The following is a 115,343-nucleotide window of genomic DNA, read 5'->3' on the forward strand; positions in this document are numbered from 1 at the left end:
CATGGTGAATCAGAAACAAGCTGATTTGGGAATCCCAAATCGATTCAGATTAAACCCATCCCGCTTTAGGGGATTTGCCGCGAAGGGCGGGAAGCAAGGCGATCCAGACAACGCCGCCGCAAGACTGGATCGCCCGCCCTTCCTTCCGCTCCTCAGTCCAGGCGAATTCGACGCGACCGTTCGCGCAGCCGTGGTGCGGTTGCACTGAATGCGGTCGAGCAATCGTCGTCATTCTCGCCATCGAGCAGCGGAGCACCACAGTGCCGGCACATGCGTGCCGACAACGACGGCGCCTTGCCGCTCGCCATACTCCGACGATAGCTCGTCAGGTCGATGACGTTGCGGGGCGTCGTTATGTGTTTCTCAACCATGGCTGTTCCTCGCGGCTAACACGCTGCTTATCGCAGACAAGTTTCGCGCAACCGTTCAGCCCAATGCTCAAATTTTACCGGAGGAATTGGGGCACGACACACACATCACGGCGCAGCCGCAATGACGCTCTATTCTGCGACACCATCAGCCTTGTCTCTGCGACCGGCGTAAGGTCTCAGTAGCTATTTTTCAGAAGTGCGCCGGACTCACAGCCACTTCTTGAATTTGAAGATCCAGTACGGGACGATTGCGGCGATCACCATCAGCACCAGCGCGAACGGATAGCCGTGCGCCCATTCCAGTTCCGGCATCGACTTGAAGTTCATGCCATAGATCGAGGCGATCAGCGTCGGCGGCATCAGGACAACGGCCATGACCGAAAACAGCTTGATGATGTTGTTCTGCTCGAGATTGACGACGCCGAGCATGGCGTCGAGCACGAAGGTGATCTTGCTCGAGAGATAGGAGGCGTGATCGGTCAGCGAGGCGACGTCGCGCTGCATGGTCTTGAGCTGCTCGCGCATGTCCTTGGACCACTTCACGCCCTCGACCACCGCCGACAGGAAGGTCACGACGCGGCCGATCGACACCAGGCTCTCGCGAACTTTGGAGGTCAAATCGCCCTTGCGGCCGATCGAGATCAGGATCTGCGAGTATTGCTTGGCATGGCCGTGGCGCTCGCTCTCCGGCTCGAAGATGTCGTGGCTGACCTGGTCGATCTCCATGCCGCAGCGCTCCAGAATGTCGGCGCAGCGGTCGATCACGGCGTCAAGGAGCTCCATCAGCACCATCTCACCGGTGATTGCGGGGGTGCAGGTCCGGGCCAGCTTGGCCTCGACCAGGGCGAATGGCTTGGGCTGGTCGTAGCGCACCGTGACCAGGCGGTGGTCGCCGAGGATGAAGGTCACCGCCGTTGTCCGCGGCATGTCGGTATCGGAGTGGCACATCAGCGTCGCGGTCATGTAGCGCGCGCTGTTCTCGATATAGAGGCGGCTCGAGATCTCGATCTCCTGCATGTCCTCCCGGGTCGGGATCGCGATCCCCAAGAGCCGTTCCACCGCCTTGTCCTCGGCCGCGGTCGGGTTGACCAGATCGACCCACACGGCGTGGTCCGGCACCGCCTCGAGATCATCGACGACGGCCTTCTTCAGGGAGGAGTCGGTGGGAACGAACACGGAAAACATGAACAACTCCAGGAGAGGCCTGCGACAGAATGACAGCCCTTAGCGCGATTCTGACAAGTTCATGATGACAACCACATTAACGGAGCGTTTGCATTTGTGGCGGTGACATGGCCCAACTGTGGCACAGAATCGACAGCTGTGCTTTTCGCGCCAAAAAACGAACCCGAAAGCGCAAAACTTGCGGCAAAAAAGCCACAGGTTGGGTCTCGCAGCGCGGGATAAGCCCCTAAACGCTGGAATTGTGGCAGATTTCAACGATAATGAAAGCAACGGAGTCGAAGGCCTTGGGCACTACGCTTAAGGACCTGCGCGGTATTGTTTTGATTGGAACCAAACCATGTCGTCGCTGAAAGTTATGTTGGGAGTTTTGGCTGCCGGCTTCATGCTGTCGGGCTGCATGCAGGCCACGCATTACGAAGCCACCAACACCCAGAATTTCAAGCCGAAGGACAAGGAGCTCCTTGCCAAGATCCGGTACGAGAATACGCCGGTGGCAGAGCCGTTCCGTCGCGCCATCGTCGACTACCACCGCAAGGAGTCGCCGGGCACCATCGTGGTCGATTCCGACAACCACTACCTCTACTATGTGATGGATGGCGGAAAGGCGATCCGCTACGGCATCACCGTCGGCGAAGAGGCCATGGCCTGGTCCGGCATTGCCAAGGTCGGCAGCATGACCGAATGGCCCGCCTGGCACCCGACCCCCGGCGAGATCTCGCGTCTGGGCGTGCCGACCTACGTCGCCCCCGGCCCGGACAATCCGATGGGCTCGCGCGCGATGTACCTTTATTCGGGCGGCAAGGACACGCTGTTCCGCATCCACGGCACGAACCAGCCGGAATATATCGGCGCCTCGATCTCCTCGGGCTGCATCCGCCTGACCAACGAGGACGCGATCGACCTCTACAGCCGGGTCAAGGTCGGCACCATCGTGGTGGTGCTTGAGCCGAAGCACGGCGACTCGCCCTACAATTCGCGCCTCGCGCTTCAGGGCGGCGGTTCTCAGACCAGCAGCTACTAATTCCAGCCTGATCAGGGCTCTCGAAAAGCGCCGGTTTTACCGGCGCTTTTTTGTTGCGGGCCTGCTCTTGCCGGGGTCGGCTGCCGGTTTGCCCGCCGGCGCGGTGGGGGGCACGGTCTTCTGGTCGTCAGCGGCCCCATCCTTGCTGCCCTCTGATTTGGCCGCGACCTCGCGTGGCGGTGCCTCCTCGGGGCGTTCCGCCGGCAACAGAGGGGCGACCTTGGGCAAGGGGTCCCAGACGTTCCATTGGCAGATCCGGTAGTCGTTGCGGCGCTGCGCAAGGTCGAGGTGGATGTGGTCCTCATGGTACCAGTCCGAGCCCGGACCGAGCACCGTGGAGAAGCGCGAGCACACCGAATGCAGCACGCGCTCGCGCACGTCGCGAGAGATGGTGCGGTCGGTCAGGCCAATTGCCTGCCCATTGGCGAGCTTGAGCGAACGGACGTCGAGCGCATTGGCCTTGCCGTGCTCGGACAGCATTGCGCCGACGACACGGTTGCGGCCGCGGCACTCGAAGCTGTCAAAATTGTCGAGGTCGGTGATGGTCGAGCCGAGGCTCGCAGCCAGCGGCTCCATGTCGGTGCGCACCCAATCCGCAATCGCCGACGCCATGGTGCAACGAAGGATCGCCGCCGGCTTGACCGCGACCTTGTGCTTGTCCGGCAGCACGATCGCCTCGAGCCGCACCAGATCCCCACCACCGCAGGCGCCGGGGCCACGGATATCGGGAATGGACGGTGCGATGGCGACCTCATCGGTCAGGGCGAGGCGGCACGCCGAGAGCTGCTTCTCGGAAGGGGGCGCAGCCTCAGCCGGCTTGTTGCCGCCGGGCTCGCCCGCAGAAGGCTTGTCCGGGGAAGACTTGTCCTGGGCTTCCGGCGCGACCATGTCCGTTGCCTTCGGGGCCTCCTCCGGGCGAGGCTTTGGTAGCGGTATCTTGGTTGAACGAGCGCTCTTATGCGGCCGTGGTGCACCAAGACCAAACAAATCGAGCGGCGCAGCATAGTTTCTCGCCTCCGCCCGATCCGCGAGCAGAAGCGCCAGCCCTACCGCGGCGGTAACCATTGCCGCGCCAGCGGACATATTGCCGCGACAAGACCATTTGCGGCGAAAGTCCGGCAGGCTAAAACTCATGACAATTCTTTGGCCCTGCGCTGAGAGCGATAATGCGCCCAGCAACTTCTCGGAGGAACGTCTGAATGCTCGGTTTGATGCAAGATTGGCCCCTGCTCTGCCACCGGATCATCGAACACGCCGCCAAGATTCACGGCAAGCAGGAGGTTGTCACGCGATCGGTCGAGGGACCGATCCATCGCACCACCTATGCCGAAATCCACAAGCGCGCGCTCAAGGTCTCGCAGATGCTGGAGCGCGATGGCATCAAGCTCGGCGACCGCGTCGCCACGATCGCCTGGAACACGTGGCGACATCTCGAAGTCTGGTACGGCATCATGGGCATCGGCGCCATCTGCCATACCGTCAATCCCCGGCTTTTCCCCGAGCAGATCGCCTGGATCATCAACCATGCGCAGGACCGCATCGTGATGGTCGACCTCACCTTCGTGCCCGTGCTGGAGAAGCTCGCCGACAAGCTGCCGAGCGTCGAACGGTACGTCATCCTCACCGACAAGGCACATATGCCCGAGACCACGTTGAAGAACGTCGTGGCCTACGAGGACTGGATCGCCGAGGCCGACGGCAAATTCAAATGGAAGGACTTTGACGAGAACACGGCGGCGGCGATGTGCTACACCTCTGGCACGACGGGCGACCCGAAGGGTGTGCTGTATTCGCATCGCTCCAACGTGCTGCACGCGCTGATGGCCAACAATGTCGATGCGCTCGGCACCAGCGCATCCGAGACGATGCTGCCAGTGGTTCCGCTGTTCCATGCCAACAGCTGGGGCATCGCCTTCTCCGCACCCTCGCAGGGCACCAAGCTGGTGATGCCCGGCCCCAAGCTCGACGGCGCCTCGGTCTATGAGCTGCTCTCCACCGAGAAGGTGACGCACACCGCCGGCGTGCCGACGGTGTGGCTGATGCTGCTCCAGCACATGACCGCCAACAATCTGAAGCTGCCGGACCTGAAGATGGTGATCTGCGGCGGATCGGCGATGCCGCGCTCCATGATCAAGGCCTTCCTCGACATGGGCTCGAACGTCCGTCACGCCTGGGGCATGACCGAGATGAGCCCGATCGGCAGCGTCGCGGCGCTCAAGCCGCCGTTCCAGAACGCATCCGGCGATGAGCGGCTCGACGTGCTCCAGATGCAGGGGTATGCCCCCTTCGCGGTCGAGATGAAGATCACCGACGATGCCGGCAAGGAGCTGCCCTGGGACGGCAAGACCTTTGGCCGCCTCAAGGTCTCCGGTCCTGCGGTCGCCAAGGCCTATTTCCGCCTCGACAACAGCATCCTCGATGAGGAGGGCTTCTTCGACACCGGCGACGTCGCGACCATCGACGAGGGTGGGTATATGCGGATCACCGACCGCTCCAAGGACGTGATCAAGTCCGGCGGCGAGTGGATCTCCTCGATCGACCTCGAAAACCTCGCGGTTGGCCACCCGGCCGTGGCCGAGGCCGCCGTGATCGGCGTCTTCCATCCCAAATGGGACGAGCGGCCGCTGCTGATCGTGCAGCTCAAGCAGGGCCAGCAGGCCACGCGCGAAGACATCCTCAAATACATGGACGGCAAGATCGCCAAATGGTGGATGCCCGACGACGTCGCCTTCGTCGACGGCATCCCACACACCGCGACCGGCAAGATCCTGAAGACGGCGCTCCGCGACCAGTTCAAGGAGTACCGTTTCCCGAACGCGGCAGCCTAACGTCCACCGGACGGCCAAAGTCGAATTCGGCCCCTGATCGTCAGGGGCCTTTTTCGTTTCGGACACGCGACCAAAGACGAATTGGAGCCAGCCCGGCCGCTCCCTAACGTCGCGCCGAACTTCAAGCCAATAAAAGGGAACGCTCAAGATGAAATTGTTTGCGCTACGAATGCTGCCGTGGCTGCTGGCCGCGTCGATGGCAGCCACCACCGCCGCAAAGGCGGCCGATAACAAGGTCGTGATCGGCGATATCGACGATATGTCGGGTCTCTACGCCGACGTCATCGGCCCCGGCGGCGTCGAAGCCGCCAAAATGGCGATCGAGGATTTCGGCGGCAGCGTCCTCGGCAACAAGATCGAGTTCATGGTCTCGGATCATCAAAACAAGCCCGACGTCGGTGCGCAGAAATTCCGCGAATGGGCCGACCGCGATGGCGTCACCATGATCCTCGGCGGCTCGAACACGGGCGTCAGCCTGGCGATGAACAACGTTGCCAAGGAGAAGAAAATCCCCTTCATCGCGATCGGCGCCGCTGGTGCATCGCTGACCGGCAAGGACTGCACACCCTACACCGTGCACTACGTCTACGACACCACGGCGCTGGGCAACGGTACCGCCAAGACCATGGTGAAGCAGGGCGGCAAGACCTGGTTCTTCCTGACGGCAGACTATGCCTTCGGCACGCAGTTGCAGGAATCCGCCTCGAAGGTCGTCGAGGCCAATGGCGGCAAGGTGGTCGGCGCGGTGCGCGTGCCGCTCTCGACCTCCGACTTCTCCAGCTACCTGCTTCAGGCCCAAAACTCGGGTGCGCAAGTGCTGGGCCTCGCCAATGCCGGCAACGATTTCACCAACTCGATCAAGGCCGCCGACGAATTCGGCATCGCCAAGACGATGAAGCCGGCCGCGTTGCTCGCCTTCATCAGCGACATCCACAGCCTCGGGCTGAAGACCGCTCAAGGCCTCTATCTAACCACCGGCTGGTACTGGGATCTCAACGACAAGACCCGCGCCTTCGCCAAGCGTTACTTCGAGAAGACCAAGCGCGAGCCGACCATGAACCAGGCGGGCTACTATTCGGCCACCATGACCTACCTCAACGCGGTCAAGGCTGCCGGCACGACTGACTCCGACAAGGTGATGGCCCAGCTCAAGAAGATGAAGATCGACGACATGTTCACCAGCAACGGCAAGATCCGCGCCGACGGGCTGATGGAGCATGAGATGTACATCATGCAGGTGAAGAAGCCCGACGAATCCAAGCAGCCCTGGGACTACTACAAGCTGGTGCAGACCATGACAGGCGAGGAGGCATTCGGAAAGCTGTCGGAATCGGCCTGCCCGCTGGTCACGCACTGAAGCCTGGTTCATCATCAGGTGTCACATGAGGCGCACCCATGGGTGCGCCTCTCCCTTCACCACGAGCACGAGCACGAAGCTGTACTGAAACACCCAGGGCTGCCACCGCGTCTGATCGGCGAGACAGAACGCGATCATGATGGCGAGGAAGCCCACGATCGGCCAGCGCGTGCGAGGGATGATCATCGCAAGCCCTGCCAGCACGAACAGCGCACCATGGAGCGCCACAGCCACGGCGCCCTCGATCGGCGGCAGCGACCAGACCGGCACCTGTGGATAAGACCGTGGCCCTATTCATAGCCCCGGAGACATCGCCAGCCCGGTGCAAAATGCGACAAGGATCGTCAGCCGAAGCAGGAACAGGCGTCGCGGCGGAGCCGTGCCGTTGTCGTCGGCGTTGCCTTGTCGACCCATACCCGTTTGCGTCCGCATGGCTCCTCCCGCGAACGACCATACTCGGATAAGTGGCCTGTCGCGGCCGTTGGTTCGACCGCGACCGGCCCGACCTTTCACTGGCTTAGAACGGGGATAAACCGCTTCACAGGCCTGCGGAAAATGGGTTAGGTCACTTTGCTCCCGTCGCCCGTGCCCTCAACCGGCGACTCACATCGGTGATGGAACGACATGGCCCGCAGGTTTTCCGCTCCCTATCAGTCGGAGCCCGTGTCCAGCCTCGCCACCTGGGCACGCAATCTGGCCGTGTTCGCGGTGGTGGCGGTGGTGGTGTCGATCATCATCGTCCGCTTCGACTTCCTCGAGATGAAGCCGGCGCTGGCCACCTTCTTCGGCGGGCTCGCGATTGCGGGACTGTCCATCCTGTTCGGCCTCGCCGGCTTTGCCGCGATCTGGCAGAACGGTTCGCGCGGCATGGCGCGCATCCTGCTCGCCTTCCTGATCGACGGAGCGATCCTCGCCTATCCCGCTTATCAGGCCCTGCTCTACCGCAAGCTGCCTCACATCTACGACATCACGACCGACCCGATCAACCCGCCGCGCTTCGACGCGCTGTCGCGCCTGCGCACCGGCGACGGCACCAACACGGCCGTCTATGCCGGTCTCTATTCGGCCGAGCAGCAGCGCCAATTCTATCCTGACATCGAGCCGATCGAGCTCGAGATCCCCGTCGACCGCGCCTATGCGATCGCGCGCCAGCTCGTCATCAAGCGCAAATGGACCGTCATCGACGAACGCGAGCCGCAGCCGCCGCGCCGCATGGGCCGCATCGAGGCCGTGGCGCGCACGCCGATCATGGGCTTTCGCGAGGACATCTCGATCAGGGTCGTGCCTGACGGCGACGATTCCCGCGTCGATATCCGCTCCGCCTCGCGCTATTTCGACAGCGACCTCGGCAGCAATGCCGCGCGCGTGACGAAGTTCATCGACGACCTCAACACCGCCGCCGACGCCGATGCGCTCAAGCCGGCGAAGAAGACCCCGGTGACGCCGCCGAAAGCACCCGCGAAGACGGTGAAGAAGTGACGGCGCGCTAGGCGTTCGCCATCCGGTACGTCCCGCCGATCACCGGATCGCCATCCGTCGCGACGACGCCGCGCGCGACGAGGTCCTCCAGATGCGCCAGCACGGAATAGCCGGCGGCCGTGGTCAGCCGGGGGTCGATGCCAATATAGATCGCACGCACCATCGTCGGGATATCGGTCTCGCCCTTGGAGAGACGGTGCAGGATCGAAGCCTCGCGCGCCTTGCGGTGACGGATCAGGAAACGCACGAAGCGCTGGCCCTCGGGGATTTCCGGGCCGTGGCCGGAGAAGTACAGATCTTCCTCGCGTGCGGCGAGCCGGTCGAGCGAGTCCATGTAATCGATCATCGAGCCATCGGGCGGCGCCACGATCGAGGTCGACCAACCCATGACGTGATCGCCGACGAAGTTGAACTTCCGCTCAGGCCAGGCAAAGGCGAGATGATTGGCGGTATGACCGGGGGTTGCCACAGCCTCGAGCCGCCAGCCGGCGCCTTCGACGACGTCACCATGGGCGATCCTGATATCGGGCACGAAGTCGCGATCAGATCCGGATTCCGGATTGTGCTTCTCGCTCTCGAAGCGCGGACGCGAGGCGCGATGCGGGCCCTCGGCATAAACAGGCGCGCCGGTCGCCCGCTTGATCCGCGCCGTGTTGGGCGAATGATCGCGGTGAGTATGGGTGACGAAGATGTGGCTCACCGTTTCGCCCCTGACAGCATCGAGCAGCGCGGCCGCATGGGCCTCGTCGTCAGGACCTGGATCGATGATCGCGACGTTGCCGGTGCCGACGATGTAGCTGACGGTGCCGGTGAAGGTGAACGGGCTCGGATTGCTACAGAGCACGCGCCGCACGCCGGGGCGAACTTCCTCGACAATGCCGGGCTTCAGCGGAAAGCTGCGGTTGAACGGGACGTCGTCGTTGTCGGACATGAGACTTCCTATGCGTACCGCTCCGGCCTTCGTCATATCCCGCGAAAGCGGGGTATCCAGTACGCCGCAGCGGTCGATACGAAGGCGAGGTCTCTGGGATACTGGATCGTCCGCTTTCGCGGACGATGACAGCGGAGCATATCGACCACGTCGGTATTCCGGGCGCTCAGAAGAACGCCTGAATACCCGTGATCGCGCGGCCCAGGATCAGGGCGTGGACGTCGTGGGTGCCCTCGTAGGTATTGACCGTCTCGAGGTTGTGGACGTGGCGCATCACGTGGAATTCTGCGGAGATGCCGTTGCCGCCGTGCATGTCGCGGGCGACGCGGGCGATGTCGAGGGCCTTGCCGCAATTGTTGCGCTTCATGATCGAGATCATCTCGGGCGCGAACTTGCCCTCGTCCATCAGGCGGCCGACGCGAAGCGAGCCCTGCAGGCCGAGCGCGATTTCGGTCTCCATATCGGCGAGCTTTTTCTGCACCAGCTGGGTTGCAGCCAGCGGCTTGCCGAACTGCTTGCGGTCGAGGGTGTATTGGCGGGCGCGATGCATGCAGTCCTCGGCGGCGCCGAGCGCACCCCAGGAGATGCCGTAGCGGGCGCGGTTGAGGCAGCCGAACGGACCCTTCAGGCCAGAGACGTTGGGGAGCAACGCGCTTTCGGGGACCACGACGCCGTCCATCACGACCTCGCCGGTGATGGAGGCGCGAAGCGAAAGCTTGCTGCCGATCTTCGGCGCGGAGAGGCCCTTCATGCCCTTCTCCAGCACGAAGCCGCGGATCTGGTTGTCGTGCTCGGCCGACTTGGCCCAGATCACGAACACGTCGGCGATCGGCGCGTTCGAGATCCACATCTTGCTGCCGGTGAGGCGATAGCCGTCCGCGACCTTCTCGGCGCGGGTCTTCATGCCGGCCGGGTCGGAGCCGGCGTCCGGCTCGGTCAGGCCGAAGCAGCCGACCCACTCGCCGCTGGCGAGCTTGGGCAGGTACTTCTTGCGCTGGTTCTCGTCGCCATAGGCGTAGATCGGGTACATCACCAGCGAGGACTGCACCGAGTTCATCGAACGATAGCCGGAATCGACCCGCTCGATCTCGCGCGCGACGAGGCCGTACGCCACGTAGCTCGCATTGGCGCAGCCATACTCCTCGGGGAGCGTGATGCCGATCAGGCCGAGCTCGCCCATCTCGTTGAAGATCTCGCGGTCGGTCTTCTCTTCCAGATAGGCCTTGGTGACGCGCGGCAGCAGCTTGTCCTGGGCGTAGGCGCGCGCCGTGTCGCGCACCATGCGCTCGTCTTCGGTGAGCTGCTCGTCGAGCAGGAACGGATCGTCCCACTGGAAGGAAGCCGCAGCCGGCTTGTCCTTGGTCTGAGGGCGCACGCTCATGAAACGTCCTTTCGGTCTGGTTCCGTCTAGAAATTGCCGGACAAACTAAAGCGCCGCGGCAACAAGTGCAATTGCATCCTGGCTTCCGTCGTTCCGGAGCGCGCAAAGCGCGAACCCGGAATGACACTGCGTGTCAGCTTTCGAGCTGCTCGTTGGCGACGATCTCGATGCCGAAGCCCGACAGGCCCTTGTAGTCGTGCACCGACGAGGTGAGATGGCGGATCGAGGTGACGCCGAGATCGCGCAATATCTGCGCGCCGACGCCGACCTCTCGCCACTGGCGGTTGCGGTCCGCTTCCGTCGCCGTCTCGTCCGGCAGCGGCGATACGGGAACGCCGGCTGCGCCGTCGCGCAGATAAACCAGCACGCCGCGACCGGACTTCTTGAAGTGCTCGAGCACGGCCGCCATGCGCTTGTGGCCGGTGAAGGTGTCCTTGACGATGTTCGGCTTGTGGAAGCGCGTCAGCACGTTCTTGCCGTCACCGACGCCGTTATAGACGAAGGCGACGTGGGCGATGGAATCGAACGGCGAGCGGTAGGCATAGCCCTGGAGCGGCCCGATCGGGCTTTCGGTGGTGAAGGTCGAGACCCGCTCGATCAGCTTTTCGCGTGCCTGCCGATAGGCGATCATGTCGGCAATGGTGACGTGCTTGAGCTTGTGCCTGGCGGCGAACTGGGCGACCTGCTCGCCCTTCATCACGCTGCCGTCGTCGTTCATCAATTCGCTGATGACGCCGACCGGCGGAAGCCCCGAGAGCTTGCAGAGATCGACCGCGGCCTCGGTATGGCCGGAGCGCAGCAGCACGCCGCCGTCCTTGGCGATCAGCGGGAAGATGTGGCCAGGCCGGGCGAAGTCGTTGGCGCCGACATTGGGATTGGACAGCGCGCGGCAGCAGGAGGCGCGCTCCTCGGCCGAGATGCCGGTGCCGCCGTCGGGCTTGTAGTCGATCGAGACCGTGAACGCCGTGGTGTGGGCGGAATCGTTGTGGGCGACCATCGGATCGAGCCGCAGCCGGCGCGCATCCTCGGTGGTAACAGGCGCGCAGACGATGCCGGAGGTGTGGCGGATGATGAAGGCCATCTTTTCCGCCGTGCAGAACGAGGCGGCGACGATCAGATCGCCTTCGCCCTCGCGGTCTTCGTCGTCGGTCACGACGACGAGCTCGCCCCTGGCAAAGGCCTGCAAGACTTCCTGAACGGTATCGGGCATATCCCAATCTCTATCGGTTATGGGCCGGCGTTGACGGACGCCTTAGCCGGACTTGGACCCAAGCGCTAGTGTCCTGGATGCAACCGCATATGCCTGGAGGCCGCTCCAGGCAGGCTTTCAGGCTTGCACCGAACATACCAGCGATATAGGCGCACCAGTCCCGGGCGGGAGACCGCCCCCGGCGATCAGGGCAGTACTTCGCATCGCTCGCTCAGCCGCTGGTCGATCTCGGCGCGCTTGTCGGCCAGCAAGCCGGCCTGGGCAGCCTCGATCACCGTAAACAACTCATGAGCGTCGCTGAGCCGGGTCACGGTGACGTAGCTGGCGCCGGCCGCATAGAGCTCGCCGACGTCGGACAGCAGATCGGCGGTGGCCACGATCAGGGCATTCGGGTTGAGGGTGCGGACGTGGCGGACCAGCTTCTCGTTGCTGGCGCCCTTCAACAGTGCGTCCGGCACGCTGAGGATGATCATCTCGGATTTGCCGATCCCGGCATGGAGCAGCGTATCGACGTTGCTGATGTCGCCATAGATCACGTGCAGGCCGCGCGAAAGCAGGGTCTGGTACACATTGGGGTTGAAGTCGACCACCGTGATCTGCTCCAGCAGCACCGGGGCCTGCCGTTCGATCTCGGCGAGCAGCGCGCTCGCCGCACGGAAAAAGCCGAGTATGACGATGCGGCGCGCTTCGCCGTGGCCGCCCTCGTGCCCCTCCTCAGTGTGGCCGTTGCCGTGGTCGAGATCGCGCAGGCCGATCCGCTTGAGCGGTCCGATGGCCCAGCGGGTGATCTCGTCGCTGCGGGTCATGACGAAGGTCGAGAGCACGGCCAGCACCACGAAGGCGAACGAGGCCGCGTTCGCCGTCTCGGCTGCAATGTGATTGTCGGCGACGCCGGTCTGGATCACCACCAGCGAGAACTCGGATATCTGCGCCAGATTGATCGCCGGCAGCAGGCTCGCGCGCAGACCCTGCTTCATCAGATAGAGCGGCGTGAAGGTGGTGACGAGGCGGCTCACCACGGTGAAGGCGGCGATCATCAGCGCCAGCCCGATCACCGAGAGGCCGGGCACCGGAATGGTCATGCCCAGCGCCACGAAGAACAGCGTGATGAAGAAGTCGCGGAGCGTCGTGACTTTGGCGGTGACGTCGAGCGCGTAAGGAAAGGTCGAGAGCGAGACGCCGGCGATCAGCGCGCCCATCTCGCGCGACAGCGAAAGCTGCTCGGCGGTCTCGGCGACGAGAAAGCACCAGGCCAGAGCGCCGAGCAGGATCAGCTCGGGCCGGCGGGCGATTTGGTGGAACAGGCGCGGCAGCACGTAGCGGCTGACCAGCAGCGCGGCCGCGACCAGCACCGCGACCCGGCCAATGGAGAGCAGGATGACGCCGACTTGCAGATTGGCAAGGCTCGGCTGCACCGCCAGGAACAGGATGGCGAAGATGTCCTGGAGCACCAGCACGCCGAGCGTGATGCGGCCGGGCAAGGTGTCGAGCTCGCGCTTCTCGTAGAGCACCTTGACGATGATCACGGTCGAGGAGAGCGCGCAGGCAATGCAGAGATAGAGCGCATCGAAATGGCCGCCGCCGAGCGACAAGCCCAGCCCGGCGAAGAGCAGGATGCCGAGCAGGCAGCCGCCGATGAGCTGGCCGCCGGCCGCAAACAGGATCACCTTGCCGGCCCGCACGATCTTCTTCAGGTCGATCTCGAGCCCGATCATGAACAGCATGAAGATCAGCCCGAGCTCGGAGATGACGCTGATCGATTCCTGCGACTTGACCCAGCCGGCACCGAATGGACCTATGCAGAAGCCGGCGATAAGGTAGGCCAGGATCAGCGGTTGCCGGGAGAAATGGGCTGCTAGCCCCAGCATCCAGGCAAACAGGATACAAAGAGTGATGTCGCGAATGAGCTCGTGCATGCCAGATCGGTCCGTTTTGCCGCACCCTAGAGACCGAGTGCGGCGCGGCAAGCGAGCAATTCGTCACATGCGGGCAGGCCTCGCCGCTGCAATGCTGCTATGCCCCCTCGCCGTCGCCGGACCAGCTTTCGCGCAGCCCAAGGTGAATCTCGAACAGACCTTCGCCGATTCCCTTCAAGCGATGCCGAAGGAGGAACTCGCCGTCTCCGGCGGCTTCTATGTGCCGGCCTATTCCAGCGTCGCGATGAGCCAGGGCAAGCTGCGGGTCGATTTTTCGGTGACGCTGAGCGTCCACAATGCCTCGGAGACGCAAGCGCTGGTGGTCCGGCGCATCGCCTATTTCGACACCGCCGGCAAGCAGGTCGAAAGTTATCTGAAGGCGCCGGTCGCCGTGAAGCCGCTCGCGACCATCTCGATCTTCATTCCGACCGACGACGTGCGCGGCGGAACGGGTGCCAATTTCATCGTCGACTGGGCCGCTGCGAGCGAGATCGCCGAGCCTGCGGTCGAGGCCTTGATGGTTGGCGGCGTCGCCAATGCGCATTACGCTTTCATCAGCCAGGGTCGTCCGACCAGGACGGTGGGCAGGAAGTAGAGCCGCCGCCGTTTCGAGCAAGCGCTGCCGGGACCTCGAATCGAAACCACGAAAACAACCCCATGCACAGTAGCCGCGCCGGTAAAATCAAGGCCTTGCCCGCATGCACGACGAGGATGCGGATTTTACGAATTTTGTTTGACGCGTCGGGCAAAACACTGGCATGATGACATCATCGAAATCACAGCGCCCGGTCGGCGCCAGGCCGGCCGCCCAATAAAAACAACGCTCAAATAAGAACAACGAGGAACGCTCCCATGACGTCCAGCTTCGATTTCGCACCCCTGTTTCCGGCAGGGCTGCCGGCCCCTTCTGCGCGCTGGACGGGCCTTGCCAGATACAGCTTCGTCGGCGGCAACAACGATTCCGAGCAGGTGCCGCTCGACGAGTTGATCGAGGCCGCCAACCAGGCGCTGCGGCGCGAGGGCCGGTCGCTCGCCACCTACGGGCTGGCGCATGGCCCCCAGGGTTACGTGCCCCTGCGCGAATTCCTGGTGACGAAACTGAAGCGCGATGCCGGCATCAGCTGCACGGTCGACGATCTCATGATCGTCTCCGGCTCGCTCCAGGCGCTCGACCTCGTCAACAACACGTTGCTGACGCGCGGCGACACCGTGATCGTCGAACAGGAGACCTATCAGGGAGCGCTGCAGCGGCTGACACGGCTGGGCGTCAACACCGTCGGCGTTCCCCTCGACCACGACGGCATCCGGATGGATGCGCTCGCCTCCACGCTCGCCGACCTGAAGGGCCGCGGTGTCAGGCCGAAATACATCTACACCATTCCGACCGTGCAGAATCCGACCGGCAGCATCATGCCGGAGACGCGCCGCACCGAACTGCTGCGGCTGTCGGCCGAGTACGGCGTGCCTGTCTTCGAGGACGATTGCTATGCCGACCTCGTCTGGTCGGGAGAGCGCCCGCGAGCGATTTACGCGATGAGCCAGAATGGCGGCGTGATCCATATCGGCTCGTTCTCGAAGTCGATCGCGCCCGCGCTGCGCGTCGGCTTCATCGTGGCGCCCTGGGACGTGATGTCGCGGATGCTGGCACTCAAGACCGACGCCGGCTCCGGCGCGCTGGAGCAGATGGTGCTGGCCACCTATTGCAAGCCGCATTTCGCAAGCCACGTGCCGGCGCTGACCAAGGCGCTGCGCACCAAGCTCGACACGCTGATGGAAGCCCTCAACGAGCAATTCGGCACCGCGGCCGAATTCGAGGAGCCCAAAGGCGGCATCTTCCTGTGGGTCAAGCTGCCCGACCAGGTCGATACGCTGAAGCTCTATCAGGCTGCGCTTGCCGCCGGGGTCTCGATCAATCCGGGGCCGGAATGGTCGACCAACAAGGGCCACTCAGGCTCGCGCCTGCGGCTGTGCTTTGCGAGCCCCTCCCATCAGCAGATCCGCGAGGGCGTCGCCGTGCTCGCCGAAGTCTGCCGCAAGGAGTTCGGCGTGCCCGCCCGCAGCGCCAATGTCGAGAAGCGGGCCTGACGCCAACGCCTCACGTGTCGACACCTCACATGTCAACGTGGAATTCCACGTTGACCTGACCGCTGCCCGAGGATGGGAAATAATCACAGAGCTGTTCGGCCGCCCCGCGATAGTCGTACCAGCCGAGCGCGGCGAACAGCATGATCGTATCCGCCATGCCGCCTTCACCATTGCACTTGGTGGCATAGTCCGGAAGCATGTCGAGAAACTCGCGATAGCGGCGGGCCTGCCACAGCTCCAGCACGCGCAGATCGACCTGGCGGTTGAACTCGCTGGCGATCGACGTCCATGCGTCGGGCCCCAGCTTCCTGTTGGGCCAGAGCCGATGCGAGAGCGAACCGCTGGCGAGGATCGCGACGCGCTCCCCTGATTCGTCGATGGCGCGGCGGGTTGCTTCGCCGAGAAGCCGGCTTTCCTCGAACGAGGTGAACAGCGGCGAGGCGACCGAGACCACCTTCGCGAAGCCATCCGGGTTCATGTAATGCATCGGCACGATCGTGCCGTACTCCAGCCCGAGGCTCGCGACCTGGTGCGCGGTGACGTTGAGATCCGCGTCGAGCGCCCTGCCCGCGATGGACCTGGCAAGGTTCGTATCACCCGGCAGATCGTAGCGCAGATCCTGGATCATCTGCGGCGCTTCGTGGCTGGTGAACGCGCCGCGATGCCGCTCATTGGCATTGATGTGGTAGCCGAAATTGGAAAGCCAGTGGGTGTCGAATACCACGAAGCTGGTGACGCCGCGCTCTCTTGCCCGCCGCCCGAGCTCGCGCAGGGACATGACCGCCGGCTCTCGCGCGGCGCGCAACGGGCTGTCAGGCGTCTCCGACAGCATCAAGGAAGGCACATGGGTGACCTTGGCCGCGAGTACGAGCTGGCCCATGGCGGTCACCTCGGCGTGTCAGGCCGCCTGGGGCCGGCTGCCATGGATCGCGGAGGCCAGCCGCAGCAGCAGCACGATCGACACGTTGCCCTTGCCGGCCTCGATCTGGGCGATGTAGCGCTCCGAAATCCCGGAGCGACGGGCCAGCTCCCGGCGCGACAGCTCGCAGCGGGCGCGCGAGGATTTCAGGCGCTCGCCCAGCTCGGCCAGAAATGCGGTCTCGGAATAAGGCGGCACGGCGCAGCTTCCCGGCAGCACCTCGCCCGCGAAATCCATCACTTGGTTCAGCATCGCTCTCACCACGTTCGCCTTCGGGAGCGCCATCCTACCCCCGACGGCCACGGCCTCATTGACGCGGATCAAATTCGCGGGCGAATAGGGGCGAGCGTGGACGATCCCGCGCGGGGTGCTAGACTTTGGACTTGTTCGAGGCGGGGCCTTTCAGGATATGACGCGTTGTTCGAGCCGCTGGATCGCGGCGGCGGTGCTTTGGATTGCGTTCGCGCCCTTCGCGCATGCCGAGACGCTCGCGGCGACGGTCGAGCAATGGGGCCTGCTCGGCTCATGGGCGGTCGACTGCGCGGCCAGGCCCGACCGCGACAAGGGCGCCCTGCTCACTTACGAAATCCGCGGGGATGGCCGGGTGATGTACCGGCGCAATTTCGGCGACGCCAGGGACGAGAACGAGGTGGTGTCCGCCACGGTCAACGCCGAAGGCCTTCTTAATCTGATGGTGTTCTTCCCGTCGCTGCATCAGACGCGCGAATTCGGATTGCTGCTTGCGAAGGATGGCAGCCTGCGCGCGATCTACAATCGCAGCGAGCGCGGCGAGTACACGATCAAGGACGGCAAATACGTCAAGACCGGCGCACCGACGCCGCTTCAGCAACGCTGCGATTAACGATCAATTCGACCCTGAACATCCATTCAGAATTCTCTTCCCGTTCCCCCGGAACGTTCACGCGAGTGCGCGGTTTAAATCTGCATTCGATTGGAGGAGGACATCATGAAGAAGCTTGGTTATGTCGTTGCCGCTCTGGGTGCGCTCGCGGTTGCGGCGCCGACGCTGGCAAGTGCTGAGACTGTGATCGTCAAGCACGGCCATCACGGCCCGTACGGCGCCCGCGCCGAATTCCGCGAGCATCGCGACCATGGCTGGCATCGCGGCTGGCGCCATCACGACCGCGTCGTGGTGATCAAGCGCAGTCATCGTCACTGGGACTAATGCGCAACGCAAACTGGAAATGGCCCCTCGCGGGGCCATTTTCTGTGCGTTCGAATAGGCTGAGACGACGAGGTCATGTGCTCATCAATCCGCTACGTCCGCTGCGCCTCCAATAGCGGCCGAACAGCGGACGTCGATCTACTTCGGCTATGGGCCAAATCCGGACCCAGCAATGCGACTTATTCGATCACCTCGTTCGCGCTGACGAGCAATGTCTGCGGCAGCGTGACGCCAATCCGCTGCGCCGCTCTGTTGTTGAGGGACAGACGGAAGGCGGTCGGTTGCCGGAATGGAATTTCGGCGGGGTTCTGGCCTGATAATATCTGCGCCATCTGACCCGCCATCTGCCGAAACGCGTCAGGCAAATCGCGATAATAGGCCATCAATCCTCCGGCTACGACGAGATCGTGAAACGGGTAGCAGGCAGGGAGGCGACCACGGGCCGCCAGATCGACCAGTGTCTTGGCGTGGGACAAGTGTTCCGGCTCGTCTGAGACCAGTAGCATATCAACCTTGGTCCAGTCGGTTGAGGCGAACGCAGTTTGATAGGCCGTATCATCCAGATTGCTTCCGAGGTCTGCATGTGAAAGCGACACGTTGGATAATAGTGCTGCGTCTCGAACCATAGCGGCTTGAGGTTGATTCCAAGCCGACGAAGAGGAAAGATAGGCCACTCGCGAACCATTAGGCTTTATCTCTCGAAGAAGGCCTAGACGTTTTCCATGAAGCTCTATCCCGGCGTCGACGGTTACGCCGGTAACGTTGCCTCCCGGTCGCGCGAGACTTGCCGCAAGCCCCCAGACTACGGGATCGCCTATGATGGTGACTATTGGAATGCTCTGTGTTGCAGCCCTGAGAGCGAGGGTCATGGGACCGGCTGATGTCAGGATTGCTTCTGGATTGGAGCTTACGACGGTTCTGGCCAAGTCGGGATAGCGATCCATATCGCCGCCTCCCGAATAGCGCTCAATGACAAGATTCTGCCCTTCAGCAAATCCCAGACGCGCAAGCTCATCGAGGAAGGCCCGATGGTAAGAATTTGTCCTCAAATTTTCAATCGAGCGGGAAGGTGCAACAATCGCGATCCGCCTTTGTCCCGGCGGCTGCGCTCTGGAGACACCAGACAACGCAACTGAACCGGCGAAACAGCCTGCGATGAAGTCCCGCCGTCTCATTCGACCCGTCCGAAAATTGTCTCATCCGGGAGGGCATTTGATCATACGCTGGAATGCTCGACCAGCCCAATTAGGACGACGTCGGATGTCAGCTTTGAGTCAAAGTGCGAAGAACTCAGGTTGAGCAAATCTGGTCCGCCTTGCCGCACTGAGCGGACCTCAACGAAGCGCTCGGCAATGTCGCTGACGGGCCATGAACTGACATCGCTACAGCTACCTTCGCGGCGTCGGCTGCGGTGCTGGCGGGGACTGAGATGGTTCAACAGGCTGCGACGACGTTGAGGGTGGCTGCTGCGGAGCGGTGACCGGCTGCTGATCGCCGCCACCATGAGGGACGCACGTCTCCACATTGCTTCAATGTCACGGGCTTTCTCGTAATCCCTGCGCCGGTTGATCCTTGACGCTGCGATGCGATCCCATGCCGTTGCATCTGTTTCTCAAGACTTGGAGGGTTGAATCAATTGCACTCCTCCTGCGCTTCACCAGTGCTATTCGTTCCGTGCTTGAACCGTTGATAGGGCACTAACCGGCATCCGGGCCTTACGGGACGGCAGCCCGCACTGCTGCAATACATCTGGCCGGTGGCCTGCGGTTTCGCGGGCGCGGCCTCGACTTTCTTCCTCTCGTCGTCGCGCTTCTTAGTGTCCTCGCGTGTTGCAACCGGCTTCTTGTCCTGCACCTTCTCGCACTCGTTGTCGTCGTTGACACGATAGCCAGCGCGACAAGCGATCTTCACACAGGTATCTCCATCGGCCCTGAAACCATGATCACAGACGAGCGGGCAGACCCGGCTTGGCCGAGCCTTGATGGCGTCCAACGCGTCGGAGCTTGCAAGCGCCGTGTTGAGCTTCGTTCCGGCATACTTGTTGAACAGGGTCAGGGAGCGCTGTGACTTGGCACTCCACTCGCCGCTGTCCGCATCGGCAAGACAGCCGACGCGGCGAAGTTCGGACTGCACCGACTTGGCGAGTTCTTGCGGCGACTGCGCAGGTTCAGGCGAGGGTGCAGGCGACGGGAGGGCAGCAACCTTCTGGTCGGCATCGGAGCCGCCCTTCTTCTCTGCCACCTGCCTATCAGCCAGAGCCTTGGCAACAGCGGCCTCAATCTCCTTGCGGCGCTGTTCGGCAGCGGCGGCCTTCGCTTCCTCGACTTGCTTGGCCTTCTCAGCGGCGAGCCGCGCATCCTCAGCAGCCTTCGCTGCGGCGGCGGCTTTGTCCTGTTCGGTCTTCTTTGCGCGGTCGGCGATGAGTCGGGCCTTCTCATCTTCGGCCTGCCGCGCCTTCTCGGTCGCGGTTGTGCGGGCTTCCTCCGCCGCTATTTTGTTGAGTTGCCCCTTGGCAAGATTGGAATAGAAACCCTCGCTATACTGGCTGAGGAATGCTGTCCAACCATCGCGGGTGCCGAGTTGTAGGGCAAGCTCGTAGTCTTTGCGAACGGCATCTTGGGGACTTGCTTGAAGGCCAGCCGGTGCCGGTTTCGCGGCCACCAACGCCACATCATCACCGCCAAGCGAGCCGTACACATACGGTTCTTGCTGATAGCTGGTGTTCTTCAACACATCGTCTCGGACAAACCCGAACGCCTTGCGCAGGTCGAGACCGGGCGTTGGCAGGCGCTCCACAAGTGCTAGGGCGAATGGACTGTCCTTCGAATCACCATCCGAAGCCGTAGACCCTGCCTTCGCTGCGAACGCAATCATCGTGTTGGGGCTGGTCGGCTCAACCTTGGCGAGGCCGCGCCCGATGGCACGAGCAGCAACGGTCCGCTTCATGGTCTTGGCGAACGGATTGTCGCGGCAGGCGTCCAGAATGATGAGTCGAAGTTGTTTTGCAGGCTCGACGGCGAACAGCGCCCGGTCGAGTCCCACGGCCTCATCGAGAACGTCGCTGTCGGTTTCCAGAGCCGCGTCGGTCGGGATAAGGTAGTTGGTTCCATCCAGTTCAATGCCGTGACCGGCATAGTAGATGACGGCTACCTCAGCATCTCGCGCTCGCCCGCCGAAATCGCGGAGCGCTTTCCGCATCTCGGAAGCCTTGAGGTCCGTCCTGATGTCAACCCAATCGAACCCCGCCTTCTTGAACATGCCCCCGACCAGCGCGGCATCATTCGCAGGGTTCGAGAGCTTCCCCACGTTCTTGTAGGCCGAGTTGCCCATCACCAGCGCGATGCGACGCTCGGCGTGGGCCGAACCACACAACAGCCAGATGGAAACGATGAAAAGAAACCAACGAAAAGCGCCCATTCCAGTCCCCGGCAATATGTGCGCAGCCTACGCACAGACTGCCGCAAGGCAAGCAGGGATTATGTGACATTTGTCACACCCAACATGTTTAGAGGATCGGCTTTGATCAGAAGCGTAAACGTTGGCAAAGGGTTCACAAGCAGCGATGCTCTGATGAAGCATGGCATTTCTGCTTGCGCCCGAAAGCCGACATCAGCGCCTTTATGAGTGCAGGCCCTAATCCCAGGCCGGTGCAAAGCCCGGATTGACGCAACGCCTGTCCTTCGGCAGTGCCGCGATCTTCTTGCGGTCGGCATCATCCAGCACGATCTTCAGCGCATCCAGATTGGCCTGCTGACTGTCGCGGCGCGATGCCTTCGGGATCGCGGCGACGCCGTCCTGGTCGAGCAGCCATTTCAGCGCGACCTGCGCTGCGCTCGCGTTGTGCTTGGCGCCGATCTCGCCAAGCACCGGGTCCGAGGCGAACCGTCCCTGCGCCAGCGGGCAATAGGCGACCAGCGGGATCGACTTTGCCTTGAGATAGGCCAGCACTTTCGATTGATCCAGCATCGCATGATACTCGATCTGGTTGCAGGCGATGGGCGCCTTGACGTCCTCGACCGCGACCTTGAGCAGCGCCGTGGTGAAATTGGCGACGCCAATCGCCCGCGTGCGTCCCTCCTCCTTCAGCTTCATCAAGGTCTCGAACACCGCGCCCCAGTTTCCCGATCTCGACGGCCAATGCACGAGATAGAGATCGACGTGGTCGAGCCCGAGCTTGTTCAGGCTGGCATCGAAGGCGCGGCGGATTGCGTCCGGCGCCAAATTCTCGTGCCAGACCTTCGTCGTGACGTGCAGTTCGCCACGCGGCACGGAGCTAGCGGCGAGCGCGGCGCCGATCGCTTCCTCGTTGGCATACATTTCGGCGGTGTCGATGTGGCGATAGCCGATCGACAGCGCGCTCTCGACCGCGGCACGGCAGGCATCGCCCTGCATGCGGAAGGTGCCAAGACCGAGCTTGGGCATGCTGATGCCCTGTGTTTTCAGATTGTCCATTGAACAGGCTCCCTGAGGCATTTCAGCCCGCCGGATGCGCGCGGCGATGCCGCGTGAGCAGACTCTACGGTGATGGAAAAGAGGTGGCGGGAGCAGCCACTATAGCGCGCCGCGCACGCAGCGGCCAATCAAGATCGGGTTAAGTGTTCCCCTCTCCCGCACGCGAGGTGAGGTCAGGAAACAACGACGCGCCTAGTGCTTCCAATTGCAGATGCCGCCGGAGCGGCACGGCCAGGTCTGGATGCGGGTGTCCATCGCCTGCGCGTCGAGCGGATTGCCGTGGCGATGCGCGAGCCTGGTGCGGGCTGCGCCACGCGGCTGACTCTTCGCCCGAGCGACCTTCGGCTCCGACACGTGCACGCGTTCGGCCGCGACCTTCTTCGGCACGTCGATCGGCTCGGCACGGGCCTGCGCCTCGTTGCCGCCCTTCGCCTCCATCGCGATCGGCGCGAACTGCGTCTCCGGCCCGAGCCGCTTCGGCGACAGGACAGCCTTGGAGAGATCGAGACCGAGATATTCGTCGGGCTTGTAGTCGTCAGCGCGCGCGATACCGCCCACTGCAAGCGCGACCGCAATGGCAACCGCGAAAGGAACGCTTTTCAGGACCACGGACGCCTCCTGAAATTGATTGTTAAGAGGTAATTTACCCCTATTTAGGAGGCGTCGCGCGCAATTCCAGCGGTCAATTGTAACAGTGGTTAAGAAGTTTGGCGGTGTCAGGCGACCTTTCGTGTCGCACCGGTCCCATCCAGGAACCCCATAAGTCGGCTGCGGATGATTTGTTCCGCCTCGCTCATGATGCGGTCGACGAGTTCCTTGCAGGAGGGGATGTCGTGGATGAGACCAGCGACCATGCCGCAACTCCAGGCACCGGCATCCATCTGGCCGTCCAGCATGACCTTGGGATAGACGCCAGCGACCTGGTCGTGGATGTCGTCGATCGTGAGCTTGTCGCCCTTGGCGTGCTCGATTTCGAGCAGGCGGTCGACATTGGCGTTCTTCAGCACGCGCTCGGTGTTGCGCAGGGCCCGCATGATCAGGCGGGTGTCGAGCTCGGTGGCCGCGACCAGCGCGTTCTTCACGTTCTGATGGACCGGCGCTTCCTTGGTCGCGATGAAGCGCGTGCCCATGTTCATGCCGGCCGCCCCCAGCGACAGGGCCGCGACGAGGCTGCGCCCGTCGGCCATGCCGCCGGACGCCACGAACGGGATTTTCAGCTCCTCCGCCGCGCGCGGCAGCAGGATCATGTTCGGGATGTCGTCCTCGCCGGGATGGCCGCCGCATTCGAAGCCGTCGACGCTGACAGCGTCGCAGCCGATGCGCTCGGCCTTCAGCGAGTGGCGGACCGAAGTGCATTTGTGGATCACCTTGATGCCGGCGGCCTTCAGCGCCGGCATGTATTGCTCCGGACTGCGGCCCGCGGTCTCCACCGCCTTGATGCCGCCCTCGACGATGGCCGCGATGTATTCCGGATAAGGCGGCGCCGAAAAGGTCGGCAGGAAGGTGAGGTTCACGCCGAACGGCTTGTCGGTCATGTCATGGCAGCGCGCGATCTCCTTGGCGAGCAATTCCGGCGTCTTCTGCGTCAGGCCGGTGATGATGCCGAGCCCGCCGGCATTGGAGACGGCGGCGGCCAGCTCGGCAAAGCCGACGAAATGCATGCCGCCCTGGATGATGGGATGCTCGATGCCGAACAGTTCGGTGATCGCGGTCTTCACTTAAGTTCTCCTCCCGGAATTTTGCCTGGTGTTGGGATCAGTCTAGCCGGACTTATGCGCGGCGGTCACCATTTCTCGCCGAACGGGCGGATCTCCATCTCGAAGGTCCAGGCGCTCCTGGGCTGCTGATAGAGCCGCCAATAGGAATCGGCGACGGCCGACGGCGGCATCAGCAGGTCGGGATTGTCGAGCGCATTCGGCCCGAGCGCCTCGATCCGGCGCTGCCGCACCCATTCGGTGTCGACGCCGGAATCGATGATGAGATGGGCGACGTGGATATTCTTCGGCCCGAGCTCGCGCGCCATTGCCTGCGCCACCGCGCGGAGGCCAAACTTGGCGCTGGCGAAGGCGGCAAAGCCGCTGCCGCCGCGCAAGGAGGCGGTCGCGCCGGTGAAGAAGATGTTGCCGCCGCCGCGCGGCAGCATCAGCCGCGCCGCCTCGCGCCCGGCGAGGAAGCCGGAGTAGCAGGCCATCTCCCAGACCTTGCGAAACACGCGCTCGGTGGTGTCGAGGATCGGGAAATTGACGTTGGCGCCGACATTGAAGATGCAGACCTCCAGCGGAGCGTGCTTGTCGGCGTCGTTGAGGAAGGAAATGATTTCCTCCTCCTTGCGCGCGTCCAGCGAACGCGCATGGATCTCGCCGCCGGCGGATTCAATGTCCTTCACCAGCGGCGCGAGCTTGTCGCCGTTGCGACGGCCGGCGAAGACCGTGAATCCCTCGGCCGCGAATTTCTTGGCAATTTCCGAGCCGATGAAATCGCCGGCCCCGATCACGGCCGCGGTCGCATTTCGCTTGGGCAAGGTCGCCTCCTCCGGTGAGAGCATCCGATTGGAACGGAGGCTATAGTTCTAAAATAGAACTGTCAAATACCGGGCTGAAATGCTAGGCTTCGCTCGAAATATCTTTGATCGTTCAAGTCAGTTCCTTTTTCAGACTTAAGCCGGAGACGGGATCATGAAGTGGGAAACGTTGGAGGAAGAGCCCTGCTCGCTCTCGCGCACCGTCGCCGTGGTCGGCGACCGCTGGACGCTGCTGATCCTGCGCGATTGCTTCCTGCGCGTGCGCCGCTTCGAGGCATTCCAGTCCTCGCTCCAGATCACGCGGCACCTGCTGTCGGAGCGGCTGAAGAAGCTCGTGCGTTTCGGCATCCTGCGTCGCGTGCCCTATTCCGAGGCGCCAAAGCGCTACGAATATATCCTGACGCAGAAGGGGCTCGACCTCTATCCTGTTATCATGGCGATGGTGCATTGGGGCGACACTCACATGGGCGACGAGCGCGGCCGCCCGCTGCTGCATGAGCACAAGAGCTGCGGCAAGCAGTTCGACCCGGTGATGGTGTGCTCGGAATGCGGCGAGACGCTGCATGCGAAACAGGTGCATGTGCATGCGGGGCCGGGTCGGCGAGGCGCCGACGCTGCCTAATGCCCCCGCGCCGGCGCGCCGAGATCGATCGGGCGCAGCACCGCCGCGGTCGGAATCATCAGCACCGCGATGACCGCGAGCGTCCAGAACACGTCGATATAAGCGAGGAAGTCGACCTGCTGCTGCAAAGTGTGGCCGACCCAGGCGACCGCTTGCGAGGCGGCATCGCCGGCGTTCGAGCCCTGGGCCTGGAAGTAGCGCGTCATCGCGTCGATGGTCTGCTGGTAGCCGAGGTCGGACGGCGCGGCGTGCTCGATCAGGCGGCTCTGGTGGAATTGCTGGCGCTGCGCCAGAACCGTCTGCGCCAGCGCGACGCCCATGGAGCCGCCGATGTTGCGGGCGACGTTGATCAACGCAGAAGCCTGGTTGGTCTTGTCGGGCGGCACGCCGTCGTACGAGGCGGTCGTCACCGGCAGGAACAGGAAAGGCAGACCGAGTGCGAGGAAGATGCGCGACAGCGCCGCGTAGCCATAGGTGATGTCGCCATCGATCCCGGTCAGATGCCACATCGACAGCGCGACGATCGCTGCGCCCGTCATGATGAGATATTTCGGCTGCACCGTGCTGACGAGGCGGCCGACCACGGGCATCAGCACCAGCGTCGCAATGCCGCCGGGCGACAGCGCGAGACCGGCCAAGAGCGCCGTGTAGTTCAGCTCGGTCTGGAGCAGTTGCGGCAAGAGCTGCGTGGTCGAGATCAGCACTGCGCCGGTACCGAGCATCACCAGGAAGCAGGCACCGAACTGCCGCCGGCCGAGCAGACGGAGATCGACGATCGGATCCTCGCGCGTCAGCTCCCACGGGATCAGGGCGAGCAGCGACACAGCCGACAGCACCGCGAAGAAGACGATCATGTTCGAGCCGAACCAGTCGTTGCGCTGGCCTTCGTCGAGCACGTATTCGAGCGAGCCGAGCCCGATCGCGACCAGCGCGAAGCCGATATAATCCACGCGCAGGCCCTTGCTCAGCAGCTTCTCCCTCTCCTCCTCCGCCCCCGACGGCTCCTTGACCAGCGTGCCGACAAGAAACAGCGAGAGCAGTCCCATCGGCACGTTGATCAGGAACACCCAATGCCAGCTGTAGGTGTCGGTGATCCAGCCGCCGAGCGTCGGACCGATCACCGGCGCGACGACCACGGCGACGCCGTAGATGGCAAAGGCCTGTCCGCGCTTATGCGGAGGGAAGGAGTCGGCGAGGATCGCCTGCTCGCTGGTGGCCATGCCGCCGCCGCCGAGCCCCTGAATGATGCGGAACAGCACCAGCGCCTCGAGATTCCAGGCGAAGCCACATAAGAGCGATGCGACCGAGAAGATCGCAACGCACATCATGTAGAAGCGCTTGCGGCCGATCACCGTCGAGAGCCAGCCCGAGATCGACAGCACGATGGCGTTGGCGACGAGATAGCTGGTGATGACGTAGGTGCTCTCGTCGATGCCGACCGCGAGCCCGCCGGCAATATGGCGCAGTGCGACGTTGGCGATGGTGGTGTCGAGCACCTCCATGAAGGTCGCGATCGAGACCACGAAGGCGATGAGGTAGGGATTGTGCCCGCCGGCCGCCGACCGCTCGGGCGACCAGCCCCCGGCAGAGGCGCCGTCTTGCGTGGCGTCGGTCATCGCACCCTGGTCCAGGGCACGACCGACATGCCGGGACCAACGGGCAGATCGGACGGCCAATTGTCGACCACGATCTTCACCGGCACGCGCTGCACCACCTTGACGTAATTGCCGGTGGCATTCTCCGCCGGCAGCAGGCTGAAGGCGGTGCCGGAGCCCGGCTGCACGGAAGCGACGTGACCGGTCAGCTTGCGTCCCGGATAGGCATCGATGCGGATTTCGACCGGCTGTCCCGGCCGCATGTCGGCGAGCTGGGTCTCCTTGTAGTTGGCGACGACCCAGACGTCGTCGGGCACGAACATCATCAGGCTCTGGCCGGCGGTGACGAACGTGCCCTTGGCGCCGGAGAGCTTGACGACGCGGCCGGACTGCGCGGCGACGACGTTGGTGTATTGCAGGTTCAGCCTGGCCTGATCGAGCTGCGCCTGCGACTGCTGAAGTTGCGCCCTGGCGCCTTCGAGCTGGGCCTGCAGCGTCTTGATGCCGAGTTGCGCGGCAGTCACGGCAGTCTTGCTGCGCTCTGTGTTGGCTTGCTGCGCCTGGAGATCGGAGCGGGTCTGCTGCTGGCGCTGCACGGTGCCGGCGCCCTTCTCGACCAGATCCTGGGCGCGCGCAAACTCCTCCTGCGAGAACTGGAGCTGGGCCTGCGCCTGTTCGAGCTGCGCCTGGGCCTGCTTGATCTGCTCCCGCTGCGAAGCGATCTGCGCCTCGACATTGTCGATGTTGGCCTTGGAGACCTCGACCTGCGCCGCCGCCTGATCGACGGCGATGCGATAGTCGCGCTCGTCGATCTTGGCGAGGAGATCGCCGGCATCGACATGCTGGTTGTCGGTGACAGGGATGTCGGTCACGTAACCGCCGACCTTCGAGGCCACGGAGAAGCTGCGCGCGGCGACGAAGGCGTCGTCGGTGGATTCGTAGTGGCGGACATCGCGCCAATAGAGCAGACCGCCGACCAGCATCGCGATCAGCACGATGGCACCGATGGTCGCGAGCAGCCAATGCGCGGCTAGCCGCTCGCGCAGCGACGGGGTCTTGCCCGGCTTACCGGACTGATCCCTGGTTTCGAGCTTGGGATCATGCGATTCCTTTGGAGCTTCCACCCTCTGCGGCTGCTCCGCGGACGGCCCACGCTCCCGGGTTTGAGCATCCACGGCGAACACCTCGATCGGGACTTCCGGCTGCCGCAAACGGGAATTGGCCATGCGCGCACGCCGGGAGCCCAACCGCAGCCCTGCGGCATGGTTCCGGGTTGCGGGAGCACCGCCGTCATTCGTGAACGCGTTGCGCAAGAAAGAAGCGCGACACCATTTGTGCCGCGCTTCTTTGGTGACCCGCGCACCCGGTCAGTGCGTCTTGGTCGCGTGCCATTTCTCCAGGTCGGGCTTTTTGTCGCCCGGCTTCTGTTCCTTCTCCGGATTGCCCTTCCAGGGCTTGTCCGTCTGGGCGTGCGATCCCCAGTCATTCTGATGCCGGGGATCGTCGGTTGGCTTTTCCTGGCTCATCAGATCTCCCACTGTTCGCGATACGCTCAAGCGAAGGGAACGCCGTAGTAGGCGTTGATGCCGCGCATCGCGGCGTCGTCGCCCCAGTTCCAGTCACTGCGCTCGCCATATTTCGGCGCACCTTCCAGCGCCTTGGCGGTGATCCCGGTGACATAGCCGCCGAGTTCGGTGTCGTATTTCAGCGACTGCCACGGCAGGGGATAGTGATCGTTGCCGAGGCCCAGAAATCCGCCGAAGCCGAGCACGGCGTAGGACACCTTGCCGCTCATCTTGTCGATCATCACGCGTTCGATCGAGCCGATCCGGCTGCGATCGGCACCGTAGACCGACGTTCCCTCGACCTTATCGCTGCCGATCAGCCGGCCCATCTCGCTGCGATCCAGCTCGCCTTGATTCAACATGTTTCTTCTCCACTCAGCAATGTGTGGAGATCAACCGGACGCGATGGCGATCGTTCCTGGCAAGTGACGCTGCGCGCATTGGCCTCGAGCTTGCGCGCGTCAAGGCTGGCGTGCAGCTGCGTCCGACTCTCTCGGCATCAAGAAATCATGCATCTCGGCTGCAGTCTGCAACTGTTCGATGCGGGCCACGACGGAGTCGCGCCGATGACCGTCCGGCAAGCGCGACAGTTCGTCCTCGAGCCGCAGCCTCTGCGCGGCCAGACGTTGTTCGAATGTGTGGGGTTCAGATCGTTTCCGCATTATCTGTCCTTGGAGGTTGCAGGCCGGGGCTGTTGGCCCAGCGCTCGACCTGATCGATGACCTTCTGGTGGCTCGGACGCACTGGTTTCTGCGCATCGGGCTCGTCGGAAAGCTTGCGGGGTAACCTGACTTCCTCTGTCATGGCCAATCTCCCTTTCAAGGAGAATGCGCCACCGCACAAGTCGTTTCAATAATAACTTATTGATTTTACTGAGTATTTTTACTCATTTGGCTTGTCTTGCGACTCCTGTGGAACTCCCGTCAAGTTTGTTCGTTGAGTAAACTACTCAACCTGCTCAAATTGCGTGATTGACCATGAACGACCTTCGCGCCGAGCGCCTCCAGGTCATGCTCTCGCCTGAAGAACTGGCCGCCATCGACGATTTCCGCTTCAAGCATCGCATGCCGACCCGCGCGGCGGGTGTCCGCGAGTTGCTCAAGCTTGGACTGGCCGCTGCCGGCATCGACGCCGTAGCAGGCGTCAAGTCGAGCGATTTCGGCGTGTTCGGCCGCGGGCCCGAGGGGCACGTGCAGGGCAACAACGATTCCGAGGACTGATCTTCCAACAGCAAACGACCCCGGCACGGTGGGTGCCAGGGCCGTCCTTGGAGTTGCTTCCGGAGCACCGGGGGCATGTCACCGGAAGCAAACTGTCGACTCCTCGTAGGAAGATTCGTTCCTCGCAGATTCAGCCGCTGGGCGCAGCGCCGGAATCGTCGGGCGTCATGCCTGAGCCCGGCGTCTTGCTGTCGTCGTTGAGCTCGGGGTCGCGCGTCGCCTCACGCGAGGGCGAACCGTTTTGGTTCGTGTTGTGCACCGTCTGCGCACGCTGCTTGTCGCGCGGCTGATCCTCCGCGCGCTTGTCCTTGACGATGCCGTGGTCGGAATGTGCCATGCTATCCTCTCGCCTCTGCCGATGCCTCGGAGCGCCTACGCGCCGCTGCGCCGAATGTTCCTGTGAGCGCGAGAAGCAGCAGTGCTAGCTGTGCGCCGCGTGCACCATCACGGATGCATTTTCCTGATGCACCTGCCGAACCGTCGTGACCGTCGCAAACGCGACAGAGACGCCAAAGGCGAGAATGAGGGAGAAAAGTGCCAGACGTGGAGCCATCGCAAAACCTCCTTCTGGAATTGAAAACCAACGCGATCGACTATTCCCGGATGATGGTTGATTGGTGCAGCCCATTCCGTGAGCCGCCTCACACGCGGAGTCACCAAAGAGAGAGAGAGAGAGCGGTCAGACGCCCTGGCTTTGCACGACGCCGTCCTTGACGGGCGGGACTTCGCCGTCGAGCCAGTCCTGCTCCTTCGCCAGGGCCGTCCAGGCATCCGCCATGCGTGAATAGCGATTATAAGCGGGTTGCCCTTCCGAGCGCTCGGCCAGTTGCAGGCAGTTCTCGGCGTTATCCCTGAAGATGTCTGACTGTTTCATGAACAAGAATTGGGTACGGAACCTCCGGCCTGCAACCGCCCTTACGGGATGGTAACGCTTCGCCGGAACTTTGCACGTTACAGGTCATTGGAGGTTCATGAGGATATTTGTCGCGATTGTCCTGGCCTTCATCAGCACTGCGGCGCTTGCCGACAGCACCGGCGAACGATTGCGCGGCGATCGGGCGCCTGACGCGACCGATGTCATCAGCGGCCTCTACGCCTTCGGCCGCTTCCAGCAGGGCCTGCTGGAGAGCACCGATTTGAAGGGCAATGCCGAGGTCAAGAACCTCGCCGCGCTGCGCGCCGAAGAGGCGGCAAAGCGCGACAAGGCCCTGAAGCAGATCCAGGACACGATCGGCGCCGAGCCGCGCATCAGCAAGACGACATCAGCGGGCATCAGCCTCGCCAAGCCCGACGATTCCGAGGGGCCGGCCTATGTGAGAACGTTCTACGCCGCCCAGATCCCGGAATACGAATCCACGATCACCCTGCTCGAGCGCTACCTGAAGACGCCGGACAACCCCGTTCTCGCGGCCTTCGCGCGCGAGCACCTCCCGGTGCTGCGCGCACAGTTGAAGGACGCTGAACGCACCATGGCCGACAAGTAGCAGCGCTACTTGTCCTCCGGATGATGCTGCTGGTTCATCGGACGCACGGTGCGATCGCTGCCAGGCATCCTGTCCCGGCCGGCATCGCCATTGGCATCCTTGCCGCCTGAGGTCGAGGTGCCACTGCCGCTGGGGTTCGACTTGGTGGCGGTCCCCGTGGTCTGCGAACCCGCATGGGACGTGGCCGAACTCGCTGCGGGATCGCCGGTGACGGCCCCGCATCCGCTCGGTGCGCCGGCCTGTGCCAGCGCAGATCCCGTGGCGAACAACGCGGCGATGAATATTGCCAGTCCGGCTTTCATATGCGCTCTCCCTGTGCTGTCGGGTCAACCTCAGGGCCTGTCCTGCCGTTCCTAAGTCGAAGGCCGCGAGTTTCGAAACTGGAACACCTGGAGGCCCCTGCTAAGGGCTAAGAATTTTTACGCAATTGGTTGGAACTCTCGGCAATCTTCGCTGTTAGTTTGGCCGGGCTGAGCACGGCAGGTTCCAATCCCTCGCGTCGCAACCTTGACGCTTGATTTCGAATTTGGCTGACGCTCTATTTTGGCCAAACGCGTCACGCCTTGGATTCGGCCGGCGCCTGCGGGGGAATTAGTATGAGCGACCTCGATCCCGGAACAGCATCGCGCTCCGGTCGTCGCGTCCCGAAACCCAAACCCAACGGCACATCGGAGCCGGACTCCCGGGCGGAACTGCTCCTCGCGCTCCAGGCCATGCGCAGCGGCGATTTCTCCGTGCGCATGAGCGGCGACTATCTCGGCATCGACGGCAAGATTGCCGACACCTTCAACGAAATCATCGCGGCCAACCAGCGCATGGCGCAGCAGCTCGAGCTGGTCGGCCAGGTGGTGGGACGCGAGGGCAAGACCCGCCAGCGCGTGAAGTTCGGCCTCGCCAGCGGCTCCTGGGCCGACATGGAAGGCTCCGTCAACACGCTGATCGACGATCTGCTCTGGCCGACGCGCGAGGTGACGCGTGCAGTGGCGGCCGTGGCGCAGGGCGACCTGCTCCAGACCGTCAAGCTCGACGTCGAGGGCCGCCCGCTCCGCGGTGAATTCCTGCAATCGGCGACGATCGTCAACACGATGATCAAGCAGCTCGGCGTGTTCACCTCCGAGGTGACTCGCGTCGCCCGCGAGGTCGGCACCGAGGGCAAGCTCGGCGGTCAGGCCCAGGTGCCCGAGGTGACCGGCGTCTGGAAGGACCTGACCGAGAGCGTCAACTCGATGGCGAACAACCTGACCAACCAGGTTCGCAACATCGCCGAAGTGACGATCGCAGTCGCCAATGGCGACTTGTCCAAGAAGATCACGGTCGACGTCCGCGGCGAGATCCTTCAGCTCAAGGAAGCCATCAACACGATGGTGGACCAGCTGCGCTCCTTCGCCTCCGAAGTGACGCGCGTGGCCCGCGAGGTCGGCACCGACGGCAAGCTCGGCGGCCAGGCCATCGTGCCCGGCGTCGCCGGCACCTGGAAGGACCTGACCGACTCCGTGAACGCGATGTGCGGCAACCTCACCGCGCAGGTCCGCAACATCGCCAACGTGACGACCGCCGTGGCGCGCGGCGACCTCTCGCGCAAGATCACCGTGGACGTGCGCGGCGAAATCCTGGAGCTGAAGGACACCATCAACACCATGGTGGACCAGCTCAACTCCTTTGCGTCCGAAGTGACCCGCGTCGCGCGCGAGGTCGGCACCGAAGGCAAGCTCGGCGGCCAGGCGCAGGTGCCCGGCGTCGCCGGCACCTGGAAGGACCTCACCGACAACGTCAACTTCATGGCGTCGAACCTGACCGCGCAGGTCCGCAACATCGCCGACGTCGCCACCGCCATCGCCGGCGGCGACCTGTCGAAGAAGATCACGGTGAACGTATCGGGCGAAATCCTTCAGCTGAAGGAAACGCTCAACACCATGGTGGACCAGCTCAACGCCTTTGCCGGCGAAGTCACGCGCGTCGCCCGCGAGGTCGGCACCGAGGGACGGCTCGGCGGCCAGGCCAACGTGCTCGGCGTCGCCGGCACCTGGAAGGACCTCACCGAAAGCGTCAACTCGATGGCGTCGAACCTGACCGCGCAGGTCCGCAACATCGCCGAGGTGACGACGGCGGTCGCCGGCGGCGACTTGTCCAAGAAGATCACCGTGGACGTCCGCGGCGAAATTCTGGAGCTGAAAGACACCATCAACACCATGGTGGACCAGCTCAACGCCTTCGCCGGCGAAGTCACGCGCGTCGCGCGAGAGGTCGGCACCGAAGGCAAGCTCGGCGGCCAGGCCGTCGTGCGCGGCGTCGGCGGCACCTGGAAGGACCTGACCGACTCGGTCAACTCGATGGCGTCGAACCTGACCGGCCAGGTCCGCAACATCGCCGAAGTCGCGACCGCCGTCGCCAAGGGCGACCTGTCGAAAAAGATCACCGTGAACGTGTCGGGCGAGATCCTTCAGCTGAAGGAAACGCTCAACACCATGGTGGACCAGCTCAACGCCTTCGCCGGTGAAGTCACCCGCGTCGCGCGCGAGGTCGGCACCGACGGCAAGCTCGGCGGCCAGGCCGGCGTGCCGGGCGTCGCCGGCACCTGGAAGGACTTGACGGACTCCGTGAACTCGATGGCGGGCAACCTCACCGCCCAGGTCCGCAACATCGCCGAGGTCGCGACCGCAATTGCCGGCGGCGACCTCTCGCGCAAGATCACGGTGGACGTCCGCGGCGAGATCCTTCAGCTCAAGGACACGCTGAACACGATGGTCGACCAGCTCAACCGCTTCGCGGGCGAGGTGACGCGCGTCGCGCGCGAGGTCGGCACAGAAGGCCGCCTCGGCGGCCAGGCCAACGTGCCCGGCGTCGCCGGCACCTGGAAGGATTTGACGGACTCCGTGAACTCGATGGCCGGCAACCTCACCGCCCAGGTCCGCAACATCGCCGAAGTGACCACCGCCGTGGCGCGCGGCGATTTGTCCCGCAAGATCACCGTGGACGTGAAGGGCGAAATCCTCGAGCTCAAGAACACCATCAACACCATGGTGGATCAGCTCAACGCCTTCGCCGGCGAAGTCACGCGCGTCGCGCGCGAGGTCGGCACCGAAGGCAAGCTCGGCGGCCAGGCCGAAGTGTCCGGCGTCGCCGGCACCTGGAAGGACCTCACCGACAACGTCAACTTCATGGCCTCGAACCTGACGGCCCAGGTCCGCAACATCGCCGAGGTTGCGACCGCAATCGCCGGCGGCGACCTGTCGAAGAAGATCACGGTGGACGTGCGCGGCGAGATCCTGCTGCTCAAGGACACCCTGAACACGATGGTCGAGCAGCTCCGCTCCTTCGCCGCCGAAGTGACGCGCGTGGCGCGCGAGGTCGGCACCGAAGGCCGGCTCGGCGGCCAGGCCGTCGTGCCCGGTGTCGGCGGCACCTGGAAGGATCTCACCGACAACGTCAACCTGCTGGCCGCGAACCTCACCACGCAGGTCCGCAACATCGCCGAAGTCACCACCGCCGTGGCGCGCGGCGACTTGTCCCGCAAGATCACCGTGGACGTGAAGGGCGAAATCCTCGAGCTCAAGAACACCATCAACACCATGGTGGACCAGCTCAACGCCTTCGCCGGCGAAGTGACGCGCGTGGCGCGCGAGGTCGGCACCGAGGGCGAGCTCGGCGGCCAGGCGCAAGTGCCTGGCGTCGCCGGCACCTGGAAGGACCTCACCGACACCGTCAACTTCATGGCGGCGAACCTCACCGAGCAGGTCCGCGGCATCGTCAAGGTGGTGACCGCAGTTGCGAACGGTGACTTGAAACAAAATCTCACGGTGAAGTCGAAGGGCGAGGTTGCCGCGCTCGCCGACACCATCAACAACATGACCGAGACGCTCGCGACCTTCGCCGACCAGGTGTCGTCGGTGGCGCGCGAGGTCGGCGTCGAAGGACGGCTGGGCGGCCAGGCCGACGTGCCCGGCGCCGCCGGCACCTGGAAGGACCTGACCGGCAACGTCAACCTGCTGGCGGCCAATCTCACCTCCCAGGTGCGCGCGATCGCCGAGGTCGCGACCGCCGTGACCAAGGGCGACCTCACCCCGTCGATCCAGGTCGATGCCCGCGGCGAACTCGCCGAGCTGAAAGACAACATCAACACGATGATCACGAATCTCCGCCTGACGACGGACGTGAACACCGAGCAGGACTGGCTGAAGACCAACCTCGCCAAATTCACCAACATGCTTCAGGGCCAGCGCGACCTGACGACCGTCGGCCGGTTGCTGCTCACCGAATTGTCGCCGCTGGTGAACGCCCATACCGGCGTGATCTACCAGGTCGAGAACGAGGACAATCCGCAGCTTCTGTTGCTCGCCTCCTACGCCGGCGACGGCGTCTACCCCTATCAGCGCGTACTGCCATTTGGCGACGGCCTGATCGGCCAGTGCGCCGTCGACCGGCGTCCGCGCGTGGTCTCCGACATTCCCGCCGACGTGGTGCCGATCAATTCGGCGCTGCTCCGCGTCGCACCGAAGAACCTCGTGGTGCTGCCGGTGCTGTTCGAGGGCCAGGTCAAGGCGGTGATCGAGCTCGCTTCGCTCACCACGTTCACGACCTCGCAGATGACGTTCCTGGAGCAGCTCACCGACTCCATCGGCATCGTGCTCAATTCGATCGAAGCCACGATGCAGACCGAAGGCCTGCTCAAGCAGTCGCAGCAGCTCGCCGGCGAGCTCCAGACCCAGCAGCGCGAATTGCAGCAGACCAACGACCAGCTCGAGCAGAAGGCCCAGCAGCTCGCCGAACGCAACGTCGAAGTCGAGCGCAAGAACCAGGAAATCGAGCAGGCCCGTCGCGCGCTCGAGGAAAAGGCGACCGAGCTCGCGCTGACCTCGAAGTACAAGTCGGAATTCCTGGCCAACATGAGCCACGAGCTGCGCACGCCGCTGAACTCGATCCTGATCCTGGGACAGCAGCTCACCGACAATCCGGACGGCAACCTGTCCGCCAAACAGGTCGAATTCGCCCGCACCATCCACGGCGCCGGCACCGACCTGCTCAACCTCATCAGCGACATTCTCGATCTCTCCAAGATCGAGTCCGGCACGGTGACCGTCGACGCCGAGGAAATCCTGACCGCGAACCTGCTCGAAACGGTCGGGCGGCCGTTCCGGCACGAGGCCGAGAACCGCAACCTGTCGTTCAAGATCGATATCGATCCGAACCTCGCCCGCAGCATCGTCACCGACTCCAAGCGCCTGCAGCAGGTGCTCAAGAACCTGCTGTCCAACGCCTTCAAGTTCACCGCCGAAGGCGAAGTGAGGCTGAAGGTCGCCGGTGCGCTCGGCGGCTGGGGCACGGATCATCCGGTGCTGAACTCCGCGCCGGCCGTGATCGCCTTCGAGGTCTCCGACACCGGTATCGGCATTCCCCCGGAAAAGCAGAAGCTGATCTTCGAGGCGTTCCAGCAGGCCGACGCCGGCACCAGCCGCAAATATGGCGGCACCGGCCTCGGCCTTGCGATCAGCCGCGAGCTTGCAAGCCTGCTCGGCGGCGAAATCCATCTGCGCAGCGCTCCCGGCAAGGGCTCGAGCTTCACGCTCTATCTGCCGCTGAAATATTCCGGCCCGACGCTGGCGCCGCGCGCAGCACCGGCGGCGCAGCAACACAACCAGCCGCCGGCGCTCCAGCCGGCCGCCCCGGAACAGCAGCGCGTCATCGAGCAGCTTCCCGACGACCGGCTCAATCTCGAGCCAGGCGACAGCATCCTGCTGATCGTCGAGGACGATCCACACTATGCCCGCATCCTGGTCGATCTCGCCCGCGACAAGGGCTTCAAGGTTCTGGTCGCCGCGCGCGGCGCCGAGGCACTGGAGCTTGCCAAACAGTATCAGCCGCGCGCCGTGTCGCTCGACGTGTTCCTGCCCGACATGCTCGGCTGGACGGTGCTGAGCCAGCTCAAGCACAATCCGCTGACGCGCCACATCCCCGTGCAGATCATCACGCTCGACGAGGACCGCCAGCATGCGCTGGCCCGCGGCGCCTTCTCCTTCGTCAACAAGCCGACGACGACCGAAGGCGTTGCCGCCGCGCTGACGCAAATCAAGGAATATGCGCGCCCGCGGCGCAAGCGGCTCCTGATCGTCGAGGACAACGAGGCCGAACAGATGTCGATCCGCGAGCTGCTGCATCACGACGACATCGAGATCGTGACCACCGACACCGGCGCCGGCGCGCTCTCGACGCTGCGCGAGTCGCCCTGCGACTGCGTGGTGCTCGATCTGCGCTTGCCCGACATGAGCGGGTTCGAGGTGCTGGACCAGATCCGCCGCGACGAGTCGCTGTCCAACGTTCCGGTGGTGGTGTTCACCGGCCGCGAGCTCTCGGCCGAAGAGGATGCCGAGCTCCACACCATGGCGCGCAGCATCGTGGTCAAGGGCGTTGAATCGCCCGAGCGTCTGCTCGACGAGACGGCGCTGTTCCTGCATCGCGTCATCACCGAGTTGCCGATCGAGAAGCAGCGCATGCTGGAGAAGCTGAACAGTTCCGACGAGGACCTGATCGGCAAGACCGCCCTGCTGGTCGACGACGACGCCCGCAACATCTTCGCGCTGTCGAGCGTTCTGGAACGGCGCGGCATGAAGGTGCTGACCGCGACCACCGGCCGCGAGGCGGTCACGCTGGTCGAATCCAACCCGGAAATCGCCATCGTGCTGATGGACATCATGATGCCGCAGATGGATGGCTATCAGACCATCGGCGTGATCCGGGAGAACCCGGCCTTCCTGCGCCTGCCGATCATCGCGCTGACGGCGAAGGCGATGAAGGGCGACCGCGAGAAATGCCTGGAGGCGGGCGCCTCCGATTATCTCGCCAAACCCGTCAACACCGATCAATTGCTGCTTGCGATCCGCATGTGGCTGCACCGTTGAGTCTGGATCCGAGAATGGACCACGAAAAGGTCAACATCCTCCTCGTCGACGACCAGCCGGCCAAGCTGCTCGCCTACGAGGTGATCTTGAGGGAACTCGGCGAGAACCTCGTGATCGCCTCGTCCGGCCGCGAGGCGCTGGAGGTGCTGCTCAAGACCGAGATCGCGGTGATCCTGGTCGACGTCTGCATGCCCGAGCTCGACGGCTTCGAGCTCGCGGCGATGATCCGCGAGCACCCGCGGTTCCAGAAGACCGCGATGATCTTCATCTCGGCGATTCAAGTCAGCGACATCGACCGCCTGCGCGGCTACGAGATGGGTGCGGTCGACTACGTGCCGGTGCCCGTCGTGCCAGAAGTGCTGCGCGCCAAGGTCAAGGTGTTTGCCGAGCTCTATCGCAAGACGCGCGAGCTCGAGCGGCTGAACCAGGATCTCGAGGATCGCGTTCGTGCCCGCACGGCCGACCTCGAGAACTCCACTGCGAAGCTGCGCGAGAGCGAAGAGCGGCGCAGCATGGCAATCGCCGCCGGCAAGATGGGATCCTGGGACTGGGACTGGGTCAACGGCGACTGGATGTGGGACGAAGGCCAGTACCGCATTTTCGGCGTGACGCCGGAAACCTTCAACGTCAGCTCTGCCAACATCCAGGCGCTGCTGCACCCCGATGACGTCGACCAATTCAGCCAGGCGATTGCCGCGTTCGACACCGGCGCACACGCCTATGAGGGCGAGTTTCGTGTCTGCCGGCCTGATGGCGAGATTCGCTGGTGCGTCGGCACGGCAGCCGCAACGGTGAACCCGAGCGGTCGCGTCGTGCGGGTGAGCGGCGTCACCGTCGACATCACCGAACGCAAGCGCGCCGAGGAGCGGCAGAACCTGCTGGCACGTGAAGTCGATCACCGCGCCAAGAACGCACTGGCGCTGGCGCAGTCGATCGTGCGCCTCACCCGCGCCGACGAGATGAAAGCCTATGTCAAGGCCGTCGAGGGCCGCATCAACGCGCTCGCGCGGGTGCACACCATCCTGTCGCTGTCGAGCTGGCAGGGCGCCGAACTCTCCAAGCTGATCGACGAAGAGCTTGCGCCCTATTCGCTCGGCGGACAGATCAAGCTTTCGGGTCCCGAAGTGCAGTTGCTGCCGGCGACGGCCCAGACGCTGGCCCTGGCTCTGCACGAGCTCTTCACCAATTCGGCCAAGTATGGCGCGCTGTCGACCCGGTCGGGGCGCCTCGCGATCGGCTGGCAGGCCGAGAGCGACCTTCTCACCTTGACGTGGGAGGAGACCGGCGGGCCGCTGGTCAGGACGCCGAAATCGCGCGGCTTCGGAACGAGAAGCCTGTTGGCCAGCGTCGAGTCCCAGCTCGGCGGACAGGCGCAGTTCGATTGGCGCTCAGAGGGCCTGTTTTGCCGTCTCGAGGTGCCGTTGACGCGCAAGAGCCCGGCAACGGCGGCTGCGCAGGACAAGTTCGAGGCCAGCAGCTCTCCCGAACTCCAGCGCGCATCGGGCTAGCGCGACGCGGCGACTTTCAGTCGTGGCATCGGCCGCGATTCATCGGCGACCCGCCCTTCGAGCCATGCTTCCGTCTGCGCGAGATCGCGCAGCGCCGTGGCGTAGCGGCGAGCGGCACTGCGTTCCGCTCCGCGCGGCAGCTTGCGTGCCTTGCGCAACATGTCGGCCGCGGCGTTTCGGTAGGCCAGCGAGCGATAGAGAAAGACCACCTTGCCCATAGCTGATGTTCCCGTGTTCATGGCGTTCATCCTCGCAAGGTGGGCATGAACGGTGGATGAAGCGGTCATGACGAATCCTTCATGCGCGATGGAACCCGCGATTGCGGCCAGCGTTGGCATGCCAGATCGATCGGCAGTTCCATGCGCGCGAAAAAGTCACCCGAGAAGTCGCCAAGCCTGGTCTCTCCCACCGGCGCCATCAGGCTGATGACGCAAGCGATGATGGGGGCTGCCTTCGGTCTCGCCTTCACGCTTGCGCTCATTCTGGCCAATCCTGCGGTTGCAGAACTGCTGAACCATGGCGGCCGTGCGGCGGCTTTCGTCTTTGTCGGCACGATGGTGACGACGTTTGCCATCGGTGCCGCGCTGACAGGCGTCGTGTTCATTCTCAACGAGAACAAGGAATCTTGAAGCGCGCGTGAAACGCACGCGGCGCTTTCTTCGGAACTCCCGCGACAAATGGCGGTTGGCTGCCTGCGTCAATTCAACTCAGGGAGTTCCCTCGCATGAAGACGACCAAGCTCGCTCTCGCCGTGATGCTGGCCACCGGCCTCGCCGCCGCGCCGTTTGCCGCGCAGGCCAAGTCGCACAAGAAGCATCACGCTTCCATGTCGCAGACGACGACGGGCGCCAACATGAAGAAGACCGTTCCGCCCGATGCGTCCGGCCAGGGCGGTGCCGGCCCCGGCAGCGATCAGGGCGGCAGCATGACCAAGCCCCAGAACGGAATGAGCAAGTAAGCTCGCGCTCGCAGTAACAGGAAGCCCCGCGACGACGCGGGGCTTCTTTCCCTCACCACCACCTACATGGCGGTCGGTGCGCGGGTCAGAGCGTCTCGCCTGGCCCGCTCCAAATCCTCGAGAGAGCAATGATCCTCGCGCGCGACGGCACGCAATCTCACGGCAACGCGTTCGCGCGTCGTCGTGTCCCACGGGGGTGTGCCTGCGCGGACATCGTCGAGCACCGCCTCCAGCAGAACAGTGATTTCGGCATCCGGCATTGACGGGCTCCGGCGTGTCGTGTTGCGCCACCGCTCTAGCTGCGTCTGATGTCGGTGACGTCAAGGCGGTGACTTGCGGAGCTTGCCTTCACGAGATGGTCGAGCTGTGCCCGCTTGCGTACAATCAGGAGCTGGGCTGCGGCATCGTCGAGCCCCTCTCGCTGCAACTGCCTGATGGCGGAGCCCAATTCGAGGATCTCGGCGCGCAGCTTCAGAATCCGGTAGGCGTCCGGGTCTTCTTCCACCGTCTGCCTCCATACGCCAGCTACGTGGTTGTCTCAGCAGCGCGTCGTCGGTCTGCTTACGCCTTTCAACGGACGGAGGCGCATCCGGTCGCGGATGTCGGGCAGCACCTCGCCGCCGCCAGCGGCCTTCCATTCGCCGATCAGGAGATTGATTTTCCGGCGCAGCTCCATCTGCGCCTGGGCCCGTTCGGTGCAGTCGCGGTCGCGATTGACGAAATCGCGCACGGACGCCTCGACATCGGCCATCTCGAGCCTCAAGGCGCTGATTTTACGTCGAATTTCATTAATTCTGTTGTCCATGGCTTGTTAGAACAAAATAAGAACATATAGTCAAGCCATGAAATCGCGAGGGAGAGCGGACATGCAGGTTCAGGGTAAATACGATGCCAAGGTTTTTCTCATGGAGCAGATGACCCGGGCGCAGGGGCTGCGGCTGAAGCGGCTGAGCGAAGAGGCCTACCAGCCTGCGCAATATGATCGCGGTCTGTCCTCTGCCGAAGCCGCGCGCCGGATCCAGGTGCTCGAGGCCGAGATCGAACTCGCAAACTCGTTCTAAGACGCGCCGGCCGGTGCTTTGCTGAGGCGCGCAGCCGCGCATTTGGAACGTAGCGTCAGCACTGCTGTTTCTCTTCGAGAGCCAACGGAGAGAATCGATGGCACGCAAGGCGAAGAAGCGCCGTTACTCACGCAGCGCCAGCAGTGATGTCGAGCGCGAGATGCGGCGCTACAAGAAGGGCACTGCGAAGAGCGGCCCCGGCGGTCGCGGCGGACGCGTGAAGAGCCGCAAGCAGGCGATCGCGATCGGCCTGTCGGAGGCGCGCGCGAAGGGCAAGAAGGTGCCGAAGAGGGCGACTAAGCGAAAAACGTCCAAAAAGAAGAAGACGAGCAGGAAGAGTTCGAAGCGCAAGTCCGCCACGCGGTGACGCCGAGCGGCGTCAGATCATGCTGCCGGGCATGAAGCAGCGGATCGAAACGCCGAACACCGTCTTGACCGGCCAGACCATGGTGCGGCCTGCGCGGTTCGGTTCGGTGATCACGGCTGCGTCGGGCACCTCGATCCACTCTCCATCGAGACGGACCCGGTAATGCCCGTTGAGCGAGTCCCAATCGGGATCGGCAACGGCAACACCATCGGCATCGGAGCAGCACGGGCCGATCTGGCTGCGCAGGCTGTCGAACCACGGTTTGAGCGGCGAGTCGGCGAAACGACCGTCATCGCGCCCCATGACGCTTCCGGCCGACAGCACCAGCGGCGCCGCGAGCAGCGCAAGCTTCAGCGAGAGCTTCAATCGATCCATGTCGGCACCGATCAAATGCGAACCACCGGCCGGGTCCACAAGGCAGCCGGGCGTCCGAAGTTCCACTCCTGCAATCCACCTCGGGTGGCTTCATTGCCGCCGAAGCACAACACACTAGTCGGAAGTCTGACGAGCGAACGCGGCTTTTTCGGACGAACCGGTCATCATTCCTGCCGTTAACGAGAATGTTATCGGTCGCCTGTGGGTATGTCGCTCGTGCGCATGAAAAAGGCGGCCCGCAGGCCGCCTTTTGAATTTGCCGTCACGGCCACGAGATCAGGCGAGCGGCACCGCGACGAAGCGGGTCGCATCCGCGTTCTTCACCTGCAGCAACACGCTGTTCTTGCCTGACGATTTGGCCTGCGCCAGTTCGGAACGAACGTCGCCGACATTGGCAACGGTCTTGCCCCCGACATTGAGAATGACGTCACCGGTCTGGATGCCGCGCTGCGCCGCCGGCCCCTGCGGGTCGACCTCGGTGACGACGACGCCCTTCTGGCCTGCCCCCTCGACGTCGCCGGCCGGCGCCAGGCTGAGGCCGAGCCGCGGCGTGCCGGGGCCCTGCTGCATCTTGCCATCGTCAGCCTTGGCCTGCCGCTCGTTCGGCAGTTCGCCGAGCGCCAGCGTCACGGTCTTGGTGTCGCCCTTGTGGACGACGTCGAGCTTCACGGACGACCCCGGCGCCAATCCGGCGATGGTGCGGGCGAGATCGCGGGAGTCCTTGATCGCGGCGCCGTTGACGGCGGTGATGACGTCGCCTGCCTCGATGCCGGCCTTCGCGGCCGGGCTGCCGTCCTGCGGGTTGTCGACGATCGCGCCGCGCGCCGCCTTGAGGCCGAGGCTGTCGGCGATCTCGGCGGTCACCGGCTGCACCTGCACGCCGAGCCAGCCGCGGGTGACGGTGCCCTTGTCCTTCAGCTGCGCGACGACGAGTTTGGCCGTCGAGGACGGAATGTCGAAACCGATGCCGACCGAGCCGCCGGACGGCGAGTAGATCGCGGTGTTCACGCCGATCACATTGCCGTTCATGTCGAAGGCCGGACCGCCGGAATTGCCCTTGTTGATGGGCGCGTCGATCTGGATGAAGTCGTCATAGGGACCGTTGCCGATGTCGCGGCCGCTGGCCGAGACGATGCCGGCGGTCACGGTGCCGCCGAGGCCGAAGGGATTGCCGACCGCGACCACCCAGTCGCCGATCCGCGGCTTCTGGTCCGAGAATTTCACGAACGGAAAGTCCTTCTTGCCGTCCACCTTGATCAGCGCGAGGTCGGTCTTCGGATCGGTGCCGACGACCTTCGCGGTGTAGATGGTGCCGTCGTCCATCGTCACCCGCACGGACTCGGCGTGGTCGACGACGTGATTGTTGGTCACGGCATAGCCGTCGGCGGAGATGAAGAAGCCGGAGCCCTCGCCCGTGATCATCTGGTGACGCTGGTGCGGCATGCCGTTCATGCCACCCGGAAAGCGGAAGCCGAACTGCCGCGAAAACTGGTCGAACGGAGAATCCTCGTCCTGATCCATCCGGTTCTGTTGCAGCATTGCGCTCTTGTCGTTGTCCTGGTCGATCTTCACCCGCACCGAGATGACGGCGGGCTTGACCTTGCTGACGAGGTCGCCGAAGCCCGGCGGGGTGGTCGCGCTTTCAGCGGCCTGCGCGGGCGAAATCAGGGAGGACACGCCGAACGGCGTTGAAGCGGGCGAAGCCGCCAGCACGGCCACGCCGAGCGCAGCCGCGGTGCCGAGCAGCGCGAGGCGGCGCGGCTTCAGGATTGTGCGGGTCTTGGTGGTGTCGGAATTGACGCGATCGATCATGTCGAAATGTCCATGTTGGGTAAGTCGCCTTGCACCCAACATGGTCCTCGTCACCTTACGACGTCCCGTCCGCACGATTAATTCTTGGCAAAGAAAGCTGCGGCCGGCGGCCGCACGAAAAAATCCTCGCCGCGGATTTGATACAGCTCAACGCGAGCCCTGCGGGCGGTGAAACACTTCGACCATCGGATGATGCCCATCGGAGACCTCGCCATGTACAAAGACATTCTCGTCCATATCCCGACCGAGCGACCGATGCGCGCCGTCATTGACGGCTCGATCTCCCTCGCAGCGAGCCTCAACGCCCACGTCGATGCGGTCGCGGTTGGCTATGTCGCAAGCACCGCAGCCTATGTGATGGAGGGCGGAGCTGCCGTGGCGGCCGTGTTCGAGATGGAACGGGAGCGCGCCGTCGAGCGGGCCGAAGCTGCCCTTGCAGTCTTCAGGACCGAAGCGGCGAACGCCGATATCTCCAGTACCTGCCACCCGCTAGGCGCAATTCCCGCGGATGCAGCCACCTCGCTCGGCGAGATGGCGCGGCTGCACGATCTCAGTGTCGTACTCCAGCCGGATCCCGAGCAGGTGACGTTCGACAACGACATCCCCCGCGAGATCCTGTTCCAGGCCGGCGGCCCGGTACTGTTCCTGCCATATACCTTCCGCGGGACCTTCAAGGCAAAGCGGATCGGCATCTGCTGGGATGGCAGCCGCGTCGCAGCGCGTGCGTTGCGCGACGCAGCAACGTTCCTGGCACGCGCCGAGCAGATCGTGATCCTTGCGATCAACGAGCCCGACACCGCTGCTGGCGACGTCTCCGCCAGCAACCTGGCGAGACATCTCGGACGGCGCGGCCTGTCGACCCGCACGGTCAGCCTCACGGCCGCGCGCGCTGATATCCAGCCGACCATCCTGTCCCTGGCCGCCGACGAGAACCTCGATCTACTGGTGATGGGCGGCTACGGCCATTCCCGATTGCAGGAGCGCTTTCTCGGCGGTGTCACGCGCGCCATGCTGGAAGCCATGACGATCCCGACCTTGATGTCGCACTAACGAAGGCGGAACAGCCCGCCCCTTCATGCGGCGGCGGGGGCTTCCCACGCGGCAGCTTCGATGGCGCCGTCTTCGCGTTGCGCATTGCATGCGTCGAAATGCGCCTTCAGCGCGATCTCGGCGAGATATTCGAAATGTTCGGCCTGACCGAGCAATTCCCAGTTCTGCAGCGGTCGATAGGCCGCCTGCTGGCGACAGAGGGATGCCAGCGCGCGGTAGCGACGTACGTTCTCCATGAGACCCTCCCTCGCATTCACTGGGCTTATTGCCCTGATTTGCGTCACGCCGATGGCAATTGTGCAAAACATTTTCTGTCCGCACAGCCCCGCTTAACTCAGGTCAACTTTCAGGAAACGCGCAGACGCATGCTGGTTCCTGGAACCTATTTAATTTTAGGCGTAGAGACGGCGCTCGACTTTGATGCCGATCAAACCAAAATATTGTTCGATCGGTCCGGGCCGGCCGATGAGATAGCCCTGCATTTCCTCGCAGGCTTCCCCTTCCAGGAAGGCGCGCTGCGCCTCCGTCTCCACGCCTTCGGCAACGACCGGGATGTGAAGGGCGTGCGCGAGACTCAGGACCGCGCGGACGATTTCGGCCGATTGCGGCGTCGCCTCGAGGTTCAGGATGAAGCTGCGGTCGATCTTGATCTTGTCGAACGGGAACGACTGCAGATAAGACAGCGACGAGTATCCGGTGCCGAAATCGTCCATCGCTATGCGGATGCCGAGCGCCTTCAGCCGTCGCAGCAGATTGAGCGCGCGGGTGAAATCCCCGATCAGCACGCCCTCGGTGATCTCGACCGCGAGCCGCGTCGGCGCAAGACCCGTCTCCAGCAGGATCTGGTGGATGGACCGTTCGAGGTCGCCGGCCTGGAACTGGACCGGCGAAAGATTGACCGCGACCTGCAAGGGCCGCGGCCAGGATGCCGCCTCCCGGCAGACCTGCCGCAGCACCCATTCGCCGATCTCGGTGATCAGCCCGTTCTCCTCGGCGAGCGGAATGAACTGATCGGGCGGCACGAAGCCGCGCGTGGGATGGTTCCAGCGCACCAGCGCCTCGAAGCCGATAATCTCGCCATCCATCCGCGCCTGTGGCTGGAAATAGACCAGGAGCTCGTTCTGCTCGAGCGCTAGGCGCAGATCATGCTGCAACAGCCTGCGATCGCGCAGCTCCCGGTCCATCTCGGTTTCGAAGAAGCAAACCCTGCCCCGCCCCTCGCGCTTGGCGCGATAGAGCGCGGAATCGGCGTTCGCAAGCAACGTCGCTGCGTCGACGCCATCGTTCGGATAGACCGCGATGCCGACACTGAGGCCGACATGGGAGAGGTAATCGTCGACCTCGAGCTCCTTGCCGATCGCCTCGACCAGGCGTTCGGCCAGCGACAGCACATCTTCGCGCCTGATGTCGTCGGGCATCAGGATCATGAACTCGTCGCCGCCGATGCGGGCGACGAAGGCGCCGTCGGCCTCGGAAACGAGGCGCTCGGCGGCGGCGCGCATCATCATGTCGCCGACGGGATGGCCGAACACGTCGTTGACATCCTTGAAGCGGTCGAGATCGAGGCTCAGCACCGCGAAACTGGTTGACGCCTCCTGCGCCTGCTCCAGCCGCTCGGCCAACGCTTCGCTGAAAGCGCTGCGGTTTGGCAGGTCCGTGAGCGCATCGTGATGCGCCAGATGGCTGATCCGCGCCTCGTTGGTGATCCGCTCGGTGACGTCCTCGATCACGCCGACCAGATATTGCGGCGCGCCGTTACTATCCCGGACCAGCAGCTTGCGCGAATTGACCACGCGATCGCGGCCGTTGACGCCGACCTTGAGCCGATGCCCTTCCAGGACCATCGGTGAGCCGGTCTCGACGACGAGACGGTCCTGCTCGTCGACGAAGCGGGCGACATCGTCGGGAAAGAGCTGTTCGGGCGTCTTGCCCAGCATCTCGTCCCGGGGCATGCCGTAATACTCCTCGCCGGCACGGTTGAGCAGGATGTAGCGAGAATCCCGCGCATCCTTGGCGAACACGGCGATCGGGATGTTCTCGATGATGCTGTCGAGAAACTCGCGCGCGCGCAACAGGTCCTGCTCGGCGCGCTTATGCGTCTGCTCGAGTTCCTCGATCATCAGCGTGATGGCACGGTCGGTACGGCGGCGATCCCGGTCGCTCTCCTCGTAAGCCGCGCCGACAAGCTCTCCGAGCCTGGTCATATCGACCCGCCCGGACTCGTCCGTCAATTGCCTGATCTGCCTGGCCAACAGGCGATGCATGGTCACGCGGCCGCCTCCGCGATGACGGTGACGGTCATGGTCTGGTTATGCAGCTCGCAGCGACCGGAAGCCGCGGGAGGTGCGATCTCGCCGTAGGAGTAGAAACCGATGCGGGTGACATCGTCGCCGAGCTCGGCGGCAACCGCGTCGAGCTCATCCTGCGTACGCTGGCCCATCACCTTGCGACGACCGGTACAGCTTACCAGGATCGCCAGCTTGTCGCCCGCGACCTCATCCGCAAGCGCTTCCCGCGCCTGCCGGCCCGCCTCGCCGGCACCTGCGGCGAGGCTGTCGAAATTCGCCCGCATCAATTGCGCGGTGCAGCCCTCGGGAATGTCGGCCGCAAACGTCAGCGTGCGCGCGTCGCGATCCACCGCAAATACCGAGCGCACAATCTGTCGCTCCGGCGCGGCCTCGTCATGAATCCGCAAGGGAAACGCCAGGCCAGAACCCGGCATCGCCGCGGCCTCCTCCTCGCCGAGATAGCGGGTGTAGAGATCGAGCGGCGGCTCACCGTCGAGTTCCACGACGACAGCGCCGTTCGACTTCGTCACCTTACGCCGTGGGCCGAACACGTCCCAGCCACCGGCACAGCCATGCGCGAAACGGAAGGACGCGCCATAGAAGCCGATCGCCGCAATGCGGTTCGGCCGCGGTTCGCCGTCGCCTCCGACCAATGTCCGCTCGAGCCTTGCTCCGTCGCCCGCGAGTCCGCCGGTCACCGGCACTTCGGGCCCCAATACCTCGGCGATCCCGGCAATCAGTTCGTTGCCGTTCACGTTCAATCCATCGGAGAGGACGAACACGCCGGCGAGGTCCGGCGCCGCCAATTGACGGGCGAGATGCATGCCGCAAACCCGCGATGTCCCGCGAGACCCGATCGTCTCGTTCACCACCCGCACGCGCGTCCGTGCGAAATGCAGGGCGACGGCGACGATCACGTCGTCGGCAATTTCGTCGCCATGAATCTGGCCACCGGTGCTGCAACCGACGATGTGGCTGTCGGGATAGAAGCCGCGCAGCTCGCGATAACGCTCGCCGCTCGCCAATCCCTCACGACTGCCGAAATAAAGGACGAGCTGAGGAGACTCGCACAGGGCATTCGCTCCGCGCCAGCCATGGGCAGCATTCCAGTGGCGATATTGAATCTGCATCCCACGCTCTCTGCGATCCTTGAACCACAGATTGCGGCGCAGCGCATTGCATCGCTGTTAATCCGGCGCCAGCTTCACCACCGTTGGTTACCCCGGCATGAAAGCCGTTGCGGAGTCGCAACCGTTTCTCCGTAGGACCCCGGGGAACGATCGCGTGCGCGAAGGTCGCCTTCCGCAATCTAACGGACGAGCACGCGTTCTCCGACACCTACCCGCTGCGTGGAACCATCCTGCAATTCCGGAACCCGGCCGCCCTCCGCAGCAATCCTGATGGCTGCGATGTTGGCGGCATAGTCCGCACTACTCTTGCCGCGGAACACCGCGGAACCGGCGACAAGCGTGTCGGCACCGGCGGCGGCAACCGCGCCGGCATTGTCGCGCGTGACGCCGCCATCGACCTCGAGCCGGATCGGCCGATCGCCGATCATGCTTCTGATGCGCGCGATCTTCTCGAGCTGCGAGGCGAGGAATGACTGGCCACCGAAGCCAGGATTGACCGTCATCACCAGCACGAGGTCGAGACGGTCGAGCACATATTCGATCGCGCTCTCGGGCGTCGACGGACACAGGCTGACGCCGGCCTTCTTGCCGAGCCCGCGGATCGCCTGGAGCGAACGGTCGAGATGCGGGCCTGCCTCGGCATGCACGGTGATGACGTCTGCGCCGGCCTTCGCGAACGCCTCGAGATAGAGATCAACGGGCGCGATCATTAGATGCACGTCGAAGATCTTCTTCGTCACCGGCCGGATCGCCTTGATGACATCGGCGCCAAAACTGATGTTCGGCACGAAGTGGCCGTCCATGACATCGCAATGGATCCAGTCGGCACCGGCCAAATCGATGCTTGCGATCTCCTCGCCGAGACGCGCGAAGTCCGCCGCCAGGATCGAGGGGGCGATGACGATCTCCCGGGTCATGGCTTTGCGCTCCTTGCATCGGCCCCGCCCGAGAACACGCGGCTCGCCAGCACGTCCATGGGATCGATGGTTTCGAGATCGGCGACGTCGAGCATGCGGTCGAGATCCGACACCAGGCGGTCTGCCTGCCGCAGGCGGATACGATCGACGGCGTTGCGGATCGAGCGGGCGTTGGAAAAGAACGGCTGGGTCCGGCGCAACGCAATGTACTGCTCGAAGGCCTGGCGCGCTGCCGCCGAGAAACGATAGCCGCGCTCCTTCAACATCAGTTCGGCAATGAACAGCAGTTCGGTTTCCGCATAGTCGGGAAATTCGATGTGATGGGCAATGCGCGAGCGGAAGCCGGGATTCGACGCGAAGAAGCTCGTCATGCGCTCGCCGTAGCCAGCGAGGATCACGACGAGGTCCTCACGCTGGTTCTCCATCACCTGAAGCAGGATCTCGATTGCCTCCTGGCCGTAGTCGCGCTCATTGTCCGGGCGATGCAGGTAGTAGGCCTCGTCGATGAACAGCACGCCGCCCATCGCCTTCTTCAGTATCTCTTTCGTCTTCGGCGCGGTGTGGCCGATATATTGCCCGACCAGGTCGTCGCGCGTCACCGAGATCACCTGTCCACGCCGAACGAAACCGAGCCCGTGCAGGATCTTTGCCATGCGCAGCGCCACCGTGGTCTTGCCGGTGCCGGGATTGCCGGTGAACGACATGTGCAGCGTCGGCGGCGCTGCTGCGAGGCCAGCGCGCTGGCGGATGCGCTCGATCAGCAAGAGCGAAGCGATCTGGCGCACGCGGCTCTTGACCGGCTTCAGTCCGATCAGCTCCTGCTCGAGCTGTTGCAACGTGTCGGTGATCCCGGCTGCCTCGGCCTCCTTGCGGAGATCGAATGTGGTCTCGTTCGGCTCGGTGGTCGTTGCATTGGGCATGTCAAGCATCGGCGCCTCGAAGAAAGAAGCTTCGCCGCGGGGCGGCGGCGAAGCAGTGATCCGCCAAGGAAACGGAGCAGGGAGGCTCCGCGCGGAGAGGATAATCAGGTCGATGTGTGCGCGGCCGGCTTGCGCACGGTAGTGTAGCGGATCGCGCGCCCCCCCACCTCCTGCCGCACCAGTTCGAATTCGGCTTCCTGCTTGGGCCGGTTGACGATGAACGAGATCCGGACCGACTCCCAACCGTGGCTGGAATCGAAGCCGCTGATGCGGATGTAGCGGTCGCCATACACCCTGCGGCATTCGGCAAGCTCCATCATCACGCCGGCAGCGTCCTGGAGATCGAACATCGGCAGGCCCCACATCTCCCAATAGGTGCTGCGGGGATGCGGATCGTCGGTGAACTCGATGTTCACCGCCCAGCCGTTGGCGAGGCAGTATTGCACCTGCTTGGTGATCTGGTCGTCGGTCAGATCAGGCAGGAACGAGAAGCAACCTTGGGTCAGTTTCATCGTCAAAACTCCTCAGACGGTTTCCAGCGCTGTCGGCACGAAGTCCGGCGTATCCGTGGATTGATAGTTGAAAGTGACGTCCTTCCAGACTTCGAGCGCCGACTTCAGCGGCGTGCAGGTCTGTGCCGCCCTGGCCAGGATCTCCGGCCCCTCGTGGACGTAGTCGCGGCCCTCGTTGCGGGCGAGGATCATCGCTTCCAGCGCCACGCGGTTGGCGATCGCGCCGGCCGCAATGCCCATGGGATGGCCGATGGTGCCGCCGCCGAATTGCAGCACGACGTCTTCACCGAGCAGATCGAGCAGCTGATGCATCTGGCCGGCATGGATGCCGCCGGAGGCGACCGGCATCATCTTGTTCAAGCTCGCCCAGGATTGGTCGAAGAAAATGCCGTGCTCGAGCCTGGTCGGATTGAACTCCTCGCGGCAGACATCATAGTAGCCGCGCGTGGTGTTCGGGTCGCCTTCGAGCTTGCCGACCACCGTGCCGGCGTGGATGTGGTCGACGCCCGCAAGCCGCATCCATTTCGCGATGACGCGGAACGACACGCCGTGGCTCTTCTGCCGTGTATAGGTGGAGTGACCGGCGCGGTGCAGATGCAGGATCATGTCGTTGCGGCGCGCCCATTTCGCCATGGACTGGATCGCGGTGTAGCCGATCACGAGGTCGATCATGACGATGCACGAGCCGAGCTCTTTCGCGAACTCCGCGCGCTCGTACATGTCCTCCATCGTTGCAGCGGTGACGTTCAGATAGGTGCCCTTGACCTCGCCCGAGGCGGCCTGCGCGCGGTTCACGGCCTCCATGCAATAGAGGAAACGGTCGCGCCAGTGCATGAAGGGCTGCGAGTTGATGTTCTCGTCATCCTTGGTGAAGTCGAGCCCGCCCTTCAGCGCCTCGTAGACCACGCGGCCGTAATTGCGGCCTGAAAGACCGAGCTTCGGCTTTACGGTTGCGCCCAGCAGCGGCCGGCCGAACTTGTCGAGCCGCTCGCGCTCGACGACGATGCCCGTTGCAGGTCCCTGGAATGTCTTCACATAGGCGACGGGGAAGCGCATGTCTTCCAGGCGCAGCGCCTTGAGCGGCTTGAAGCCGAAGACGTTGCCGATGATCGATGCCGAGAGATTCGCGATCGAACCGGGCTCGAACAGGTCGAGATCATAGGCGATATAGGCGAAATACGAGCCGGGAGCGCCCGGCACAGGATCGACGCGGTAGCATTTTGCACGGTACTTCTCCGCCGCGGTCAGGCGATCGGTCCACACCACCGTCCAGGTCGCAGTCGAGGATTCGCCGGCGACGGCCGCCGACGCCTCGATCGGGTCAACGCCCTCCTGCGGCGTCACGCGGAACAGTGCGATGACATCCGTGTCCTTTGGCGTATATTCGGGCTCCCAATAGCCCATGCGCGCGTATTCCATCGTGCCCGAGCGATAGCGCTCCTTGCCGCGGACGGTTCCTGCATGTGCATTCATGGCTCTCTCCTGCTCTTCTCTCTCTGAATGATTAGGCCGCGACCGGCTCGCGGGCGTCGATACGCGGATCGAGCTCGCCGGCGCGGTAACGCCGCGCCATCTCGCTCAAGGGAATGACCTTGATCTTGCTGGCATGGCCCGCCGTTCCGAACTGCTCGAAACGGTCGCGGCAGAGCTCGCGCATCGCGTCCATCGCGGGTTTCAGGAATTTGCGCGGATCGAACTCGGAACGCGATTGCGTGGCAACCTTCCGGAACACCGCGGTCATCGCCAGACGACAATCCGTATCGATGTTGACCTTGCGCACGCCGCTCTTGATGCCGCGGACGATCTCCTCGACCGGCACGCCCCAGGTCTGCGGCATCTCGCCGCCAAACTGGTTGAACATGTCCTGGAGCGGCTGAGGCACCGACGAGGAGCCGTGCATCACCAGATGCGTGTTCGGTAATCGTCGATGGATCTCCTCGACCACCCGCATCGCCAGGATGTCGCCGTCGGGCTTGCGACTGAACTTGTAGGCGCCATGCGAGGTGCCCATTGCAATCGCAAGCGCGTCGACCTTGGTGGCACGGACGAAGTCCACAGCCTGGCCGGGATCAGTCAGCAACTGGTCGTGACTGACCTTGCCCTCGACACCATGGCCGTCTTCCTGCTCGCCGCCACCATGCTCCAGCGAGCCAAGCACACCGAGTTCGCCTTCGACGGAGGCGCCGACCCAATGGGCAAGATCGACGACGCGTCGGGTGATCGCGACGTTGTAGTCGTAGTCGGCCGCCGTCTTGGCGTCGGCCTCGAGCGAGCCGTCCATCATCACCGAGGTAAAGCCATGGGCGATGGCGGAGGCGCACGTCGCCTCGTCATTGCCGTGGTCCTGGTGCATGCAGAGCGGAATGTCCGGATAGGTCCGCTCCAGCGCGTCGATCATATGCGAGAGCATGAGATCGCCTGCATAACTGCGCGCACCGCGCGAAGCCTGGATGATGACGGGCGCATCGACTTCGGCGGCCGCCTGCATGATCGCGATGCCTTGCTCCATGTTGTTGATGTTGAACGCCGGCACTGCGTAACCATGGGACGCGGCATGATCGAGCAGCTGGCGAAGGGTGATACGGGCCACGAACATTCCTCCTGTTATTGCTTGCGAACGCGGGCGATGGTCCGGCGGGCGGCCTCGGCTATGCTTTGCGGCGTGATGCCGAACTCGCGGTAGAGCACCGGCGCAGGCGCAGAGGCGCCGAAGCCGCGCATACCGACGAACTCGCCGTCCGCACCGATCCAGCGATGCCAATCCCCGACAACGGCAGCCTCGATGCCGACGCGAGGAGCCGTGCCGAGCACGGCGGCGCGATAGTCATCGGTTTGCTCTTCGAACAGAGCGAAGCATGGCGCGGACACGACAGCGGCACGGATATGCTCAGTCGCTAGCAGGCGGGCAGCTTCGAGCGCGATCGAGACTTCCGAGCCAGTCGCCATCAGCGTCACGTCGCGGCCGCCGTCGGGCGAGACGATCAGATAGGCGCCGCGGGCGACCCGGTTCCGGCCGCGGACATCGCTGCGAAAGGTCGGCAACGCCTGGCGCGACAGGCACAGCACGGAAGGACGGTCCTTCGCTTCGAGCGCGCAGTCCCAGGCCTCCAGCGTCTCGACCGCGTCGGCGGGGCGGAACACCAGCAAGTTGGGAATGACGCGCAGCGCCGCGAGATGCTCGACCGGCTGATGCGTCGGGCCATCCTCCCCGAGGCCAATGGAGTCGTGCGTCATCACATGGATGACGCGGAGCCGCATCAGGGCCGCAAGGCGGATCGCCGGCCGGCTGTAGTCGGAGAAGGCGAGGAACGTGCCGCCATAAGGTATGAAGCCGCCATGCAGCGCCAGGCCGTTCATCGCAGCGGCCATGCCGTGCTCACGGATGCCGTAGTGGATGTAGTCGCCGGCGAACGCATCGCGCTTGACGGGCGCCTGTGCCTTGGCATGCGTCAGGTTCGAATGGGTCAGGTCAGCCGAGCCGCCGACCAATCCGGGGATGGTCCCGGCAATGCCGTCGAGCACCTGCTGCGAGGCCTGCCGCGTCGCAAGCTTGGGACGTTCGCTGGCAAAGCGCTCGCGCAATTTTGCCGTGGCCTGGGCATAGGCGTGCGGCAGGGCAACCGACTTGCCCTCGATGAACAGTTCGCGCTGCTCGGGCGTCGCGTGTTCATAGCGATCAAGCCAGGCGAGACGCTCGACCTGCCCGCGTTGGCCGATCATCCGCCACGCCTTTGCGACGGTGACAGGCACGACGAAGGGTTGATAATCCCAGCCAAGTGTCCGTCGCGCAGCCGCAGCCTGCTCGGTGCCGAGCGGCGCGCCATGCGCCTTCTCGGTGCCCTGCCGATCCGGCGCGCCGTAACCGATGATGGTGCGGCAGGCGATCAGCGACGGTTTTTCGGTTTCACGTTCTTCCGCAATCGCCTCTGCGACGGCTTCGGGATCGTGCCCATCGACGCGGCGCACGGACCAGCCGGACGCCGCGAAGCGCGCCAGTTGATCATCCGAGGTCGCAAGCGACGTCGGCCCGTCGATGGAGATGCCATTGTCGTCGAACAGCACGATCAGGCGGCCAAGTCCGAGGTGGCCGGCGAGCGAGATCGCCTCCTGGCTGATGCCTTCCATGAGACAGCCGTCACCAGATATCACATAGGTGAAGTGATCGACGAGGCCGTCGCCATGCCGCGCGTTCGCCATGCGCTCGGCCAGCGCCATGCCGACGGCGGTCGCGATCCCCTGCCCCAACGGACCGGTCGTGGTCTCGACGCCGGGCGTGTGACCATATTCCGGATGTCCCGGCGTCTTGGAGCCCCATTGCCTGAAGGCCTTGATGTCATCGAGGCTGACTTCTCCACCGGTAAGGTGCAGCAGCGCATAGAGCAGCATCGAGCCGTGGCCGGCCGAGAGCACAAAACGGTCGCGGTCCGGCCAGCTCGGATGCGCCGAGTCGAATTTGAGGAAGCGCGAGAACAGCACGGTCGCGACATCGGCCATTCCCATGGGTAGTCCAGGATGACCTGACTGCGAGGTCTCGATGGCGTCGACCGCGAGGAAGCGGACGGCGTTGGCAAGATCGCTGTGCGCGACGGCCGTGAGGTCGGCGTCGGCATGAACCGAGATGTTCATCAGATCCTCCTTTTCACTTCAGGCTGCGCTTGCGCTCGATCAGCTGCATGATCAGCGGCGTCAGGATGAGCTGCATTGCGAGATCGAGCTTCGCGCCCGGACACACGATCGAATTCGCGCGGGACATCCAGCTGTGCGGCAGCATCGAGAGCAGATAGGGAAAATCGATGCCGCGCGGATTCTTGAAGCGGATCACGACCATCGATTCGTCCGGCGTCGGGATCCAGCGTGCGATGAACGGATTTGACGTATCGACCGTCGGCACACGCTGGAAATTGATGTCGGTCTCGGTGAATTGCGGGCAGATGTAGTGGATGTAATCCGGCATCCGCCGCAGGATCGTGTCGGTGACGGCCTCGGTCGAATAGCCGCGCGCGCTGCGGTCACGATGCAGCTTCTGGATCCATTCGAGATTGATCACGGGCACGACGCCGATCTTGAGGTCGGCATAGCGGGCGACGTTGACCCTGTCGGTGACGACGGCGCCGTGCAGGCCCTCGTAGAACAAGAGGTCCGAGGTCTCCGGCAGCTGCTTCCATTCGGTGAAGGTGCCGGGGGCAGCGCCATGCAGCGCGGATTCCTCGGCGTCGTGCACGTAGTGCCGCGTCGTCGCCGTGCCGGTCTCGCCATAGTCGCGGAAGGCGCGTTCGAGTTCCTCGAACAGATTGGTCTCGGGGCTGAAATGGCTGAAATGCTTGTTGCCGCGTTCAGCCTCGGTCGCCATCTGCGCGCGCATCTCGGCGCGGTCGTAACGATGGAAGGCATCGCCCTCGATGTAGACGGCGTTGACCTTCTCGCGGAAGAAGATCTGCTCAAAGGTCTTCTTGACCGAGGTGGTGCCGGCGCCGGACGAGCCGGTGATGGAGATGATCGGATGCTTCCTCGACATGGGTCACCCCGCTCACAGCCGGAAGAAGCCGCGCCGCGCGAACAGCGGTGCGGAGACGCTGGCGACCGGCAGTGGATCGCAGTGCAGCTCGGCGACGCGCCGCACCTCGTTGCTGGAGCCCATGACCAGCGGGACGCGCTGGTGCAGGCTTTTCGCCGAGAGATCGAGGATGCGCTCGCGACCGGTCGAGGCGGAGCCGCCGGCCTGCTCGATGATCATGGCCATCGGGTGCGCTTCGTAGACGAGACGCAAACGGCCGTCGCCGTAGCCTGGCCGCGCGTCGGAGGGATAGAGGAACACGCCGCCGCGGGTCAGGATGCGATAGGCCTCCGCGACCAGTGAGCCGATCCAGCGCATGTTGAAATTGTGGTTCGCAGGTCCCTCGACGCCGGCGAGGCATTCGTCGACGAAGGCGCGCACCGGCGGATCCCAATGGCGGCGATTGGAGACGTTGATCGCAAACTCCTCGCAAGCCTCGGAGATCTGCACGGCGCTGCGCGCGAGACGGAAGCAGCCGGCCCTGCGATCGAGCGTGAAGATGTCGACGCCATCGCCCAGCGTCAGCACCAGCGAGGTCTGCGGACCGTAGGTGACGAAACCTGCGGCCAGTTGCGCTGAGCCGCGCTGATGGAACGCGAGACCGAGATCATCCGGCGCCGGCAGGATCGAGAAGATCGTGCCGACGGTCATGTTGAGGTCGATGTTGGAGGAGCCGTCGAGCGGATCGATCGCAACGCAGATCTTGGCTTCGCGGTCGCCAATCTGCGGCTCGCGCATCTCTTCGGACACCAATGCCGCGATCGGCAGCCTGCCGAGGCAGCGCCGCAGGATCGCATCCGCCTGGACGTCCAGATTGCGCTGGATATCGCCGTCGCTGTTGCGGCCGGTGGTGAGGCCGGAGGCGTCCGCGAGGTCGCCAGTGGCGATGAGGTCGGCGATCTCGATTGCCGCAGCGGCGATGGCATCGACAGCGGCCGCCACGGCCAAGGCATGCGGCGCCGTCTCGGAATAGCGTTGAAGGTGGTCGTCCAGCCTGAGTTGCCCGGTCATCTGCGTCCATCCCCTTGTGGGTGCCGCATCCAGTTCCCTCCTTTCGGGAGGTTGGTGCGGTCTGTCCCAGCACGAGGAGATTGACAGCGTCGGCTTAATAAGGAAAATTTCTATTCATAATGAGTGTCAAAGAATTTTCTTATAATGGACCCGCCCATGCGGCGAGCCAGCTCCGGCATCTGACGATCCGGCAGCTGCGTTCCCTTGCGGCGCTCTCAGCCAAGGGCAGCGTCACCGCGGCCTCGGCCCAGCTCGGGCTGACCCAGCCGGCCGTGACCCAGCAGCTCCGGCAGCTTCAGGACCTAGCGGGATTACCTCTGGTGCAGCGGACCGGGGACGGCATGCTGCTGACGGAAGCTGGCCGGGAGGTGTTGGCGCTCGCCGAGCGCGTCGAGGCTGCGATCACGGATTGCCAGGGCGCGCTCGACCTGCTTGCCGGCAAGACCGGCGGCACGGTGCATCTCGGCGCGGTCTCGACCGCGAAATATTTCGTGCCGCACGCGATCGCGGCGTTCTCCAAGCGCTCGCCGAAGATCGAGATCAAGCTCACCATCGGCAATCGCGAGGAGATCCGCGAGGCCATGCACGGCTACGACCTCGATTTCGCGGTGATGGGTCGGCCACCGGCCGACGTCAGCGTCGATGTGCGGCAGCTCGGGCGTAATCCGCACATCATCGTCGCGCGCAAGGGGCATTGGTTGGAGAAGGATTCAGGGCTCAGCCTGACCGATCTGGTCCACGAGACCTTCCTCACCCGCGAGCCCGGATCGGGCACGCGCACGCTGATGGAGGGGATGTTTCAGAAGTCCGACCTCGAGCCGATCATCGGCATGGAGATGAGCAGCAACGAGACCATCAAGCAAGCCGTGATCGCCGGGCTCGGCATCGCCTTCATCTCGGCCCACACGGTGGCGCATGAACTCGCCGAGGGTCGTCTGATCGTGCTCGATGTCGCGGGTTTGCCGATCGTCCGGCAATGGTACGTGATCCGCCGCAGCGACAAGGTGCTGCTGCCCCCGGCGCAGGCGATGTTCGATTTTCTGGGATCGGAAGGGGCGAACTATCTGCCCGAGGTGCCCGATTTCGGCGAGCGATAGCGCTCAGGCCATCAGCTTCATCGCGACCGTCGCCGCCAGGATGACGATGATCTGGAGCAGACGCTGTGTCGTGAAGATGCGGTTGAAGGTGGTCATCGCGCGTCCCGGCCGTCGTGAAGGAGATCCGAGCGGGTTGCTAGCATACGCGCGCAGCTCGGTAACTCCGTAGTAGCCACGACCCCCGCTCGCGACCTGTTCGCCGGAACCCTGCGGTAGCGCTCGACCAGGCTGTCGAGCTTCCTTGACGCTCAGGCCGCGAGCGGTGCCGCGTAGTCCGTGCGCGCGGCGAAATAGGCTTCCAGCTCCAACAGCGCGCGGGCTTCCCACTCGCTGGCCTGCTCGAGCAGCGACCAGCGCTGGCTCGGCCGAAACGCCGCGGTCTGCCGATAGAGCGATGCGATGCCGCGATAGCGGCGCACGTTCTCAAAAATGGCGTGTCCGTTCATGACGAAAACTCCCTCGTATTCCCGCGGGAGAAATTGCGGCCAAATCTTTTTTGAAAAGTTAGCGGCTCGAGCCGAGCGTGCGGATGGTTGCCCAACTGTTGCGCAAGCGCAACGGGCCGGTCACGCGCGGCACCTGTCTATTGCGAATTCGTTGCCGCGCTCTCGCCCGACGGCTTCAATCGACCGCTTCTGTTGATGGTCATGGTCGCACGGCAGAGATCGGCAAGGCCGATCAGAAGCACGGCAAGCAGGCAAAAGAAATTGACGGAATCCGCGTTCGCGGCGGAGAGCGACGTGAACGCGAAGAAAGGCGGGATGAACACCCACCACACCAGCGGAACGGTGAGCACGGCGGCAAACACCGCCGCCGGCGTGCCCGCGACGATGCCGAGCACGAACAGGCCGGGCAGGAAGGCCGCGAAATAGAGCTTTACGCCGAGCGCGACGCAGATGCCTTGAAGCGCAGCCGACGCTGCCACGACGATGAATCCGAGCAGAAATGCCTGCCACGACCATGGTCGTACTCGCGATACGCCAACCAGTCCCGCACGCCTCATAAGGCCTCCCCTGCAGCCATTAACCAAGCCGCTTGCGACCAAAGTACTACAGGCGCAGGGAATGCGCGAGATGGAAATTGCCCCCTCCGGATCGCCCTCTCAGCCGCTTGGTAAACAGCCTCGACACACAATCGTACCGCTACTCAGTGACCGCGTAGAGCAAGCTGGCAGCAGGCAGCGCAAGGCCAATGGCCGAGGCCAGCGCCCAGCCGCCCTGCGCGAACGCCCAGGCGCCGAGCGCGGATCCGGCGGCACCGGCCGCGAAGAACGTCGCCATATAGAGGCCGTTGAGGCGGCTGCGATGCTCGTGCCCGAGCACGAAGATGGCGCGAAAGCCCAGCACCACATTGCCCTGCACGCCGAAGTCGATCGCGATCGCCGCCACTACCAGACAGGCAAGATTGAGCATCGATCCGGCCGTGCCGACATGCGTCACCAGAAAACCCACCGCGACGAACAGCATTGCAGCGATCGTGGCGATGCGGCTATGGCCGCGATCGGCGAGCCGTCCCGCGATCGGCGCCGCGAACACACCGGACACGCCCGCGAGCGCGAACAGCGCAATGCCGCGCTGGGTGAAGCCGAATTGGCTGGCGAGTTGGAGCGGCATCACCGTCCAGAACAGGGTGAAGGCACCGAACAAGCCGGCCTGGTAGAGCGCGCGACGCCGGAGCAGCGGCGTGGTGCGCACCAGATGCGGCATCGACAGCAACAGCGTGCCGTAATGCATCCGCGCCACCGGCTTGCGCTTCGGCAGCGTGACGCGAAGCACGATCGCGAGCAAGATCATCAGCGCCGCCGAGCAGAAGAACACCGCGTGCCACGACAGCGCCGCGGTCACAAGGCTCGAGACCGGGCGCGCCAGCATGATGCCGAGCATCAACCCGGTCGAGACGTTACCGACGACGCGGCCACGAACAGCTTCCGGCGCCAGGTGTGCGGCGTAGGGAATGATGATCTGCACCGCGACCGAGCCGAGACCGATGAACAGCGCGGCGATCAGGAACGGGAGCGCATGCGTCGCGAACGCGGCCGCGAGCAGCGCGGCCGCCCCGAGCGTGATGACGGTGCAGATCAGCGCGCGGTTCTCGACGAGATCGCCCAGCGGCACGATGAAGAGCAATCCCGTGCCGTAGCCGACCTGGGTCATGGTCACGATCAGGCCCGCTGCTGCGTGCGACAAGCCAAGCGCGGCGCTGATCGGCGCGATCAGCGGCTGGGCATAGTAGATGTTGGCGGCGACCATGCCACAAGCCGCTGCAAGCACGAAGGTCAGGCGCTGCGACACCGCATCCGTTCCGGGCGCGGTCTCGATCGTGGCATTCATCGTCATTCCAAACTCTCCGACACTTCGACGTCTCCATGCATAGGAAACGTTCATTCCCTAATTTGACAAAGGTTCAGGCAAGCAGCTTGATCGCGACGCCGACCAGTCGCTCGCCGTCGAGCGGCAGGCGCGCCTTGCCGACGACGCGCAGGCCCTGCGTCATGCAGATCATCAGTCGCGCGGTGTCGTCGGCGTCGACATGGTCCGGAATCGAGCCGTCGGCCTGCCCCTCGCGGATGAGACCGGCAATGAAACTTTCGTTGGTCTTGAGCTGCGCCGCGACGCGCGCCCGCATCACCGGATCGACCGCCGAGAGCTCGACCGCACTGCCGACCACGATGCAGCCGCGGCGCCCCTCGATACCCTGGGAGTGCTCGACATAGGACAGCAGCACGTTGCGCACCCGCTCGCGACCATTCGCGCCGCGCGCGGCCGCACTGCGGGTCTGCTCGCCGCGCACCGCGGCGTAGCGCTCAAAGGCGGCGAGGAACACGGCATGCTTGTCGCGAAACGCCTTGTAGACGCTGCCGGTGGCAAGCCGCATCGCCGCCGTGAGGTCACCGATCGAGGTAGCGTGGTAGCCCCGTTCGCAAAACACCCTGACAGCGCCATCCAGCGCGGTATCCATGTCAAACTCCCGGGGACGACCGGGCGGGTGGGCGTACGGTTCGGATTTTCGGGCTGCTTTTCGCATCGCACCATAATAGGGAATGATCGTTTCCGAATAAAGACACGTGGTTGTGATCGGGGGCTGACGGCCACCCCCGTGTCACGTCCGCCGCACCGGCCTGCCGTCCGCCATGGTCGCGACGCCCTTCCGCTCGACGATCATGCCATAGGCCCGCGGCTGGCGATGGACGTCGAAGTTGAAGGTCGTGCGCTTGTAGGAATTGCAGAGGTCGAGATCGCAGCGGACCAGCGCGAGCTCATCGCCCTTGGTCGTGCATCTCGCGATGATCTCGCCTGACGGCGCGATGATGCAGCTGCCGCCGATGTGGTCGACGCCTTCTTCAACGCCGGCCTTGGCGACGCCGACGACGAAAGTGCCGTTCTGATAGGCGCCCGACTGCATCACCAGATGATTGTGGAACAAGGAGAGGTCGTCGTGCTCCGGCGCAGGCGGATTGTGCACCGGGGTGTTGTAGCCGATCATCACCATCTCGACGCCCTGCAGACCCATCACCCGATAGGTCTCGCTCCAGCGGCGGTCGTTGCAGATCGCCATTCCCATCACGCCGCCGAACGCATCGGCCACGCCGAAACCGGAGCCCGGCTCGAAATAGCGCTTCTCCAGATGCTGAAACTTGCGCCATGGCTCGTGCTCGGCATGCCCGGGCAAGTGAACCTTGCGGTATTTCGCAACGATCGCGCCGCTCTTGTCGACGAGGATCGACGTGTTGTAGCGGTGCGCGACACCGGCCTCGGCCGTGAGCTCGGCATAGCCGAGACAAAATCCGATTCCGATCTCGCGGGCGAGATCGAACAGCGCTTGCGTCTCCGCCCCCGGCATCTCGCGTTCGAAGAAGTGATCGATCTCGGCCTGGGCCTCGAAGTACCAGCGCGGAAAGAACGTCGTCAGCGCCAGCTCGGGATAGACGATCAGGTCGCAGCCGTTGGCGTGTGCCTGGCGCATCAGGGCCATCAGCCGCGCCACCACCGCGGTCCTCGTCTCCGTCCTCGCAATCGGGCCCAGCTGGCCTGCTGCGACGGTCACAAATCTCGCCACGAATTGCCCCTCGTTCGTTTCCCGGATCGCCCGGCCCACTATCGCGCATATGCAGGTTTTGCGCCGGTTCGCGCCGATGCTGGAAGATGAGCCAGCATGCGCCGGTATTCCAGGAACTTTCGTTGCCGATCTGCAACGGTTCCCGACGATCTAAGACCGGACAAAAGAAACGCCCATTGCGGCCACGAACCCTGCTCACAACGCCGTGAGACAAGTCAGGGGAACGACGATGCGCGCACAACGCGTTTGGAACGTGACTGGAGCTGCCAGCATCGGGCAGCTTCAGTCCAGATTGGACGATTTGAACAAGCGTCTCAGCCAGCTCGAGAGCCAGCATCCCGAGAGCTGGAAGATCGACGAGCTGAAATCGAGCGCACTCAGCCTGTCGCGGGAGATCGACGACATCCGCTGCGCCGAGGCGACCGCCGCGTTGCGGGACTTGCTGCGGAAGTAACCGGGCCGACGATTCGGAGCCGGCGAAGGAGGCCTGCACCCAGCCCTGCCGCCTCCATGGCGAGCATCGAGCAAAATCACGACCAGCCGCTCGCGCGAGATTATCTCGCGCGGGCGGCCGGCGCTGTTTGCACGCTGGTCCTGATTACGTGAACACGAAGTATTCGCTGTGAAGGCTCGCGACCGTGGACGCCTTGATCAGGATCGTATCGTGGCTGTCCAGCGTGATCAGGACATCGGAACCCTGCTGCGTCATATGCAGATCGTTGAAGCTTGCAGCAAGCGTCGAGCTGACCGAGATCTTGTCCGTGCTGGCTGTGCTCGTGCCGTTGTTGAAGCTGTAGACCGTATCATTGCCGCCCTGATAGGTGACGGTGCCACCGTTGGTGGAGCGGAAATAGAACGTATCGTTGCCGGCGCCGCCGGCAAGCTTCAGATTGTCGGCGTAGGCATAGACTTCGTGGGCCCCGCTGGTGTGGGTATATTCGCGCATCGTCAGACTGCCGCTGGCGTTCGTCGTGTCGGTGCGGATATCGCCGGTTCCATCCTGGCTGTAATAGTCCACGGCAGCGGAGCCGTCAGCATTCACGAGCGTGTGGTTCAGGATCGCGCCCGCGCTGGAGTAGTTGGAAATCTCCTTGCTGCCGTCCGAATTGTGTTTTTCGAGATAATCGTAGCTGCCATCGGAGTGGAAGCGTTCGACCAGCGTGACATTGCCGCCGGCGTCGCTGGTCTGGTGCGTCGACGTGTAGGACTGGCCGGTGATCTGATAGGCATAGACATCCGTCGAGCCGTCCTTGTGAAGGATGCTGTCCTTTGTCAGCACGCCGCTCGTGTAGGACTTGTTCTCCGCACTACCGTCCTCGTTTGCGGTATATTCGGTCAACTTGTTGCCTGACAGCGTGTCGTAGGTCGAGGTGGTCGTACCGGTCGAGGCGACGGAGACCTCCGTGGTCAATTTTCCGGCGCCGGTGTAATAGTCGTAAAGCTTCGAACCATCCGGGTTGTAGGCCGCCTTGTAGTCGTAAGTGCCGTCGGAGTGGAAGCGTTCGACAAGCATGACATTGCCGCTGGCGTCGCTGGCTTGATGCGTCGAGGTATAGGACTGGCCGGTGATATTGTAGGCGTAGACCTCGGACGAGCCGTCCTTGTGAAGAACGTTGTCCTTCATCAGCACGTCGTTCACGTAGGTCTTGTTGTCGGCGCTGCCATCCACGTTGGCCGTATAGACGCTGAGCTTGTCGCCGGTCGTCGTGTCGTAGGTCGTCGTCGTGGTGGCGGCTGAGGTGACTGATATTTCGGAGCTGTGAGCCCCCGCGGTCGTGTAGTAGTCGTAGACCTTGGAACCGTCGGCGCCATAGGCCACTTTGTATTGATAGCTGCCGTCAGCGTGAAAGCGCTCGACCAGCGTCACCTTGCCGCTCGCGTCGCCCACCTGGTGCGTCGAGGTGTAGGACTGGCCGATGATGTTGTAGACGTAGACCTCGGATGAACCGTCCTTGTTCAGGACGTTGTCTTTCATCAGCACGCCGTTCGCATAGGCCTTGTTGTCGGCGCTGCCGTCCACATTGGCCGTATAAACGTTGAGCTTGTCGCCAGTCGTGACGTCATAGGTCGTCGTCGTCGTGGCGGTCGACGTGACCGATATGTCGGAGCTGTGAACGCCTGTGGTCGTGTAGTAGTCGTAGACCTTGGAACCGTCCGCGTTATAAACCACCTTGTACTGATAGCTGCCATCGGCATGGAAGCGCTCGATCAGCGTCACCTTACCGCTTGCATCGGCCACCTGATGCGTCGAGGTGTAGGACTGGCCGGTGATATTGTAGACGTAGACCTCGGACGAGCCGTCCTTGTTCAGAACGTTGTCCTTCATCAGCACGCCGTTCGAGTACGCCTTGTTGTCCGCACTGCCGTCCACATTGGCCGTATAGACGTTGAGCTTGTAGCCGGTCGACGTGTCATAGGTCGTCGTCGTTGTGGCGGACGACGTGACCGATATGTCGGAGCTGTGAGCTCCCGTGCTCGCATAGTAGTCGTAGACCTTGGAACCGTCCGCGTTATAGACCACCTTGTACTGATAGCTGCCGTCGGCGTGGAAACGCTCGATCAGCGTCACCTTGCCGCTCGCGTCGGCCACCTGGTGCGTCGACGCATAGGACTGCCCGCTGATATTGTAGACATAGACCTCGGACGAGCCGTCCTTGTTCAGGACGCTGTCCTTCATCAGCACGCCGTTCGTATAGAGCTTGTTGTCGGCGCTGCCGTCGGAATTGCTGGTATAAACCCGGGCCTTGTCGCCGGTCGCGGTATCATAAGTCGTCGTGACCGTGCTGGTGGACGTCACGCTGACTTCGGTGCTCAGCGCGCCGGTGCTGCTGTAGTAGTCGTAGGCCTTGGAACCGTCGGCGTTGTACGCAGCCTTGTATTGATAGCTGCCATCAGCGTGGAAACGCTCGATCAGCGTCACCTTGCCGCTCGCATCGTACGCGGTGTGATCCGACGTGTAAGACTGGCCTGTCAGGCCGTAGTGGTAATAGTCGACCCGTCCGTCAGCCAGGGCAATGCTTTTCGAGACAATGGCGCCGCTGCTGCTGACACCCCAAACGGTGGTCTCGGTCAGGGTACCGCTGGCATCAAAATCCTGTTCTTCGGTCCAGCCGGCGCCGCCCCAGGTGATCGAGAAGGAATAGCCGCCATCGATCTTCGACAGCAGGTTGCCATAGTGGGCAATGACGTATTGCATGGTTTCGGGCGACGAGACGGCCAGAACATGCGAGTCGCTCAACGTCACCTTGTCCAGTCCGGTGGCATTCACCAGAGTGTCCATCTGGGCGACGAAGTCGGCCGATGTCATCGTGAGATCGGAATTCACTGTCGTCGTGGCTTCGGCCACAGCGGATGTCGCGCCGACCTCGATGACCAACGGGTGATCGCTGAGCCCGATCTGGATCGAGCCCGTGTTGTAATACACCGCAATCGGGGCCGTACCCTTCAGCGGGTCATAGACGTAAACGGCACTTTCCACCTGCCCGAACTGAACGGTAACGGTCGTCGTCGGCGTATCGATCTCCGTCTGGGTCGCATTGTCCCATTTGAGCGTATCGGCCCAGACGACGAGGTCGCTGACGGCGCCGGACTTGTTCATCAGCATCGTATGCGTGTTGCTGGGCGCATTGGACAGCGTGTAGCTCAGATCCGCGCCGGTATAAGGGGTGCCGTTGTCACCGTGGCTCAAAATGGTCGTCAGGTTGTGGACCGCGACAGCGGCTTCCTTCGGCGTCCCGTCAGCATTGAAAAGACCGAAATGAGCTTCCTTGTCGCCACGAGACGCCGAGGATGGCGAGTCAAACAATTCGTATATATAGGTGGCGGACGAACCGTCTTCATACGCCAGGAGCAGATTGGAGAGCACAAGCTTCGCCTGTGCGTCTTCATTGACGCCGATTCCGCTGGTGCTCGACAGCGTCGTATAACCGGTCTCCGTGACGAAGACCGGATCGTTCGTCGAAATATCCTTCGCCAGAGCGAGGTCTTGCTCGACCTGACCGTCGGCAAGCGCCCCTGTCTGCACATAGACGTGTGCATTCGCCGCATCCGAATAGGCGCTCATGTCGCCAATCTGAGCGTTCATCGCCTCGGTCTGGTTTCCGATACTGAAGTTGACGACGGTGACGTCGCTGAGAACAGCGTTGGCCTTCACAGCGGCGTAAAGGGCCTCCTGGAACGCTGCCGCGCCCTCAAGCGAAGTCATCCCGTTATAGGAGAAGGAATTCAGATTGGCTTCATTGATGCCTTCGATGGACAAGACGGCGCCCGGGTGCTCAGCCTTGAACTCCGCAAGGGCAGTGATGTAGCTGGCCAGTCCGCTGCTGCCCGCCCCAGGCAGAGCATAGCTGACGCGAAAATCGAAAGAGATACCCGCGTTGGCAAGCGCGTCGACGACAGGGCTTGCGTGACCGAATGCGTTGAAAGAGTCGCGAACGTGACTGATGCCGAGATAATCCAGACTGCTGATGATCAAGCTGGAGTTGGTATAGGTGTCGACATAGCTGCCTGCGTTGGTGTTGATACCGAGGGAGTTCAAGAAACTCGATGCAGTAGTAACAGTCGCGTTTGACATGCGTAGAAAGTCCCCTTTGCCGTTGCGCGCAGACTGGCAGCCAGTTCTAAAAAACCCGCTTCAAGAAAGCTAAAATTGTGTGGCTTTCCCCATATCTTCGCCGCTCACCCTCATCGTTGAGGATGTCGTCCTCATCAAGACGCAGGTCGAACGAAAACAGGGCGGCGGGAACTGTTGCGGAGATGATACGGTGGTCGCGTCGATTCATATCGACCGAATCATATCGACCGAAGTGCCCGTCTTCTATGCACACGCATTTTGCACGCTCGTGACGGGCCGCGTCATTCTTCGGAGCGATGCTCCGCAACTGGCCACAAAAATGCGAGTCGCACCTCGCTGATCAAATCATGAGCAGTTCCAACTCGGCCCAGCCCTGAGCGTCAGGTCGACTTTCCGACATGACGGACATTCGCAATCTGGTTCAAAGACTTCGACATCGCGAAGCGCTCGGCCGATCGCTGCCTGTCAGTGCCGATGCGATGGCGACGTCACCGGGTTTCTACGGAGCCCGCGGAACACCAATCCACTGCTCGTCGCGGATGATTCGACGACGACCAGGGAACCAACGTCAAGCCCCGCCATTTCCATGGAGAGCATGGAGCAAAATCATGACCAGGCACCTGACGCGAGCCCATCTCGCGCGCGGCGTGGCCGGCGCGGTTTCCACGCTGGTCCTGTGCGCGACGGCGGCATTCACCATCGCGCATCATTTCGCGCTGGAGGGAGCATTCGCATGATGTCCGAGCCCGAGGAGTCAGTGAGGCTGCAAGGCTTCGGCGAGATGACGCTGCGCACCGCGATCGCGACGGTGATGCTGCTTGCCCCGCGCGAGCGCGCGGACGCCGCGATCTTCCGTGTCCGTGACGGCGTGCGTCTCGCCTCGCGCGAGATCGCTGAACTCGCATCGGAGTGGGGCATCACGCCGACGACCGAGATCGGATCGCCGGGGCTCGTGCCCGAGCCGCACTGGTCCGACATCCTTCGCGGCATGGTGCGCGAGGCACCGCTGCCGTCGCTGATGGTGGCGTTTTTGCTGGGTGTGCTGGTGACGCGGCGGTGAGGCTGCCCCACCGCCGACATGCCTGCCCGACCTGCTATTCGTGGCGGTCCATCGCCGACGTCGTCCTGGTATCGCGCATGGTCAGGTAGACCAGGAGCGACACCGCGATGCAGCCCGTCAGGTACCAGTAGAACCAGCTTTCGTGACCGATGGACTTGAACCACAATGCAATGGATTCGGCCGTGCCGCCGAAGATCGAGACGGTCAGCGCGTAGGGCACCCCGACTCCCGTCGCGCGTACGCTGGTCGGAAACAACTCGGCCTTCACCACCGCGTTGATCGCGGTGTAGCCTGATACGATCATCCAGGCGGCGGCGATCAGCAGGAAGGCCGAAAATGCGTCGTGAGAGGCCTGGAGCGTCGTCAGCAAGGGGATCGTGAACAGCGTGCCTGATACGCCAAAGCCGATCAGCAGCCATTTACGCCCGATACGGTCGGAGATCGCGCCGTAGATCGGCTGCAACACCATCGCGAAGACGAGACTGCCCGCCGTCACCATCGTGGTCTGGTCGTCCGTCAGCTTCACCGAGAGACGGAGAAACTTCTGCATATAGGTGGTGTAGGTGTAGAACGCCGCCGTGCCGCCCATGGTCAGCCCCACCACCAGCATCAGCTCGCGCGGATAGTTCAGCAGCGCACGAATCGAGCTGGACGTATTCACCGCGGCCCGGCTGTTCTTGAAGGCATCGGTCTCGTGAAGGTTGCTCCGCATCAAGGCTGCGACGACCGCCAGTACGGCGCCGAACGCGAACGGCACGCGCCAGCCCCAGGCGCGGATCTCGTCGGTCGAGAGAAACACCTTCTGGAGGAGGAGCAGCACGAGGATGGCGCAGAGTTGTCCGCCGATCAGCGTCACGTACTGAAAGCTGGAGTAGAAGCCGCGATTCTTCTCGTCGGCGACCTCGCTGAGATAGGTGGCGCTGGTGCCGTACTCGCCGCCGAGACTGAGCCCTTGCAGGATTCGCGCAAGGCCTAGGACTACGGGGGCAGCGAGGCCGATCGAGGCATAAGTCGGCGTCACCGCGATGATCAACGAGCCGAAACACATCATCACGACGGACAACGTCAGCGCATTGCGCCGGCCATGGCGGTCGGCGAGATGGCCGAACAGCCAGCCGCCGACCGGGCGCACCAGAAAGCCGGCTGCGAACAGCAGTGCCGCATTGAGCTGTTGCACCACCTCGTCGCCTTCAGGGAAAAACGCCTTGGCGAAATAGAGCGAGAACGCCGCATAAGCGTAGAAGTCGTACCACTCGACGAGATTGCCGACCGAGCCGACGAAGATCGCCCGCAGCCGGCGCTTCATGTCGGCGGTCGTCGCGCGCGTCTCCGTGGCGGGCTCGCCCATGGTCTGAATTGAGGCTTCCTGTGAACTCATGACGTCCTCCGGGGATTTGTTGTGCTTTGACGAAACGATCCGCTCGCTTGTTCGACCGCGAGTTGATGTCGTCCCGGAAACCGGATGGTTTCAGCGCTACTTCAGCAACGGCCGTGCCAGACGCGACGGGCGCGCGGAAACGCGGCGATTTGCGAAGAATTGCGCGGACTCTCGAGAAGGGCGCCCGAGACGAGCCAGATCGTCGGCGGGAATCCGCCGATGCGGCGGCCGCCATCGGCGGATTTCCGCCGATGGCCTTGCCGGCTCAGGGCTCCTTGCGGCCAGGCCGGGCCAGCGCGTATTTCGCCATCTTCTCGTTCAGCGTCCGACGCGGCACACCGAGCTCCTCGGTGACAGCCGCAATCGACCAATCGTGCTCACGCAGGGCGGCTTCGATCAGCGTGCGTTCATAGGCCGCGACGCGATCGGCGAGCGTCCGCTGCGGCGCGCCCGGCTCGCCGCGCCGAAGTATCTCGGCAACGCTGCGACCGGTCGCAGCGAGTCCCAGCGCATGGCGTTCGGCCACGTTCTTCAGCTCGCGTACATTGCCCGGCCAGTCGTAAGCGAGCAGCACATCGAGATCGTCCGCCCGCAGCGGCGACATCGCGCGGCCAGCGCCCCTGGCGGCGGCAGCGGCAAAATGCTCGAACAGCAGCAAGGCGTCGTTGCCGCGCTCGCGCAGCGCCGGCAGGTGGATCTCGGCCGCAGCAAGGCGGAAATAGAGATCGGAGCGGAAGCGGCCGTGGCGGCTCTCGGCCGCAAGATCGCCCTTGGCCGCCGCCACGACGCGAACATCGACGGGCAACAGCTTGTTGGAGCCGACCCGTTCGATCGTGCGCTCCTGGAGGGCGCGCAGGATCTTGGCCTGAAACGGCAACGGCATGCTCTCGATCTCGTCGAGCAACAGCGTGCCGCCGCTGGCGTGCTCGAATTTGCCGATGCGCGCGGCACGCGCGCCGGTGAAGGCCCCGGCCTCGTGGCCGAACAATTCGCTTTCGAACAGCTCGGCTGGAATCGCGGCGCAGTTCACCGCGACGAACGGCGCCTTCGCGCGCGGTCCGAAATCGTGCAGGGCCCGCGCCACCACCTCCTTGCCGGTGCCGGTCTCGCCGGTGATGATGACGTCGCGATCGTGACCGGCGAGTTCGAGCACGCTGGCGCGCACCGCTTCCATCGTCCGCGACAGGCCGATCAGGCGCGCATCGATCGCGCCGGGCGCGGCGAGACGATCCGAGAGCTGGCGGAGCTGCAATTTCAGCTGCCGCCGCTCGACCGCGCGCGCCATGACGGCCGAGAGCAGCTCGGGATCGTGAGGCTTCTGCAAGAAATCGTAGGCACCTTCGCGCATCGCGGCCACCGCGAGCGGCACGTCGCCATGCGCGGTCAGGAGCACCACGGGAATGTCGGGATCGGCACGGTGAACGTCGCGCATCAAGTCGAGCCCCGATCGCTGCGGCATGCGAAAATCCGTCAGCACCGCATCGGGCGGGATGTCTTTCACGAGGCGCATGGCTTCATTGGCGCCGGCGGCGGTGCGGACCGTGAAGCCGCCGAGCTCCAGCCATTGCCGCACCGAATGACGGACGATCTCCTCGTCGTCGACGACGAGCACGGAGCCGCTCATGCCTGCAATTCCCGTCGTTGCGCGGCCGGTGCGACGTCCATCAGCGGAATGACGACCTTGAAAGTCGTGCCCCTGCCCGGTGCGCTGTCCACCAAGATGTCTCCCCCGAACTCCCTGACGATTCCGTACGAGATCGAGAGCCCGAGGCCAAGCCCCTCGCCGATCTCCTTGGTGGTAAAGAACGGATCGAACAGCGACTTGACGTGCTCGGCCGCGATGCCGGCGCCGGTGTCGGTGATCTCGATCGCTGCGCTGGCGCCATCCCTGCCGAGCGCAACCGTAAGCAGGTGCCGCTCCGACTCGCGCATCGCATCGATCGCATTCGACAACAGATTGACCACGACCTGCTCGAGCCGGATCGGATTGGCGAAGCTGTAAAGCGACTCGGCGGGCGCGACACGCACCACCTCGATATGCTCGTGGTCGATACGATATTGCAGCAGGCGGACCGCGTTGTCGATGACGGGCGCGAGCGCGACGGCGCTGCGTGTTCCGGTTTCCTTGCGCGCAAACATGCGCAAGTGGTCGATCAGCGCCATCATGCGCTCGGCAATCGACGACATCAGGTCGAGGTTTTCAGCCGCGCGATCGACCTCGTTGCGGCGGAGCAGGACGCGGCTGCTCGCGACGTAGGTGATCAGCGCCGCCAGCGGCTGGTTGATCTCGTGCGCGACACCGGCAAGCGCCTGGCCGAGGCTGACGAGCTTGGCGCTCTGCACGAGGCTCTCGAGGGTCCGGCGCAGCTCTTCCGTACGCTCGGCCACCCGACGTTCGAGAACGTCGTGCGCCTCGAGCTTGGTCCTTATGACCTGACGCCGCTGATAGGCCACCAGCACCACCAGCAGCAATGCGACGAGAGCGGACACACCGGCGATCGCGACAGTTGCCGCGTTGCGTCGTGCCTCCACGACGTCAGAGAACAGCAGCAGCTTCCAGCCCTGGTCGCGCGGATGGATCTGAAGCGCGTACTCCCCGAGCGCGGTATTGCCGCGGCCGCGCGCGTGACCGACCTGCATGCGTTGACGGTCGCCCGTGGGCACGAAGACCGGCGAAGCGTCGATGGCCTGACCGAATTGCTGCACGGCATTCAGCTCCGCGAGGCGCTCGGCGGGAACCGGCACCAGCGGCCGATATTTCCAATCCGCGCGGCTGGCGAGAAAGATCACGCCATTCTCATCCTCCATCGCCACGAGATCGCCGGCACGCGCCCAGTCGGCCTCGAGCGCGCTGAGATCGATCTTGACCACGGCGACGCCGAGGGTCTTGCCGCCATCCGTGATCCGATGCGACAGGAAATAGCCGGGCTGTCCGGTCGTGGCACCAACGGCGTAATAGTGGCCCTCGCCGGACCGCATGGCGTCGGCGAAGTAGGCGCGGAACGCATAGACGTGCCCGACGAAACTCGAGGGCTGATCGTAGTTGCTCGCCGCCAGCGCGAGGCCGGCGCTGTCGAGCACATACAGCTCCGCGGATCGCGCACCCTGGTTGAGGGATTTGAGATAGCGATTGGCAGCGGCGATCGCCGCGGCATCCCGTGGATCGCGGTAGAGCTCGCGAATGGGATCGGCGAGCGACAGCACCGCCGGCAGATAGCGATAGCGCGCGACGGTCGCATCGAAGGTGCTGGCGATCAGCGCAAGCCGGTCATTGGCCTCCCGCTGCATGCGTGCAAAGGCGGCATCGAGCGCCAGCACGTAGGCCAGCCAACCCGCCGCCGCGATCGCCGCAAGCGCAGATACTGCGATCAGCGCGTGTCGCAGCGGAACTGGACGAGGAGGTTGCATCGAGGCTCCGGATCGAGACGATATCGCTAGGTAGCACATCGCAAGACCCGCGCCGCTGCGATCGCAGTGCGTCAAGGCAGCCTTGGGAAGCCGTGCCCGCTGACGTGCCAAAGCGGCCGTGGCTCGAAATCGTTGCAAAGGGGGCCCCAGGCGCTGGCGGCCGACCCGCCAAGCCTCTGGAAAGCTTCGCCTTTTGTAAGAACGGTCAGGGGCAGAATTCGAACCTGCGCCCCCTGCGTCCCGAACGTAGGCAGCAGATCAAAAGATCAGCCAAGAACCATGAGCTTTGCTCGCGATTGACCGCCTCTGTCGCCATTTTTTCACGGGGATTCGGTGGTCGGACATCTCGCACGCTTCGATGTGAGGTCACGCTGACCCACTCGAGCAATTCGCCGAAATGAGCGTTCGCTTTAGGCGATTTGGCGAGGTTGCACGGCAGCGCCGTACCAAGCGTTGCCGCACGCCCCGCGGCTGCGCGCGAAATCTCATACGCGACGGTTCGCCACCTGTTGTGTTTCGTGCTGCTGCTCGTGGCTTTGTGAATAGTGCAAAACTCTGCTTGCAAACACGTAGCCCACGCCTCGGACACTCTTGATCAAACGCGGCTCATCAACGGACCGCTCGAGCTTCCGCCTTAGTCGCGCGATATGGCCATCGACGGTCCGGTCCAGTGGCGACCACTCGTGGCCCATCAAAGCCCGGCAGATCTCCTCGCGCGAGAGAACGCGCGCTGCGTTCTGAACGAGAAGCAGCAGCAATCGATACTCAAAATCGGTGAGGGCAACCACGTCCCCGTTGGCTCGCCGTAGTTCGCGCGCCTCGGTGTCGATCACGCAATGGTCGAATTCGTAATGGCTGTGACCTGCGGTGCTCTTCCGCTCCACCAACCGATGATCGTACCGCTTCAGGACATTGCGGATCCGCAAGAGAACCTCGCGAACATGGAACGGCTTGGTGATGTAGTCGTCGGCCCCGTACTCGAGGCCGGCAATGCGATCCGGCGATCCGTCCAGGCCCGTGATAATGACGACCGGGGTATTGTGCAGCGCACGCATTTCTCGCGCAAACTCGAGCCCGTTCTCGTTGCCGAGACGCAAATCGAGCGTGATGAGATCGACGTGGTTATGGCGAACGTGATGCAGCGCGCGCGCTTTGTCAGACGCATCCAGAACGGTAAAATGATCCTCTGCCAGAGCCTGACAAAGCACTCTCCGGACTTCTGGGTCGTCGTCAACGATGAGAATTGTCGGCATGGCCTGAGACATGCTTCGCAATATAATCAGCTAAAAACCAACATAGGTAATACCAAGGATAGTGAGCAATGCTGATCTATGTCAAGAAAGTGCGCACCGCCTCTCGGCGCCGCCCTTTGAATTGCCTCTAGATCGGCAAGGATTCTGCCTTCGGGGTCGATCAGCCTCTCGGCATGATCCCTGAGGTCGAAAAAAAGCCGGCCATTGAGCTTACTCCCACCTGAAGCAAGGGCACCCGCCTATGGGAATTAATCCTTGATATACATTGCACGACCAAACGCATGGCAACAATAGAGAGTTCGCCTCCTGTTAAACGACGCTCATGAGCCTCAGAACGCCGGCCGAGGACCCTTCCCTCGACAAACTTGTGAAACGATTGCGCTTGCATTCACCGTTATCGGAACGGGATGCGCACGCTATCAGAGAATTGCCGCACAGGGTAATGGAGCAGCGGGTCAATTCTTACCTGGTTAGAGAAGGCGACCGGACAACGGAGTGCGCCGTTCTGATTTCGGGGTTTGTTCATCGCTTCAGAGTGACGGCGGAGGGACAGAGACAGATTCTGTCGCTTTACGTGCCGGGAGATCCGATCGACTTCGACCACCTGTATTTTCCGGTCGCCGACGATAGCCTGCAAGCAGCTCGCCACTCGACGTTGGCCTATATCGATCAGGAGCATCTACGCGAGTTGATGGATGACTCTCCCGCGATCTCAACAGCCGTAACTCGCGCACTGTTGGTCGACAGCTCGATTTTCCGTGAATGGACGGTCAACGTGGGCCGTCGAGATGCGCAAACAAGAATTGCACACTTGTTGTGCGAACTATCCTTGCGGCTCCAGGCACAAGGGCTCGACTTCAACGAGGTTGCCTTGCCTTTGACGCAAGCCGAGATGGCCGACGCAACCGGCCTTTCTACCGTTCACGTCAACCGCATTCTAAAATCGCTCAAGGCCAAAAAATATATCCAAAGGGAGGGCGGTTTGGTGATGTTGCCAGACCCCTCTGCGCTCAGGCCCATCGCCGGGTTCGATGATCGCTACCTTCATTTCAACTCTGACCCTGTCAATCATGAACGCCCCAAGAACTGACGCTCGTCGTGCTACGCAACCCAGGTCTCGACAGCAAGCCGGTGGTCCGAAAGCCGAGGTTCAGCGGTTGGCTCTACTTCGATACGAGTTCCGATCGGATAGTTCTCGGTTCGGGCGGCTGGGTCTTCCTCCAAGCAAGCACGCCAGAGCATGTGCAGCATTTCTAGCTCCATCAGCATTGGCCGAGTAGCTTTCCGCGGCAATTTGTCCAAAGCGGCAATTTGTCCAAACTGGAATGAAGCAACATCCCTTTTGCAAGGTACTGAATCCGAACAATTCATCGATGCGCCGGAGAATTGTGCAGTTTTGTGCGCCTACTCAAACACGTATATGGATATCAAGAATTAGGTGATAATATTCATAAATAATTCACAATCTCATTGGGCGTGCTTTTTCAATCAGCCACGACACCGTCCGCCATTGAGCCCACGGGCGAAGCGAGAAAGGAGGTGGATTCCGAACCCGACGACTCCAGCTTGAATTTCGAGCCGTACTTCAATTCGTGCCGGCCGCTTATGTAAATTTTGGAGTCTTGTGTAAATTTTGGAGTATTGCCATGAGGCGTCGCACCCCTTTCGCGACCGTCCTAGTCGGACAAACCAGCTTACTTCGAGAAGGCATTGCCAGAATTCTAAGAGAAGCCGATTTCCGGGTACTAACCTCAGTATCGAGCGCCGATGAATGGATTGCCAGCAACCTCCAGCCTGAGCAAGTTCTATTCGTTGTCGTTCACGTTGGCGATGACTTTGGATACGCTGTAGAGCAGATCGAGCTTTTCCGAAGCCGTCATGCGAACTGCCGCATAGCAATCGTGACAGAGCGCTATCAACAGGATGACCTTGTCCTGGCCTATAACGCAGGTGCCCGCGGCTATTTCGTCGACGTCACGACCTGCGACGTGTTCATCAAGTCGCTCGAATTGGTGATGATGGGTGAGACGATCGTTCCTCCAGCCTCGCTGTCCTTTGCACTCACTTCCGAAAGCCAGCATCGTGGCGTGCACGCCTCTCTCGTCGGTCACGGTGAAGCCGATCCCGTCAAGTGCGACGATATCATTGCGCCGCAGCTCTCGCCTCGCGAAACAATGATCCTGCGGTGTCTGATCGAAGGCGATTCCAACAAGACGATTGCGCGAAAGATCGACATCGCCGAAGCAACCGTAAAGGTTCATGTCAAAGCTATCCTTCGCAAGATCCGGGTTCAAAACCGCACCCAGGCGGCCATTTGGGGAATAAATAACGAGCTTATGGCGCGCGCCTCGAGGGAGACCTCCCAGCCGGCTGGTGTGAATGGTGGTCGCTATTCCCCGCAAGCGCTCGCCGAGCTCGACGCTTCCAAGCCGCTAATCGTTGATCGCAAACTAGGCTGAGGCTCCGGAGATTCGCGTGCTTCGACAAGTGATCGACGTGAAAGCAGGAGAACAGCCATGCTCGACGAGCAATCGCCTCTTGGAAAGGCGCTCGTAACGACCGACAGGCGCCGTGACGGAATTTATGCGGTCGGAATCCTGCTGACCGCCGCTGTTTTGTTTGAAGCCTCGATAACGCCGGCCAAAGCCGACTATCACCTGCAAGCGGGAGACACAGTCGAGATTTCCGTTGCCACGGTACCCGAACTCAAACAGCGGGTTCGCATCGGGCCGAACGGAACGATATCATTTCCCCTCCTCGGTCAGATGACCGTGGCGGGCCTCTCCGGAGCCGAATTTCAGGCCAAGGTACAGGCGTCCCTTGCCGCGAAGGCTGTCCGGCAGAGAACACCAGACGGGCGCGAGAGCTCCGTCACGATCGATCCCGACGAAGTGACCGCAACCGTGGTCGAATATCGGCCGGTCTACATCAACGGCGATATCGCCAAACCGGGCGAAGTCGCCTTTCGCCCCCTGCTAACCGTGCGGCAGGCCGTTGCGCTGTCGGGTGGCTACGACATCGTTCGCCTTAGAATGAACAACCCGATACTCGAGTCGGCGGACCTGCGGGGCGAGTACGAAGCGCTTTGGACCGAGTTCGCTAAGGAACAGGCCCATGTCTGGCGGCTGAGGCAAGAGCTGGGACAGGATCCACGCATTGATCGCAATTCGTTGCTCGATGTTCCGATTCCCCGGTCGACGGCGCTCGACATCATCAACGTGGAAACCGACCAACTCAGGACGCGGCAAGCGGATGCACAAGCCGAGAGAACCTTCCTGGAGCACGCCATCACCGAGGCCGATGAACAAATCCGCGTCCTCTCCGAGCAACAGAAGACGGCAGAACAGGCAAACCAGGCCGACACCGAAGACTTTGAAAAGGCCAAGGACCTCTTCAGCCGCGGCAACATCACCAATATACGCGTCAGCGATGCGCGACGCGCCATGCTTCTTTCGTCCACACAGAGGCTGCAGACCGCCGCTCAGTTCATGCAGACCCAGCGGCAGCGGGACGACTACGTTCGACAGCTCGAGAAGCTGGACAGCCTGCGCAAGAGCGAGATGCTGCGCGAACTGCAGGACGCCGTCGTTTCGCTCAGCAGAATTCGCTCCAAGCTACAGAGCACTGGCGAAAAGCTCCAATACGTTGCCCTAGCCAAATCGCAGCTTGCAGGCGGAGTGGGCAGCAAACCCTCGATTACGATCATCCGGACCGGGGCGAAGGGCAACGAGCCGGTGGCCGCAGATGAGGATTCCGCGCTCCAGCCGGGCGACGTGATCGAGGTGGCCCTCCACGAGGCGCCAGCTACCGCCCCGACGGACTCAGCAAGCGCGTTCGGGTCCCGCCAAGACCGATCGCTTGTGCAAGGAGCTCCGAAGCTTGGCGAGTATGCCCGGCAGTAGATCGAGGCGTCGCCACAGGAACAGCGCCATCACGGCATTCCAGATGACCAGCGACACGGCCGTACCGATCGCCGCGCCGTTCAAGCCAAACGCTGAAATGAGTACGGCGCTTACGCCTGCATTGACGATCGTACAGGAGGCGAGCAGCACCGCCGCACTGCGTTCGTGGCCCGTCATCGTCATAACGTACAACTGCGAGCCCGCGCTGGCGGTCAGGACCTGAGCGATGAGAAGAATACGAATTGCCGGGGCGCCAACCTCATAGCCGGCACCGAACCAGGCGAGAAGAGGGTCGGCAAGCACAAAGAGCAAGGTGGCAATGCACAATCCCGCCAAGAACGTCCATGCGGAAATCGTGGTGATGAGAATCTGCATGCCCGCCCTGTCTCCGCGAGTATTGAGATTGGATATGGCAGGCGCAAACAGCGTGTTCATCGCAATTCGCGGCAACGTGACGACAAGAGCAATATTGAAGGCCAGGCTATAGATCCCCGCATCCTTGGTACTCGTGATCCAGCCCAACAACATGACCCCGGTGCGATTCAGCAGGGATTCGGTTGCACCGAGTATCAACAGTGGAATGGCAGCCCTTCGCCAGGCTGCGGCATCGTACGCTGGCAGGATGCCGACGATAGCGCGCGGACGGCGATTGCGCATCGCGAATCCCGCGCAAATCAAGCCGAATGTCGAACTGATCAGCGTAGCCACCATCACGAACGGCGCGTTGATCGTCCATCCCACGCCCAATGTCGCGACCGCCACGAGGGCGATGAGCGTGCCATCCCGAACCACACGATCGGGCACGAGAGCCGAAACTACGCCGCCGAACGCGCGCACCGCGGAACACCGAATTCGCACCAGCGCCAGAACAGGCACCAGCGCAAAGCCCACGAGAAAGGTTCTTCGCAATTCGGTGGACGGCACAAATCGTTCGACGAAGAGCACGCCGACCAGCATGACCAAGCCGCCTACCAGAATTGCTCGCCTCTGTGCATACTGAATGACACCTCTCAAAAGCGGCCAGTCCCGTTCGGCCTCGTAAGCAGGAACGAAACGCAGAAGCCCAACGTCGAAGCCGAGGGTCGCAAGGTAAGCCAGAACCACCATCCATGCGAAGACATAGGCATACGTGCCATACGTCTCCACTCCCACCGTACGTGCGACAACGAGCTGCGAACAATAAGTCAGCCCAAAACCCAGACCATAAACGAAGAATGCGGCGACTCCGCCGCGGGCGACCCGGTTGACCGGAGCGCTTTCAGGCTTCCATTCACTCATATCCATCTCCGGCACGAAACGGAGCAACCGCCCTCACCGCTGGCCTCAAGGCGTTGTTCTGCGTGCAGCTCTGAAGTCTGCTCGTGACTTCCCTTTCGATCCTGCACACGCTCTCTTCGAGAGAGCTCTGATCGACAGACGAAGCGCTCAACACGGATCGCCCCTGCTGCTGCAACACATCGGACAGGCGGTCAACCATCTGTGCCGATGCGAGGCTTCTACTCAAATTCGGCTCGAACAACTGCTCGAGCGCACTTTGAACGTTTTGTCGATCGTGCAATCGCGCCTTCAGCAGATCGAGGGGAGCGATCAAGCGGACCAAAAGGTCGGATTTCGGCGCCCAGGCGAGCGCGCTGCCAATCAACGTATCGTCAACGCCGCCGGCGAGCAGCGCCAATGAACATACGGCCTGCACAAAAGCCTGATCGAACAATACGACATGAGCGGCACCTGCCTTTTCATGCCAGGAATGAGACAGGCGCAAAGCGTATTGAGCCATCTTGAAGGAGGCGAAGACGCTGGCCGGCGGAAGCGACCGCACCAAATGAGCTGCAGTCCTCACGTCACGAGCGTTGACCAGGGGATGACGCGCAATCACCAGCATCTCTACAAGCGGCCGCCTCAGCCGCATCGCCAGGTACCGGTATTGCGCTGCCGGCGTCATGCGCGGAGCGGGCGGCTGAAGATGTTCGACTGGCCGATAGCTGAGTTTGAGCTCGGCACGAAGGCCGCGTTCCTGAAGTCGCTTTGCGAGCGCATGCGCAAACGTCGTTTTGCCGGCTCCTGGAGGACCAAACAGCTCGACGATCATCTCTGCCGTGCTCCCTTCCTGCCACCTTCAGATCAGGCGCCAGATCTCACGCTTGATCGTACGGATGACGTCGGCAAGCGGCCGTTGAGCGTCAACCCGCACGACGCGAGCCCCGCGGAACTCAAGCCGCTCCAGACCGGCAATCCTCTCGCGGATCACCGCCGGATCCATGCTCGGCTCCCGCCTCGCAGCGGTTTCAGGCGTCACCACCAGCTTAATCACCAGATCGGGTGGGAGGCGCTCGGCCAGGACATATGCATCGCCCTCAAACCGGCGCAGCCAGAGCGGCGCCGCCTTCAGACGCGTCAGGAGCGGTCCATCGTTGAAGCCCGGGATCTGGTTTTGCGGGTAGCGATCGGTAAGAATGACCAGTCCGCGATTGGCTCCGCGCCATGCCGCCGCGAGCTTGTTCCGCTTGTCGGCCGCCACGGCCACGGCCCAGACCGACAGCAACAGCGAGTAGAGTAGTCCAGGTGGGCGGCCAGATTTCCTCCCGTGCGACGAACAGTTCGGCTTGTTTCGAACGAAACGCATGGCCATGGGCATCATCAGCTTGAGCGGCCAGAGAAACCACGATGGTCGGCCGTCACCGGTGCCGAAATAAAGGGGCAGAATGTCGATCTTCGCGGAAAGCCACGCACGTATGGTTGATACCGACGTGCTCTTTCCGCTGCCATCGACACCAACGATCGCCACCACCCAACCGCCGCCGGGTGTACGCCGGTTCCAAGGCCTCGGCGCATGGAAGACCCGCTTGTTCAGGACCGCGCCTGCCCAGCGCAAGCTCCGACCGAAAGAGCGTAGCCGCGCCTCGAGGGCATTGTAACCGCGATACGGGGCACAGTAGTTTCGTATGCGCCGGCGAAGCTGCGTCCGTTTCTCCAACGGCTTCGGGTCGTAGAATGCGTCCACCACTAGCTCGGCGAGATCATCGTTCAGTAGCTCGGCGGCATGGGCGCACAACGCCGAACGCTCGACGCGGCCGACCAGATCGAGCCGGTCCAGGGCGAACTTGCGCGTCGTTGCGCGCCATAAGCAGAGGGTGATCAGATCCAGCCGTGTGAGTTCGAGACAGGCGCGTATGACCAGCAGCACCGCTTCACTTGACGGATCGAGTATTCGGATCGGCAGTGATGAATGAAGGAGCGCCCGATCCAGGAACGCTGTTTCCCATCGAATGCAGTAGTTCTTGAGCGCCCGCTCACCGACAATCAGCGACGAATGAAGGTGAAGATGGAGCAAGCGACCACTGGGTTCGTCGAAACCGAGAAAGTTGAGCGTAGCCGGGTGATCGCGGTCGCCCACGACCGGGAATGACTTGAAATCCAGCGCGAGCAGAATCTGCTGGGCGCGATGCACTTCAGCCCTTGCCACGAGCAGATCGAGATCACCTTCGCCCGCAAGCACCTGATGGAGGCGCCTGCTGCTCTTCCAGTAGCAGTACGACACTTGCTGGCGATGAAACTCGTTCAGGACACCCAGCAGGGCGAGCGGGATCGCGGGGTCGGCGCCCGATCGAGGAATAGGCTCAATTTCACGGAGAGCGTCCATCTGTCCCTTCTCCTGCCGACTCCAGTCCGGACACCTGACCGGCTTTGGGATGCCCGGCCGCGGCTTCTCGGACTGGATTCACGGACATGTCGCGGGGTGGCGTTCGCCATCTCCAGGTAGCAACCTTGGTCCGCCCCCAATTCAAGGCAAGAGCGGAATAGTACTTCTTGTGCCTGACCATGAACTCGCCGACATCGCCGTAACGATATCGGGCGTGCTCTCTGAGATCGACCCGCGACAACACGGACATTGCGAAATCGCCGCGCGCACTATCGAGGCAGCCCGCTTCGCGTAGCAGGCTTACCGCGTTACGACTTAACTCGCGCCTCGTGCTGCCCCATTTCACGACGAACAGAAGTTTGTCGGCGACAGCCGGAAGCAGCCGGGCCTCGACGGCGCCTAGCACGGGTGGACCGTCAATAATCACTGCGTCGTAACGCTCGCGCATTTGACGGACGAATCCGCGCAGCTGCTCGGATGCGAAGAGCGTCAGCGGGTCTGTGCGGCCCCTGACCAGCGGAAGAAGATCAACACGAGAAAGAAGGTCGACGCGCGCTTCCGTGAGTCGCCGTACGAGTTCGGCGGAGGAGAGATTCTCCGGGAGCGCATTGACCGTTCCTGTCGCATTGCCGAGCGGCGAACCGGGCCGCGGATCAAGACCGATCAGAAGCACGCGACGCCCAAGCGCTCCCAGATAGGCCGCAAGGCTCATCGCCAGCGTGGTCTTGCCTTCTCCGGGGATGCTGGAGCAGACCAACACCACCTTGGAGTTGCGCGACGGAGTGGCAAGCTCCAGTGGAGCGATGACCGATCGTATTGCCTCCGCGTACCGTGAGAATGGCTCCCGCAGGAAGTAGCGGTCGGGACGCACGGCGTTCCGGTGCGAAATCCTCGGTATGAGCGCGACACAGGGCATACCGAGCACGTCGGCCGTCTCCTGCTGATCCCGTAGCCTACGGTCGAGCCGCTCACGAACGACCGCCAGCCAGCATCCGAGGATTGCAAACAGGATGAACGACGGAACGACGAAGAGAATCGGATTGTGGGAGCTGGGTCTGGTCGGCACTCCCGCCAGAATCAGCTGGATTCCCACCTCGGATGAGCTTTCCTGCTGATCACGCAAGGCTTTTCTGGCACGCAACAAGCTGTCATAGCGCTGCGCACTGCTACTGGCGTGCCGCAACAGCTCACGCAATTGCGAGTCGGCCAGCTGTTCCGGATCTGCGCCATCCTGCCTCGCGCCTCGTTTCTGTCGCACCGCCTTCTGCACCGTCTCGGCGGCCTTCTCCGCCTCGTACTTTGCCTCCGCAACCCGATCATCCATCTGCGCCAGCTCGTGGCTTGCGGACGCTTCCTTCCTCGCCGTCAACTCGTCAACGTAGAGCTGGACGATGCGATTGGCGAACGCCGCTGCCCTCTGAGGACTTGGCGATGTGAACGCAACGGAGATAACGCGGGATCGACGCTCCTGGATGACCACCGTGTTGCGTCTGAATTCCTCGAAACGGGGCACCGTACGGCTCCCACCCTTTCGAAGTTCGCCAATCCAGACGCCCAGGCGCCGCTTGAGTTCCGTCAACCCCAGCGTTTCCGTCGCAGGATCGATCGACGGAGCCGTCACAGCCGTGCGCGGCACATCGCGCGCCCCATCCAAGTCCGGCTCCGCATTGATCGCGTTGCGCGTTTCGGCTCGGAACTCCGGATCCTGCGAGAGACTTTCGATGACTCGTTGCAGATGATCGGGAGAACTCAGCAACGTCACATGGGTATCGATGCTCACGTCGATTGCCGATACGCCCGGTGCGCTCTCGGCGGCGGGGACGGGAGCCTCGACCACAAGCTGGGCCGTCGCGGTATATTTGGGTGCGATCAAGAGCCCAATGACGATTGCGAGCAGCATCCCGATCAAGGCGATCGACGTGATCATTCCGCTGCGGCGGCGCAGGATTGCGGCTATATGACCGAAGTGGAGGTCATTGGTCGAGCCGGAGCTGCCGCCTGACTCGACACCGGCTCCCTCATGCTCACCGATGCGCACGTCATCCACGTGAGCAGTCTTCCCGCTCGCTGCACGGTCGTCTGGACGCACGCGCAACATCGCTCAGCCTCCTCTTGCAGCCGGTACCCTTCGTGGAGCGATCAAACATAGCGAAATCGCAAACCAGAAGATCGGATGTCGCACGTCGAAATGAAAGCCGATGAATATGGCCAGCCCGCAGACCAGCGCCGTCAGGGCATCCTGTTCGGCTCTCCGCGTCGCCAGGAGGGTCACCGCCAGCAACCAGCCGAAGTTAAGGACCGCGATGAACCCGCCCTGGACAAAGAGATCCAGAAAAGTGTTGTGCGCTTCGAAATTCGGGATCACCCCGAACTTCGGGTGCTCCTCATGTTTCGGAGCATTCGTGGAATCGCGTCGGCCCGCCACTATGGACTGCGGAATTTCGAGATGCGGACCGGGTCCAAGGCCCAGCAGACCTGCGTCGATTCCACGGCGGAGGGCACCGTTCCATACCTCGAACCGTAGCCGGGCAGTCTCGTCCGTGTCGCGACCGCCGCCGCCCTTGGTCATTCCCTTGGCGAAATCCTCAAGCTCGGCAGCAAGCGTGGACCCGAGTGGCGTGGCGTAAGCTATGGTCAGCGGCAGGGCCATAACAAGGAGCCAAGCAAACGCAGAGCGCAGGAGCATTTTTCGCTCGCGCGACATCAACCATTTCCAGAGCTTGAAAACCCCGAAAATGGGCCCGGCCGCAAGCAGCACCAGCAGGAACGCATCGCTCTTCGTAAGCCGGCCTACGATGATCGCGACCATCATGCAAATCAGAGCAGTGATCCGCTCTCCATGTCGACGCGCAGAATCGGCCAGATGCAACGACAGTGGAACGAGCACCGCACAGTACAGCGCAAGCTGATTGGAGTTATCGCTGAAACCACGAAAGCGATCCCATTCCCATGTATCGTATCCGCCGGGGTCGAGCAGCCCCCAGCCGAACGCGACCTGGATGATCAGCCACGCCGCTCCAAGCGTCGCCGACAGCCAGGCGATCCGTTGAAGACGAGCCGCGGCGCCGGGTTCGACAACCATCAAGCCGCTCAGCGCCGCCGCCAGAAGATAAGCCCCGATGTCATGCGCAAACAGTGCCGGATCGTGACGGTCGCCGAGCACGTAGGCGGTCATCGTGCCGATGCAGAGGGCCACCGCGAATAGGAGCCAGAAAGTGAGCAACCGTGACAATGCCGGCGTCAACGGAGGACCAAGCCGAGCTATCTCTCTGGAGAACGTCAACAGGACCCAGACGAGCAAGCAAATCTCGGCAGGTCCGACGGGAGCACCATCCGGTCTCAACTGGGATGCGGTCGACAGCAACAGACCGACCGTCAGCAGCAAGTCCAACGCCACGCTAGTCTCCCGAGCACAAGTCCAACGCGGCTCGTCCACGCCCCGCGCAGATCTGAAGTCTCTCAATCACCAAACTGTGCAACGTCATGGCTACGCGCTACGCTCGCGAGCGCCTCCTCAAGCGTCGGCAACGGGTTCTTCATGGAGCGCTCCACCAGGTTTTCGTACACCGCGGCATAGCGCGCGACTGTGATATCGAGATTGAATTCCGCTCTCACCCGTTGCGACGCTCGGGCCGCCATCTTCGTGGCCGCGTCTCGATCATCGAGCTGGCGGAGAATTCCATCAGCCATGCGCCTCGGATCGCCCGGCGGCACAAGGAGGCCATTCCAGCCGTCTCGCACGACGTCGGTGCATCCAGGCATCGTCGTCGTCACGATTGGGCAGCCCGCCACCGCCGCTTCGAGAAGTGCGCGCGGGACTCCCTCGTGATACTCGGTCGGAAATGCGAACAAGTCCGCGATGCCAAGCAACGAAGGCACGTCGGATCGCCGCCCCAGAGCCATTACGTAAGGCGCATGACGCTCGATCTCGGCCTCAGTCACCGCGAACGGTCCCTCGCTCTCTCGAGGCCCGACAAGCAGAAATCGGACCCCGGGTCGATGCCGGTGGACGATCGCTGCCGCTTCGAGCAGCGTCGGGATCCCCTTCTGCCGAGTCATGCGGGACACCGTAACGATGATCTCGCGCCCTGCGAGACCGAGCGCTTCGCGAAGCGCTGCAGATGTTGGTCCCACCACCGCGGCGCGATCAAACGTCGTGATATCGACGCCGGACCCCGGAATGAGCAGGCTGCCTCCTCTACCGATCATCCGGTGACGAATGAAGAAGGCCTGATCTTCGCGGTTCTGGAACACAGTGACCGCGACCCATTGGCTCGCCAGCCGCTCCAGGATGCGGTAGATCGGCCGAAGACTCAGGGCCATTGGCGATTGAGAGGAATACAGCCACCCGCGTCCATTGATCGTGCTAACGACCTTCACACCGTGCAGCCCGCCAGCGGCAAAGGGAACGAGGATGTTCAGCTTCGTGTCGAAGCATTGAACGAGGGTCGGACGAACATCGGCGATCAGCTTCGAGATCGCCCTGAAGGCCGACCAATCCGCAAGCGGATCGACGAACCGTGCGAAATCAAAAGGATGGAAATCGATTCCCGCCTGCAGAAACGGATTGGACGCGGCACTTCCCGCCGCGCTTACTCGAAATCCCTTCCTTCGGAGCGCAAGCAGAAATGGGATTCGAAAAGAATGGTCTTCTCCTCCAATGCAGAGCAGGTGCGGTTTCACGTGGATGCCCTCACCTGTCGTCCATCCGAGCCGATCGACAGCGGAATCGCAGCTGCTACGGTGTTGACCCTGCTCGCTGCCGGCGCCTCTAGCCCCGCACTCCAGCCGTCGACCAGATCGCAGAGCGGCATCCACTCGTGCGCGCCAACGAGCGAGGCGAACCGTTGCTCGCATTTTTCGAGGTTGACGCGATGACGAAACGCGTGAGTGGCCTTGATTCCGGTGACTCGGGGCTGACCCGGGTCAATCTCCCAAGGATGGATATAGAAGATGTAAGGCGTTCCCGACTGCAGAATTCTGCGCACACCCCAGAGCCACAGCAAATAGGGGGCGAGCCGGAAATAGCCGCCGCCCCCCCAGGGGATTCCATGCTTGCCGAGCCGGATGCAGGAGATGCAGACTTCATAGAAGCCCTCGCGCAGCAGCACGACCGGTCTGCCCGCATCCATCCCCTTCAATCGACCATAGCGATGGTGCGCAATGGTCGGCACAACCGAGGAATCGTAGTCAAAGCCCGCATCCTGCAGGATCGGCACTGCCCATTCGGTGATCGAGAAACTGGGCGCGCGGTAACCACGAACTCGCCTGCCGGTCAGATCTTCAAGATACTTCTTCGAACGGATCACGTCTGTCCGGAAGTCGGCCGGATTGAGCGAGTAGACCAGTTCGTGATTGTAGCCGTGAGATGCAACTTCATGCCCCGCCGCGGCTATCGCACGCACCAACTGCGGACACTTCTCGGCCACCCAGCCCAGAACGAAGAAAGTTGCGCGGACATTGCATCCACCAAGAATTTCTATCAATCGCATCGTGTTGCGCTCGACGCGCAACTCGCATCGGTCCCACGCCTCCCGCGCGACATTCAGATTTGCGGCATGAAACCAGTCCTCGACGTCGATGGACAGCGCAGCTTCGCCGAAAGACCGACGCTCGGTAGTCTTACCCGCTGGCACCTGTTCTTCGGCAGCAACTTCCGTGCCGCACGATAAATCCGTCCGGAAATCCGTCCGGCTCTTGCAGTTATCGAACGGCTTGGTCCGTGGGATCGTCGGTTCGGCTCGCATTGCGCCGTCCATTCCATAACTCGAAATGAGCATTCGGATAAACAATTCTGTCCTAAACCGAGAATCAGTAACACGGCGACCCGGCCGAACGGGCGTGTATGACGGGGTATCCTCCTATAGGGGTATCCGGCTTCGTGCGGTCGACCTCAGCGCGGCGGCGGCGCCACCGGACCACAAGCCGCGCTGCGCCAGCTTCCGAAGAGCGCTCAGCAACCCGGGTACAAGCAGGCCATTTGCGAAGAAGACAGGTCCGGATTTGCCAATCCCGGACTTCGCCGGCCTCGAAGCAACTTCCCAACGGTCGCGGATCGTCCAAAGGTTTCCCTTTTGAGGTAGTCCGGCTTTGCCTTGCATGAACAAACACAGGCAAGCGTAAGCTTTATTCGCTCAATAGCGCCGGAACGACGAGACTTCCCTGCAACAACGCAGCAAGATTTGATCTCCCGGGCAGCCGCGAGCTTCGGGCAATCGCATGAGACACCTCGAGATCGTCGAAGTGGCCGATGCCGGCCAGGAAGAGTGGCAGGGCTACGTGGAGCGCGCCCCTCAGGCTTCGATGTACCACGCGCTCGGTTGGCGGGACGTTCTGCAGCACAGCTTCGGCCACCGGAGTTGGTATTTGATGGCACGATACCGCGGCGAAACGCGTGGAGTCCTGCCATTGGTCGAGATGAAGAGCTCACTCTTCGGGCACTCCCTCGTATCGCTGCCATTTCTGGACTACGGCGGCGTGTTGGCTGACGGCCCCGAATACGAGGCTGCGCTCACGACCGCGGCCGTCGATCTGGCGACGAAAAGAAGCGCGCAACATGTCGAATTGCGGCAGTCGACCGCGGCTACGAGACCATCGGAAGATGGATGGATGCTCCGCCAGCACAAGGCAGCGCTCGTCATTCCCCTTGATGCCGATGCCGACATGCACTGGTCCCGCTTGAATTCGCGGCTCCGTGGCAAGATCCGGAAAGCCGAGAAATCGGACGCCACATTTTCGATTGGGACACTCGAGGTGCTCAGCGATTTCTATCGCGTATTTTGCCTGAACATGCGGAACTTGGGTACGCCTGTTTACAGTCTGGCATTCTTCAAGAATGTCCTCCGGTTTGCGGAGGATGCCACCGTACTGATTGTGCATCGCGAGGGACGCCCGGCGGCTGCAGCGATCGCATTGCGTCGCAACGGACTGGTGGAGCTGCCATGGATCTGCTCGGACTACTCGCAATCCTCTTTTTATGTGAACGAATACTTGTACTGGAGCGCCCTCCGGTGGGCCTGTCAGTCGGGAGCTCATGAACTCAATTTGGGACGCTGCTCGGTCGACGGAGGCGTCTTTCGATTCAAGCAGCAATGGAACCCCGAAGTGCGGCCACTATTTTGGTATTACTGGGCGCGCCCCGGCGTCACGCCGCCGGAATTGAGCCCCAGCAACCCGCGATACGCCATCGCGATCCACTGCTGGAAAAAGATGCCGCTGGCGCTCGCTAACCGTCTCGGACCGTGGATCGTGCGAAATATCCCATAGCGGCCCCAGCGACCGTCATCCACCCGACGCCGTCTGGGGCCAGGATGGCCGAGAGACATAATCTGCCACTGGTCCGCCGGGCTGGTCCCAGTTGCTCGACCAAACCACTTGCGATGCATCGGGCGACGGCGAAGCATGCGTCTCGCTGTAGTAGTCACGCTTTGCGTTGCGAGTCTGGGCAATGCGCCGCACCTGACCGCTCCCGTCGATTCGCACCGCAATGACTTCTCGATAGAATGGCGCGTAGCCCGGGCTGCCCGCCACCTTGGAGCGAGTCCCCTCGTAGCTTACGAAAGCCCAACCCGGTCGGCGGATGTTGCGGGTCGAAACGTGTGTCCCGTAGCCGGCCGGGATTAAATCAGTGACTTTTCCGTCCTGGAGCCGGCGCTTGATTACGTGCCACTTGTCGGGGTCCGCCTTGCTGACGCCGACATAGACGTCGCTCCCGTCAGCATCGATCGTCATATCGCCATGGCCGGGACGATGATGCTCGGGCCAGTACTGAATCTGCGTACCATCCAACGCAAAGATGTAGGTGACCTCCGTCTCGTCAGTCGTTCTGTGGAAACAGTAGACGTATCTTCCGGAAGGAGAAATACCGCAATACGCGTGCGCTCCCGGAAGGCTGCTGAGGTTGATATCCGGATACTTAATCTTCGTAGAAAGATCGTAGCCGAAGGCTACCAGCGCGCCCGCCCGGTTTGTCGCGACCACGACCAACCGATTGCCGTCGAACGACAGATTTCCCTTGTATGGTCCAAATTGGAGATTTGTATAGTCGGCAGGAGCGTACACGATCGCCTTGACATCGTTCCGCGGCGCCCATCGATAGATCGCATAGCGGGATATGCAGATCATGAGTTCGGGATCGACAGGGTGCCACTTGCAATCGTCGCTCATCGGACGATGAAAAGCCGGTATGTAAGTCCTGCCGTCCAGGAAGCAGATCCCGTTGCAACCGTCGTTGATCGCCAACAGGCTCTGGTCGGCATTCCACGCTTGTGTGCTTGAGTACCGGTGCCGGCAATACTCAGGCTTGCAGAGACTACCGGGAGCGAGCAGCTGCCCGGGATCCGTCACACGCGTAAAGCTTGTCCCGAACTCCGGGTCCGTCGTCGCTTGAAGATAGCCGGGTCGCTCCATCGGAGGCGCGATGAGAATAGGAATGCTCGCCAGTTGGCTGTACGCGACAACGCCGAAGCCCGATGCCGCGAACAGCACTGCGCAAAGCGTCATCGCCGTCCTGAACACCGACGCCTCCCGCCACTGAATGATTGCGACCGGCTCGAAGCCTCGGAGCGGAGCTTCCGCCATATCGCGCAGGCCCGGCACGGCTACACGGCTGAACCAATGTTCGCGCGCAAGCTGCCCCGGTCTGATACCATGCCTTGAATGCCGTGGTCGGCACATTTTATCGGTACGTCGTCCGGTGCATGCTGCCCGCAGGCAACGCGCACCTACATCGTGCGGATCGAAGCACGATCAGACTCGCTAACTCTTCGGGTCGAGCAATGCCTACCCCTCTTGGCTATCGCACCCCGTAGGAACTACCCACTCCAGCACATGCGCTCTGGAAAGCGACCGGCTTGACGATTGCAGATGATAACACGTTCTAGCCGAGCTGGCGGAACGGAGAGGACGATAGATTGAGCGTTCTCGCGTCTGGATCAGAAATCGTCACGAGAGAGTATCCAGTGTATCCACGGATCTTGCGTTGGTGGACAGCAGGATCCTTTCCCTCGGGAGAATGGAGTGCCAAATGTCCATGCAAACGCCGACCCCATTGATCATGAGGCCGACCTCGTTTGACCAGCTTACCCCGATCCGCAACTTCTCCGAGGTACGAGCAACGCCGGCTACCATTCTACGCATCGCCGTTGACATAGCCGTGATCTGGTTGGCATTTCTGCTGAGCTGGCTCGCCGAAGGCAACCACCTGAACACACTCATCCCGAATGGCTCGGGAATTATCCAGCTTGTGGGGCTTTCGTCGCTCCTCGCGTGCATCGCTTATATGAGCGCCGGCCTCTACAACCACCACAGCAAATACAATGCGTGGACCAAGATTGGCCGGATCGCCCTGATCAACCTCGGCATCCTCCTCATCGCAACTGTCATCAGGGCCACGACCGGCCTCTCCGGGCCACTCGAACCTCACCTGATCTTTACGACGGTGATCGGTGCCACCGCGCTGCTCTCGATGGCACGCATTGGCTCGCTTGTGCTCCGTTCGGAAGACTGGCCAGGCAGCCGTCTGGTAACTACCGAGCAGCCAGACGAGACCAAGGTCCTCGTCATCGGCGGTGGTGGATACATCGGATCGGCGCTGGTCAAAGAACTGCTGGACGGGGGCCTACGAGTCTCGGTTCTCGACGCAATGCACTTCGGCGAAGAGCCGCTCGCACGCGTTGCCGGACATCCAAATCTCACTCTGATTCGCGAGGATTTCCGTCATATCGAAGCACTCACCAGAGCCGTAAGCGGCGTCGGTACGGTCATACACCTGGGAGGCTTGGTGGGAGACCCTGCTTGCGCATTCGATTCAGACCTTACCGTCGATGTGAATGTTACCGCCACCAAAGTGATCGGCGAGATCGCGAAGGCGCGCGGGGTCCGACGGTTCATCTTCGCCAGCTCCTGCTCGGTCTACGGCGCCTGCGACGACACCGTGAACGAGGATTCCCACTTCAATCCGCAGTCGCTCTATGCCCGCAGCAAAGTCGCTTCCGAAGCAGTGCTCGATGCGCTGAACAGCCCGGACTTCTCCGTGACGTGTCTTCGCTTCGCCACGATCTACGGCATCTCGGGACGGACTCGGTTCGACCTTGTGGTCAACCTGCTTTGCGCGAAAGCCGTACGTGACAACGAGATTACGGTTTACGGCGCCGATCAGTGGCGCCCCTTCGTTCACGTGGAGGACGTGGCGCGAGCCATCGTGACAACGCTGCGGGCACCTCGCCACCTGGTTTCGGGAGAAGCATTCAACGTCGGCAGCGATGCCCAGAACTACACGCTCGGCGATGTCGCCGAGCTCATCCAAAAACAAGTGCCGGACGCGGCGATCATTTCCGACGATACTTTCGTCGACAAACGCAACTATCGCGTCTCTTTTGAAAAGATACGGAGCCGTCTCGGGTTCACCCCTGCATGGACCATCGAGAGCGGGATTGCGCAGGTCGTATCCGTGGTTCGCTCCAACCAGGTCGGCGACTATTCGCTGCCGACGTACAGCAACGTCCTCTACCTGAAGGAGCATGGAACAAAGAGCTTCTGCAACTTCAAGATCACCGGCTGGGAGCAGGAATTCATGAGCCTCGATCACATCGATCACATCGCACCTCAAGACACTATCGATCGACCGGCGGCATAGGAATCAGATCATGCAACACATTCCCTCCCGCCGAACGTTCGTGTCGCCAAATGTGCACCACCGACGCGTATCGACGCCGGCCTTGCCCGGTACACATGCGACGCCTGCCAAGATTCCCTGCTTTCGGCCCTCAATCGGTGAGGATGAAATCGAGGCGGTTGTCGACGTCCTGCGATCAGGCTGGCTGACCACTGGTCCCAGAGCCCGGGAGTTTGAGGAGAAGTTCGCGGCCTACATGGGCGAAGGCGTCCAAGCCGTCGCAGTGAATTCGGCGACTGCGGGACTGCATCTGGCTGCGGAAGCTTGCGGCATTGGACCGGGCGATGAAGTTCTCGTGCCGACCCTCACTTTTACAGCCTCGGCCTCGGTCATTCGCTATCTCGGCGCAGAAGTGGTGCTGGTCGACGTCGACGAAAATACTCACTGCATCGACCTGGAGCAGGCGGAGCGCCTCCTGACGCCGCGTTGCAAGGCAATCATACCGGTACATTTTGCCGGCTTCCCCTGTGACATGACCCAGGTGCTCGCCTTTGCGCGCCTGCACGGCCTCAAGGTCATTGAAGACGCAGCACATGCGATGCCGGCGAGGCGCGATGGCCGGCTGGTCGGCTCATGGGAATCGGACGCCTGCGTGTTCAGCTTCTACGCTTGCAAACCTATCACGACCGGCGAAGGCGGCATGATCGTGACCCGCAATGGTGACATCGCCGAGCGCGCGCGTGTCATGCGTACCCACGGGCTCAATCGGGACGCCTTCGACCGCTTCTCCAAGATCGGCGGTTCCTGGGCTTATGACGTCGTGGCACCGGGTTTCAAATACAATCTAACGGACGTCGCCGCAGCCATCGGGGTGGTTCAGCTCTCGCGTGCGAACGTATTGCAGGCATCGCGACAGGCAGCTGCCGAGCGGTACCTGAAAAGGCTCACCGGCCTGCCACTGGACTGTCCGGCTCGCCCACCTGCCGGCAGCCTTCATGCCTGGCACATGTTCCCGATACGCATCCATCAGAATGCGCGCGCCAACCGAGACGACCTGATCGCCGGCCTTACCGCAAAAGGCATCGGCACGTCGGTCCACTATCGGCCATTGCACGAGATGACTTATTGGAGGGAGCGCTATCGCTGCGAGCGGAGCGACTTTCCGGTCGCCAGCCGCTATTTCGAGGGGGCGGTGACGTTGCCATTGTTCCCCGGCATGACGAACGCGGAAGTCAATCGTGTCGTTGACGCTATCTGCTCCATTTTAGGATGACACAACATGCGATCCGCCCCCGATCGCAGCGGCCCCACCTCGCCGCCGTTCCTGACGTTGACGGCTAAGCGCGCACTCGACGTTGTGGGATCAGCCGTCGGCCTTATGGCGCTATGGCCCGTGTTTGCGTTCATCGCGATAGCCATCAAGGCAGACAGCCGTGGTCCCGTCTTCTTCCGCCAGGAGCGGGTCGGGCGAGGCGGACGCAGGTTCCGCATGCTCAAATTTCGTTCGATGGTCGTGGAAGCGGAGCGAATCGGCACCGCACTCACCGTGCGCGCCGACCCGAGAATCACGCGCGTGGGAGCCCTCCTCAGGAGAACGAAGGTCGACGAGCTTCCTCAGCTCTTCAACGTCCTCGTCGGCGACATGTCGCTGGTTGGACCTCGCCCCGAAGTGCCGCAATTCATGGAGTTCTATACACCGGACCAGCGGGCGGTTCTTCTCGCGATGCGGCCAGGCATCACCGACTACGCGGCCATCCTGTTTCGTGACGAAAGCTCTCTGCTCGAGGGAGAACGCGATCCGATCGACGTCTACAGGCGAGAGATAATGCCCGCCAAGTTCAGCTACTACGAACGCTACAGTTGCGAGATCGGTCTGCTGAACGACTTACGGATCATCGTGGCGACTGTATTGCTGCTCTGCGCTGGCCGGGTGCCGCGCTGGCTCGGTCTCGAATCCGGAGCAGCGTCGCCAGGGAACGAAGCGAGAGTTAATCCATGAACCCGGCCGAACACCTGTGACAGAGGCCCCGACCATGTTCTGCATTTTCGAGAACTGAGCCTGTCTCGAAGATCGGCTGGTTGAACGAGGGGAGCGTTGACATGAGCTATTCTTCAGAGATCGAGACCCTGTTCTCCGGCCCTTCGGTCGCAGGCACCTATCCGCCGCACAACGGGCTTGCGGTAGGACCGAACTATATCGTCATGGTGGAGGGCTCCCGCATCGAGTGGACCGACCTCTCCGGCGGATCGCCGACGGTCCAATCGACCTATAACTTCTTCTCGTCCCTGTCGCCGACAGGCGGCCTGTATGACCAGCGCTGCGTATACGACCCGATCAATCAACGCTACATCGTGATCATGGAGTACAGCGCGTCGGGCTCCACCATCAGCGACATCGACATTGCGGTATCCAAGGACTCCAACCCGAACGATGGCTGGTATTTCTCACAGCTCAACACGTCGCTCACGATCAACGGCCAATTGACTTCGTCGGACCGCCCGATGCTATCGGTCGACGGCTCCAACATCTACATCACCGCATCGCAATTCAATGTCGGCGTCTCAGGCTATGCCGGAACGGAAGCGTGGGTCATCGGCGATACGGCCGGCGCCGGTGGCGGCATCTACAATGGCGGGACACTGACCGTCACCGCCAGCGAGCTCACCCCGACGAGCCAGGGCATATTCGGGGTCTCCGCAGGCGGCAACGGCAAGACCTACTACGCGAGCACTTACCCCAGCGGCAGTCAACTGATCCTGGCGTTGCAGGCCTACGACGTGGCGAGCAACAGTTTCGGGTCCATCAGCACCATCAATCTCGGTGCGATTGACCAGGGCGGCTCCTCCTACACCGCCCAGCAATTGGGAACGAGCCTCCTGCTGGACGCCGGCGACAAGCGGATCGCCAGCATGGTGTACGCCAACGGCTTTCTGTACGCCGTGGGTGAGGTCGAGCCGACCGGCTCGACTGTTCCCGTGGTTCACTGGCTCAAGGTAGACGTCAGCAATCCCGATGCACCGACCCTCGTCGCGCAAGGCAACATATCGGGCGATGCAATTGGCATCAACGTAGCGACCTTCAACCCTTCCCTTGCGGTCGACGCTGCGGGCGACGTCCTCATCAATTTCACCGCCAGCGGCCCGAACATGTATCCGGCCGATTATTACGTCTTCCAAGGGGCCCAGGATCCGGTCGGTTCTTTCAGCGCACCCATCCTGTATCAGGCCAGCACCGGATTCTTCAATTCGGGCGCCAGCGGCGTGCAACGTTGGGGCGTCAACTCCACGGCAGTCGTCGACCCCAACAATCCAAACTCATTCTGGATATCGAACGAATATATCGCCAATGGCTGGTGGCAGACGTCGGTCGCTCAGATCGCAATCCAGAACCTCTCCGCCGTGACGGTTTCCTCGATCACGCCGTCCGGCACGGGGATTACCAATGGTGCCGGCGACCTCAACGCCGGCGACGTCGTCACGCTGACCATCAACTTCAGCGCGGCCGTGACGGCCGACACGTCCGGCGGCACACCGACACTGACGCTCAACGACGGCGGTATCGCGACCTATGCCGGCGGTTCGGGTTCGACCGCCCTCACCTTCAGCTACACGGTCGCGGCCGGGCAGAACACATCCGATCTCACGGTCTCCTCGTTCAATCTCAACGGCGCAGCCGTGACGGACGGGGCAGGCAACGCCGCCGACGTCTCGGGTGCGGCCAACAACAACCCAAGCGGCATACTTCAGATCGACACTTCGGCGCCGGTACCCGCATTCAGCCAGTATCCTGCATCGAGCACCAACAGCACCACCGCGATCTTCGCCGTTACGACGTCCAACACCGAAACGGGCGGCGTGAGCTACGCGTACGAACTCGACGGCGCGAATATCTGGACCCCGGTCAGCGGAAACAATCTTACGCTGTTCGGTCTCGCGCTCGGGTCACACGCCATTCAGGTGCAAGCGACGGATGGAGCGGGCAACGTCTCCACCTCGCCCACAAGCTACGGCTGGACCATCACGCCCCCCGCGGCGCAGGTTGAGACGCAATTCTCCGGACCGTCCGTCACGGGCACCTCCCCGCCGAACAACGCTCTCGCCGTGGGGCCGAACAACGTGGTGATGATGGAGGCGTCCCGTATCGAATGGACGAACCTCACCGGCGGATCGCCGACGCTTCAATCGGTCTACAGCTTCTTCTCTCCTCTCGGAGCAGCGGCGACCAACTCGCTGAATCACCCGCGTTGCGTCTACGACAGCGTCAATCAGCGCTACGTCGTGATCATGGACAACAGCGCGTCCGGCCACACGGTGAGCAATATCGATATTGCCGTGTCCAAGGACTCGAATCCGAACGACGGCTGGTATTTTGCTTCGCTGAATACATCAATCACAATCAACGGTCAGTTGACCTCGGCCGATAGCCCGACACTGACCGTCGACGGTACGAATGTCTACATCACCGCAACAGCCTACAACGTAAATGTCTCGGGCACGGCCGGCACCGAATGCTGGGTCATCAGCGACACGGCTGGCGCGGGCGGCGGCCTCTATAATGGCGGAACGCTTACGGTTGTCGGCAGCGAAGTCTTACCTGCAACGCAGAATGTCTTCACGGCAGTGGCCGGCAACAATGGCAAAACCTACTACGCAAGCGACTACTCGAACGGAAGTCAGATCGTCGTAACGCTTCAGGCCTACGACACGGCCACGAATACGTTTGGCACTAGCAGCACGATCAGTCTCGGCAACATTGATCAGGGTGGCTCTTACACTGCCCAACAACTTGGAACCAGCCTCCTGCTCGATGCCGGCGACAAGCGAGCCCGGAGCCTGGTCTATTCGAATGGCTTCCTTTACGGCGTTGCCGAAGTGAAGCCTGTCGGCTCGAATGTGCCCGAGGTCCATTGGTACAAGATCGACGTCAGCAATCCCAATGCTCCATTTCTCGTTGCGCAAGGCGACATCTCCGGCGCAACGATCGGGACCAATGTGGCGACCTTCAACCCGTCCATCGCGGTGGACGCGGCGGGAGATGCCATCATCAATTTCACTGCCAGCGGCCCGAACATGTACCCGGCCGACTACTATGCCTATCAGAGGGCCAGTGATCCGCCCGGCTCGTTCAGCGCGCCGATCCTGTATCAAGCCAGCACCGGCTTCTTCAACTCGGGCAACGGCTCTAGCGTGCAACCTTGGGGCAACTATTCCACGGCGACCGTTGATCCCAACAACGCGAATTCGTTCTGGATCTCGAACGAATACGTTGCCGGTGGCTGGTGGCAGACGTCGGTCGCCCAGGTTGCGATCCAGAGCCCTACAGCTGCTCCGACCGTGTCCTCAATCGCGACATCCGGCACCGGAATTGCCGGCGGCACCGGCAACCTCAACACCGGCCAGACAGCCACGTTGACGGTAAACTTGAGCGCGGCCGTCACGGTGGACACCACGGCAGGCGCGCCAACGCTTACGCTCAACGACGGCGGCATCGCAACCTATGTCGGCGGGTCGGGCTCGACAGCCCTGACCTTCGGCTACACCGTTGCGGCTGGGCAGAATACACCCGATCTCGCCGTTTCGGCGTTCAACCTAAACGGTGCAGTCGTCAGCGACAGTACCGGTAATGCCGCCGACCTGTCAAAAGCGACCAACTACAATCCCGCCGGCACTCTGGAGGTGAACACGAGCGGGGTACCACACTACGGACACATCGTGGTCGTGGTCGAAGAGAACAAGAACTATGGCGAGATCGCCGGCAATATCGCGCAAGCGCCATACATCAACAGCCTGATGGCCGGCGGCGCCTCGTTCACCAACTTCACGGCGGAGACTCATCCGAGTGAACCGAACTACTACGCACTCTATGCCGGTTCGACGTTCGGCATCACCGACGACGGCGCTCACAACCTTGCGGATCCAACTCTATACACGCTGCTGCAGAACGCAGGCCTGACATTCACGGGCTACGTGGATGATTCCGGAACGGGCAATACTTCCAGCCACGAACCTTGGGTGTCATTCCCCGAGGGCCGCTCGGTTCAAACGGATTTCACCAGTTTCCCGGGGCTTTTTCCGACCGGGGATTATTCGAACCTACCGAACATTTCATTCGTCATTCCCAACCCGACCGACGACATGCACGACGGAACGGTCGCGCAGGGTGACGCGTGGCTTCAGCAGAACTTGAGCGCATATGCCCAGTGGGCGCTTGCCAACAATTCGCTCCTCGTCGTGACCTGGGATGAAAGCGATACCTCGCCCACGAACCAGATTCCGACCGTCATGTATGGCGCCGACGTCGCCTCGGGAAGCTACGGCGCGGCCTACAACCACTACAACCTCCTCAGCACGATACTTGCCTCGTATGGCTTGACCGGACCGAACAACGCCGCGACGGCCGCGCCCATCCAGGTCTTCGGGAGTATTCCCGCGGTATCTTCGATCACGACGAGCGGACCGGCCATCACAGGTGGCAGCGGCGACCTCAACGCCGGCCAGGTGGTCACGCTGACGGTGACTTTCAACGAGCCGGTGACCATCAATACCTCCGGCGGCACGCCGACGCTGATCCTCAACGAGGGCGGCGCTGCAACCTATACCGGTGGCACAGGCTCAACGGCGCTGACCTTCAGCTATACCGTTGCTGCCGGGCAGAACTCGGCCGATCTCGCCGTATCCTCGTTCAGCCTCAACGGCGCAACCGCGACGGATGGCGCCGGCAACGACGCCGACCTGTCGGGCGCGACCAACTTCAATCCGACCGGGATACTTCAGATCGACACCGTTGCGCCGACGATCTCTTCGATTGCGGCCTCCGGGCCGGGCATTACTAACGGCAATGGCGATCTGGATGCCGGCCGGGCAGTCACGCTCACGGTCAATTTCAACGAACCAGTCACTGTCAATACCGCCAGCGGCTCGCCGACCCTCGCCCTCAACGATGGGGGCATCGCAACCTACACCGGTGGCACGGGCTCGACGGCCCTGACCTTCAGTTACACCGTTGCGGCCGGGCAAAACACGCCTGATCTCACCGTGACTTCGCTCGATCTCAATGGGGCAACCATGACGGACGGCGCAGGCAACGCTGCCGATCTGTCGGGCGCAACCAACTTCAATCCGGCCGGGACGCTGCAGATCGATACACTCGCGCCGTCGATTTCTTCGATCGCGTTCTCTGGGCCAGGTATCACTAATGGCAACGGCAATCTGGGCGCGGGCAAGGTGGTCACGCTCACGGTCAACTTCAGCGCAGCCGTCACGGTAGACACAACGGCAGGCTCGCCGACGCTCATCCTGAACGATGGCGGCACCGCGACCTATACTGGCGGAACCGGCTCGACGGCCCTCACCTTCAGCTACACCGTTGCGGCCGGACAGAATACACCCGATCTCACCGTGTCCTCGCTCAGTCCCAACGGGGCGACCATGACGGACGGCGCTGGCAACGCCGCCGACCTTTCGGGCGCAACCAACTACAACCCAGGCGGAACGCTGCAGATCGACACCCTGGCGCCAACCGTCTCCTCGATCACGACCTCCGGCACCGGCATCACGAACGGCGCCGGCGATCTCAACGCCGGCCAAGTGGTCACGCTCACGGTGAGTTTCAGCGCGGTCGTCACGGTGAATAGCGCGGGCGGCTCGCCGACGCTCACGCTCAACGACGGCGGCACGGCAACATACACAGGTGGCACGGGCTCGACGGCCCTGACTTTCAGCTACACCGTCGCGGCCGGGCAAAACACGTCCGACCTCACCGTGTCTTCGCTCAATCTGAGCGGTGCAATCATCACCGACGGTGCCGGCAACGCCGCCGACCTTTCGGGAGCCAGCAACTACAATCCGGCGGGAACACTGCAGATCGACACCTTGGCGCCAATCGTCTCCTCGATCACGACCTCCGGCACCGGCATCACGAACGGCGCCGGCGATCTCAATGCCGGCGATGTGGTCACGCTCACCGTCAATTTCAGTGAGGCGGTGGCGGTCAATACCGCCGGCGGCTCGCCGACGCTGATCCTCAACGACGGTGGCAACGCGACCTATACCGGCGGCACGGGCTCGACGGCCCTCACCTTCACCTACACCGTTACGGCCGGACAGAACACGCCCGATCTCACCGTGTCTTCCCTCAATCCTAACGGCGCCACCATCACCGACGGCGCCGGAAACGCGGCCAACCTGTCGGGCGCCACCAACGCCAACCCGTCCGGCGCGTTGCAGATCGACACCATCGCGCCGACCATTTCCTCGATTGCGGTCTCCGGCACTGGAATCACGAACGGCACGGGCATCCTCAAAGCAGGCCAGGTGGTTACGTTCACCGTCAATTGCAGTGAAGCCGTGACCGTCAATACCGCGGGCGGTACGCCATCGCTCGGGCTCAACGACGGCGGCACCGCGACCTACACCGGCGGCTCGGGATCGGCGGCCCTCACCTTCAGCTATACCGTCGCTGCCGGACAGAACACGCCCGATCTCACCGTATCTTCGCTCAATCTTAACGGCGCCACCATGACGGACGGCGCCGGCAACCTCGCCGACCTGTCGGGAGCGGCCAACTATAACCCGGCCGGGACGCTGCAGATCGACACCACGGCGCCGTCGGTGCCGACCGGTCTTTCACTCGATGCCGCGACCGACAGCGGCGCACTGGGCGACGGGATCACTAATCTTGCCCAGATCAAGATCGACGGCACGGCCGCGCCGGGCAGCACGATTACGCTCTACGATTCGAACGGAACGACCGTAATCGGAACTGGAACCGCTAACGCCACCACGGGCGCGTTCGGCATTACCACGTCGGTTCTGGCCAACGGCACGCACAACATCACGGCCAAGGCGACCGACGCAGCCGGCAACGTCAGTCCAGCCTCGAGCCCCTGTGCCGTAACGGTCGATACCACCGCGCCGACGGTCACCTCGATCGCAACTTCCGGTGCGGGAATCGCCGGCGGCAGTGGTGACCTCAACGCTGGCAAGGTTGTCACGTTGACGCTCAACTTCAGTCAGGCAGTCACCGTGAACACGAGCGGCGGCTCACCGACCCTGACACTTAACGACGGCGGCAGCGCAACCTATGCGGGGGGATCCGGAACGAGCGCACTTGTCTTCAGCTATACCGTTGCAGCAGGCCAGAACACGTCCGACCTGATTGTGTCCCGCTTCAATCTCAACGGCGCGACTGTCCGGGATCTGGCGGCAAACAATGCCAACCTGGCAGGCGCGACCAACTACAATCCGGCCGGCACGCTGCAGATCGATACGTCGGCGCCAACCATCAGCATCAACACCATCGCCGGCAACAACATCGTCAGCGGCACGGAAGCTTCGGCCGGGTTCGCGATCACCGGCAAAACTACTGCCGTCGAGAATGGGCAGATCGTCACCGTCAACATCCTCAACAGCGCGAATACCATCGTCGACAGCTATACGACAGCGGACAGCAGCAATGCCTGGTCGGTCACCGTTACGAGCGCACAGGCGCTCGCCTTGGCCGATGGCCAGTATACCGTAGCTGCCAGCGTTTTGGACAAAGCCGGAAATCCGGCGCCGACCGGCACGCGTTCGCTGACGGTCGATGAGGACAAGGGGCCCGAAGCGCCGACGCTGAGTATCAGCAACACGTCGCCGACGGTACCCGCCGGCGGATCGATACCGCTGGGAATTACAGCGACGCCCGTCGACGCCGACGACAGATTGTCGGTAACGATCAGCGGCGTCCCGAGCTACGAGGTGATCACCGCTCCCTCTGGCTACAGTGTATCGAGCAAGAAGCAGTCAAACGGGACTTATACCTGGACCATCACGCAAGGAACCGCGGGCACACCGCTTACCGGCTTGACCCTCACCTCACACTACACGGGGACGGGTCATCCCGTTGCAACATTCACGGTGACGGCGAGCAATACGACCTCCGGGGAAGCTGCGACATCCGCGGCACAAACCATGCTGGTGACCGATCCGCCGGTCGGCACGTCAGGCGGTCTATTGGCCAGCTGGCCTCAGGGCCTCTCCGTCGCATCGGCCCAGGACTCCGGGAACGTGGATCGCCTTCTGGCCCTCATGGATCAGTTCACCGCCGCCGGCTTCGAGTCGAACCGACCGGGTACAGGCACGATCACCCCCACGCTCGATCCGAACGGCGGCCGCGATCATCCATCGCTGGCCATACCGAACCAGCCGCAATCGTGGATGCATTCGTAATCCGGCGAACGGCTGCTCCATTGCCGGCTCGCGGCGAACAGGAACTTGGAAGTCTGCCTATGGCCCAAGACAATGACCCCGGACTGTTCGCCCTCGTCATGATGCTGCGGGCCCACGGCATCGCGGCTGAGCAGCCACAGCTGCGCCATGGGCTGGGATCGACGGCGGTCGGCGTCGTGGAGATGCTTCGTTGCGCGAAGGGGTTTGGGCTGAAGGCCCGAGCGGTCCGGACGACGTGGGCACGGCTTGCCCACACGCCGCTACCGGCAATCGCAGTCTTGAACGACGGTGGCTTCCTGCTTCTCGGCAAGGCAGGCGACGACAAGGTGCTCGTTCAACGCGCTTCGGCGCCCCGCCCGGAAATGCTGTCTCGAGCCGAGTTCGAAGCGGTGTGGAGCGGCCAGCTGGTTCTGATGGCGAGACGTGCGTCGCTTTCCGCCCTGTCGCGACGTTTTGACATCACCTGGTTTCTTGGTGCCATGCGCAAGTATCGTCACCTCCTGGTCGAGGTGCTGGTAGCCTCGCTCTTCCTGCAGATATTTGCACTGGTGACTCCCCTGTTCTTCCAGGTAGTGATCGACAAGGTGCTCGTGCATCGCGGCCTGACCACTCTCGAAGTGCTGATGGTCGGCCTGGTAACCATCAGCATTTTCGAAGCCGTTCTCGCGGCATTACGCACACATCTGTTCGCCCACACCACAAGCCGCATCGATGTCGAGCTGGGGGCCCGCCTGTTCCGTCACCTGCTTTCGTTACCGCTCGGCTACTTTCAAGCCCGTCGCGCCGGAGACTCGATCGTACGAGTGCGCGAGCTCGAGACCATCCGTAATTTCCTGACCAGTTCGGCTTTGACACTAGTCATCGACCTGCTGTTTACAGTCATTTTCCTGGGCGTGATGGTCGCTTATTCGCCCTGGCTCACCTTGATCGTTCTCAGCGCCTTTCCCTTCTACATCGGTATCTCGGCAGGTGCATCGCCGCTTTTCCAACGTCGACTCGACGAAAAGTTTCAGCGTGGTGCCGAGAACCAGGCCTTTCTGGTCGAAAGCGTTACCGGCGTCGAGACCTTGAAGGCCATGGCGGTCGAACCGCAGATGCAGCGCCGCTGGGAAGAGCAGCTTGCAGCCTATGTCGGCGCAAGCTTTCGCGTCCTTAGCCTGGGCAACGCGGCAAGCCAGGCCATTCAGCTGGTAAGCAAGCTCGCCACCGCCGCCATCCTGTTCTTCGGGGCCAAGCTCGTGATCGAGGGAAACCTGACCGTCGGCGAACTCGTCGCATTCAACATGCTTGCCGGCCGCGTCAGCATGCCGGTGCTGAGACTGGCCCAGATATGGCAGGATTTTCATCAGGCGCGCCTCTCGATCCAGCGGCTCGGCGATATCCTCAATACCCGTGCCGAGACGACGATCGGCACGGCTCGCACGGCCCTGCCTCCGGTTCGAGGCGAGGTCGAATTCGAGCATGTTCATTTTCGCTACCGCATCGACGGGGCGGAAATCCTGAACGACGTGAGCTTCCGCGTATCTGCGGGCCAGATCATCGGGATCGTCGGCCCGTCCGGCTCCGGCAAGAGCACGCTTGCCAAACTCGTGCAGCGGCTCTTCGTACCCGAGACGGGGCGCGTCCTGGTCGATGGTGTCGACCTCGCCATGGTCGACACCACCTGGTTGCGACGGCAGCTCGGCGTCGTGCTCCAGGAGGACATCCTGTTCAACCTCTCCGTCCGCGACAATATCGCGCTCGCCGATCCAGCCATGACCATGGAGAAAGTCGTCGCCGCGGCGTCCCTCGCGGGGGCGCACGATTTCATTCTCGAGCTCCCGGAGGGTTACGACACTCTGGTCGGAGAGCGGGGCAGCAACCTGTCCGGCGGGCAACGTCAACGCATTGCGATCGCGCGAGCGCTGGCGACTGACCCACGCATCCTGATCTTCGACGAAGCAACGAGCGCACTGGACTATGAGAGCGAACGAATCATCCAGGAGAACATGCGGCGGATATGCGAGCAGCGCACCGTTTTCGTGATTGCGCACCGGCTGTCGACGGTGCGCGGCGCCGATCGGATCCTGACGATCGAGCATGGGCGCCTCGTCGAAGACGGGACACACGACGAGCTGATGCGTCTGAAAGGCTCCTACGCCAAGCTGCAGCATCTGCAAGCGGGGGTTCAATGACCGCGGACAAAGTGATCGAATTTCCGCAGCGGCAGACCCGCCGTCGCAGCCATGAGACGGCGTTTCTGCCTGCCACGCTCGAAATAATCGAGACCCCCCCCTCGCCGACGGGCCGCGCGATCGGTGCTACGATCATCGCAGTGTTCTGCGCGGCCCTGATCTGGGCGTCGATCGGGAAAGTCGACGTGGTGGCCACGGCTGCGGGCAAGGTTGTGCCAAGCGGCCGGACCAAAACCATCCAGCCCTACGAAGCCGGCGTCGTGCGGGCGATCCATGTTCGCGACGGAACCTCCGTCAAAAAAGGCGACGTGATGATCGAGCTGGATCCGACGATCAGCGCCGCCGAAGTCGAACATGCCAGAAGCGACCTCGTCGGCGCCGAGCTCGATGTCGCGCGGCTCCGTTCAGCGCTTCGTGGCGAGGCCGAATTCATTGCGCCGGCGGGAGCGCCCGATGATCTCGTCGAGACCCATCGCCGGTTGTTGTCTGTCCAGGCCGCCGAACACCAGGCCAGAATTGCCGAGGTTGACGGGCAGATCGCGCAGAAAGTTGCTGAACGCGATACGATCGCAGCCATGATCGCGAAGACCGAAGCAATCATCCCGCCGCTTCAAGAGAGGGTCAATATCCGCCAGTACCTCTATGAACGGCAAGTCGGCTCGCAGCTCACCTATCTCAGCGAGTTTCAAGATCTCCTCGGGCAGCAGCATGATCTGCTGGTCCAACAGAGCCGTCGGCGCGAGGCAGACGCATCGATAAAGGCACAGACCGAAGCGCGGACCAGGGCAGAGGCGGAGTATCGCCGCAACCTGTTCGATGACCTGGCCAAGGCGGAACAGAAGGCCGCGGGTCTCGCCCAAGACTTCATCAAGGCCGAACGCAAAGCCAAGCTTCAGATTCTGAGCGCGCCGATCGACGGCGTCGTCCAGCAGCTTGCAGTGCACACCATCGGCGGAGTGGTTACACCCGCACAAGCGCTTGCCGTCGTCGTGCCGCGCGACAGCGAACTTGAGATTGAAGCAATGCTATCCAATCGAGATATCGGATTTGTCGTCGCGGGACAGAGCGCCGAGATCAAGGTGGATACCTTCAATTTCACCCGCTATGGCTTGCTCCATGGGAAGGTGACGAGCGTCTCGCCCGACGCCATCCCCCGCACAAGGCCGGAAGAACCGTCTCGAGCACTATTGAACGGCGCACCAAACGCAACGAGTGAGGTTAACGGCCAGGAACTGGTCTATGCCGCCCGTGTCGCACTCGACCAGACACACATGGAAATCGAAGGCTCTTCCGTCCGGCTCCTGCCGGGCATGGCAGTAACGGTCGAGATCAAGACCGCCTCACGTCGTATCATCAACTATCTGCTCTCCCCGCTCGCGCGGTATCGACAGGAAGCTATGAGAGAGCGATAAGCGCGCACCTGCGTCAGCCAAGCGGCTTCGTTGAATTCAACGGCAAGCCGGTTGCTTCCGTGAAAAATGGCTCAAGACCGAGGTAGGGCTCGCCGGCCGACCGGGAAAGGTGACGCCCCACACCGCGCGCCATTCCGCTGCGACAAGGCTCATGGCGTGCAGATCTATGGGGGCGGCCGGGTTCCTGGGCATGTCTCCCGAGCTCCAGCGGGACACCTGCGGGCACCACCACCCAGACAATCTCCAGGGGGCGGCCACGGCTATCGGCCCAAAAGGCCGGCACGTTCCGGTGGTTGAAACGATGGTTGACTCGGGAAAGACCAGCGATCAGAAGGAAAAACCTAATGATTTCTGGTCGGAGTGGCAGGATTCGAACCTGCGACCCCTGCGTCCCGAACGCAGTGCTCTACCGGGCTGAGCCACACTCCGACAAGAGGCCGGCTTATAGCGTCGGGTTTGGCGCACCGCAAGCGGCCGATATGAGGAATTTTGTCCCTGTGAAAACGGGTCTTGAAACGTCGATTTTACCGGCAGGCCGGGCCGCCGCCGAGGCCGCCGCCCGAACGCTGGCCGCCGGCGGGCTCGTCGCGTTTCCGACCGAGACGGTCTACGGGCTCGGGGCGGACGCCGCCAATGCCACGGCGGTCGCCCACATCTACAGTGCCAAGGGCCGGCCGGCCTTCAATCCGCTGATCGCTCACGTCCCCGACCTCGCGGCTGCGCGGCGGATTGGCCGGTTCGACGCGCGTGCGCTCAAGCTGGCCGAGGCGTTCTGGCCGGGGCCGCTGACGCTGGTGGTGCCGAAGACCGCTGATTGCCCGGTGGCCGATCTTGCCACGGCCGGCCTCGACACCGTCGCGATCCGCATTCCCGCGCACCCCGTGGCAGAGGCCATTCTGCGTGCCTTTGGCGGGGCGGTGGTGGCGCCGTCCGCGAACATCTCCGGCCACGTCTCGCCAACGCTGGCGGCTCACGTCGAGACCGATCTTGCGGGGCGGATCGACCTGATCGTCGACGGTGGGCCTGTCGCGGTCGGCGTCGAATCGACCATCGTCGGCTGCTTCAACGCGCCGATGCTGCTCCGGCCTGGTGGGCTGTCGCGCGAACGGATCGAGGCCGTGCTGGGCATGCCCTTGGCGCGACCGCCGGTGGAGGCCGAGAGCGATGACAGCCAGCCGCTGGCGCCCGGCATGCTGGCCTCGCACTACGCGCCCCGCGCGACCGTGCGGCTGCGCGCACAGGACGTTGCGCCTGATGAAGCGTTGCTGGCGTTCGGCCCGGATCGCCTGCCGGGCCAGGAGGCCGCCGCCGTTGTCATGAATTTGTCGCCCGCAGCTGATCTCGATGAAGCCGCGGCCAATCTCTTCGGCTATCTTCGCAGCCTCGATGCGAAGGCACCGAAGGCGATTGCCGTCATGACAATCCCCGAAGAAGGCTTGGGCGAAGCGATCAACGACCGGCTGCGGCGCGCGGCCGTTGCGCGATAAGAGTGGAAGAAGAGACGATGAACATCAATCAATCCGCCACACCGCCGCTTGCGCCCGAGTTGATCGACCAATTCCGCAAGATCGTCGGCGATCGTCACGCCATCACCGACGCGACCGACATCGAGGCTTACGTCACCGAGGAGCGCAATCTGTTCCACGGCCGCTCGCCCCTGGTGCTCCGTCCCGGCTCGACGGCGGAAGTCTCCGCAATCTGCAGGCTCGCCTCCGAGCACAAAATCGCGCTGGTGCCGCAGGGCGGCAACACCGGGCTCGTCGGCGGGCAGACGCCACACAATGGCGAAGTGGTAGTGTCGCTGCGGCGCCTGGACAAGATCCGTGAGGTCGACACCGCCTCCAACACCATGACGGTCGAAGCCGGCGTGGTGCTGCAAATCGCGCAGCAGAAGGCCTCCGACGTAGACCGGTTGTTTCCTCTGTCGCTGGGTGCGGAGGGCAGCTGTACCATCGGCGGGAACCTCTCGACCAATGCCGGCGGCACCGCCGCCCTCGCCTATGGCGTTGCGCGCGAGATGGCGCTGGGGCTGGAAGTCGTGCTCGCCGACGGCCGCGTGCTCAACGTGCTGTCGAAGCTGAAGAAGGACAACACCGGCTACAATCTGCACAATCTCTTCATCGGCGCGGAAGGCACGCTCGGCATCATCACGGCGGCGACGCTCAAACTGTTTCCGAAGCCGCGGGCGGTCGAGACCGCCTATGTCGGGCTTAAATCGCCGGCCGCAGCGCTCAAGCTGCTGACCATCGCGCAGAGCGAGGCCGCGAACGCGCTGACGAGCTTTGAGCTACTCTCGGAGATGGCGGTGGATTTCTCCGTCCGTCACGGCATCGACGTGCGCGATCCGCTTGCAGAAAAGCATCCGTGGTACGTCCTGATGGAATTGTCCTCCCCCGGCGACGACGCCCGCACGCCGCTCGAGACGATCCTCGCCCGCGCCATGGAGGAAGAGATCGTCGACGACGCCGTGATCGCAGCCAACCTCACCCAGCGCAGCAATTTCTGGAAGCTGCGTGAAGAGATGTCGGCCGCGCAGAAGCCCGAGGGCGGCTCGATCAAGCACGATATCTCGGTGCCGATCGCCGCGGTGCCCGTCTTCATCGAGGAAGCCAATGCCGCCGTGGTGAAGCTGATCCCTGGCGCGCGGCCGGTGCCGTTCGGCCATCTCGGCGACGGCAATCTGCACTACAATGTCAGCCAGCCCGTTGGCGCCGACACCGCGGATTATCTCGCGCGCTGGCACGAGATGAATGCCGTCGTGTTCGAGATCGTGCTGCGCATGGGCGGCTCGATCTCGGCCGAGCACGGCATCGGCGTGTTAAAGCGTGACGAGCTGCCCGACGTGAAAGACAAGACCGCGATCGAGCTGATGCGCGCGATCAAGGCGATGCTCGACCCGCACGGCATCATGAATCCGGGGAAGGTGCTGTGACCGCTCTGGCAATCGACTCGATCAAGGATACCGATGTGGAGAACGTCGTGGCGCTGTGGCAGCGCTGCGGCCTGACCCGGCCGTGGAACGATCCGCATGCCGACATTGCTCTGGCGCGGCGTCGCGGGAACTCGACCGTGCTGATCGGCCGCGATGCCGGCACGATCGTGGCGACCATCATGGTTGGCCATGACGGTCATCGCGGCTGGGTTTATTACGTCGCCGTCGATCCGGATGGGCGCAAGCGCGGCCATGGCCGGGCGATCATGGCCGCCGCCGAAGACTGGCTGCGCGCGGCCGGGATCGCCAAGCTTCAGCTTCTGGTGCGGCGCGAAAATGCGCAGGCCAATGCGTTCTACGACTCGCTGGGCTTCGAACTCTCCACCTCGGTGATGTTCCAGAAGTGGCTCGACGGGCGCGCTCCCACCTAATTCCGGAAGACAGCAATGCCCCTCTCCGACCGCATCCGCATCAAGGACGTCCGCGTGCTCTCGAATGGCTGGACCACGCTGAAGAGCACCACGTTCGACTACCGCCGCGCCAATGGCGAATGGCAGACGCAGAAGCGCGAAACCTATGAACGCGACAACGCCGCGGCCGTGCTGCCGTACAATCGCGCGCAGCGCAGCGTGGTCCTGGTGCGCCAGTTCCGCCTGCCCGCCTTCATCCGCGGCTATGGCGACCTGCTGATCGAAGCGGCCGCCGGCGTGCTGGACGCTGCGGAGCCCGAGGTGCGTATCCGCGCCGAAGCCGAGGAGGAAACCGGCTACCGCCTGCACGACGTCCACAAGGTATTCGAGGCCTTCATGAGCCCCGGTGCCATCACCGAGAAGCTGCATTTCTTTGTCGCGGAGTACGAGCCCTCAATGCGCGTCAGCGCCGGCGGCGGCCTCGAGCACGAGGGCGAGGACATCGAGGTGCTGGAGCTCGGCATCGACGAGGCGCTCGCAATGATCGCCGACGGCCGCATCATCGACGCCAAGGCGATCATGCTGCTGCAATACGCGGCGCTGCATATTTTCAGGTAGCCCCGCCGGGACGGCAATTCTGGCCTGCGCGGGCATAGCGCCTGTTGAGCAAACCGCAGACTATCTCTAGTCTGTCTGTCAACGAGAACCAGGAGACGCGCCCATGTCCGCCCCGCGCGACGACGAATTCGGCTTTGCGCCCGACTATGATTCCCCCGTCCCCTACATGCAGCGCACGCGGGATTATTACACCGCGATCGGATACACCACGCCGTATCGCTGGGCGCACTACAGCGAGGCGCCATTCCAGAAGCTGAAGAAGCCGCTGGCGAAATCACGCGTTACCATCGTCACCACGGCTGCGCCCTACGATCCGGCCAAGGGCGACCAGGGTCCAGGCGCGGCGTACAATGGCAGCGCAAAGTTCTACCAGGTCTATGACGGCGACACGTCGAAGCTGCACGATTTACGCATCTCCCATATCGGCTACGACCGCAAGCACACCACGGCGACCGACAACGGCACCTGGTTTCCACTGCCGCAACTGCTGAAGACGAGCGCGGCCGGTCGGATCGGCGAAGTCGCCCCGCGCTTCTTCGGCGCGCCGACCAATCGCAGCCATCGCGTCACGCTGGAGACCGATGCGCCTGAGATCCTGGCGCGTTGCATTGCCGACCAGGTCGATGTTGCGGTACTCGTGCCGAACTGCCCGGTCTGTCATCAGACCACAGCGCTGGTGGCGCGGCATCTCGAAGCCAACGGCATCCCGACCGTGATCATGGGCTGCGCCAAGGACATCATCGAGCACGCCGCCGTGCCGCGCTTCCTGTTCTCGGATTTCCCGCTCGGCAATTCCGCCGGCAAGCCGCAGGACGTCGCCTCGCAGGCGCAGACGCTCGAGCTGGCCTTGAGGGTGCTGGAGACCGCGAGTGGGCCGCAGACCACGATGCAGTCGCCGCTGCGCTGGAGCGAGGACGCATCCTGGAAGCTCGACTACAACAATGTCGCAAAGCTCTCGCCAGAAGAGCTCGCCCGCCGACGCGCCGAATTCGACAAGCAGAAGGAGATCGCGCGCGGCAACCGCGCCGCCTGACGTCCTCCGACAACGAAAACAAAATGGGGAGAGACACGTGACGCGACCGTTCGAGGGCGTGAAGATCCTGGATTTCACGCAAGTGCTGGCTGGCCCTTATGCGAGCTACCAGCTCGCGCTTCTCGGCGCCGACGTCATCAAGGTCGAGCGGCGCGAGGGCGAGGACATGCGCCGCACGCCGCTCTCGCGCGAATGGGCCGAGCGCGGGCTGGCGCCGGCGTTCCAGGCCATCAACGGCAACAAGCGCAGCCTGACGCTCGATCTGCAAAAGCCTGACGCCATCGCAATCGTGAAGAAGCTTGCCGCGACAGTCGATGTCGTCATGGAGAACTTCCGCCCCGGCGTGATGGACAAGCTCGGCATCGGCTACGAGGCGTTGGCCGCGATCAATCCGAAGCTGATCTATTGCGCGGTGTCGGGTTTTGGCCAGACCGGCCCGGATCGCCTGCGGCCCGGCTATGACGGCAAGATGCAGGCGCTGTCAGGCATCATGGCGATCACAGGCCACCCCGAGACGGGGCCCACGCGCGCGGGCTTTGCGGTGTGCGACGTGCTCTCGGGCGCGACCGCCGCATTCGCGGTATCGAGCGCACTTTACCAGCGCGACCGCACCGGCAAGGGCCAGTTCGTCGACGTCTCCATGCTGGAGGCGACGATGGCGTTTCTGTCGGGGCAGATCGCGGACTGGTCTGTCGCCGGCCACCGGCAGCAACTGTCGGGCAACCAGGCGGTCAGCCGGAGAACCACGGCAAACCTGTTCAAATGCGGCGACGGCCACATCCTGCTCGCAGTCAACAACGAGAAGCAGTATCGCGCGCTGATGAGCGCACTCGGCCGCGAGGACACGCTGAACGATCCGCGCTTCTCTGACTGGTTTTCTCGCAACGAGAACGAGCCGGCGCTGCGCGCCATCATCGAGGAGGCGCTCGCCGCCAAGCCGGCGAGGGAGTGGGAGAAAATCCTGGAAGACGCCGGCGCGCCTTGCGCCAGCATCTGGAAGGTCGAGGAGGTCATCGACCATCCTCAGATCAAGGCGCGCGGCGCGATCCAGGAGCTGGACACGCAATACGGCCGCCTGCGCTTTGCGGGCAGCGGCTTCAAGCTTGCCCATGGTGGCGGCCGGCTGGACCGGATGGCGCCGGAATTGGGCGCGGATACGGATGCGGTGCTGGCCGAGTTGGGCTTTGATGCCGCGGAGATTGCCGACCTGCGAAAGCAGGGGATTGTATGAACGCTATATCGCCTTCGCCGCGACCTTGGCGGCGGCCAGGATCTCGCGCCTGATTGCGTCGTCCTTCACCGCGCGCGCCATGTCGGCCGCGCCCGCCAGGATCGCCAGCAGCGCCAGCGCCCGCTGGCGTGCGTGTGTGCCACGAAAGCCCTGCGCAACGAGGTCCGCGAGGCGCTCCAGCTCGCTCTGGTAGACTGCACGCGTTGCCGCATCCGAGCGCGCGACATCGGAGGAAAAGCTCGGAAGCGCGCAGGCCTCATCGAGGCCAACCTCCATCCGCTCACCCAGATAGAAATCGATGAACGGTTCGCGCCAGCCGCTGCCGTGTTGCGCCTGAAACTGGGCTATGCCGCCGCGCAGGAACGCCAGCCCATCCGCCACGGCAAGCCGGAACGCATCGGCCTTGGATTCGAAATGGGCATAGAACGCGCCCGAGGTGAGGCCAGCGCCCTTGGCGAGCGCATCCACGCCGGCGCCGCCGAACCCGCCGGTGCGGAAGCCGCGCCCGACCGCGTCCGCCAGCCGCGCGCGCGCATCTCCGTCGCTCTTCTTCGGTCTGGCCATCGCCGGTCACCTCTCGATAGCGATCGTTATATTACGCTTGACGAAATAACGATCGTTATGTTTTATATAACGACCGTTATCTTGCGGTTCAAAGGGAGACCACCTATGCCCATCCAGATCATCGTTCCCGAAGGCGCGCTGACGCCGGCCGCAGAAGCCGAGGCGTTCGGCAGGCTGACCGAGTTGCTGCTGCGTCTGCACGGCCTCACGGGCAACCGCTTCATGACGCCGAACGTTATCGGCGAGGTGACCGTGGTGCCGAAGCGGCGCACCTATTCCGGCGGCAAGCCCGCCGACATCGCCGTGTTCGAGCTCAAGGTGCCGTCATTCGTGCTGCCGACACAGGAGCTCAAGGACGCCTGGATCTCAGAAGGCACTGCCATCATCGAGAAGGCCGCCGAGGGACGCATCAAGCGCGAGCACATTTTTGCAAATGTCAGCTACGCCGTGGACGGCGGCTGGGGCATTGGCGGCGAGGCGTACAGCAACGCGGCGCTTGGGTCGGCCGTCGCCGCGGCTTGAATCGAATCATTGAACAGACGGTGGGCACGGCGCGTTGCGCTATTGCCCACCGGCATCGCTGATCAGAACAACGACCCCTGCCCGTCATCCGTCGATGCGCCCGCGGCCTTTCGCGCGACCTTCTTCGGCTTCGGTGCCTCGGCCTCCATCTCCTCCGCGCTGATCGGCAAGACCAGTTGCTCGTCGTCATTGGTGACGCGATTGACGCGGGTGGAGACCGGATGCCAGGCAAATTCGCCGACGCGGGGCGCCGTCATCAGCGGCAGGATCGCATCGATCTCGTCGCCGCGGCAATCCAGCCAGCGCTCGAAGTCGCGCGGGCTGATCGTGACGGGCACGCGGTCATGCAGCGCAGCCAGATCCTCGCTTGCGGCCGCCGTGACAATCGCGACCGTGTCGAGCTCCTCGCCGTTCGGTCCGATCCAGGTCTCGAACACCGCGGCAAAGCCGAGCGAGGCACCGTCTGCGTGGTGGATGAAGAACGGCTGCTTGCGGCCGCTCTCGGACTTCCATTCATAATAACCGTCAGCCGGGATCAGCCCGCGCCGCCGGCGAATCGCTTTCTTGAAGGCAGGCTTCTCCAACACCGTCTCGGAGCGGGCGTTGATCAGAAGGGTAAAGCCCTTGGGGTCCTTGACCCAGCTTGGCAGCAGGCCCCAGCGCATCAGGCGGAAATGGCGCGCGCCATTCTCGACCAGCACGACCGGAATCGGTTGTGTCGGGGCGACATTGTACCGGGGCGGGAAATTCGGCTGCTCGATATAGCCAAACAGTTGCCGCAAGGCCGCGGGGGCCGAAGTTATGACGAAGCGTCCACACATCCTTTCGCCAATATAGGGTCCGTTCAGGTCCTTTTAACCCCGAACGTTAACACTGCGGCCGATGAGCTCAATGGCCTCGCAACCCGCGCGGACGCACGTACAGACGGGCCCCGAGGCGCAAGCCTGGGCCGAACGGCTGCGCGTGGCCAATATCAACCCGCGGACCGGGCTTGCCACTGACTATCTCAACCATTTCAATGAAGCCGTGATGCTGTTGGAAATGGTCCCCGACATGCCGGAATGCGCCGAAGATTTTCTGACCTGGTCGCCACTGTCCTATGCTGAGCATTTTACGGCGTCGAACTTCAAGGCGCGGGATCTGGCCATCGAGGCTTATGAGAAGGCCGAGCCATCCGTGCGCGCTCAGTTCGACCACATCACCGACACCATGACCTCGATCCTGACGGCGGTCGGCTCGGCGATGCGCGAGGTCGAGAAGGACACGACCCGCGTTCGGCTGGCCGAGCAGGCGACGGCTTGGGTCAAGCCGCTGATCGCGGCCTGCGGCGGCATCATCAATGGCGGTGCGGAAGCCGACGTCGACACCATCATGGCGAATTGAGCCAGGTCCTTCAAGAAAATGGCCACGGTCGTCCAGCCCACCCATCCCCAGATCGCGGTCAGCGCGGCCATCTTTCGCGACGGCAAGGTGCTGCTGACCCGCCGTGCCCGCTCCCCCGCCAAGGGATTCTATTCGCTGCCGGGCGGCCGGGTCGAATTCGGCGAATCGCTCCACCAGGCGCTCAAGCGC

Annotated in this window: 103 protein-coding genes and 1 tRNA gene (1 of these 104 running past the window's edge); 42 read left to right on the forward strand and 62 right to left on the reverse strand. The window is 62.9% G+C overall.

The features are described from left to right. Positions 1-208: hypothetical protein (locus QY049_RS35705; RefSeq protein WP_301270493.1), on the forward strand; the 208-nt coding region annotated here is incomplete at its 5' end. A 370-nt stretch (positions 209-578) separates the two neighbouring features. On the opposite strand, the gene QY049_RS35710 is transcribed toward QY049_RS35705, so the two are convergent. Further along, the gene (locus tag QY049_RS35710; RefSeq protein ID WP_194477178.1) at positions 579-1,556 is read right to left on the reverse strand and encodes a magnesium transporter CorA family protein; all 978 of its coding nucleotides are present in this window, start codon (positions 1,554-1,556) and stop codon (positions 579-581) included. A 337-nt stretch (positions 1,557-1,893) separates the two neighbouring features. Between QY049_RS35710 and QY049_RS35715 the strand changes: the two genes are divergently transcribed. Beyond that, the gene (locus QY049_RS35715) at positions 1,894-2,577 is read left to right on the forward strand and encodes a L,D-transpeptidase (RefSeq protein WP_194477179.1); all 684 of its coding nucleotides are present in this window, start codon (positions 1,894-1,896) and stop codon (positions 2,575-2,577) included. 36 nt (positions 2,578-2,613) lie between these two features. Here QY049_RS35715 and QY049_RS35720 read toward each other — a convergent pair whose 3' ends face one another. Further along, entirely contained in the window at positions 2,614-3,711 is a 1,098-nt protein-coding gene (locus QY049_RS35720) for an extensin family protein (RefSeq protein WP_258762727.1), read from the reverse strand. A gap of 65 nt (positions 3,712-3,776) precedes the next feature. Between QY049_RS35720 and QY049_RS35725 the strand changes: the two genes are divergently transcribed. Then, a complete protein-coding gene (locus tag QY049_RS35725; protein ID WP_258762728.1) occupies positions 3,777-5,405 on the forward strand; it encodes a fatty-acid--CoA ligase in 1,629 nt (542 codons plus the stop codon). A 169-nt stretch (positions 5,406-5,574) separates the two neighbouring features. Beyond that, positions 5,575-6,762 carry an ABC transporter substrate-binding protein gene (locus QY049_RS35730; protein WP_258767023.1) on the forward strand — a complete coding sequence of 396 codons (1,188 nt, stop codon included), beginning with the start codon at positions 5,575-5,577 and terminating at the stop codon, positions 6,760-6,762. A gap of 21 nt (positions 6,763-6,783) precedes the next feature. Here the strand turns inward: QY049_RS35730 and QY049_RS35735 are convergent, their stop codons facing one another. Next, entirely contained in the window at positions 6,784-6,996 is a 213-nt protein-coding gene (locus tag QY049_RS35735) for a hypothetical protein (protein WP_194477183.1), read from the reverse strand. A 390-nt stretch (positions 6,997-7,386) separates the two neighbouring features. Between QY049_RS35735 and QY049_RS35740 the strand changes: the two genes are divergently transcribed. Beyond that, complete coding sequence (locus QY049_RS35740; protein ID WP_194477185.1) at positions 7,387-8,241, forward strand: DUF1499 domain-containing protein; 855 nt, start codon at positions 7,387-7,389, stop codon at positions 8,239-8,241. A gap of 7 nt (positions 8,242-8,248) precedes the next feature. Here the strand turns inward: QY049_RS35740 and QY049_RS35745 are convergent, their stop codons facing one another. From QY049_RS35745 to QY049_RS35760, 4 genes are all read right to left on the reverse strand, one after another. After that, on the reverse strand, positions 8,249-9,172 hold the full coding sequence (locus tag QY049_RS35745; RefSeq protein ID WP_258762729.1) for an MBL fold metallo-hydrolase: 924 nt from the start codon (positions 9,170-9,172) through the stop codon (positions 8,249-8,251). A 166-nt stretch (positions 9,173-9,338) separates the two neighbouring features. Further along, entirely contained in the window at positions 9,339-10,553 is a 1,215-nt protein-coding gene (locus tag QY049_RS35750) for an acyl-CoA dehydrogenase (RefSeq protein ID WP_258762730.1), read from the reverse strand. 133 nt (positions 10,554-10,686) lie between these two features. Beyond that, a complete protein-coding gene (ribB, locus tag QY049_RS35755) occupies positions 10,687-11,763 on the reverse strand; it encodes a 3,4-dihydroxy-2-butanone-4-phosphate synthase (RefSeq protein WP_194477187.1) in 1,077 nt (358 codons plus the stop codon). A 185-nt stretch (positions 11,764-11,948) separates the two neighbouring features. Continuing rightward, positions 11,949-13,679, reverse strand: coding sequence for a cation:proton antiporter (locus tag QY049_RS35760; RefSeq protein WP_258762731.1), 1,731 nt, complete (start codon positions 13,677-13,679; stop codon positions 11,949-11,951). Positions 13,680-13,746: 67 nt separating this feature from the next. Here QY049_RS35760 and QY049_RS35765 point away from each other — a divergent pair, with 67 nt between their 5' ends. Both QY049_RS35765 and QY049_RS35770 read left to right on the forward strand, forming a co-directional pair. Continuing rightward, the gene (locus QY049_RS35765) at positions 13,747-14,274 is read left to right on the forward strand and encodes a DUF3124 domain-containing protein (protein WP_258762733.1); all 528 of its coding nucleotides are present in this window, start codon (positions 13,747-13,749) and stop codon (positions 14,272-14,274) included. Between the two features lie 257 nt (positions 14,275-14,531). Further along, positions 14,532-15,764 (forward strand): PLP-dependent aminotransferase family protein, encoded by a 1,233-nt coding sequence (locus QY049_RS35770; RefSeq protein WP_258762734.1) that lies wholly within the window; start codon positions 14,532-14,534, stop codon positions 15,762-15,764. 25 nt (positions 15,765-15,789) lie between these two features. On the opposite strand, the gene hpaD is transcribed toward QY049_RS35770, so the two are convergent. Both hpaD and QY049_RS35780 read right to left on the reverse strand, forming a co-directional pair. Then, entirely contained in the window at positions 15,790-16,644 is an 855-nt protein-coding gene (hpaD, locus tag QY049_RS35775; RefSeq protein WP_258762735.1) for a 3,4-dihydroxyphenylacetate 2,3-dioxygenase, read from the reverse strand. 18 nt (positions 16,645-16,662) lie between these two features. Further along, positions 16,663-16,935: a helix-turn-helix domain-containing protein gene (locus QY049_RS35780; protein ID WP_258762736.1), complete on the reverse strand. Its 273-nt coding sequence runs from the start codon at positions 16,933-16,935 to the stop codon at positions 16,663-16,665. Positions 16,936-17,092: 157 nt separating this feature from the next. Here QY049_RS35780 and QY049_RS35785 point away from each other — a divergent pair, with 157 nt between their 5' ends. Both QY049_RS35785 and QY049_RS35790 read left to right on the forward strand, forming a co-directional pair. Then, positions 17,093-17,545: a hypothetical protein gene (locus tag QY049_RS35785; RefSeq protein WP_258762737.1), complete on the forward strand. Its 453-nt coding sequence runs from the start codon at positions 17,093-17,095 to the stop codon at positions 17,543-17,545. 105 nt (positions 17,546-17,650) lie between these two features. Next, complete coding sequence (locus QY049_RS35790) at positions 17,651-17,869, forward strand: hypothetical protein (RefSeq protein ID WP_194477193.1); 219 nt, start codon at positions 17,651-17,653, stop codon at positions 17,867-17,869. A 179-nt stretch (positions 17,870-18,048) separates the two neighbouring features. On the opposite strand, the gene QY049_RS35795 is transcribed toward QY049_RS35790, so the two are convergent. From QY049_RS35795 to QY049_RS35820, 6 genes are all read right to left on the reverse strand, one after another. Next, positions 18,049-19,044 carry an ABC transporter substrate-binding protein gene (locus tag QY049_RS35795; protein ID WP_194477194.1) on the reverse strand — a complete coding sequence of 332 codons (996 nt, stop codon included), beginning with the start codon at positions 19,042-19,044 and terminating at the stop codon, positions 18,049-18,051. 457 nt (positions 19,045-19,501) lie between these two features. After that, positions 19,502-21,286, reverse strand: a complete 1,785-nt coding sequence (locus QY049_RS35800; protein ID WP_258762738.1) for a caspase family protein — start codon at positions 21,284-21,286, stop codon at positions 19,502-19,504. Between the two features lie 216 nt (positions 21,287-21,502). Further along, positions 21,503-22,321, reverse strand: coding sequence for an aldo/keto reductase (locus QY049_RS35805; protein WP_258762739.1), 819 nt, complete (start codon positions 22,319-22,321; stop codon positions 21,503-21,505). A 192-nt stretch (positions 22,322-22,513) separates the two neighbouring features. Beyond that, positions 22,514-22,930, reverse strand: a complete 417-nt coding sequence (locus QY049_RS35810) for a hypothetical protein (RefSeq protein WP_258762740.1) — start codon at positions 22,928-22,930, stop codon at positions 22,514-22,516. A gap of 107 nt (positions 22,931-23,037) precedes the next feature. After that, the gene (locus QY049_RS35815; RefSeq protein WP_258762742.1) at positions 23,038-24,039 is read right to left on the reverse strand and encodes a nitronate monooxygenase family protein; all 1,002 of its coding nucleotides are present in this window, start codon (positions 24,037-24,039) and stop codon (positions 23,038-23,040) included. A 65-nt stretch (positions 24,040-24,104) separates the two neighbouring features. Beyond that, the gene (locus QY049_RS35820) at positions 24,105-24,842 is read right to left on the reverse strand and encodes an SDR family oxidoreductase (protein WP_258762743.1); all 738 of its coding nucleotides are present in this window, start codon (positions 24,840-24,842) and stop codon (positions 24,105-24,107) included. 154 nt (positions 24,843-24,996) lie between these two features. Between QY049_RS35820 and QY049_RS35825 the strand changes: the two genes are divergently transcribed. Next, positions 24,997-25,464 (forward strand): helix-turn-helix domain-containing protein, encoded by a 468-nt coding sequence (locus QY049_RS35825; RefSeq protein ID WP_258762744.1) that lies wholly within the window; start codon positions 24,997-24,999, stop codon positions 25,462-25,464. On the opposite strand, the gene QY049_RS35830 is transcribed toward QY049_RS35825, so the two are convergent. The 5 genes from QY049_RS35830 to QY049_RS35850 form a co-directional block, all read right to left on the reverse strand. Beyond that, on the reverse strand, positions 25,461-27,080 hold the full coding sequence (locus tag QY049_RS35830; RefSeq protein WP_258762745.1) for a DHA2 family efflux MFS transporter permease subunit: 1,620 nt from the start codon (positions 27,078-27,080) through the stop codon (positions 25,461-25,463). The two genes, QY049_RS35825 and QY049_RS35830, sit on opposite strands and share 4 nt — an antisense overlap. Next, positions 27,077-28,234: an HlyD family secretion protein gene (locus QY049_RS35835; protein WP_301270509.1), complete on the reverse strand. Its 1,158-nt coding sequence runs from the start codon at positions 28,232-28,234 to the stop codon at positions 27,077-27,079. The genes QY049_RS35830 and QY049_RS35835 overlap by 4 nt, the downstream gene beginning before the upstream one ends. A 192-nt stretch (positions 28,235-28,426) precedes the next feature. Further along, positions 28,427-28,585 (reverse strand): hypothetical protein, encoded by a 159-nt coding sequence (locus tag QY049_RS35840; protein ID WP_194477203.1) that lies wholly within the window; start codon positions 28,583-28,585, stop codon positions 28,427-28,429. A gap of 26 nt (positions 28,586-28,611) precedes the next feature. Further along, positions 28,612-28,986 (reverse strand): PRC-barrel domain-containing protein, encoded by a 375-nt coding sequence (locus QY049_RS35845; protein WP_194477204.1) that lies wholly within the window; start codon positions 28,984-28,986, stop codon positions 28,612-28,614. Positions 28,987-29,269: 283 nt separating this feature from the next. Further along, complete coding sequence (locus tag QY049_RS35850; protein ID WP_258762747.1) at positions 29,270-29,428, reverse strand: hypothetical protein; 159 nt, start codon at positions 29,426-29,428, stop codon at positions 29,270-29,272. Positions 29,429-29,601: 173 nt separating this feature from the next. Here QY049_RS35850 and QY049_RS35855 point away from each other — a divergent pair, with 173 nt between their 5' ends. Further along, the gene (locus QY049_RS35855; protein WP_194477206.1) at positions 29,602-29,844 is read left to right on the forward strand and encodes a hypothetical protein; all 243 of its coding nucleotides are present in this window, start codon (positions 29,602-29,604) and stop codon (positions 29,842-29,844) included. A gap of 130 nt (positions 29,845-29,974) precedes the next feature. Here QY049_RS35855 and QY049_RS35860 read toward each other — a convergent pair whose 3' ends face one another. From QY049_RS35860 to QY049_RS35870, 3 genes are all read right to left on the reverse strand, one after another. Then, entirely contained in the window at positions 29,975-30,181 is a 207-nt protein-coding gene (locus tag QY049_RS35860) for a hypothetical protein (RefSeq protein WP_258762748.1), read from the reverse strand. Positions 30,182-30,265: 84 nt separating this feature from the next. Further along, positions 30,266-30,397 (reverse strand): hypothetical protein, encoded by a 132-nt coding sequence (locus tag QY049_RS35865; RefSeq protein ID WP_256442397.1) that lies wholly within the window; start codon positions 30,395-30,397, stop codon positions 30,266-30,268. Positions 30,398-30,523: 126 nt separating this feature from the next. Then, positions 30,524-30,718 carry a hypothetical protein gene (locus tag QY049_RS35870; RefSeq protein WP_194477208.1) on the reverse strand — a complete coding sequence of 65 codons (195 nt, stop codon included), beginning with the start codon at positions 30,716-30,718 and terminating at the stop codon, positions 30,524-30,526. A 97-nt stretch (positions 30,719-30,815) separates the two neighbouring features. Here QY049_RS35870 and QY049_RS35875 point away from each other — a divergent pair, with 97 nt between their 5' ends. After that, positions 30,816-31,328 (forward strand): DUF4142 domain-containing protein, encoded by a 513-nt coding sequence (locus QY049_RS35875; RefSeq protein ID WP_258762749.1) that lies wholly within the window; start codon positions 30,816-30,818, stop codon positions 31,326-31,328. Positions 31,329-31,333: 5 nt separating this feature from the next. Here QY049_RS35875 and QY049_RS35880 read toward each other — a convergent pair whose 3' ends face one another. Further along, complete coding sequence (locus QY049_RS35880) at positions 31,334-31,630, reverse strand: hypothetical protein (RefSeq protein ID WP_258762750.1); 297 nt, start codon at positions 31,628-31,630, stop codon at positions 31,334-31,336. Between the two features lie 294 nt (positions 31,631-31,924). Between QY049_RS35880 and QY049_RS35885 the strand changes: the two genes are divergently transcribed. Continuing rightward, on the forward strand, positions 31,925-38,221 hold the full coding sequence (locus tag QY049_RS35885; protein ID WP_258762751.1) for a HAMP domain-containing protein: 6,297 nt from the start codon (positions 31,925-31,927) through the stop codon (positions 38,219-38,221). Positions 38,222-38,235: 14 nt separating this feature from the next. Further along, positions 38,236-39,729 carry a sensor histidine kinase gene (locus QY049_RS35890; RefSeq protein WP_301270494.1) on the forward strand — a complete coding sequence of 498 codons (1,494 nt, stop codon included), beginning with the start codon at positions 38,236-38,238 and terminating at the stop codon, positions 39,727-39,729. Here QY049_RS35890 and QY049_RS35895 read toward each other — a convergent pair. Further along, positions 39,726-40,067, reverse strand: coding sequence for a hypothetical protein (locus tag QY049_RS35895; protein WP_258762753.1), 342 nt, complete (start codon positions 40,065-40,067; stop codon positions 39,726-39,728). The genes QY049_RS35890 and QY049_RS35895 overlap by 4 nt on opposite strands. 21 nt (positions 40,068-40,088) lie before the next feature. Between QY049_RS35895 and QY049_RS35900 the strand changes: the two genes are divergently transcribed. Continuing rightward, complete coding sequence (locus QY049_RS35900) at positions 40,089-40,358, forward strand: hypothetical protein (RefSeq protein WP_258762754.1); 270 nt, start codon at positions 40,089-40,091, stop codon at positions 40,356-40,358. Positions 40,359-40,453: 95 nt separating this feature from the next. Further along, positions 40,454-40,687 carry a hypothetical protein gene (locus QY049_RS35905; protein ID WP_194477214.1) on the forward strand — a complete coding sequence of 78 codons (234 nt, stop codon included), beginning with the start codon at positions 40,454-40,456 and terminating at the stop codon, positions 40,685-40,687. 62 nt (positions 40,688-40,749) lie between these two features. Here QY049_RS35905 and QY049_RS35910 read toward each other — a convergent pair whose 3' ends face one another. The 3 genes from QY049_RS35910 to QY049_RS35920 are packed head-to-tail and all read right to left on the reverse strand — an operon-like array spanning position 40,750 to position 41,438. Continuing rightward, the gene (locus tag QY049_RS35910; RefSeq protein WP_258762755.1) at positions 40,750-40,947 is read right to left on the reverse strand and encodes a hypothetical protein; all 198 of its coding nucleotides are present in this window, start codon (positions 40,945-40,947) and stop codon (positions 40,750-40,752) included. A gap of 35 nt (positions 40,948-40,982) precedes the next feature. Further along, on the reverse strand, positions 40,983-41,192 hold the full coding sequence (locus QY049_RS35915) for a hypothetical protein (protein ID WP_258762756.1): 210 nt from the start codon (positions 41,190-41,192) through the stop codon (positions 40,983-40,985). A gap of 33 nt (positions 41,193-41,225) precedes the next feature. Further along, positions 41,226-41,438: a hypothetical protein gene (locus QY049_RS35920; RefSeq protein WP_258762757.1), complete on the reverse strand. Its 213-nt coding sequence runs from the start codon at positions 41,436-41,438 to the stop codon at positions 41,226-41,228. 115 nt (positions 41,439-41,553) lie between these two features. On the opposite strand from QY049_RS35920, the gene QY049_RS35925 reads away from it, so the two are divergent. Then, positions 41,554-41,748, forward strand: a complete 195-nt coding sequence (locus QY049_RS35925; protein ID WP_194477218.1) for a DUF3072 domain-containing protein — start codon at positions 41,554-41,556, stop codon at positions 41,746-41,748. Positions 41,749-41,845: 97 nt separating this feature from the next. Further along, complete coding sequence (locus QY049_RS35930; RefSeq protein WP_258762758.1) at positions 41,846-42,115, forward strand: DUF6496 domain-containing protein; 270 nt, start codon at positions 41,846-41,848, stop codon at positions 42,113-42,115. A 12-nt stretch (positions 42,116-42,127) separates the two neighbouring features. On the opposite strand, the gene QY049_RS35935 is transcribed toward QY049_RS35930, so the two are convergent. Both QY049_RS35935 and QY049_RS35940 read right to left on the reverse strand, forming a co-directional pair. Further along, positions 42,128-42,490 carry a hypothetical protein gene (locus tag QY049_RS35935; protein ID WP_194482819.1) on the reverse strand — a complete coding sequence of 121 codons (363 nt, stop codon included), beginning with the start codon at positions 42,488-42,490 and terminating at the stop codon, positions 42,128-42,130. A gap of 276 nt (positions 42,491-42,766) precedes the next feature. Continuing rightward, complete coding sequence (locus QY049_RS35940; protein ID WP_258762759.1) at positions 42,767-44,302, reverse strand: Do family serine endopeptidase; 1,536 nt, start codon at positions 44,300-44,302, stop codon at positions 42,767-42,769. Between the two features lie 213 nt (positions 44,303-44,515). On the opposite strand from QY049_RS35940, the gene QY049_RS35945 reads away from it, so the two are divergent. Beyond that, a complete protein-coding gene (locus QY049_RS35945) occupies positions 44,516-45,352 on the forward strand; it encodes a universal stress protein (RefSeq protein WP_258762760.1) in 837 nt (278 codons plus the stop codon). Between the two features lie 23 nt (positions 45,353-45,375). On the opposite strand, the gene QY049_RS35950 is transcribed toward QY049_RS35945, so the two are convergent. The 11 genes from QY049_RS35950 to QY049_RS36000 form a co-directional block, all read right to left on the reverse strand. After that, the gene (locus QY049_RS35950) at positions 45,376-45,588 is read right to left on the reverse strand and encodes a hypothetical protein (protein ID WP_258762761.1); all 213 of its coding nucleotides are present in this window, start codon (positions 45,586-45,588) and stop codon (positions 45,376-45,378) included. Positions 45,589-45,744: 156 nt separating this feature from the next. Continuing rightward, complete coding sequence (locus tag QY049_RS35955) at positions 45,745-47,616, reverse strand: bifunctional diguanylate cyclase/phosphodiesterase (protein WP_258767025.1); 1,872 nt, start codon at positions 47,614-47,616, stop codon at positions 45,745-45,747. A 2-nt stretch (positions 47,617-47,618) separates the two neighbouring features. Beyond that, positions 47,619-48,770, reverse strand: a complete 1,152-nt coding sequence (locus QY049_RS35960; RefSeq protein WP_301270495.1) for an FIST signal transduction protein — start codon at positions 48,768-48,770, stop codon at positions 47,619-47,621. 179 nt (positions 48,771-48,949) lie between these two features. Further along, entirely contained in the window at positions 48,950-49,687 is a 738-nt protein-coding gene (rpe, locus tag QY049_RS35965; protein ID WP_258762763.1) for a ribulose-phosphate 3-epimerase, read from the reverse strand. Beyond that, entirely contained in the window at positions 49,684-50,616 is a 933-nt protein-coding gene (cbbX, locus tag QY049_RS35970) for a CbbX protein (RefSeq protein ID WP_258762764.1), read from the reverse strand. The genes rpe and cbbX overlap by 4 nt, the downstream gene beginning before the upstream one ends. A gap of 95 nt (positions 50,617-50,711) precedes the next feature. After that, positions 50,712-51,119, reverse strand: a complete 408-nt coding sequence (locus tag QY049_RS35975) for a ribulose bisphosphate carboxylase small subunit (RefSeq protein WP_258762765.1) — start codon at positions 51,117-51,119, stop codon at positions 50,712-50,714. A gap of 12 nt (positions 51,120-51,131) precedes the next feature. Beyond that, on the reverse strand, positions 51,132-52,592 hold the full coding sequence (locus QY049_RS35980) for a form I ribulose bisphosphate carboxylase large subunit (RefSeq protein WP_194477228.1): 1,461 nt from the start codon (positions 52,590-52,592) through the stop codon (positions 51,132-51,134). 31 nt (positions 52,593-52,623) lie between these two features. Beyond that, a complete protein-coding gene (gene fba / locus QY049_RS35985; RefSeq protein ID WP_258762766.1) occupies positions 52,624-53,709 on the reverse strand; it encodes a class II fructose-bisphosphate aldolase in 1,086 nt (361 codons plus the stop codon). Between the two features lie 14 nt (positions 53,710-53,723). Beyond that, positions 53,724-55,745 (reverse strand): transketolase, encoded by a 2,022-nt coding sequence (gene tkt, locus QY049_RS35990; RefSeq protein WP_258762767.1) that lies wholly within the window; start codon positions 55,743-55,745, stop codon positions 53,724-53,726. A 13-nt stretch (positions 55,746-55,758) separates the two neighbouring features. Then, positions 55,759-56,634, reverse strand: a complete 876-nt coding sequence (locus QY049_RS35995) for a phosphoribulokinase (protein WP_194477231.1) — start codon at positions 56,632-56,634, stop codon at positions 55,759-55,761. 12 nt (positions 56,635-56,646) lie between these two features. Further along, on the reverse strand, positions 56,647-57,684 hold the full coding sequence (locus QY049_RS36000) for a class 1 fructose-bisphosphatase (RefSeq protein ID WP_258762768.1): 1,038 nt from the start codon (positions 57,682-57,684) through the stop codon (positions 56,647-56,649). Positions 57,685-57,803: 119 nt separating this feature from the next. Between QY049_RS36000 and QY049_RS36005 the strand changes: the two genes are divergently transcribed. Next, the gene (locus QY049_RS36005) at positions 57,804-58,781 is read left to right on the forward strand and encodes a LysR family transcriptional regulator (protein ID WP_258762769.1); all 978 of its coding nucleotides are present in this window, start codon (positions 57,804-57,806) and stop codon (positions 58,779-58,781) included. Positions 58,782-59,029: 248 nt separating this feature from the next. Here the strand turns inward: QY049_RS36005 and QY049_RS36010 are convergent, their stop codons facing one another. The 5 genes from QY049_RS36010 to QY049_RS36030 form a co-directional block, all read right to left on the reverse strand. After that, a complete protein-coding gene (locus tag QY049_RS36010; protein ID WP_258762770.1) occupies positions 59,030-59,227 on the reverse strand; it encodes a hypothetical protein in 198 nt (65 codons plus the stop codon). 137 nt (positions 59,228-59,364) lie between these two features. Then, positions 59,365-59,706 carry a DUF4118 domain-containing protein gene (locus QY049_RS36015; RefSeq protein WP_246755592.1) on the reverse strand — a complete coding sequence of 114 codons (342 nt, stop codon included), beginning with the start codon at positions 59,704-59,706 and terminating at the stop codon, positions 59,365-59,367. Positions 59,707-59,923: 217 nt separating this feature from the next. Further along, the gene (locus QY049_RS36020; protein WP_258762771.1) at positions 59,924-61,117 is read right to left on the reverse strand and encodes an MFS transporter; all 1,194 of its coding nucleotides are present in this window, start codon (positions 61,115-61,117) and stop codon (positions 59,924-59,926) included. Positions 61,118-61,184: 67 nt separating this feature from the next. Continuing rightward, positions 61,185-61,739 carry a TetR/AcrR family transcriptional regulator gene (locus QY049_RS36025; protein WP_258762772.1) on the reverse strand — a complete coding sequence of 185 codons (555 nt, stop codon included), beginning with the start codon at positions 61,737-61,739 and terminating at the stop codon, positions 61,185-61,187. Positions 61,740-61,880: 141 nt separating this feature from the next. Continuing rightward, a complete protein-coding gene (locus QY049_RS36030; RefSeq protein ID WP_258762773.1) occupies positions 61,881-62,837 on the reverse strand; it encodes an N-carbamoyl-D-amino-acid hydrolase in 957 nt (318 codons plus the stop codon). 229 nt (positions 62,838-63,066) lie between these two features. Between QY049_RS36030 and QY049_RS36035 the strand changes: the two genes are divergently transcribed. Beyond that, positions 63,067-63,291, forward strand: a complete 225-nt coding sequence (locus tag QY049_RS36035; RefSeq protein WP_258762774.1) for a hypothetical protein — start codon at positions 63,067-63,069, stop codon at positions 63,289-63,291. Positions 63,292-63,435: 144 nt separating this feature from the next. Here QY049_RS36035 and QY049_RS36040 read toward each other — a convergent pair whose 3' ends face one another. After that, the gene (locus tag QY049_RS36040) at positions 63,436-67,374 is read right to left on the reverse strand and encodes a hypothetical protein (protein WP_301270496.1); all 3,939 of its coding nucleotides are present in this window, start codon (positions 67,372-67,374) and stop codon (positions 63,436-63,438) included. A 644-nt stretch (positions 67,375-68,018) separates the two neighbouring features. Here QY049_RS36040 and QY049_RS36045 point away from each other — a divergent pair. After that, the gene (locus QY049_RS36045; RefSeq protein ID WP_301270497.1) at positions 68,019-68,147 is read left to right on the forward strand and encodes a hypothetical protein; all 129 of its coding nucleotides are present in this window, start codon (positions 68,019-68,021) and stop codon (positions 68,145-68,147) included. Next, positions 68,144-68,470 carry a hypothetical protein gene (locus tag QY049_RS36050; protein WP_194477240.1) on the forward strand — a complete coding sequence of 109 codons (327 nt, stop codon included), beginning with the start codon at positions 68,144-68,146 and terminating at the stop codon, positions 68,468-68,470. Before QY049_RS36045 ends, QY049_RS36050 begins: the two co-directional genes overlap by 4 nt. A 34-nt stretch (positions 68,471-68,504) precedes the next feature. Here QY049_RS36050 and QY049_RS36055 read toward each other — a convergent pair whose 3' ends face one another. From QY049_RS36055 to QY049_RS36070, 4 genes are all read right to left on the reverse strand, one after another. Then, positions 68,505-69,818, reverse strand: coding sequence for an MFS transporter (locus tag QY049_RS36055; protein WP_258767026.1), 1,314 nt, complete (start codon positions 69,816-69,818; stop codon positions 68,505-68,507). A gap of 295 nt (positions 69,819-70,113) precedes the next feature. Further along, positions 70,114-71,472: a sigma-54 dependent transcriptional regulator gene (locus QY049_RS36060; protein ID WP_301270498.1), complete on the reverse strand. Its 1,359-nt coding sequence runs from the start codon at positions 71,470-71,472 to the stop codon at positions 70,114-70,116. Next, positions 71,469-73,256 (reverse strand): ATP-binding protein, encoded by a 1,788-nt coding sequence (locus tag QY049_RS36065; protein ID WP_258762777.1) that lies wholly within the window; start codon positions 73,254-73,256, stop codon positions 71,469-71,471. Before QY049_RS36065 ends, QY049_RS36060 begins: the two co-directional genes overlap by 4 nt. 485 nt (positions 73,257-73,741) lie before the next feature. Next, positions 73,742-74,509, reverse strand: coding sequence for a response regulator transcription factor (locus tag QY049_RS36070; RefSeq protein ID WP_258762779.1), 768 nt, complete (start codon positions 74,507-74,509; stop codon positions 73,742-73,744). A gap of 322 nt (positions 74,510-74,831) precedes the next feature. Here QY049_RS36070 and QY049_RS36075 point away from each other — a divergent pair, with 322 nt between their 5' ends. The 3 genes from QY049_RS36075 (at position 74,832) to QY049_RS36085 (ending at position 78,411) form a co-directional block, all read left to right on the forward strand. After that, positions 74,832-75,599, forward strand: coding sequence for a Crp/Fnr family transcriptional regulator (locus QY049_RS36075; protein ID WP_301270499.1), 768 nt, complete (start codon positions 74,832-74,834; stop codon positions 75,597-75,599). A gap of 556 nt (positions 75,600-76,155) precedes the next feature. Next, positions 76,156-76,968 carry a response regulator transcription factor gene (locus tag QY049_RS36080; RefSeq protein WP_258762780.1) on the forward strand — a complete coding sequence of 271 codons (813 nt, stop codon included), beginning with the start codon at positions 76,156-76,158 and terminating at the stop codon, positions 76,966-76,968. Positions 76,969-77,025: 57 nt separating this feature from the next. After that, positions 77,026-78,411, forward strand: a complete 1,386-nt coding sequence (locus tag QY049_RS36085; RefSeq protein WP_258762781.1) for a polysaccharide biosynthesis/export family protein — start codon at positions 77,026-77,028, stop codon at positions 78,409-78,411. Here QY049_RS36085 and QY049_RS36090 read toward each other — a convergent pair. The 7 genes from QY049_RS36090 to QY049_RS36120 form a co-directional block, all read right to left on the reverse strand. Further along, a complete protein-coding gene (locus tag QY049_RS36090; RefSeq protein WP_258762782.1) occupies positions 78,331-79,689 on the reverse strand; it encodes an oligosaccharide flippase family protein in 1,359 nt (452 codons plus the stop codon). The two genes, QY049_RS36085 and QY049_RS36090, sit on opposite strands and share 81 nt — an antisense overlap. Further along, complete coding sequence (locus QY049_RS36095) at positions 79,682-80,500, reverse strand: hypothetical protein (RefSeq protein ID WP_258762783.1); 819 nt, start codon at positions 80,498-80,500, stop codon at positions 79,682-79,684. The genes QY049_RS36090 and QY049_RS36095 overlap by 8 nt, the downstream gene beginning before the upstream one ends. Positions 80,501-80,527: 27 nt before the next feature. Further along, positions 80,528-82,051, reverse strand: coding sequence for a hypothetical protein (locus QY049_RS36100; protein ID WP_258762784.1), 1,524 nt, complete (start codon positions 82,049-82,051; stop codon positions 80,528-80,530). Further along, on the reverse strand, positions 82,035-84,149 hold the full coding sequence (locus tag QY049_RS36105) for an AAA family ATPase (protein WP_301270500.1): 2,115 nt from the start codon (positions 84,147-84,149) through the stop codon (positions 82,035-82,037). The genes QY049_RS36100 and QY049_RS36105 overlap by 17 nt, the downstream gene beginning before the upstream one ends. A gap of 3 nt (positions 84,150-84,152) precedes the next feature. Further along, positions 84,153-85,448 (reverse strand): O-antigen ligase, encoded by a 1,296-nt coding sequence (locus tag QY049_RS36110; protein WP_258762786.1) that lies wholly within the window; start codon positions 85,446-85,448, stop codon positions 84,153-84,155. Positions 85,449-85,510: 62 nt separating this feature from the next. Further along, positions 85,511-86,734, reverse strand: coding sequence for a glycosyltransferase family 4 protein (locus QY049_RS36115; RefSeq protein WP_258762787.1), 1,224 nt, complete (start codon positions 86,732-86,734; stop codon positions 85,511-85,513). After that, complete coding sequence (locus tag QY049_RS36120) at positions 86,731-87,810, reverse strand: XrtA system polysaccharide deacetylase (protein WP_301270501.1); 1,080 nt, start codon at positions 87,808-87,810, stop codon at positions 86,731-86,733. Before QY049_RS36120 ends, QY049_RS36115 begins: the two co-directional genes overlap by 4 nt. 460 nt (positions 87,811-88,270) lie before the next feature. Between QY049_RS36120 and QY049_RS36125 the strand changes: the two genes are divergently transcribed. Beyond that, complete coding sequence (locus QY049_RS36125) at positions 88,271-89,317, forward strand: FemAB family XrtA/PEP-CTERM system-associated protein (RefSeq protein WP_301270502.1); 1,047 nt, start codon at positions 88,271-88,273, stop codon at positions 89,315-89,317. Positions 89,318-89,332: 15 nt separating this feature from the next. On the opposite strand, the gene QY049_RS36130 is transcribed toward QY049_RS36125, so the two are convergent. Beyond that, positions 89,333-90,649: a hypothetical protein gene (locus QY049_RS36130; protein ID WP_301270503.1), complete on the reverse strand. Its 1,317-nt coding sequence runs from the start codon at positions 90,647-90,649 to the stop codon at positions 89,333-89,335. A 427-nt stretch (positions 90,650-91,076) separates the two neighbouring features. On the opposite strand from QY049_RS36130, the gene QY049_RS36135 reads away from it, so the two are divergent. From QY049_RS36135 to QY049_RS36160, 6 genes are all read left to right on the forward strand, one after another. Next, positions 91,077-92,687 (forward strand): NAD(P)-dependent oxidoreductase, encoded by a 1,611-nt coding sequence (locus QY049_RS36135; RefSeq protein ID WP_246755596.1) that lies wholly within the window; start codon positions 91,077-91,079, stop codon positions 92,685-92,687. 10 nt (positions 92,688-92,697) lie between these two features. Then, complete coding sequence (locus QY049_RS36140) at positions 92,698-93,939, forward strand: DegT/DnrJ/EryC1/StrS aminotransferase family protein (RefSeq protein WP_258762792.1); 1,242 nt, start codon at positions 92,698-92,700, stop codon at positions 93,937-93,939. A gap of 6 nt (positions 93,940-93,945) precedes the next feature. Beyond that, a complete protein-coding gene (locus QY049_RS36145; protein WP_258762793.1) occupies positions 93,946-94,665 on the forward strand; it encodes a sugar transferase in 720 nt (239 codons plus the stop codon). A gap of 80 nt (positions 94,666-94,745) precedes the next feature. After that, entirely contained in the window at positions 94,746-102,875 is an 8,130-nt protein-coding gene (locus QY049_RS36150) for an alkaline phosphatase family protein (RefSeq protein ID WP_301270504.1), read from the forward strand. A 59-nt stretch (positions 102,876-102,934) separates the two neighbouring features. Next, the gene (locus QY049_RS36155; RefSeq protein WP_258762795.1) at positions 102,935-105,049 is read left to right on the forward strand and encodes a type I secretion system permease/ATPase; all 2,115 of its coding nucleotides are present in this window, start codon (positions 102,935-102,937) and stop codon (positions 105,047-105,049) included. Beyond that, a complete protein-coding gene (locus tag QY049_RS36160) occupies positions 105,046-106,461 on the forward strand; it encodes an HlyD family type I secretion periplasmic adaptor subunit (protein ID WP_301270505.1) in 1,416 nt (471 codons plus the stop codon). Before QY049_RS36155 ends, QY049_RS36160 begins: the two co-directional genes overlap by 4 nt. Before the next feature lie 352 nt (positions 106,462-106,813). Here the strand turns inward: QY049_RS36160 and QY049_RS36165 are convergent. Continuing rightward, positions 106,814-106,890, reverse strand: a tRNA-Pro gene (locus tag QY049_RS36165). A gap of 68 nt (positions 106,891-106,958) precedes the next feature. On the opposite strand from QY049_RS36165, the gene QY049_RS36170 reads away from it, so the two are divergent. The 6 genes from QY049_RS36170 to QY049_RS36195 all read left to right on the forward strand — a co-directional run bounded on the left by QY049_RS36170 (position 106,959) and on the right by QY049_RS36195 (position 112,685). Then, on the forward strand, positions 106,959-107,948 hold the full coding sequence (locus tag QY049_RS36170; protein ID WP_194477261.1) for an L-threonylcarbamoyladenylate synthase: 990 nt from the start codon (positions 106,959-106,961) through the stop codon (positions 107,946-107,948). A gap of 17 nt (positions 107,949-107,965) precedes the next feature. After that, positions 107,966-109,393 (forward strand): FAD-binding oxidoreductase, encoded by a 1,428-nt coding sequence (locus QY049_RS36175; protein ID WP_258762797.1) that lies wholly within the window; start codon positions 107,966-107,968, stop codon positions 109,391-109,393. Then, positions 109,390-109,824, forward strand: a complete 435-nt coding sequence (locus tag QY049_RS36180) for a GNAT family acetyltransferase (protein ID WP_258762798.1) — start codon at positions 109,390-109,392, stop codon at positions 109,822-109,824. The genes QY049_RS36175 and QY049_RS36180 overlap by 4 nt, the downstream gene beginning before the upstream one ends. 15 nt (positions 109,825-109,839) lie before the next feature. Then, on the forward strand, positions 109,840-110,421 hold the full coding sequence (locus QY049_RS36185) for an NUDIX domain-containing protein (RefSeq protein WP_194477264.1): 582 nt from the start codon (positions 109,840-109,842) through the stop codon (positions 110,419-110,421). 103 nt (positions 110,422-110,524) lie between these two features. Further along, positions 110,525-111,454, forward strand: a complete 930-nt coding sequence (locus QY049_RS36190) for a glycine/sarcosine/betaine reductase selenoprotein B family protein (RefSeq protein ID WP_258762799.1) — start codon at positions 110,525-110,527, stop codon at positions 111,452-111,454. 37 nt (positions 111,455-111,491) lie between these two features. Continuing rightward, on the forward strand, positions 111,492-112,685 hold the full coding sequence (locus QY049_RS36195) for a CaiB/BaiF CoA-transferase family protein (protein WP_194477266.1): 1,194 nt from the start codon (positions 111,492-111,494) through the stop codon (positions 112,683-112,685). Between the two features lie 3 nt (positions 112,686-112,688). Here QY049_RS36195 and QY049_RS36200 read toward each other — a convergent pair whose 3' ends face one another. Next, a complete protein-coding gene (locus QY049_RS36200) occupies positions 112,689-113,249 on the reverse strand; it encodes a TetR family transcriptional regulator (protein WP_194477267.1) in 561 nt (186 codons plus the stop codon). A 105-nt stretch (positions 113,250-113,354) separates the two neighbouring features. On the opposite strand from QY049_RS36200, the gene QY049_RS36205 reads away from it, so the two are divergent. Further along, positions 113,355-113,771, forward strand: a complete 417-nt coding sequence (locus tag QY049_RS36205) for a Tautomerase enzyme (RefSeq protein ID WP_194477268.1) — start codon at positions 113,355-113,357, stop codon at positions 113,769-113,771. 62 nt (positions 113,772-113,833) lie between these two features. Here QY049_RS36205 and QY049_RS36210 read toward each other — a convergent pair whose 3' ends face one another. Continuing rightward, positions 113,834-114,592 (reverse strand): SOS response-associated peptidase, encoded by a 759-nt coding sequence (locus QY049_RS36210; RefSeq protein ID WP_301270506.1) that lies wholly within the window; start codon positions 114,590-114,592, stop codon positions 113,834-113,836. A gap of 61 nt (positions 114,593-114,653) precedes the next feature. Here QY049_RS36210 and QY049_RS36215 point away from each other — a divergent pair, with 61 nt between their 5' ends. Both QY049_RS36215 and QY049_RS36220 read left to right on the forward strand, forming a co-directional pair. Further along, on the forward strand, positions 114,654-115,154 hold the full coding sequence (locus QY049_RS36215; protein WP_194477270.1) for a hypothetical protein: 501 nt from the start codon (positions 114,654-114,656) through the stop codon (positions 115,152-115,154). A gap of 18 nt (positions 115,155-115,172) precedes the next feature. After that, on the forward strand, positions 115,173-115,343 hold the 5' portion of the coding sequence (locus QY049_RS36220) for an NUDIX hydrolase (RefSeq protein ID WP_194482823.1). The gene runs 264 nt beyond the window's last position; only the first 171 of its 435 coding nucleotides appear in the window; its start codon is at positions 115,173-115,175; the stop codon falls past the right edge of the window.

This window comes from Bradyrhizobium sp. WYCCWR 13022, from assembly GCF_030435535.1.
Taxonomy (GTDB): domain Bacteria; phylum Pseudomonadota; class Alphaproteobacteria; order Rhizobiales; family Xanthobacteraceae; genus Bradyrhizobium.

Excerpts from the sequence above, each read along its gene's own strand:
- QY049_RS36200 (WP_194477267.1), bottom strand. The coding sequence starts at position 113,249 with ATGGCCAGACCGAAGAAGAGCGACGGAGATGCGCGCGCGCGGCTGGCG.
- QY049_RS35950 (WP_258762761.1), bottom strand. The coding sequence starts at position 45,588 with ATGGAGAACGTACGTCGCTACCGCGCGCTGGCATCCCTCTGTCGCCAG.
- QY049_RS35780 (WP_258762736.1), bottom strand. The coding sequence starts at position 16,935 with ATGCTGAACCAAGTGATGGATTTCGCGGGCGAGGTGCTGCCGGGAAGC.
- QY049_RS35715 (WP_194477179.1), top strand. The coding sequence starts at position 1,894 with ATGTCGTCGCTGAAAGTTATGTTGGGAGTTTTGGCTGCCGGCTTCATG.
- QY049_RS35855 (WP_194477206.1), top strand. The coding sequence starts at position 29,602 with ATGAACGACCTTCGCGCCGAGCGCCTCCAGGTCATGCTCTCGCCTGAA.
- QY049_RS35920 (WP_258762757.1), bottom strand. The coding sequence starts at position 41,438 with ATGGCCGATGTCGAGGCGTCCGTGCGCGATTTCGTCAATCGCGACCGC.
- QY049_RS35800 (WP_258762738.1), bottom strand. The coding sequence starts at position 21,286 with ATGGGCGCTTTTCGTTGGTTTCTTTTCATCGTTTCCATCTGGCTGTTG.
- QY049_RS35885 (WP_258762751.1), top strand. The coding sequence starts at position 31,925 with ATGAGCGACCTCGATCCCGGAACAGCATCGCGCTCCGGTCGTCGCGTC.
- QY049_RS35710 (WP_194477178.1), bottom strand. The coding sequence starts at position 1,556 with ATGTTTTCCGTGTTCGTTCCCACCGACTCCTCCCTGAAGAAGGCCGTC.
- QY049_RS35790 (WP_194477193.1), top strand. The coding sequence starts at position 17,651 with ATGAAGAAGCTTGGTTATGTCGTTGCCGCTCTGGGTGCGCTCGCGGTT.
- QY049_RS36000 (WP_258762768.1), bottom strand. The coding sequence starts at position 57,684 with ATGACCGGGCAACTCAGGCTGGACGACCACCTTCAACGCTATTCCGAG.
- QY049_RS35770 (WP_258762734.1), top strand. The coding sequence starts at position 14,532 with ATGACGTCCAGCTTCGATTTCGCACCCCTGTTTCCGGCAGGGCTGCCG.
- QY049_RS35905 (WP_194477214.1), top strand. The coding sequence starts at position 40,454 with ATGAAGACGACCAAGCTCGCTCTCGCCGTGATGCTGGCCACCGGCCTC.
- hpaD (WP_258762735.1), bottom strand. The coding sequence starts at position 16,644 with ATGGGCCAGCTCGTACTCGCGGCCAAGGTCACCCATGTGCCTTCCTTG.
- QY049_RS35945 (WP_258762760.1), top strand. The coding sequence starts at position 44,516 with ATGTACAAAGACATTCTCGTCCATATCCCGACCGAGCGACCGATGCGC.
- tkt (WP_258762767.1), bottom strand. The coding sequence starts at position 55,745 with ATGAACATCTCGGTTCATGCCGACGCCGACCTCACGGCCGTCGCGCAC.
- QY049_RS36185 (WP_194477264.1), top strand. The coding sequence starts at position 109,840 with ATGCCCCTCTCCGACCGCATCCGCATCAAGGACGTCCGCGTGCTCTCG.
- QY049_RS36155 (WP_258762795.1), top strand. The coding sequence starts at position 102,935 with ATGGCCCAAGACAATGACCCCGGACTGTTCGCCCTCGTCATGATGCTG.
- QY049_RS35860 (WP_258762748.1), bottom strand. The coding sequence starts at position 30,181 with ATGGCACATTCCGACCACGGCATCGTCAAGGACAAGCGCGCGGAGGAT.
- QY049_RS36215 (WP_194477270.1), top strand. The coding sequence starts at position 114,654 with ATGAGCTCAATGGCCTCGCAACCCGCGCGGACGCACGTACAGACGGGC.
- QY049_RS35845 (WP_194477204.1), bottom strand. The coding sequence starts at position 28,986 with ATGTTGAATCAAGGCGAGCTGGATCGCAGCGAGATGGGCCGGCTGATC.
- QY049_RS35850 (WP_258762747.1), bottom strand. The coding sequence starts at position 29,428 with ATGACAGAGGAAGTCAGGTTACCCCGCAAGCTTTCCGACGAGCCCGAT.
- QY049_RS35995 (WP_194477231.1), bottom strand. The coding sequence starts at position 56,634 with ATGTCGAGGAAGCATCCGATCATCTCCATCACCGGCTCGTCCGGCGCC.
- QY049_RS36175 (WP_258762797.1), top strand. The coding sequence starts at position 107,966 with ATGAACATCAATCAATCCGCCACACCGCCGCTTGCGCCCGAGTTGATC.
- ribB (WP_194477187.1), bottom strand. The coding sequence starts at position 11,763 with ATGCCCGATACCGTTCAGGAAGTCTTGCAGGCCTTTGCCAGGGGCGAG.
- QY049_RS35875 (WP_258762749.1), top strand. The coding sequence starts at position 30,816 with ATGAGGATATTTGTCGCGATTGTCCTGGCCTTCATCAGCACTGCGGCG.
- QY049_RS36095 (WP_258762783.1), bottom strand. The coding sequence starts at position 80,500 with ATGATCGTCGAGCTGTTTGGTCCTCCAGGAGCCGGCAAAACGACGTTT.
- QY049_RS35865 (WP_256442397.1), bottom strand. The coding sequence starts at position 30,397 with ATGGCTCCACGTCTGGCACTTTTCTCCCTCATTCTCGCCTTTGGCGTC.
- QY049_RS36005 (WP_258762769.1), top strand. The coding sequence starts at position 57,804 with ATGAGTGTCAAAGAATTTTCTTATAATGGACCCGCCCATGCGGCGAGC.
- QY049_RS35765 (WP_258762733.1), top strand. The coding sequence starts at position 13,747 with ATGCGGGCAGGCCTCGCCGCTGCAATGCTGCTATGCCCCCTCGCCGTC.
- QY049_RS36080 (WP_258762780.1), top strand. The coding sequence starts at position 76,156 with ATGAGGCGTCGCACCCCTTTCGCGACCGTCCTAGTCGGACAAACCAGC.
- QY049_RS35910 (WP_258762755.1), bottom strand. The coding sequence starts at position 40,947 with ATGCCGGATGCCGAAATCACTGTTCTGCTGGAGGCGGTGCTCGACGAT.
- QY049_RS35935 (WP_194482819.1), bottom strand. The coding sequence starts at position 42,490 with ATGGATCGATTGAAGCTCTCGCTGAAGCTTGCGCTGCTCGCGGCGCCG.
- QY049_RS35975 (WP_258762765.1), bottom strand. The coding sequence starts at position 51,119 with ATGAAACTGACCCAAGGTTGCTTCTCGTTCCTGCCTGATCTGACCGAC.
- QY049_RS36075 (WP_301270499.1), top strand. The coding sequence starts at position 74,832 with ATGAGCCTCAGAACGCCGGCCGAGGACCCTTCCCTCGACAAACTTGTG.
- QY049_RS36210 (WP_301270506.1), bottom strand. The coding sequence starts at position 114,592 with ATGTGTGGACGCTTCGTCATAACTTCGGCCCCCGCGGCCTTGCGGCAA.
- QY049_RS35760 (WP_258762731.1), bottom strand. The coding sequence starts at position 13,679 with ATGCACGAGCTCATTCGCGACATCACTCTTTGTATCCTGTTTGCCTGG.
- QY049_RS35870 (WP_194477208.1), bottom strand. The coding sequence starts at position 30,718 with ATGAAACAGTCAGACATCTTCAGGGATAACGCCGAGAACTGCCTGCAA.
- QY049_RS36100 (WP_258762784.1), bottom strand. The coding sequence starts at position 82,051 with ATGGACGCTCTCCGTGAAATTGAGCCTATTCCTCGATCGGGCGCCGAC.
- QY049_RS35890 (WP_301270494.1), top strand. The coding sequence starts at position 38,236 with ATGGACCACGAAAAGGTCAACATCCTCCTCGTCGACGACCAGCCGGCC.
- QY049_RS36205 (WP_194477268.1), top strand. The coding sequence starts at position 113,355 with ATGCCCATCCAGATCATCGTTCCCGAAGGCGCGCTGACGCCGGCCGCA.
- QY049_RS36145 (WP_258762793.1), top strand. The coding sequence starts at position 93,946 with ATGCGATCCGCCCCCGATCGCAGCGGCCCCACCTCGCCGCCGTTCCTG.
- QY049_RS35895 (WP_258762753.1), bottom strand. The coding sequence starts at position 40,067 with ATGCCAACGCTGGCCGCAATCGCGGGTTCCATCGCGCATGAAGGATTC.
- QY049_RS35925 (WP_194477218.1), top strand. The coding sequence starts at position 41,554 with ATGCAGGTTCAGGGTAAATACGATGCCAAGGTTTTTCTCATGGAGCAG.
- QY049_RS36020 (WP_258762771.1), bottom strand. The coding sequence starts at position 61,117 with ATGACGATGAATGCCACGATCGAGACCGCGCCCGGAACGGATGCGGTG.
- QY049_RS36055 (WP_258767026.1), bottom strand. The coding sequence starts at position 69,818 with ATGGGCGAGCCCGCCACGGAGACGCGCGCGACGACCGCCGACATGAAG.
- QY049_RS36025 (WP_258762772.1), bottom strand. The coding sequence starts at position 61,739 with ATGGATACCGCGCTGGATGGCGCTGTCAGGGTGTTTTGCGAACGGGGC.
- cbbX (WP_258762764.1), bottom strand. The coding sequence starts at position 50,616 with ATGCTTGACATGCCCAATGCAACGACCACCGAGCCGAACGAGACCACA.
- QY049_RS36085 (WP_258762781.1), top strand. The coding sequence starts at position 77,026 with ATGCTCGACGAGCAATCGCCTCTTGGAAAGGCGCTCGTAACGACCGAC.
- QY049_RS35930 (WP_258762758.1), top strand. The coding sequence starts at position 41,846 with ATGGCACGCAAGGCGAAGAAGCGCCGTTACTCACGCAGCGCCAGCAGT.
- QY049_RS36190 (WP_258762799.1), top strand. The coding sequence starts at position 110,525 with ATGTCCGCCCCGCGCGACGACGAATTCGGCTTTGCGCCCGACTATGAT.
- QY049_RS36045 (WP_301270497.1), top strand. The coding sequence starts at position 68,019 with ATGACCAGGCACCTGACGCGAGCCCATCTCGCGCGCGGCGTGGCCGGC.
- QY049_RS35980 (WP_194477228.1), bottom strand. The coding sequence starts at position 52,592 with ATGAATGCACATGCAGGAACCGTCCGCGGCAAGGAGCGCTATCGCTCG.
- QY049_RS36090 (WP_258762782.1), bottom strand. The coding sequence starts at position 79,689 with ATGAGTGAATGGAAGCCTGAAAGCGCTCCGGTCAACCGGGTCGCCCGC.
- QY049_RS36070 (WP_258762779.1), bottom strand. The coding sequence starts at position 74,509 with ATGCCGACAATTCTCATCGTTGACGACGACCCAGAAGTCCGGAGAGTG.
- QY049_RS35795 (WP_194477194.1), bottom strand. The coding sequence starts at position 19,044 with ATGAGACGGCGGGACTTCATCGCAGGCTGTTTCGCCGGTTCAGTTGCG.
- rpe (WP_258762763.1), bottom strand. The coding sequence starts at position 49,687 with ATGACCCGGGAGATCGTCATCGCCCCCTCGATCCTGGCGGCGGACTTC.
- QY049_RS35955 (WP_258767025.1), bottom strand. The coding sequence starts at position 47,616 with ATGCATCGCCTGTTGGCCAGGCAGATCAGGCAATTGACGGACGAGTCC.
- QY049_RS36140 (WP_258762792.1), top strand. The coding sequence starts at position 92,698 with ATGCAACACATTCCCTCCCGCCGAACGTTCGTGTCGCCAAATGTGCAC.
- QY049_RS36160 (WP_301270505.1), top strand. The coding sequence starts at position 105,046 with ATGACCGCGGACAAAGTGATCGAATTTCCGCAGCGGCAGACCCGCCGT.
- QY049_RS36065 (WP_258762777.1), bottom strand. The coding sequence starts at position 73,256 with ATGCAACCTCCTCGTCCAGTTCCGCTGCGACACGCGCTGATCGCAGTA.
- QY049_RS36105 (WP_301270500.1), bottom strand. The coding sequence starts at position 84,149 with ATGTTGCGCGTGCGTCCAGACGACCGTGCAGCGAGCGGGAAGACTGCT.
- QY049_RS35740 (WP_194477185.1), top strand. The coding sequence starts at position 7,387 with ATGGCCCGCAGGTTTTCCGCTCCCTATCAGTCGGAGCCCGTGTCCAGC.
- QY049_RS36135 (WP_246755596.1), top strand. The coding sequence starts at position 91,077 with ATGTCCATGCAAACGCCGACCCCATTGATCATGAGGCCGACCTCGTTT.
- QY049_RS35805 (WP_258762739.1), bottom strand. The coding sequence starts at position 22,321 with ATGGACAATCTGAAAACACAGGGCATCAGCATGCCCAAGCTCGGTCTT.
- QY049_RS35900 (WP_258762754.1), top strand. The coding sequence starts at position 40,089 with ATGCGCGCGAAAAAGTCACCCGAGAAGTCGCCAAGCCTGGTCTCTCCC.
- QY049_RS35880 (WP_258762750.1), bottom strand. The coding sequence starts at position 31,630 with ATGAAAGCCGGACTGGCAATATTCATCGCCGCGTTGTTCGCCACGGGA.
- QY049_RS35725 (WP_258762728.1), top strand. The coding sequence starts at position 3,777 with ATGCTCGGTTTGATGCAAGATTGGCCCCTGCTCTGCCACCGGATCATC.
- QY049_RS35840 (WP_194477203.1), bottom strand. The coding sequence starts at position 28,585 with ATGAGCCAGGAAAAGCCAACCGACGATCCCCGGCATCAGAATGACTGG.
- QY049_RS36120 (WP_301270501.1), bottom strand. The coding sequence starts at position 87,810 with ATGGACGGCGCAATGCGAGCCGAACCGACGATCCCACGGACCAAGCCG.
- QY049_RS36035 (WP_258762774.1), top strand. The coding sequence starts at position 63,067 with ATGCGCGCACAACGCGTTTGGAACGTGACTGGAGCTGCCAGCATCGGG.
- QY049_RS36010 (WP_258762770.1), bottom strand. The coding sequence starts at position 59,227 with ATGAACGGACACGCCATTTTTGAGAACGTGCGCCGCTATCGCGGCATC.
- QY049_RS35745 (WP_258762729.1), bottom strand. The coding sequence starts at position 9,172 with ATGTCCGACAACGACGACGTCCCGTTCAACCGCAGCTTTCCGCTGAAG.
- QY049_RS36125 (WP_301270502.1), top strand. The coding sequence starts at position 88,271 with ATGAGACACCTCGAGATCGTCGAAGTGGCCGATGCCGGCCAGGAAGAG.
- QY049_RS35825 (WP_258762744.1), top strand. The coding sequence starts at position 24,997 with ATGAAGTGGGAAACGTTGGAGGAAGAGCCCTGCTCGCTCTCGCGCACC.
- QY049_RS36050 (WP_194477240.1), top strand. The coding sequence starts at position 68,144 with ATGATGTCCGAGCCCGAGGAGTCAGTGAGGCTGCAAGGCTTCGGCGAG.
- QY049_RS36060 (WP_301270498.1), bottom strand. The coding sequence starts at position 71,472 with ATGAGCGGCTCCGTGCTCGTCGTCGACGACGAGGAGATCGTCCGTCAT.
- QY049_RS35785 (WP_258762737.1), top strand. The coding sequence starts at position 17,093 with ATGACGCGTTGTTCGAGCCGCTGGATCGCGGCGGCGGTGCTTTGGATT.
- QY049_RS35960 (WP_301270495.1), bottom strand. The coding sequence starts at position 48,770 with ATGCAGATTCAATATCGCCACTGGAATGCTGCCCATGGCTGGCGCGGA.
- QY049_RS35750 (WP_258762730.1), bottom strand. The coding sequence starts at position 10,553 with ATGAGCGTGCGCCCTCAGACCAAGGACAAGCCGGCTGCGGCTTCCTTC.
- QY049_RS35720 (WP_258762727.1), bottom strand. The coding sequence starts at position 3,711 with ATGAGTTTTAGCCTGCCGGACTTTCGCCGCAAATGGTCTTGTCGCGGC.
- QY049_RS35730 (WP_258767023.1), top strand. The coding sequence starts at position 5,575 with ATGCTGCCGTGGCTGCTGGCCGCGTCGATGGCAGCCACCACCGCCGCA.
- QY049_RS35830 (WP_258762745.1), bottom strand. The coding sequence starts at position 27,080 with ATGACCGACGCCACGCAAGACGGCGCCTCTGCCGGGGGCTGGTCGCCC.
- QY049_RS35940 (WP_258762759.1), bottom strand. The coding sequence starts at position 44,302 with ATGATCGATCGCGTCAATTCCGACACCACCAAGACCCGCACAATCCTG.